Raw genomic sequence first — 114,897 nt, 5'->3', positions numbered from 1 at the left:
CCGAACGGACCGATCCCCGTTCAACGTCCATGGGGAAACTTCCCTTCATCGGCAACGGCTGGCGGGCTCAGGGCCCGGACGGCGGCGAGGACCGGTCCGCGCACCTCGCGGGCACCGAGGACGGTGCCGAGGGCGGCGAAGGCCAGCGCCACGGTGAGGCCCCCGAGCAGGGTCGAGAGCAGGGGGTCGGTGGCGAGCCCGGCCGCGAGGGTGCCGAGGCCGCCCGCTCCGGCGGCCGCGGCCAGCAGTCGGGCGTGGCCGCCGAGGACGAGCCGCAGCCGCAGCGCGATCCCCCGCAGGACCAGGCCGCGCAGCAGCAGCACGGCCGTGGTGGTGATGCCGGCCGCGTTCCCGGCGGCCAGACCGAGCGCGCCGAAGCGGTCGGCGGCGGCCAGTCCGACGGCGGTGGTGACGACGAGGCCGAGCACCATGGCGGCGGCCGGGTACCAGTCGAGCAGCCGGCGGCCGCCGTCGTCGCACGGGTCCCCGGCCCGGCGGACCACCGGGCGGAGCGAGAAGTAGGGGCGGATCATCACGCCGATCAGCGCCTGGGCGGGCAGGCCGAAGCTGTAGACCCGGATGACGGCGGCGGTGGCGGCGGCGTCCCGGGGGCCGAAGGCACCGCGCTGGAAGAGCAGGGCGACCACCGAGGGGGCGCAGGCCATCAGGAAGGCGGTGCCGATGAGGACGAGCGCGGCGCCCTGCCCGAGGTCCTTCTCCACCCGGTCGCGGGCGGCGTCCAGGTCCCCGGCCGCGAGCGCGCGGGCGACCAGCGGGAAGGTCACCGTGACCAGCAGGATCGCCACGGTCATGGCCAGTTGGGAGATCTTGGCGGCGTAGTTGAGGTGCGAGATGCTGCCCGGGGGCAGTCCGGACCCGAGGTACCGCTCGACGAACACCTGCGCCTGCCGGGTCAGGGTGAAGGCGACCGCCGGGAGCACGGCCAGCGGGATCAGCACCAGGCCCTGGTCGGCGAGCGGGGACCGCGCCGGGCCGCGGTGGCCCTGGCGCAGCCGGCGCCCGATCGGCACGGCCACCACGGCGGCCATCAGCAGGCTCCCCGCGGCCACGCCGATCGCGGCCGACTCCACGCCGAGCAGGTCGTGGCCGGTGAGCAGCGCGGCCAGGATGGTGAGGTTGTACGCGACGTAGATGCCGGCCGGAGCCGTGAAGCTGTGGTGCGCGCGCAGCGCGGAGCCGAGGTAGCCGGCGAGGCCGAACGGCAGGATGGTGCACGCGGTGATCCGGGTGCAGGAGACGGCGAGTTCCGGGTCGGCGAGCCCGGGGGCGAGCAGCCCGACGAGCTGGCGGGCGCCGAGCACGACGCCGAGGGTGAGCGCGCACAGCACCAGCAGCAGTCCGGGCAGCGTCGCCCGGGCCAGCTGCCGCACCGGGTCGGGGCCGTCGGGGCGCTCCTCGCGCAGGACGAGGGCGAGGCTGAAGGCCGGGACCATCAGGAACGCCATGCAGTCCTCGATCAGCAGCGGCGCCGCCGTCTCCGGGACGGTCCAGGCGACCAGGAAGGCGTCGGTGCCCTGGTTGGCGCCGAAGAAGGTGGCGAGCAGCAGGTCGCGGAGCATGCCGAGGACGGAGCCGGCGGCGGTGAGCACGGCGGTGACGCCGAAGGCCTTGGCGACGAAGCCGTGCCGGGGGTCGCCGACGGCCGGGGGCTCGGCGGTGGGCGCGCTGCGCGGCCCGGGGAAGGCGGGGGTGAGCGCAGCCGGCGGTTCGGTGGTCATCGGGCGCCCCCGCTGGTGCCGCTGCTCGCCCGCTCGCCTCCGGGGCGCTCGGACCCACTGCCGACACTCCTCGCTCCGGCGGTCGCTGCGCTCCCTGGTCGCTCGTCACTTTCGGCAGCGGCACGGCCCTTCGGCTCGGGGCGGGGCTCGCCGTCGCCGCCGGGGCGCTCGGACCCGGCACGCTCGGACCCGCTGCTGTCGCGCCGGCCGTGCGCGGTGCGGGCGGCGAGGCCGAGGACGACGGAGGTCAGCACGGTGGTGGTGCCGCCGATGTCCGCGTAGAGGAAGTCGACCAGCACCCAGACCAGCAGCGCGAGCGCGGCCAGGCCGGTGCCGCTCGCGCGTCGCAGGCAGCGCAGCAGCAGGCCGAGGAAGAGGACCGCGTAGGCGGTGATGCCGATCAGGCCCTGCTCGCTGAGGACCAGGAAGTACATGTTGTGCGGGGAGAGCAGGGGCTCGCGCTGGAAGCCGATGGTGGCGTCGGCGGCGTCGCTGCCGGAGGAGAGCCGCAGCGGGGCGTGGCTGTCGCGCAGCTGCTGGAAGGCCTTGGGCCCGGCCCCGCCCACCGGGTGGTCCTGCCAGATCCGCCCGGCGGTGGCCCAGAGGTCGTAGCGGTCGGAGACGGACTGGTCGGGGGCGGCGGAGACCGAGCCGATAGAGCTGAGCCGCTGGGTGACGCCGGAGGCGCCGAGGCCGAGGCCGCCGACCAGGACGACCGCCGCGGCCAGCGCGAGGACGGCGCTGCGGACCGCGAGCCGGGCGTCGGCGCGCAGCAGCAGGACGGCGGCGGCGGCGCCGGTGGCGATCCAGCTGCCGCGGCTGAAGGAGACGGCGAGCGGGAAGGCCAGGAAGGCCGCGGCCGCGTACATCGTCCGGCGCAGCCCGGCGTTCCCGCCGGGCCCCCGCTCGCCGAGGGCGAGGGCCAGTGCCGCGAGCAGGCCGTAGGCGACCACGGTGGACATCGCCATGACGTCGAGCGCGCCGAAGGTGCCGACGGCCCGGATCGGCTGCCCGGCGTAGGAGGCGCCGGTCCGGGTGAGGTACTGCTGGGCGCCGACCACGCCCTCGACCAGCGCGGCGGCGACGAAGGAGCCGAGCACCAGGCGCTGGTCGGTGCGGTCGCGCAGCGAGCAGAGGACGGCGGCGGGCACCAGGACGAAGACCTGGGTGAGCCGGACGAATCCGGTGAGGCTGGTGGCCGGGTCGATCGATCCGATGGTGGAGACGGCGGCGGCGGCCACGACCGCGCCGAACTGGAGGGAGGCGGTCCGGCCGATCGCGGGGGTGCGGCCGCGCAGGAGGTGCACCGCGGTGAGGCCGACCAGGGCCAGCGAGGCCAGGTCGGCGGCGGTGATGTGGACGGCGGCGGCGACGTCCTTCTCGCCGGTGGGGACGCAGACCAGCAGGACGGTGGCCGCGGCGAGCAGGCTGGGGCGGTCCAGCAGGGCGGTTCCGGCCCGGCGTAACGCCCTGGCCGGGTCGGGGACGGCGGTGAGGGGGAGGGCCACGCCGGTTCAGCTCCCGTCCGGGTGGAGCATCAGGGCCGCGGTGCGACACAGGATCTTGACGTCCTGCCAGAGGCTCCAGCTCTCGATGTAGCGGTTGTCGAAGCGGGCCCGGTCCTCGATCGAGGTGTCCCCGCGCAGGCCGTTGACCTGGGCGAGGCCGGTGAGTCCGACCGGGACGCGGTGGCGGTCGGCGTACTCGGGGTAGGCCTGGCTGAACCGCATGACGAAGTAGGGGCGTTCGGGCCGCGGACCGACCAGGCTCATGTCGCCGCGCAGGACGTTCCACAGCTGGGGCAGCTCGTCCAGGGAGCTGCGGCGCATCAACTTGCCGACGGTGCCCATCCGGTGGTCCTGGGCGATGTTCCAGCGGGTGGCCGACTCGTGCTCGTTGCTGGGCCGCAGGGTGCGGAACTTGAGGACGGTGAACACCCGGCCGTCGAGCCCGGTGCGCTGCTGGCGGAAGAGCACGCCGGGGCCGGTGTCGAAGCGGACGGCGAGCGCGCAGAGGGCGAGCACGGGGGCGAGGGCGATCAGGCCGAGTCCGGCGGCGGTGACGTCGAGCGCGCGCTTGGCGGCCCAGCCGGGGCGGCCCATCGCCGGGCGGCCGACGCGCAGGCAGGGGAAGCCCCAGAGCTGGTCGCAGCCGGGGATCCGGCCGGTGGCCAGCGACCCGTACTCGCGCAGCGCGGGCACCAGCCAGACCTGGCAGCCGAGCCGGGCCGCGTCGCGCAGGGCGGCGGCGGTCTCGGCCTCGTCGGCGGCGCCGGCGGTGGCCACCACGTGGTGGATCCGGTGCCGGCGGACCTCGCGCTCCAGCACCTCGCGGCCGCCGAGCACCGGCAGGTCGGTGTCGCCGGAGAGCAGCGGCGGGTCGGGGTCGACGAAGCCGATCGGGCGCATGCCGTACTCGCCGCGGGCGGTGAGGGCGGCGGCGACCCGGCGGCCGAGCCGGCCGGCGCCGAGCACCAGGACGGGGCTGGGGCGGCTGCGGCGGATCCGCCGGACCAGGTGGTAGAGCAGGGCGCGGCCGCAGACCGCGAGAAGTAGTTGGGTGCCGAGCAGGACGGTCAGCCGGCCCGGGGTGGCCGGGCCGCTGTCGGGCCAGCGGCCGTCGAGGCAGCCGGCCAGGGTGACGGCGAAGGCGGTGGCGACGACGGCGCGGACGGCCAGCGCGGGCAGCTCGTCGAGGACGGAGAGGGTGAGCCGGGTGCGGTAGAGGCCGCCGGCCAGGTTGAGCAGGAGCAGCAGCGGCAGCAGGGCGGCCACCCCGAGCAGCGGCTCGACCCGGACGGCCGGGTCGAGCGCGCGGTTGGCGATGCCGGTGGCGGTGCAGAGGGCGACGGCGTCGACCGCGGCGAGCGCGGCGGGCAGCGCGAGCCGCGAGCGGACCGGCCGGCGGTGGCGCCGGACCGGCGGGGCGTTGCGCGGGGCGGACCGGGCCGGGCGGTCCAGCACCCCGGTGGCCGGCCGGCGCTGACCGGAGAGGGGCCGCCCGGGCCGTGGGACGCTGTCGTGGTCAATGGTCATCAGCGCACGAACTCCCCTGCTGTTCGCCCGGGGTGACGGCGTTCCGGAACCGGCTGGCCCGGAGCGGCCGTCCCGGCCGGGCGGGCTCGGTCCTGACAGCACCTGCTGCCGCTGGCGGCTTTCGAGTTTCTCGCGAATTCCCCGCACGAAATCGAAACGAAGCAGGCAAAATCAGACATTACCGAACAGGGGCCAGGGTGACGGAAGTTGACTTGCCATTTCATTCCAGCCGCCCATTAATAGGTATTTCCGATTTCACCCCTCGCCGACATCCGGCTGAGGGTGCGAATACGACAACGCCGCAGCGGCGGGCATTCACGGCATGTGAAACGATCAGATCCGCTGCGGGACACGGGCGCGGCGGCGTCCGGCCGCCGGACCGGCGCCCAGCAGGTCCCGGTAGAGCGCGTCCACCTGTTCGACCACCGACCGCACGTCATGGCGGGCCACCGCGTGCTCTCGCAGCCGCGAACCGCGTCGCTCGCACTCGATCGGATCGGACAGCGCTTCGGCCATTCGGGTGGCGAGCGCGGTCGCGTCCTCCGGCGGCACCACGGCACGCTCGCGCTCGGCCGGCGGCAGGCACTCGCGGGCCCCCGGCACATCGGTCAGCAGCACCGGCCGGGCGGCCGCCATCGCCTCCAGCGGGGCCAGCGCCATCCCCTCCCAGCGCGAGGGCAGCACCACCAGGTCCGCCGCCGCCAGCCACGGCCGCGGGTCGGGCACGTCCCCGACCAGGCGGACCCGGGAGGGCTCGGCCGACTCGCGCACGGTGGCGGCCAGGCGGGCCTCGTCCGGTCCGCCGCCGACCAGCGCCAGCCGGGCCTTCGGCACCCGGCGCAGCACCTCGGGCCAGGCGGCGAGCAGCACGTCCTGGCCCTTCTGGCGGCAGAGCCGACCCACGCAGACGGCCAGCGGGGCGTCCAGGTCCAGGCCGAGCGCGATCCGGGCGGCCCGGCGCTCGGCCGGCGCGTAGTGGCGGACGTCGACGCCGTTGGGCACCACCGCCCAGTCGGCGTGCAGGCCGGCCGCGACCCCGTCGGCCCGCTCCTGGACGCTGACGCAGAGCAGCCGGTGGGCCCAGCGGGTCGCCAGCCGCTCCCAGCGCAGGGTGGCGGCGGCCAGCGGGCCGTCCACCGCGGCGAACGACCAGGCGTGCGGCTGGAAGACCGTCGGCACCGCGCCGCGGATGGCCAGTCGGCCGGCCAGCCCGGCCTTGGCGCTGTGCAGGTGGACCATGTCGGGCGCTGCCGCGCGGACGAGCCGGCGCAGCCGCCAGGCCTCGGAGGCGGTGGCCGGGCCGGGCGAGCGGCGGGCCGGCCAGTCCTGCACCAGAGCACCGACGGAGGCGGCCTCCCCGGCCAGCCGGCCGCCGCGCGGACAGGCGACCAGCACCCGGTGGCCGGCCTCGCGCTGACCGCGGACCAGGTCGACCACCACGCGGGCGACCCCGCCGTCGACGGGTTGGGAAATGTGAAGGATCGTCATATGCACGGCGGCGAGCCTAGGGTGGCGCCGCCGCGCCCGGGGTCCGCCGTCACCCGCAGGTGGCGGCCGTCCACCCGTACGGCTTGCCGCTCGTACGGGTGGACGGACCGCTCGAATCCCCGTCCGATCCGGACGGCGGGGTCAGCGGACCTCGTCGGCCAGGTTGGCCAGCACCTGGTCGTGGATCCGGTTCAGGCCCTTCGGGGCGAAGGTCCGCTCGAAGAAGCCGCCGATGCCGCCGGCGCCCTGCCAGGTGGCCGAGACGGTCACCTTCGACCGGCCCTCACCGGCCGCGGCGACCGTCCAGGTGATCACCATGCTGGAGTTGGCGTCCTGCTCCACCAGCTGGTCCGGCTTGGGCGCCGAGACGGTGAACAGGCAGTCGCGGACCCGCTTCTCGGTGGCCTGCAGCTTCCAGTGCACCTGGGTGCCCGCGCCGTTGCCCCCGGCCCGGACCTCGTACTCGCTGTACTGCGCGGGCAGCAGCTTGGGGCGGGTCACCTGGTAGTCGGCCAGCGCCTCGTACACCCGCTCGGGGGCGGCGTCGTAGACCCGCTCGGTGGTGGCCAGCACCTGTCCCATGACCTTGCTCTCCTCGTCCGTGGTTTCCGGTTCCACCGGCAAGCCAACCACAGCGGACGGCCCGGGACAGCTCAGGGGCCCGGCGCCGCCGCCGACTCACGCCAGCCGCAGCCCGCCGGTGCGCTGCGCCCGGGCCTCGCCGAGCCGCAGGGCGAGCACCGCGCCGGCCAGCAGCAGCGCGCAGAGCGCGGCCAGCCAGGCGAGCCGGGGTGCCAGCTCGCCCAGGCCCCGGCCCTCCAGCAGGGCGCCGCGCACCACCGCCAGGCTGCCGGTCAGCGGGAGCGCCGCGCCGAGCACGCGCAGTACGCCGGGCAGGGCGAAGGCGGGCAGCCGGACCCCGGCGACGAACCACATCGGGTCGTCCAGCACCGTGTAGACGAAGGTGGAGTCCCGGGAGAACACCATCAGGCTGTTGAGCAGCGCGCCCCAGGCCACCGCGGGCAGCAGCAGGGCCAGCAGCACCACCGGGTACATCCACGGGCCGGCCACGTCCAGGGCGCCGAAGCCGAAGGCGGCGGCGCCCAGGAAGCAGGTCAGCAGCCAGGCGTTCTGCAGCAGGGCGCCGGCGCCGTTGGCCAGCATCAGGACCAGCCGGTCGGCGGGCGAGAGGAAGAGCAGCTCCAGGGTGCCGGTGGTGCGCTCGAACGCGAAGTTCCACGCGGACTGCACCAGGGAGAAGAAGAACGCCCAGGCCAGCGCGCCGGTGGCGAGGAAGCCGAGCAGCCGGGCCGGGTCGGCGGCGAGCGGCCAGCGGGCCGCGCCCGCCGAGCCGGTCGCGACCGGGTGCAGGGTGTAGTAGGTGGCGGCCAGCTGGAGCAGCGGCCAGACCAGCATCGAGGCCACCACCAGCGGCTGGCCGAAGAGCGTGCGGTGCTGCTTCAGCGCTTCGGCGGCGAACACCTTGCCGGCGTGCCGCAGGGCGCGGCGCCCGCCCCGCGGCGCGGGCCGGGGGCGGCGGGTGCCGCTGCCCGGACGGGGCGGCGGGAGGGTGCGGCCGGCGGGGTGCGGCGCGCGGACGCCGCGGTCGGCGGCCAACAGCAGCGCGTCGACGGAGGCGGTCATGCGGCGACCTCCGCCCGGGCGGCAGCGGGCGCGGCGGCGGAGGCGGCCTGCGCGGCCCGGTCCTCGGTGAGCGCCAGGATCGCGTCCTCCAGGCTGGCCGCGGTGACCTCCAGACCGCCGATCGCCCCGCCGGCGGCGACGATCGCCCCGGCCAGCGGGCCGGCCACGTCCTCCGGGTGGCGGACGCCGACGAGCAGCGCGCCCTCCGCGGTGGCGGTCAGCTCGGCACGGACGCCCAGCCCGTGCGCGAACCGCGCCACGGCCTCCTCCAGCTCCGGCGAGGGGTTGGTGACGGTGACCCGGACGCTGCGGTGGCTCCCGGTCGCCGTCTTCAGCGCGTCCGGGCTGCCGGCGGCGAGGTGGCGCCCGCCGGAGATCACGTACACGTGCTCGCACAGCTCCTCGACCTCGGCCAGGTAGTGCGAGGTGAGCAGCACCCCGCGGCCCTCGGCGGCCAGGGCGGCGACCACCCGGCGCAGGTCCCGGGCGATCGGCGCGTCCAGGCCCAGGGTCGGCTCGTCCAGCAGCAGGTAGGCCGGGTCGTTGATCAGTCCGCGGGCGATCGAGAGCCGCTGGGTCATGCCGCGCGAGTACCGCTCGACCGGGGTGTCGGCGGCGTCGGTGAGCCCGACCAGTTCCAGCAGCTCGCCGACCCGGGTGCGCAGCACCGGGTTGGGGACGTCGTAGAGGTGTCCGAAGTAGCGGAGGTTCTCGGCGCCGGTGAGCTTGCCGTAGACCATCCGCTCGCCGCCGGCGATCAGGTTGATCCGGCGCCGGGCCTCGCGGGCGTGCTCGACCACGTCGAGGCCGTCCAGGGTGACCGTGCCGGACGTGGGGCGCAGCAGGGTCGCGAGGATCTTGATGGTGGAGGTCTTGCCGGCGCCGTTCAGCCCGAGCAGGCCGGTGACCCGGCCGCGCGGGATCTCCAGGTCGAGGCCGTCGACGGCGGTCTTCACGGCGCGCGGGCCGAACAGGCCCTTCTCCCGGGTGCGGAAGGTCTTGCGCAGGGCGCGGGTGCGGATCATGTCAGAAGCTCCGTTCGACGGCGCGGCGTTCGGCGGCGGGCAGCAGCCGCAGGCCGAGCAGCAGGTAGCCGAGGCTGAGGGCGAGGCAGGTGACCAGGCGCGGGGCGAGCTCGCCGAGCGGCCGCCCCTGACCGAGGGCGTCGCGCAGCACGTCCATGGCCGAGGTGACGGGCAGCAGCTCGGCCAGCCACTGGGCCGGTGCGGGCAGGTAGCTGTTCGGGAAGGTGATGCCGCAGAGCAGCGAGACGGCGAGGAAGACGGTGTTCTGCGAGATGTGCGCCTCGCCGGCGACGATCATCAGCGCGCCGAGCACGACCGCGACGGCGAAGACCGCGGCGGTCAGCGCCACCACCCCGGCCAGGGCGGCCAGCGGGTGCCAGGCGGGCAGCGTGACGCCGAGCAGTGCGGCGAACCCGCCGAGCAGGCCCACCTCGACGGCGGTGTTCAGCAGGGCGAAGCCGGTGAAGCCGAGCAGGTACGGCAGCCGGCCGGCCGGCGCGATCAGCAGCGCGCCGAGCGTGCCCTGGCGCTGCTCGGTGATCAGCGCCTTGCTGCTCCAGAGCAGCATCCGGACGGTGAACATGTAGCCGGCCGCGCCGATCGCGATGTAGCCGAGGTAGTCGGCGCCGCCGGTGCGGGCGGTGAAGTCCTCGGCGACCGTGCCGCCGCCGATGGCGTGCAGGCCCAGGTAGGACAGGCCGATGGTGAGGACGCCGATCAGCAGGCAGCCGACCGCGTAGGACCACGGGTAGGCCCGGCTGGTCATCGTCCAGGTGCGGCGCAGCGTCGCCCAGGCGACGGGCATCTGCTCCCCCTCTCGTTGTCGTGAGGCGTTGAGTTCCGATTAGGAACTTACAAGTTCCCTTTCGGAACTCGCAAGGGGGTGCAAGGATGGACCGTCCACATGGTGAGAGGAGCAACGGGTGCTCAGAGACGTGCCCGAGCGGGATGCGAGCTGCGCGATCGCCCAGTCCGCAGCCGTGATCGGCGACTGGTGGAGCATCCTGATCGTCCGCGAGACGGCGCGCGGCCGGCTGCGCTTCGACGAGCTCCAGCAGGAGCTGTCGATCTCGCGCAAGGTGCTCACCGAACGGCTCGGCCACCTGACCGAGGCCGGTGTACTGGAGCGGGTGCCGTACCAGAGCGGCCCGGTCCGGTACGAGTACCGGCTCACCGACTCCGGGCGGGCGCTGCTGCCGGTGCTGGTGGCGATGCAGGACTGGGCCGACCGCTGGCTGCTCGGCGACGGCGCACTCTCCGGCTCCGCCGCCCCCGACAGCGCCGAGGCCGCCCGGATGGCCGCGCTGCCCGGCACCCGGCTGCCCGCGCTCACCCTGCCCGCGCACACCGGCGGCGCGCTGGACCCGGTCGACCCGGCGGCCGGCGCCACGGTGCTGTTCTGCTACCCGGCCACCGGGCGGCCCGCGCCGCTGCCGGCCGGCTGGGGGGACATCCCCGGCGCGGTCGGCTGCACGCTGGAGAACCGGCTGTTCCGCGAGGCGTACCCGGAGTTCCGCGCGGCCGGCCTGGCCCTGCGCGGGATCTCCACCCAACGCCCGGACGAACAAAGGGAGTTCGCCGAGGCCGAGGAGATCCCGTTCCCGCTGCTGTCCGACCTGGACGTCCGGCTGGCGGCCGCGCTGCGGCTGCCGACCTTCCACGTCGGCCAGGGGCTGCGGCTCAAGCGGGCCGTCCTGGTGCTGGACCGCCGGCGCACCGTGCGCCGGGTGGCCTTCCCGGTCACCGACATCCCGGGCGCCGTCCGGCAGGCGCTCGCCGACGCCCGCGCCGTGGCGGCGGAGGAGGCGGCGTAGAACGCGGGCCCCGCCGCACGGCCGTAATCCGTTCGCGTCGGGGGCGGGTGGCCGCGTTAGGGTGGCCGGTGTGCTCGATCAGGTGACAGCTCTGCACTACGTCGACCCGCTGCGGGCCGGCGGCTCCGTCCCCGGTGTCGTGGAGACCGACGACCTGGGGACGTACGTGGTCAAGTTCACCGGCGCCGCCCAGGGCCGCAAGGCGCTGGTGGCCGAAGTGATCGTCGGCGAACTCGCCCGGCGGCTCGGCCTGCCGGTGCCCGAGCTGCGGCTGGTCGACTTCGACCCCGCGGTGGCCGCGCACGAACCCGACCCCGAGATCCAGGACATCCTCCGGACCAGCGCCGGGCTCAACCTCGGGATGGACCTGCTGCCCGGCGCCCGGGACTTCAGGCCCGGCATGATCGATGTCGACCCGGTCGCGGCCGGCCGGATCGTCTGGCTGGACGCGCTCACCGGCAACGTCGACCGCACCGTACACAACCCCAACCTGATGGTCTGGCACGGGAAGCTCTGGCTGATCGACAACGGCGCCGCACTGGTCTTCCACCACCGCTGGTCCGGAGCCGCGGCCGCCGTCGGCCGCCGGTACGACCTCAGCGCCCACGCCCTCGGCGGCTACCGGCCGGACGTCCCGCTGGCCGACCGGGAGCTCGGGCCGCTGGTCACCGCCGGCCTGCTGGAGGAGGTGGTGGCGCTCGTCCCGGACGCGTGGCTGGCCGACGAGCCCGGCTTCGACTCGGTGGAAGCGTTGCGCCGCGCCTACGTGCACCACCTGGCCGCCCGCGCGGAGCTCTCCGCGGAGTGGCTGCCGGACGAGTTCCCCACGGCCGAGCAGCTGCGCGCGGCGGAGCTCCAACGGGCCGCCCGGACCAGGGCCGGCCGTCCCGCCTGGCTCCAGGAGGTGCCGGACCTGCACGGCAAGCCGTCGGTGGAGACGGTCTGGGACCACCACTTCGAGTGACGGGCCCACCGCCCGGACGCCCACCGCCCGGACGCCCACCGTCCGGACGCCCACCGCCCGGCTCCGGGCAATCGGCTCCGGGCAATCGGCTCCCGGCTCCCGGCCCCCCGACACCGACCCGGCGTCAGCCCGCGGCGGGGCGGACCCAGACGAAGTACTCGACCAGCGTCCCGACCAGCAGGCCGGAGCAGAACAGCGCGAAGAGCGCGGCGGAGTTCACCCGGCGCACCGCCGGCGAGAACAGCGCCAGGGCGGGCAGCAGCAGGCCGACCGCCGGGCCGGTCGCCAGTAGCAGCAGGCGGAGCAGCACGGCCCCCGTCGTGGTCCCGTCGGTGGCGAGGCCGCTGATGCCGATCGCCAGGCCGGCGAACGCCATCAGCGTCAGCACCGGTGCGGCGACGAGCAGTTGGACGACGGCCAGCAGCACCCACGGCCAGTTCCGCGCGCCGCCCGGGCGGTCGGTCGGCCACGGTCGGCCAGGGTAGCTCTGTGCCATGGTGCGCTGCTCCTCGTACGGCGGGTTCCACTCGGTCGTGCGGAACCATTGTGCGGATCGGCCCCGGGCCTTCGCCTGAGTACCGGTACTCAAAAATGCCGGTGGGGAGCGGGACCAGTCAGGTCCCGCTCCCCACCGTACGTCGTCGCGTCAGCCGGTCAGGCGGTCAGCGCGTCAGCGCCACCACTGGACCGCCTTCTCGGCGTTGATGATGCCGGCGCCGTAGAAGCCGTTGTCGTCCGCGCCGCCCTCGCAGGTGGCGGTCCACTCGCCGGCGCCGCCCGGGTTGTACGGGCCCGACGGGCAGGCGTGCGACTCGGCCTGGTTGGTGAGCAGCTCGGTCAGCTCCTCCGCGCTGGCCCACGGGTGGGTGCTGGCGAGCAGCGCGAGCACACCGGCGGCGTGCGGGGACGCCATCGAGGTGCCCTGCATGTAGCCGTACTTGCCACCCGGGATGGTGGACAGGGTGCGGCCGTTCTTGTCCGGGGTGTCCGGGATCTGGTAGCGGCGGTCGCCACCGGGGGCGGCCACGGTGACCTTGCCCTTGCCGTAGCTGGAGTAGTACGACTTGTCGCCGTTGACACCCACCGAGGAGACGGAGATGACGCCGTCGAGCTCGGTCGGCAGGTTCAGGCAGTCCTGGGTGATCGGACGCTCGCCGGGCGTGGTGTCGTCCGGGCTGGCGACGTCCTTGGTCTTGTGGGCGAGGTCGATGTTCTCGTTGCCCGCCGCGGCCACGTTGAGGACGCCCTTGCGCTGCGAGAACTCGACGGCGCGACGCACGGCGGTGGTGATCGCCGCCTGGTCCGCGTCGTTCTGGCAGTTGAACATCCAGGGGTCGACGAAGTAGCTGTTGTTGGTGATCTTGAAGTGGTGCTCACCGGCCCAGACGAAGCCGCAGACGGCGTACTCCGGGTAGATGAACCCGCCGTCGTCGACGACCTTGACCGCGGCCAGCTTGACGTCGGGGGCGATGCCCTCGATGCCCTTGCCGTTCTTGGCGGCGGCGATGGTACCGGCCACGTGGGTGCCGTGGTCGCCGTCGACGCCCGGCTGCCAGGCGTCGAAGGCGGTGTTCGGCTTGCCGCCGTCGATGCAGGAGACCGACTGCGAGGCGTCCACGTTGGCCTTGAGGTCCTCGTGGTTGGCGTCGATGCCGGAGTCCAGGACGCCGACGGTGACCTTGTTGCTGCCGAGGGACAGCTTGTGGGCCTTGTCGACACCGATCTGGCGCATGTCCCACTGGTTGGCCCAGTAGGGCTCCTCGCCGGCGGTGGGCGCGGCGGCCGGCTCGGCGGCGACCTCGGCCTTGCGGCTCTCGGCGGCGGTGATGCCCTTGGTGCGGCTGGCGCCGACCGACTGGACGCCCTTGGCCTTGCGCAGCTTCGCGGCGAACTGGGTGTCGGTCGAGCGGGCGATCACGACGCCGATCTGCTCGTACGAGTACACCACGCTGCCGCCGAGGGTCGTGATGGCCTTCTCGACCTTCTGCACCTGGCCGTGGTTGGCCTGGGTGTTGACGACGTAGCTCAGCAGCGGCCCGGTCGTCGGCTCGGCCCCGGTGGCCGCGACGGCGGTGCCGGCGGGCAGAGCCAGGGCGCCGGCCGTGGCGAGCACGACGCCCACCGCGGCGAACCGGGTCCGGCTGATCCGAGGAACACTCATAGGGGTTGGCCCTCCCGAGTCGTCGTGCAGCTGCAGATGGCAGGTGCAGTGGAATGATCGGGACGCTAGTGAACATGCGTAGTAATCCGCAAGAGGTAGTCATCTAATCGACACCGTTCGATCACCTGCGAAGGTTGCGCCGTCTGGGCGGCAGACCCTTCGTCAATCCATACGGTGAATATCCGGTTGACACGGAATTTGCTACCGACAGGGCGCAGACGATCCATCCTGAAGAGGCGTAGACGGAGTGTCCATGACAGATTCTGTCGGGATACCGCGGCTCAGAGGCGGTACAGCCGGCGGGCGTTCTCGGCGGCCACCTGCCGGGCGAGGCGCTGCGCGTCCGGCGCCGAGCAGGCGCCGTCGGCCAGCCAGCGGTCCAGCAGCGTGCCCAGGCCGTGCCGGAACTGGGCCGCGCCGACCAGGTACAGCTCGGGCAGGCCGTAGGCGTCGGTGGAGAAGAGCACCTTGCCGAACGGCGCCAGCTCCAGCATCTCGCCGAGCACCGACGCCACCCGCGGCCCGACGTACGAGGCCGTCAGCCCGAGGTCGGTGTGGACCTGCGGGAAGGCCTGGGCCAGCCAGGCCGCCTGGCGGTGGTACGGGTAGCCGTGCAGCAGCACCAGGGGCACCCCGGTCGGCTCGGCCGCCCGGACGAAGTCGGCGAGCAGCGACGGGTCGGCCCGGTGCAGGGTGAGGTCGGGATCGCCGAAGCCGGTGTGCAGTTGGAGCGGCAGGCCGAGCTCGGCGCAGACCTCCAGGGCCGTCCAGAGCAGGTGGTGCAGCAGCACCGGGTCGGTCAGCCGGCCGAGCCCGGCCTGCAGTCGGCGCCCCGCGGCCGCGACCACCTCGGGGCGGGCCGGGCGCTCCGCGGGCACCGCCAGACCGTGCCGGTAGGCCAGCACCGACTTGACCGCCACCGCGCCGGTGGCCGCGGCCGCCAGCGCCTCGCGGACGGCGGCCGGCCAGGCCCCGGCGTCCGCCGGCACAGCCTCGGCGACCGACTCCAGCCGGACCACCTCGCGCACCCGGGCCCCGGAGGCCTCGGCGAACTCGCTGAGCGGCAGCAGCGGATGGCCGGCCGCCGCGGTCAGCCCGGTGTCCAGCAGACAGGTGTCCAGCGCCGCCGCCGCGAGCAGCCGGCGGGTCGCCTCGGCGGCCCCCAGCTCGCGCCGGCGGGCCAGGTAGTCGGCGGCGGGAGCGTGCACGGGCAGCCCGAGCGCGGGCGGGCACCAGCGGCGGACGGCCAGGCCGAGCGCGCTGTCGAACGGCGAGGTGCCGGGTGCGGGCGGCCGGTCGGACTCGGTGAGCAGGCCGGCGAGGGCGTCGTCGGCCAGGTCGGCCGCCACCACGCTGTGGCAGTGGTGGTCGACCAGGGCCGGGACGTCCAGGGACGGCACCGCTCAGTACCTCCAGCGGGTGGCCGCGACCAGCCGCTCCGGGGTGGCCGCGGCGTACTGCTCGCTCTCCGCCCGGCGCACCGCCAGCACCGCCTCGTACAGCGGCTCGCCGAGCGCCTCGCGCAGCACCGAGGACTTCTGGTAGGCCGCGATCGCCTCGGCCGGGCCGGTCGGCAGCCGGGGCACCGTGCCGGGTGCGGCCTCGGCCGGGTCCCCGGTGAACTCCGGTGGCAGGGCGAGCCGCTGGTCCAGGCCCGCGAGCCCGGCGGCGAGCACCGCACCGACCATCAGGTACGGGTTGGCGGTGGCGTCGAAGCACTTGATCTCCGCGTTGGCCGCGGTGGTCCGCTCGCCGGTGGAGCCGGTGACCAGCCGCAGCGCGGCCTCCCGGTTCTCCAGGCCCCAGCACTGGTAGGCACCGGCCCAGTGCGAGGGCACCAGCCGCAGGTACCCGGCCGGGCTGGAGGAGCCGAGCACCAGCAGCTCCGGCAGGGCGCCGAGCACCCCGGCCAGGAAGCCCTCGGCCTCGGCGGTGAGCCCGTGCGGGCCGGAGCCGCCGCGGGCCAGGTTGTGGCCGTCGCGCCAGAGGCTGAGGTGGAGGTGGCCGCCGTTGCCGACCGAGCCGGCCTCGACCACCGGGGCGAAGGACGCGCGCAGGCCGTGCCGGGCGGAGACCGCGCGGACCGTGTGGCGGACCAGGACGGTGGTGTCGGCGGCCTCGACCGGCCCCTCCGGGGCGACCGAGACCTCGAACTGGCCCGGCGCGTACTCGGGGTGGATCTGCAGCACCGTCAGGCCCTGCTCCCCGAGGGCGCGGAGCACGTCCCGCAGGTAGTCGGAGAGGTCGGTCAGCCGGTGCATGCCGTACGCCGGGCCGTGCGTCGGGTACTGCGGCTCCTCCTGCGGCGCCCCGGCGAGCGCGACCACCCACTCGACCTCGATGCCGGCCTGCAGCGTGATCCCCCGCGCGGCGGCGGCGGCCGTCGTCCGGCGGGCGAACAGCCGCTGGCAGCCGGGGTACGGGGCGCCGTCCTGGGTGTGGCGCTCCCCGGGCGCCCAGGCCCAGCCGGGCTGGGCGGCCAGCGGGACCAGCCGGTCGACGTCCGGGTAGAGGCGCAGGTCGCCGGTGGGCCCGCCGATCAGCCGGCTGGTGGTGATGGTGTCGTCGGCGAGGAAGACGTCGAAGCAGGGCGCGGCGCCGACGCCCCACTCGGCGGCGTGCACCAGGCCGGCGAGCGGGACGGCCTTGACCCGGGTGATGCCGGCGTTGTCCACCCAGGTGACGGCGACCGCCTCGACCCCGGCGGGGCGCAGCCGCTCCACGGCCGCCTGCGCCCGCTCGGCCCGGTCGGCGCGCGGCGGCAGGGCGACGGCGGCGAGCGAGCCGGCGGCCCGCCCGCCCGCGGACCGGGCGGCGGCGCCAGCGGGCTCGGAGGGGTCGGCGAGGCCGGCGGACACGACGGTTCCGGTGCTCATGCCTCCATGCTGCCCCGGCGGTTGGGCCCGCGGAACTCCCCTATCGGGTGGTCCGGGCGGACGGGTGTCCTCCGGTTCACTCGTCCGGCTGGAACAGGGCGACCAGGTCCCCCGCGGTGAGCCGGGCCACGGCGTCCGGCGCCTCGTCCAGCCGCCCCGGGTAGAGGCGGTAGCCGGCGCCGGACAGGCCCGCCGGGGCGGGCAGGTCGGCGTGCACCAGGGCGGTGAACGCCCGGGCACCGGCGAGCCGCCCGGCCAGGGCCTGGGCGGTGTCGTCGGCCGGGGCGCCCTCGCGCCGGTCGGGCCGGTGCCGGGCGTGCAGCCGGGCGGCGAAGGCCGCCGCCGGCTCGTCCGCGGCCCGGCGGTAGGCGTCGAGCCCGGCGCCGCCCCGGGTGCGGACCAGCACCTCGTCGGTCCGGGCGGCCGCGGTGGCGCAGGCGAGGTCCCAGAGCGTGGCACGGGAGCCCTCGGCGAAGTGCGCCAGCACGTCCGCGGCGAGCGTGCCGATCCGGTCCCGGTGCCGCCAGACGTTGTGGAAGCCGCCGGACGCGCCGGTGTTGAGGTCGGTCCAGGTGTACGTCCGCTTCGCCAGGTCGACGATCATCGGCACGCAGACCTTGGCGTCGCCGGTCAGGTCGAGCCGCTGGCGGACGGCCTTCGGGACGAAGCCCCCCGGCTGCTGCCGGGCCGTCGTCCCGTCCAGCTCCAGGAACCCGGCGAAGGCGTCGGCGAGGTCGTCGAACGGGACGTCGTTGTAGCTGAAGACGACGGCCACGGCGTAGCGGGCGCCGCCCGCGGCAAGCGCGGGCAGGTCCAGGTCGACGAACTCGGTGGCGCCGTGCGGCGGCGGCGCCGAGGTGAAGTCGCCGGAGTGCACCGCGGCGCGCAGGCCGTGCACCAGGTGGGTGTAGTCGCAGAGGCCCGCGAAGCGCCACTCGTCGTCGTAGAACGCGACCGAGAGGTCGAGGTCGACGCGCTGCGTCGGGCGCTGCATCCAGTGCAGGAAGAGCCGGACCGTGCGCCCGTCGGGCAGCCGCTGGACGCTGCCGCGCGGCACGGCGACCAGCGTCCGGGCGCTCGCCCGCTCGGCGAACGGCACCACCAGGTCGGCCAGGCCCTCGTCCAGGACGGCGAGGTCGAACCGCTCGTGCCGGGCCGCGCGGCGCAGCAGCTCGGCCTCGATCAGCGTGCAGACGGGTGCGCTGAGCGCCGCCGGCACCTTGGTACCCCAGTCCTCGCGGGCGTGCGCCAGCGCGACCCGCCCGCGCGGGAAGTACAGCCGGCGCTCGCCGCGCGTGCGCGGCGCGCGCAGCCGCCCGTACGCGCCGAGCAGCGGGCCGGGTGCGACCTTGCGCAGTGCGGCCGGCAGCGTCTCGGCGAGGGCTGCGGGCAGCGGCGCGCGCGGGTTCCAGCTCTCGTGCACCCGGAGCAGGTGGTGCAGCCGGCGGACCAGCTCGCCGGGGCGGCGGGCGAGCAGCCGGACGGCGTCCGGCACGTCCCCGGTGGCCAGGGCCCGTTCGACCGCGGCGGCGAAGCTGACGGCGACCAGCCGGGTGTGGCCGCCGGGCGTCGTGCCGACCGTCAGCGGCGCGGGGGCCGCGCGCAGTTCGGGGCCGACGCCGTGCAGGTCGAGGTCGGTCCTCCGGAGCACGGCGAAGGCGGCGGCCGCGTACGGGAAGCGGTCCCGGTGCTCGTAGGGGTGCAGCAGCTCGCCGGCGCGCAGCCAGGCCTGGCGGTGCCGGCCGAGGTCCTCGGCGAGGGTGCCGACCGGGAACGCGTCGAGGACCGCCAGCAGCTCGCGGCGGAGCGGGCGGGGCAGGTTGCGCAGCCTCAGGCCCTTGGCGGTGGCGGGCAGCAGGTCGGGCTCGGCGCCGGACCAGGCCCAGAGCAGCCGCAGCACGTCGGTGGCGGTGGTGAGGTGGCCGGCCAGCAGCGGGCGGGCGCTCTCCGGGTCGCGGCGCAGCAGGGCGGCGAGCACCGTGGCGCGGCTCTCCCTGACTGGGATCTCGGCGGGCAGCCAGGCGGCCGGGTCGGCGGGGGTGTGGTCCAGCAGGAGGGCGAGGTCCGCCCGGTCCTGCGGGTTCAGCGGGGTGCGGCGCGCGAGCAGCGCGGCGGCCTCGGTGGCGGCGACGGCGGGCGTGTCGGTGCCCTCGGCCAGCCGCAGCGGGCGCAGCACGGCGTCCGCGCCGTGCTCGCGGGCGGCGTTGCGGACGGCCTTGGCGTCCAGCGGGAGGTGGCGCGGCTCCTGCAGCGGGGCGTCGCAGAGCGGGCAGTGCCCGTAGCCGGCCAGCTCGTCGTGGCAGTCGTCGCAGACCAGGTGGGCGCAGGGCGCCAGGGCGCCGATGCCGGCCTCCGCCCCGGGACGGTCGCAGCAGCAGCACGGCTGGTCGGGCCGGTTGAGCAGGAAGGCGCGGACGTGCGCCGAGTAGAGGCTGTGCGCGTGCCGCGGCGCGCCGTCGGGGAAGCCGCGGAACAGCGGCCGGTGCCGGCGGTCGGCGCCGAGCGCGCCGTCGATCCGGCTCAGCAGGGCGGCGCCGGTCCCGGCCAGTTCGGTCGGCCGCAGCCGGGCGAGCGCGGCGCGCAGTGGCCGGGTCAGCACGTACCCGCGCTGCGCGAGGTCCGCCTCCAGCACCACCAGCCCCTGGGCGCTCCACGGCTCGGGCTCGCCCGGGGCGGCCCCGCCGGGGACCACCACGGAGCCGTGCCGCCGCAGCAGCAGCGCTTCGAGGGCGTCGTCGGGCGTGGTGGTCTTCTGCTTCTTCACTTCCTGCTCCCCCTGGATACGACAAAGCGGGGGCGGAGAGTGGGCGCACTCGGTTCATTTCAAAGGATGAGAGAGAAGGAAGCACGCCGCGGAGCCGCCCCCGCGCCGCCCACCCTAGCGAGCCCGCCCGGCGCGCGCCGAACGAATTTCCGCCGGGGCGCTCCCGCCCTCTTCCTACCGGCCAGTAGCTTCGCTACAGTGTCGGCACGCACCAGCGCCGGGCTTCGGGAGCCGCACCGGCGGGGTCGCCGGTCGGCGCGCGTCGCGCGCGGGGCCGGCGGTGCGTCTTTCACCGGTCGGTGCCGCGGATCGCGGCGGGCCGGGTTCTCTCCTCGTATCAGAGCCGCTTCCTTCACCTTGAGCGCCTGAGTACCACGGCACACCCGCAGCACGCCGGAGCGGACCGGCGGCTGCGCAGGTGGCCGCACCCGTCATCTCCCCAGCCCCGCGCGCGGACCCTCCTGCGGCGGCGCGTCCGCCGCGGCGCGCGCGGGCACCCTTGACAAGGAGTCAGGACAATGGAGCGTCCCTTCCCCACGGTCGCCGTGGTCGGCCTCGGCACGATGGGTGCCGGAGTCGCGGTGGCGGTCGCGAAGAGCGGCCGCCGGGTGATCGGCATCGAGGCCGGCGAGGACTCCGCCGCCCGGGCGCTGGCCCGGATCGAGGAGGCGACCGCGCACGCGGTGGCCCGCGAGCGCCTCACCGCCGAGGAGCGCGGCGAGCTGCTCGCCCGGATCTCGGTCGGCCACGCGCTGGAGGCCGCCGCCGACGCGGACCTGGTGATCGAGGAGGTCCCCGAGCAGCTGGAGCTGAAGCGGGAGCTCTTCGCCGAGCTGGACCGGATCTGCCCGCCCGAGACGGTGCTGGCCACCGGCACCACCGCGCTGTCGGTGACCCGGATCGCCGCCGCCACCGCCCGCCCGGAGCGGGTGCTCGGCCTGCACTTCTTCAACCCGGTGCACACCATGAAGCTGGTCGAGGTGGTCCGCACCGTGCTGACCGGCCCCCAGGTGGCCGAGGACGCCGCGGCGTTCGCCCGGGACCTCGGCAAGGAGCCGGTGGCCGCCGGCGACCGGGCCGGCTTCGTGGTGAACGGCCTGCTCTTCGCCTACCTGAACCAGGCCGCCGCGATGTACGAGTCGCGCTACGCCACCCGGGAGGACATCGACGCCGCGATGCGGCTCGGCTGCGGCCTGCCGATGGGCCCGCTCGCGCTGCTCGACCTGATCGGCGTGGACACCGCCCGGACCGTCCTGGAGGCGATGTACGAGCAGTCGAAGGACCGGCTGCACGCCCCCGCGCCGATCCTCGGCCAGCTGGTCGCCGCCGGCCTGCTGGGCCGCAAGTCCGGCCGCGGCTTCTACACCTACGAGGCCCCCGGCTCGTCCCGGATGATCGACGCCGCCAGCGGGCCGGCCCGGCCGAAGGGGCCGGGCCGGGAGGTGAACCGGATCGGCGTCTGCGGCTCGGGCACCATGGCCACCGGCATCGTCGAGGTGTTCGCCAAGGCCGGCCACCCGGTGGTGCTGGCCGCCCGCAGCCAGGAGAAGGCGGAGAAGGCCAAGGCGCAGCTGGCGAAGTCGCTGGAGCGCTCGGTGAGCCGGGGCCGGCTGACCGAGGAGCAGCGGGACGCGGCGCTGGCCCTGGTCACGCCGGCCGGGCAGTACGCCGACCTGGCCGACGTCGACCTGGTGGTCGAGGCGGTCGCCGAGGACCTGGCGGTCAAGCGCGAGCTGTTCGCCGCCCTGGACAAGATCGTCAAGCCGGGTGCGGTGCTCGCCACCACCACCTCCTCGCTGCCGGTGATCAGCTGCGCGACCGCGACCTCGCGGCCGCAGGACGTGATCGGCATGCACTTCTTCAACCCGGCCCCGGCGATGAAGCTGGTCGAGGTGGTCTCCACCGTGCTGACCGCGCCGGACGTCACCGCGACCGTGCTGGAGCTGACCGCGAAGGTGCGCAAGCACCCGGTGGAGTGCGGCGACCGGGCCGGGTTCATCGTCAACGCGCTGCTGTTCCCCTACCTGAACGACGCGGTGCGGATGCTGCAGGAGCACTACGCGACGGTGGACGACATCGACACCGCGATGAAGCTCGGCTGCGGCTACCCGATGGGCCCGTTCGAGCTGCTGGACGTGGTCGGCCTGGACGTCTCGCTGACCATCGAGCAGGTGCTGCACCAGGAGTTCCGCGAGCCGGGCCTGGCGGCCGCGCCGCTGCTGGAGCACCTGGTGGCGGCCGGCTGCCTCGGCCGGAAGACCGGCCGCGGCTTCCGCGACCACGCGCGCCGATGACCACGCCTTCGCCGGGGTCGCCCGCCCCGGGCGGCCGGTCCGCCCCGGGCGCGGTGCCGTACGGACCGCCGAGGCCCGCCTGGGGCCCGGGGGCGGCGGCCGCCAGGTGGCCGAGACCGGCCGTGACCGGCCCGGTCGCGCCGGTGCGCCGGGGAAGGCCCGCGGTACCGGCGCCGGGGACGTGTAGCGTTCCGGGCATGGATCGGGTTCAGTCAGCCACCCCGCAGCACTCCGCCGTACCGCGCGGCGCCGACCGGTCGGCCGGGCCCGGCCCCTCGGACGGGGGCCCGGGCAGCCGCCGGGCGGCCGCGCAGCGCCAGCAGATGCGCCAGGACCTGGCCACCGCCGCGATGGAGCTGTTCGCCTCGCAGGGCTACGAGGAGACCACGGTCGACCAGATCGCCGCGGCCGCCGGGGTGGCCCGGCGGACCTTCTTCCGGTACTTCCGGTCGAAGGAGGAGGCGATCTTCCCGGACCACGACGACACCCTGGTCCGGGTGGCCGACCTGCTGGCCAGCGCGGAGCCCGAGGAGCACCCGCTCGACGTGGTCTGCCGGGGCATCAAGGAGGTGCTGCGGATGTACGCCTCCACCCCGGCCGTCTCGGTCGCCCGGTACCAGCTGATCCGCCAGGTGCCGGCGCTGCGCGAGCGGGAGATCGCCGTCGTCGCCCGGTACGAGCGGCTGTTCACCCGGTACCTGCTGGGGCGGTTCGACACCGCCGAGGAGATCCCGCCGGGCTGGCAGCGCGGCGGCGAGGACGACTCGATGCTGGCCGAGGTGTCGGCGGCGGCGGTCGTCGCGGCCCACAACCACGTGCTGCGGCGCTGGCTTCGGGCCGGCGGCCGGGGGGACGTGGAGGCGCAGCTGGACCACTCCTTCGAGGTGATCCGGCGGACCTTCTGGGCCTCCGCCGAGCCGGGTGCCCGCCGGCGCGGAGCCCTGGTGGCACCCGGTGCCAATGTGACGGGGTGGGAGGACGGTGCCGCAAGCGCACTGAGTGCCAGCCCCGGAGGTGAGGTCCTCATCACAGTGGCCCGCACCGACGCCCCGCTGGACGTGGTGGTGGACAGCATCAGGGCCGCACTGAGCGGCGCCAAGCAGGCCTGACCGGCGGTGTTTTCGCAGGTCGGAGCAGTTTCGAGGGCCCGTGCCGGAGTACCGGCACGGGCCCTTTCCGCGCTCGCCGGCGGCCGCGCCGAGCCGGCTCCGATTCCCCGGAATTGATGACACCCGGTGTCTTTACGAGTGGCACAGGGTGCCACTACGTTGTTACCCACCAGTCGCGGCGCCGCGGCTCCCCACCTCGGCGCGCCGTCGTCCGGCGCTCCCACACCCCGGGAGCTGTGCTCGTCACACCTGGCCCACCAGCCACCCGTCCACCACCCATCTCAGCGAAGCCGGTGTCCGCTCCCGGCTCCCCCAGACGCCCTGTGCCCCTCACACAGGTACGCCTTCGGAGGCAGCCATGCAGGAAATCCTCGACGCGATCCTCAGCAACGACGCCACGTCGGAGGACTACGCAGCCGTCAAGCTCCCCGAGTCCTACCGGGCGGTCACGCTCCACAAGGACGAGGAGCAGATGTTCGCCGGCCTCGACAGCCGCGACAAGGACCCGCGCAAGTCCCTTCACCTCGACGAGGTGGCCCTGCCCGAGCTGGGGCCGGGCGAGGCCCTGGTCGCCGTCATGGCGAGCTCCGTCAACTACAACACCGTGTGGAGCTCGATCTTCGAGCCGGTCTCCACCTTCGGCTTCCTGGAGCGCTACGGCCGGCTGTCCCCGCTCACCAAGCGCCACGACCTGCCGTACCACATCCTCGGCTCGGACCTCGCGGGCGTCGTGCTGCGCACCGGTGCCGGCGTCAACGCCTGGAAGCCGGGCGACGAGGTCGTCGCGCACTGCCTCTCCGTCGAGCTGGAGTCCCCGGACGGCCACAACGACACGATGATGGACCCGGAGCAGCGCATCTGGGGCTTCGAGACCAACTTCGGCGGCCTGGCCCAGCTCGCGCTGGTGAAGACCAACCAGCTGCTGCCCAAGCCGAAGCACCTCACCTGGGAGGAGGCCGCCTCCCCCGGCCTGGTCAACTCCACCGCCTACCGCCAGCTGGTCTCGCAGAACGGCGCGGGCATGAAGCAGGGCGACAACGTGCTGATCTGGGGCGCCAGCGGCGGCCTCGGCTCGTACGCCACCCAGTACGCGCTGGCCGGCGGCGCCACCCCGATCTGCGTGGTCTCCAACGAGGCCAAGGCCGAGATCTGCCGCGCCATGGGCGCCGAGGCGATCATCGACCGCTCCGCCGAGGGCTACAAGTTCTGGAAGGACGAGCACACCCAGGACCCGCGCGAGTGGAAGCGCCTGGGCTCGAAGATCCGCGAGTTCACCGGCGGCGAGGACGTCGACATCGTCTTCGAGCACCCGGGCCGCGAGACCTTCGGCGCCTCGGTCTACGTCACCCGCAAGGGCGGCACCATCGTCACCTGCGCCTCCACCTCCGGCTACATGCACCAGTACGACAACCGCTACCTGTGGATGTCGCTCAAGCGCATCGTCGGCTCGCACTTCGCCAACTACCGCGAGGCGTTCGAGGCCAACCGCCTGGTCGCCAAGGGCAAGATCCACCCGACCCTGTCGAAGGTCTACTCCCTGGAGGAGACCGGCCAGGCCGCCCTCGACGTGCACCACAACAAGCACCAGGGCAAGGTCGGCGTGCTCTGCCTGGCGCCGCAGGAGGGCCTGGGCGTGCGCAACGAGGAGCTCCGCGCCAAGCACATCGACGGCATCAACCGCTTCAGGAACGTGTGATGGCCGAACAGAAGCGTGACCGCCCCTGGCTGATGCGCACCTACGCCGGGCACTCCACGGCGAAGGACTCCAACGCGCTCTACCGGCGGAACCTCGCCAAGGGCCAGACCGGTCTCTCCGTCGCCTTCGACCTGCCGACCCAGACCGGCTACGAGTCCGACCACATCCTCGCCCGCGGCGAGGTCGGCCGGGTCGGCGTGCCGGTGGGCCACGTCGGCGACATGCGCGCCCTGTTCGACGGCATCCCGCTCGAACAGACCAACACCTCGATGACGATCAACGCCACCGCCATGTGGCTGCTGGCGCTCTATCAGGTGGTCGCCGAGGAGCAGGGCGCCGACATCGCCAAGCTCACCGGCACCACCCAGAACGACATCGTCAAGGAGTACCTCTCGCGCGGGACGCACGTCTTCCCGCCCGGGCCGTCGGTGCGCCTGATCACCGACATGATCGCCTACACGGTCGGCAACATCCCCAAGTGGAACCCGATCAACATCTGCAGCTACCACCTCCAGGAGGCCGGGGCCACCCCGGTCCAGGAGATCGCCTACGCGATGTGCACCGCCATCTCGGTGCTCGACGCGGTGCGCGACTCCGGCCAGGTGCCGGCCGAGCGGATGGGCGAGGTGGTCGCCCGCATCTCCTTCTTCGTCAACGCCGGCGTGCGGTTCGTCGAGGAGATGTGCAAGATGCGCGCCTTCGCCCAGCTGTGGGAGAAGGTCACGCTGGAGCGGTACGGCATCCAGGACCCGAAGCAGCGCCGGTTCCGCTACGGCGTCCAGGTCAACTCGCTGGGCCTGACCGAGGCGCAGCCGGAGAACAACGTCCAGCGGATCGTGCTGGAGATGCTCGCCGTCACCCTCTCCAAGGACGCCCGCGCCCGCGCCGTCCAGCTGCCCGCCTGGAACGAGGCGCTCGGCCTGCCCCGCCCGTGGGACCAGCAGTGGTCGCTGCGGATCCAGCAGGTGCTCGCCTACGAGTCGGACCTGCTGGAGTACGGGGACATCTTCAACGGCTCCGAGGTGATCGAGGCCAAGACCGCCGAGCTGCTGGCCGGCGCCGAGGCCGAGATCGCCAAGGTGCTGGAGATGGGCGGGGTGATTCCGGCCGTCGAGTCCGGCTACCTCAAGTCCAACCTGGTCGCCTCGCACGCCGCCCGCCGGGCCCGGATCGAGTCCGGCGAGGACAAGATCGTCGGCGTCAACTGCTTCGACACCACCGAGGAGAGCCCGCTCACGGCCGACCTCGACACCGCGATCATGGTGGTCGACCCGGCCTCCGAGCAGTCCGTGCTGAGCGCGCTGGAGGCCTGGCGCGAGCAGCGCGACGAGGCCGCCGCCCAGCGGGCGCTGGCCGAGCTCAAGGAGGTCGCCGCCACCGAAGCCAACCTGATGGCCGCGACGCTCGCCTGCGCCCGTGCCGGGGTCACCACCGGCGAGTGGGCCTTCGCCCTGCGCGAGGTCTTCGGCGAGTACCGCGCGCCCACCGGCGTCGGCGGCGCCCCGGTCGCGGTCGCGGCCGAGCCGGGCGGCGAACTGGCCGCGGTCCGCGCCGCGGTGGCCGCCACCGCCGAGGAGCTGGGCAGCGGCAAGCTGCGCCTGCTGGTCGGCAAGCCCGGCCTGGACGGGCACTCCAACGGCGCCGAGCAGATCGCCGTCCGGGCCCGTGACGCCGGGTTCGAGGTGGTCTACCAGGGCATCCGGCTCACCCCCGAGCAGATCGTCTCCGCCGCCGTCGCGGAGGACGTGCACTGCGTCGGCCTGTCGATCCTCTCCGGCGCCCACTCCGAACTGGTTCCCGACGTTCTGCAGCGGCTGCGGCGGGCCGGGGTGGAGGATGTCCCGGTGATCGTGGGTGGCATCATCCCGGCAGCGGACGGCGAGGCCCTCAGGGCCGCCGGCGTCGCCGCCGTGTTCACCCCGAAGGACTTCGGCATCACGACCATCATCGGCCGGATCGTGGACGAGATCCGGCTGGCCAACAAGCTCCAGCCCTGGTCGCCCGCACCCGCGACCGCCAGCTGACCACTGGAAGGACCGAACCACCCTCATGACCTCCGTCAACCGCCTGCGCCCCCGCCGCTCCTGCCTCGCCGTACCGGGCTCCAACCCGCGCTTCCTGGAGAAGGCCCAGGGCCTCCCGGCCGACCAGGTCTTCCTCGACCTGGAGGACGCCTGCGCCCCCCTGGTCAAGGAGAGCGCCCGGCACCACATCGTCGACGCCCTGAACAACGGCGACTGGGGCAAGAAGACCAAGGTCGTCCGGGTCAACGACTGGACCACCCACTGGACGTACCGCGACGTGATCACGGTCGTCGAGGGCGCCGGCCCGAACCTCGACTGCATCATGCTGCCGAAGGTGCAGGACGCCGAGCAGGTGAAGGCGCTGGACCTGCTGCTCACCCAGATCGAGAAGACCATGGGCTTCGAGGTCGGCCGGATCGGCATCGAGGCGCAGATCGAGAACGCCAAGGGCCTGATCAACGTCGACGCCATCGCGACGGCCTCGCCCCGGCTGGAGACCATCATCTTCGGCCCGGCCGACTTCATGGCCTCGATCAACATGAAGTCCCTGGTGGTCGGCGAGCAGCCGCCCGGCTACCCGGCCGACGCCTACCACTACATCCTGATGCGCATCCTGATGGCCGCCCGCGCCAACGACCTGCAGGCGATCGACGGCCCCTACCTGCAGATCCGCAACCAGGAGGGTTACCGCGAGGTGGCCGGCCGCTCCGCCGCCCTCGGCTTCGACGGCAAGTGGGTGCTGCACCCGGACCAGGTCGCCGCCGCGAACGAGCTCTTCTCGCCCGCGCAGGAGGACTACGACCACGCCGAGCTGATCCTCGACGCCTACGACTGGTGCACCTCCGAGGCCGGCGGCTTCAAGGGCTCGGCGATGCTCGGCGACGAGATGATCGACGAGGCCAGCCGCAAGATGGCCCTGGTCATCGCCGGCAAGGGCCGCGCCGCCGGCATGGAGCGCACCTCCAAGTTCGAGCCCCCGCAGGCCTGAGCTGCTTTCCGGGCTCGGCTCGCCTCCGGGCGCTCCTGACCCGGTGCCGACGTTCCTCGCTCCGGCACTCTCCCTCCTCGCCCGCCTACGGGCAGGAGGGGCCCACCGCTCGCTTGTCGCTCGTCGCTTTCGGCACCGGCGCGCCCTTCGGCTCGCTCGCATCTCATCTAAGGACACTCATGCAGTTCGGACGCACCTACGAAGAGTTCGAGGTCGGCGCGGTCTACAAGCACTGGCCCGGCAAGACGGTCACCGAGTACGACGACCACCTCTTCTGCCTGCTCACCATGAACCACCACCCGCTCCACATGGACACCAACTATGCGGAGAAGACGACGGACTTCGGCAAGAACGTCGTCGTCGGCAACTACATCTACTCGCTGCTGCTCGGCATGTCCGTCCCGGACGTCTCGGGCAAGGCGATCGCCAACCTGGAGATCGAGTCGCTGCGGCACGTCGCGCCGACCTTCCACGGCGACACCATCTACGGCGAGACCACGGTGCTCGACAAGTGGCCGTCCAAGTCCAAGGACGACCGCGGCATCGTCTACGTCGAGACCAAGGGGTACAAGCAGGACGGCACGGTCGTCTGCATCTTCCGCCGCAAGGTGATGGTGCCGACCGAGACCTACATCAAGGAGCGCGGCGGCGAGCAGCCGGGCCGCCCGACCCCCCTGTCCTGACCCCACCGACCCCGGAGGGGTAGGCCGCCGTCATCGGCCGATCCCCCACCCGGTACGGGGGCCCTGCTGCCGCAGCCACGCCGGCAGGGCCCCCGGCATTCCCCCCCCCCCGCTCTTCTCTCCTCCCCCCACCCTCATTCCCCTTCGCCACAGGAGCCGCACGATGGGACGCCTCGCACAGACCGACGGCCTCACCGAGATCCAGCGGGACATCCTCGCCACCGTGCGGGATTTCGTCGACAAGGAGATCATCCCGGTCGCGACCGAGCTGGAGCACAAGGACGAGTACCCGACCGCCATCGTCGAGGGGATGAAGCAGCTCGGCCTGTTCGGCCTGACCATCCCCGAGGAGTACGGCGGCCTGGGCGAGTCGCTGCTCACCTACGCCCTGGTGGTGGAGGAGATCGCGCGCGGCTGGATGTCGGTCTCCGGCATCGTCAACACCCACTTCATCGTGGCGCACATGATCAACGCCCACGGCACCCAGGAGCAGAAGGACTACTTCCTGCCGAAGATGGCCGCCGGCGAGATCCGCGGCGCCTTCTCGATGTCCGAGCCCGCCCTCGGCTCCGACGTCGCGGCGATCAGCACCAAGGGCGTCAAGGACGGGGACTTCTACGTCCTCAACGGCCAGAAGATGTGGCTGACCAACGGCGGCACCTCCACCCTCGTCGCGGTGCTCTGCAAGACCGACGAGGGCGGCAACACGCCGTACCGGAACATGACCACCTTCCTGATCGAGAAGGAGGCCGGTTTCGGCCCGAACCCGAAGGTTCCGGGCCTGACCGTCCCCGGCAAGATCGAGAAGATGGGCTACAAGGGCGTCGACACCACCGAGCTGGTGCTGCAGGACGTCCGCATCCCGGCCGACCGCATCCTCGGCGGCGTCCCGGGCAAGGGCTTCTACCAGATGATGGACGGCGTCGAGGTCGGCCGCGTCAACGTCGCCGCCCGCGGCTGCGGCGTCGCCCGCCGCGCCTTCGAGCTGGGCATCTCCTACGCCCAGCAGCGCTCCACCTTCGGCAAGAAGATCGCCGAGCACCAGGCGATCCAGTTCAAGCTCGCCGAGATGGCCACCAAGGTCGAGGCCGCCCACCAGATGATGGTGATGGCCGCCCGGAAGAAGGACAGCGGCGAGCGCAACGACCTCGAGGCCGGCATGGCGAAGTACCTCGCCTCCGAGTACTGCAAGGAGGTCGTCGAGGACGCCTTCCGCATCCACGGCGGCTACGGCTTCTCCAAGGAGTACGAGATCGAGCGCCTCTACCGGGAGGCCCCGATGCTGCTGATCGGTGAAGGTACTGCGGAGATCCAGAAGATGATCGTCGGACGCCGGCTGCTGGAGGAGTACCGCATCGCGGAGTGATCCAGGTGGTCCGCCGGCGCCGCGCGGTGACGCGCGGCGCCGGCGCACCGACGGCCCGTGACGGCCGGTCGACGGGCGTGCGGGCCCGTCCCGGCAGCGGCCGTGCCACCTCGGCCCCGGCCTGGTCCGCCTGGGGTCCGGCACGGCTCCCGAAGCGGCCGCAGGGCGTACTGCTGCTGTCACACGCCCTGGCGGCCGCTTCGGCGCACCCGCGGGCCGGATCCGACCCGCCGGCGGCGCGCCGACGGGTTCAGTCGGCGCGCCCGTTGAGACAAGTGTCACCAGCCGTGTCGGGAGCCTTGGGAACCGGACCGGGGCGAGCTACGGTCGTATACCAAGGAGGCGCAACGGCGCCTCGCGCAGGACACATGAACGAGCAGGCGGGTTGCCCACCCACCGTGTGCTCCCGATAGCATCCACCGGGACAGCAGCCGTCCCTCTCGTACCCGATCCCCGCGGTGGCCCCCGTCCAGCGGCCATGATCCCCCGCGACTAAGGTCTTCGATGCCCATCAGCCCGTCCCCTCACACCTCCGTCACGGACCGCGATGCCCTCGCCGCCCCGACGGCCGGTCGGCGACCCCGCGTGACCATCGCGCGCGGAGCCACCCCCTGGTTCGTCCCCACCCTCGCCACGGCCGCCGTGACCACCGCCCTCACCCGGCGCAGCGGCAAGTGGGCCCTGGCGGCGGTTCCGGCCTGCGCGCTCGGCGCGGGCATGCTGTGGTTCTTCCGCGACCCCGAGCGTGAGATCGGCACGGGCCGGGTGATCTCCCCCGCCGACGGCGTGGTGCAGAGCATCGACGCCTGGCCGGACGGCCGCACCCGGGTGGCGATCTTCATGAGCCCGCTCAACGTGCACGTCAACCGCGCGCCGCTGCCCGGCACCGTGACGTCCGTGGAGCACGTCGCGGGCGGCTTCGTGCCCGCGTTCAACAAGGACAGCGACCAGAACGAGCGGGTCGTCTGGCACTTCGACACCGAGCTCGGCGACATCGAGATGGTCCAGATCGCGGGGGCCGTGGCCCGCCGGATCGTGCCGTACGTGGACGCCGGAACCAAGGTCGAGCAGGGCGACCGGATCGGCCTGATCCGGTTCGGCTCCCGGGTCGACACCTACCTGCCGGCCGGCGTCGAGGTCGGCGTCGAGGTCGGCCAGAAGACCACAGCCGGGGTGACACGCCTTGACCGTGACTGATCCTGAGACGATCGTCGGCCTGGACGACGAGGAGACGGCCCTGCGCCGCCGCCGCTGGGCCCGTGACCGCGAGCTCCGCGCGCCGCGCTCGCCGCAGCACCTGTCCACCGCCGACTTCCTGACCCTGGGGAACGCCGTCTGCGGCTTCCTGGCGATCTACTCGATCACCACCGGGGTGCTGGTCCCGCACATCACCAACCCGGACGCCGCTCCGGACAAGCACAGCGCCGCCACCGCGGTGACGCTGCTGCTGATCGGCTCGATGTGCGACCTCTTCGACGGGCTGGTGGCGCGCAAGCTCCGCTCCTCCGCCCTCGGGGCCGAGCTCGACAACCTGGCCGACCTGATCAGCTTCGGCATCGCGCCGGCCTACTTCGTCGCGGTCTGGGGCATGGTCTCGCCGGGCTCCAACAGCCGGCTCTCGGCGCTGATCGCGCTGACGGTGCTGCTCGCGGTGGTCCTGCGGCTCGCCCGCTTCTCCGCCGTGAAGATGCGGCCCGGGGTGTTCCAGGGCATGCCCTGCCCGATGGGCGCGATGACGGTGATCGCCATCGTGCTGCTCGACCCGCCGTTCCTGCCCGGTCTGCTCGCCATCTTCGGCGCCGCGTACCTGATGGTGAGCCGGATCGAGTACCCGAAGCCGCAGGGACTGCTGGCCACCGCGACGCTCTGCTGGATCGTGCTCTCCATCGGCTGCCTGGCGGCCTGGGCGACCGGCGCTCCCGGCGGCGACAACCTGCTGCACATCGGCGCCTACGCGCAGATCACGCTGGCCGCGATGGCCCCGCTGCTGGTCATCCGGCGCAAGGTCGGTCAGAAGGTCGGGGACGTGCGGGCGCGCCGCGCGGAGTCCCGGATCGGCTGAGCCGGCCGCACGGCCGCAGTACGACGAAGGGCCCGGATCCGATGGATCCGGGCCCTTTCGCATGCCCTGGGGCCCGCTGCGGCCCCGTGGCCCCGCCGTGCCGCGCGGAGGCGACCGGACGCGGGGCCGGCGTCGCTCAGGCGCCGCCGAGGTGCACGCTGAACGCCGAGCGGCGGGCGGCGCGCGCCACGCCCGGGTCCGGGTGGACGCCGGAGACGGCGGTCAGCACCGAGGCGGCCCGGGGGTGGCCGGACTGCCGGGCGCGGGCGAAGAGCCGCACCGGGTCGCCGGCCGAGGCGCCCTCGACGTGGCCCACCAGCAGCTCGGTCTCACCGTGGTCCAGGACGGCCGCGGCGGTGTCCACCCAGAGCCAGGCGGCGTCCTCCGCGCCCAGCACGTCGGCCGGGGAGACCCCCTCGTCCGACTGCTCGGCCAGCCAGAGCAGCGCGTACGGGCGCAGCGCCGGCTCGTCCACGGCGGCCCGGACGGCCTGCTCGGCGGTCGGGCCGGCCACCCGCAGCGCCTCGAAGGCGAGGCCGCGGACCAGCGCGTCGTCGCCCTGCGCGGCGTCCAGCAGCTCGGCCACCGCCCGGTCGGCCGGGCGGGCGGCCACCCAGGCGCGGAACTCGGCGCGGGCCGGGCCCGGCGAGTAGTCGGCGCAGGCGTTCAGGAGTTCGAGGGCGCTCTGCTCGATGTGCCCGGCGGCGGTCTGGGCGACCGTGCAGATCTCCTCCAGCTTGGCCCGCACCGCCCAGTGCCCGAGCGGGGAGAGCTCGGCGGCGTCGTCCTTGCGGACCACCGCGCCGACGGCGGCCAGGCCGTCCAGCATCCAGTCCAGGACGGCGGCGACGTCGCCGGGCGCGGCCGGGGTGTCGATCTGCGGCTCGCGGCAGGTGCCGCGGACCGCCGAGACCGCGGAGGCGGCGTGCGGGACGGGCGACAGCGACAGCGCGGCGGTCCCGCCGGCCACCCGGCGCTCGTCCAGGCCGCGGCGCAGCAGCTCCAGCAACTCGCTGTCGGCGACCGGACCGGCCACCAGGTGCAGGAAGGAGAGCAGCTGCGGCGCCTGGTCGACGGCCTGCCCGGCGAGCACCGCGAAGACGCCGCGCAGGGCGGCCGGCGGCACCGGGGCGAGCAGCGTCCAGGCGTCGAACAGCGCCGACCAGCCGCGGACCACGGCCTCGTCGTCGTGCTCCCAGGCGTGCAGGCGCCAGCCGGGGGCGGCGCCGCCGTCCCGGGCCTCCACCAGACCGACCAGGAGCGCCTGGCCCCAGGCCTTGGCGGCGGCGCCGACCGTCATGGCCAGGGCGCGGCCGGCGGCGCGGGCGTCGTCCGGGAGCAGCTCGCCGCGCTTGTCGACCTCGGAGAGCTCGCCCGCCCAGCGGGCGATGCGGACGGCGTCGACCAGCATCCGGCGGGCCAGCGGGGCGAGCTCGGCGGGGGCGGGGAAGCCTTCGGGCACCGGGACCCGGCCGCGGCCCGGTGCGGGTGCGGGCCCTCGCCTGCGGGGTACGCCGGGGCCGCCCGGCCTGGCGCCGGCGGGGCGGTGGGCCGTGCCGGGCAGACGGGTCACCGTCGCACCGGAACCGATCGTCGGCGGGAGCGGGGCATCACGGTCGCGCGGGTTCCGAGACGTCACGTCGAGCAGTCTTCCCCTTGTACCGGCCATCTGTCACATCCGGTTCGCCTCCGGTACCGGCGGGCGGGGGCAAGGGGTCCACAAGATCGGGCAACAGGCCCCAAACCGCCTGGCCGAAACTGTGTGACGTGGCCACGCCAGCGAGGCGTCCGGGGTGTGACCGGGGAGGTGGGAGGGGGAGGGAGGCCCTCCCGCGGCGTCAGAGCAGCGGGGTGAGCCAGCGGCGCAGCAGCTCCTCGTAGGCGTCCGGGTCGGCGTTCCAGAGCGCCGCGTGCCCGCCGTCCGGCACCGCCTGGAGGCTGACCACGTCGGGGCGCAGGGCCGCCAGGCGGGCGGCGGCCTTCCAGGGGGCGATCCGGTCGTCCGGGCTCTGCAGGACGAGGGTCGGCGCCCGCAGGTCGGTGCCGTCCGCGATCCGGGCGAAGCCGGCCAGGTCGACGCCGGTGCGGCCCTCGGCGGCCAGCGCGCCGAGGTCGGCGGCGGCGCCGCGGAAGCCGGCCCGGGCGGCGCCCCGGCGCGCCGAGGCGGGCAGGTCGAGGACCGGCGAGTCCAGCACCAGGCCGGCGATCGACGAGGCCCAGGCCGACCGGGCGGCCACCTGGAGGACGATGGTGGCGCCGACCGACCATCCGTAGAGGACGACCCGGGCGGCGCCGTTGTCCAGCGCGAGCCGGACGGCCGCCTCGACGTCCCGCCACTCGGTCTCGCCGAAGTGGCCGAGGCCGTCCGGGGAGGCGGGCGCGCCCTCGTCGCCGCGGTAGGTCACGGCGAGGGCCGGCAGGGCGAGCCGGTCCAGGACCGGCAGCACCGGGAGGACCTGCTGCCGGTCCGCGTCCGGGCTGTGCACCAGGACGACCCAGGTGCCGCGCTTGCCGTCCAGGTACCAGGCCGGAAGGGCGCCCAGCTCGCCCTCGGCGGCGGTCTCGCCGTACGCCAGGCCGAGCGCCCCGACCGGGTCGCCCAGGTGCACCCGCGGGGTGAAGCGGACCTCGGTGCCCGCCGTCAGCGTGCCCCGGTCGGCCCGGACCAGGCGGCGGGTGACGCCCCGCTCGTCCCGGTACAGGATCTCGTCGACGACCGCGTGCCCGCCGCCGGCCCACTCGACGCCCCAGCGGCCGGGCCGGGCGCTCTCGGGGCCCGGGGTGAAGGTGACCCGGCCGGCTCCGAGGGCCTGCACCAGGACGGGGCCGGTGGGCGCCTCCCGGGCGGCGGTCGGACGGACCATCCGCTCCGACGCCCGGCGGCCGATCACGAGCACGGCGACCCCGGTTCCGACGGCGGCGGCCGCCACGACGGCCGCGGTTCCCCAACGCATATCGCTCCCCGCTCTGTCGGTCGCGGACTGGGCACTCTGTGCGCACCAGTCCACTCGCGGGGGCGGCGGCCGGCCACCGGACACGGCCGTCCGGGTCACACCGGGGCGGCGAGCGGCCCGGGCAGGGCGGGTCGGCCGGCAGCGCGGCCGAGCAGGACGGCCGGTCAGGGTCCGGCGGTCAGACCGGGATGTCGGTCTGCCGCCGCGCGAGCAGCTCCCAGAACCGCTCGCCGACCGGCTGCTCCCGGGTGCCGGCGGCCGCGGCCGCCGGGGCCGGCGAGCCCCAGCTGCCGGCGCCCCAGTGCGAGGAGACCTGGTACTCGTTCTGCAGCACGGTCAGCACGGCGGCGAGGTCCTCCTCGTGCACCGGCACGATCCGGCCGATCGCACGGACGTGCGCCTGCCAGCGCCCGTCCACGCACTGCTTCAGCCGCTGGTCCAGCTCCTCGCGACGGCCCGTCACCGCGACCAGCTCGCGCAACCGCAGCCCGAGCACCTGGGCGAGCGCGTGGGTCTGCGCCTCGTCGCCGTCCCAGCGGTCGGCCGCCTCGGCCTGCTGGTAGTGCCGCAGCGCGAGGCCGATCCGGTGGGCCGCCGCCTCCTGGCCGAGCTCCCGGGCCACCCGGAAGTCCCGCAGCCGGGCCGGACGGACGCCCATCAGCTGGGCGGGCGGGCACCAGAGCGCCCGGGCCAGGGCGATGAACTCCTCCTCGGTCGGGAGCAGCTCGCCGCTCTCCCAGCCGAGCACGTGGGCGGGCAGCAGCCGGACCCCGTGCGCGGCCATCCCCTCGGCGACCTGCTCGGGGGTCAGGCCGAGGCCGGCGCGGTGCGCGCGGGCGGCCGCCGGGGAGAAGGGCACCGGCGGCAGGGCGGGTGGCTGTCTGCGTCGCATGCGCCGACCGTAGGGGTTTGGTCCATCGGCACCCCAGCCGCCGAACGCACGAAGCGGGACTGGAGGTACCTCCAGACGGATGGACGATCCCACAGCCTGTCATGCCCCTGCGGCAGTCATGATCGGAGATAGCGACGTGGTCGGGAACGGTGAAGACCGGGGCGGGGCGGCGTGCTGCCGTGTGACCAACCCCTCCGCGACCTTGGTTGACTCGCGGTTCGGCCGCGTGATGGGATCCTTCAGCCAATACGGAGGCATGCAGAGGAAGCCGGTGCGAGTCCGGCGCGGTCCCGCCACTGTCACCGGGGAGCACGTCCGACACACTTGCCACGGCGAGCCGTCAGAAGCCGCTGGAAGGCGCGGGCGTGCGTTCGACCCGGAAGCCAGGAGACTCTCGCCCCCGGTACGTCGATCCAGGGCGCGGACCCTGAGTGAGGACACGCACGCGATGCAGGCTGCCCAGCCCCACCGAGACCTCTGCTGCCTGCCGTGCGCCCGCTGACCCGCGCCGCCGCCTTCGCCCTGGGCGCCGCCGCCGGCAGCCTCGCCGACGCCCGGTTCGCCGACCCGCGCCGCGGCCACCCGGTGGCGCTCTTCGGCAGCGCGGCCGGCCGCCTGGAGCGCCGGATCTGGCGCGACGACCGGGCCGTCGGCGCCGCCTACACCGCACTCTGCGTGGGCGCCGTCGCGGCCGGAGCGGTGGCCGCCGAACGCCTGCTGGGCCGGCGTCCGGCCGGGCGGGCCGCGCTGGCCGCCGCCGCCACCTGGACGGTGCTCGGCGGCACCTCGCTCACCCGGGAGGCCCGCACCATCGGCCGCTCGCTCGCCGCGGGCGACCTGACGGCGGCCCGGGCCCGGCTGCCGCACCTGTGCGGGCGCGACCCGAGCGCGCTGGACGGGCAGCAGGTGGCCCGCGCGGTGGTCGAGTCGGTCGCCGAGAACACCGCCGACGCCGTGGTGAACGCGCTGGTCTGGGGCGCCGTCGCGGGCACGCCCGGACTGCTGGCCTTCCGCGCCGTCAACACCCTGGACGCGATGGTCGGCCACCGCTCGCCGCGGCACACCCGCTTCGGCTGGGCCTCGGCCCGGCTGGACGACGTGGCCGGCTGGCCGGGCGCCCGGCTGACCGCGCTGCTCACGGTGGCCGCCTCCCCCGAGCCCCGGACCGCCTGGCGGGTCTGGCGCCGGGACGGCTCCGCGCACCCCAGCCCCAACGCGGGCCAGGCCGAGGCGGCCTTCGCCGGCGCCCTCGGCGTCCGCCTCGGCGGGACCCTCCACTACGGCGACCGGGTCGAGCACCGGCCGGTGCTGGGTGCGGAGCTGCGGCCGGTCGGGGTGGACGACATCGAACGGGCCTGTCTGCTCTCCCGGCGGGTGGGCGCGCTGGCCCTGGGTACGACGGTCGCGGGGCACCTGCTGCTCCGGGCGGCCCTGGGCAGGAGGGGAAGGGCATGAGCAACGCACTGCTGGTCGCCGGGACGACCTCGGACGCGGGCAAGAGCGTGGTCACCGCGGGCATCTGCCGCTGGCTGGCCCGACAGGGAGTCAGCGTCGCGCCGTTCAAGGCGCAGAACATGTCGCTGAACTCGTTCGTCACCGCCGACGGCGCCGAGATCGGCCGGGCCCAGGCGATGCAGGCGCAGGCGGCCCGGGTGGAGCCCGAGGCGGCGATGAACCCGGTGCTGCTCAAGCCCGGCGCGGACGGCCGCAGCCAGGTGGTGCTGCTGGGCCGGCCGGTGGCCGAGGTCGGCGCGCTGGACTACCGCGAACGCAAGCCCGTCCTGCTGGAGCGGGCCCTGGAGTGCCTGGCCGACCTGCGCCGCCGCTACGACGTGGTGGTCTGCGAGGGCGCCGGCTCGCCGGCCGAGATCAACCTGCGGGACCGGGACATCGCCAACATGGGCCTGGCCACCGCCGCCGGGCTGCCGGTCGTCGTGGTCGGGGACATCGACCGCGGCGGCGTGTTCGCCGCGATGTACGGGACGCTGGCGCTGCTCTCGGCGGAGGACCAGCGGCACGTGGCCGGCTGGTTCGTCAACAAGTTCCGCGGCGACGCACGGCTGCTCGCACCCGGGCTGGAGATGCTGCGCGAGCTGACCGGCCGTCCGGTGCTGGGCACCCTGCCGATGCTGTCCGGGCTCTGGCTGGACGCCGAGGACTCGCTCGACCTCACCACCGTGGTGGACCGCACCGAGGGCCGCGGGCCGGTGGGCCGGGACGTGCTGCGGGTCGCCGTGGTGCGCTTCCCCCGGCTCTCCAACTTCACCGACGTGGACGCGCTGGCCCAGGAGCCGGGCGTGCTGGTCCGCTGGGCCACCCGCCCGGAGGAGCTGGCCGACGCCGACCTGGTGGTGCTGCCCGGCACCCGGGCCACCGTCGCCGACCTGGCCTGGCTGCGCGAGCGCGGGCTGGAGCCGGCCCTCCGGGCGCGGGCCGCGGCCGGACTGCCGGTGCTCGGCGTCTGCGGCGGCTACCAGATGCTCGCCCGCGGGATCGTCGACGGGGTCGAGTCCCGGGCCGGCGCGGTGGACGGGCTCGGCCTGCTGCCGACGCACGTCCGGTTCGGCGCCGAGAAGGTGCTCGGCCGGCCGGTCGGCGAGGCCTACGGGCAGCGGGTGGAGGGGTACGAGATCCACCACGGCGTGGTGACCGTCGAAGGGGGCACGCCGTTCCTGGACGGCTGCCGGGTGGGCGCCGTCTGGGGCACCACCTGGCACGGCGCACTGGAGAACGACGGCTTCCGGCGCGCCCTGCTGGGCGAGGTAGCCGCCGCCGCCGGCCGGGACTTCGTCCCCGCCCCGGACACCTCCTTCGCCGCCGCGCGCGAGGCCCGGCTCGACCGGCTGGGCGACCTGATCGAGGAGCACGCGGACACCGACGCGCTGTGGAAGCTGATCGAGGGCGGGGTGCCGGCCGCGGGCACGCTGCCGTTCCTGCCGCCCGGGGCCCCCTTGGAGAATCATGAGTGACGTCCGCTACCCGTTCACCGCGATCGTCGGCATGGCCGACCTGCGGCTCGGGCTGCTGCTCAACGCCGTCTCCCCGGCCGTCGGCGGGGTGCTGGTGCGCGGCGAGAAGGGCACCGCCAAGTCGACCATGGTGCGCGCGCTGGCCGGCCTGCTGCCGTCCATCGCCACCGTCGACGGCTGCCGCTTCGCCTGCGACCCGGCCGCTCCGGACCCGCAGTGCCCGGACGGCGCGCACGACGGCGCCCCGGCCTCGGCCCGCGCGGCCCGGCTGGTCGAGCTGCCGGTCGGCGTCTCCGAGGACCGGATCGTCGGCTCGCTCGACCTGGAGCGGGCGCTGGCCGAGGGCGTCAAGGCGTACGAGCCGGGGCTGCTCGCCCGGGCCCACCGCGGTGTGCTCTACATCGACGAGGTCAACCTGCTCCAGGACCACGTGGTGGACCTGCTGCTGGACGCCGCCGCGATGGGCCGCTCCTACGTGGAGCGCGAGGGCGTCTCGGTGCGGCACGCCGCGCGGTTCCTGCTGGTCGGCACGATGAACCCGGAGGAGGGCGAGCTGCGGCCGCAGCTGCTCGACCGGTTCGGCCTGACCGTGGAGATCGCGGCCACCCGGGAGCCGGCGGAGCGGGCCGAGGTGGTCCGCCGCCGGCTGGGCTACGACGCCGACCCGGCCGGCTTCGCCGCGCGGTTCGCGGCGGACGAGCGGGAGCTCGCCGAGCGGATCACCGCGGCCCGGGAGCTGCTGCCCGAGGTCGAGCTGACCGACCGGGCGCTGCGTCAGATCACCGCGGTCTGTGCCGCGTTCGAGGTGGACGGGCTGCGCGCGGACATCGTCATGGCGCGCACCGCCGTCGCCCTGGCCGCCTGGGCGGGGCGCACCGAGGTGCTGGAGGAGGACGTCCGCAAGGCCGCGCAGCTGGCGCTGCCGCACCGGCGCCGGCGCAACCCCTTCGACGCGCCCGGCCTGGACGAGGAGCAGCTGGACCGGACGCTGGCGGAGCACGCCGAGCCGGAGGAGCCCGAGGAGCCGGCGGCGGAGGACCCGCGGCCGGAGGGCCCCGGCGACGGCGGGCCCGAGGGGGACGGCCCCGAGCCGGACGGCGACGGCCCGGACGGCGGTCCGGACGGCGGCGGGGGCGGCGCGCCCGAACCGGCCGGCCCGCCCGCCCCGGCCACCGGCACCGACGCACCGGCGCCCGGGCCCGAGGAGGCCCCGCAGCAGCCGGTGCCGGTCCAGCCGCCCGCGCCCGGGCGGGAGGCCGCCCCGGTGGCGGCCGGCGAGCCGTACCGGACCAGGCTGTTCAAGGTGGACGGCACCGGGCGGGGCGCCCAGGGCCGCCGCTCCCCCGCCGAGACCGACGGCGGCCACACCATCCGCGCCCGGCGCCCGCAGGGCCGGCTGGCCCGGCTGCACCTGAGCGCCACCCTGCAGGCCGCCGCGCCGCACCAGGTGGCGCGCGGGCGGACCTCGCGCGCGCTGGTGCTGGACAAGGACGACTTCCGCGAGCAGGTCCGCCAGGGCCGGGAGTCCAACCTGGTGCTGTTCGTGGTGGACGCCTCGGGCTCGATGGCGGCCCGGCAGCGGATGACCGCCGTCAAGGGCGCGGTGCTCTCGCTGCTGATGGACGCCTACCAGCGCCGCGACAAGATCGGCATGATCACCTTCCGCGGCGCGGGCGCCGAGCTGGCCCTGCCCCCGACCTCCTCCGTCGAGGTCGGCGCGGTCCGCCTGGAGTCGCTGCCCACCGGCGGCCGGACCCCGCTGGCGGCCGGGCTGCTGCGGGCGCACGAGGTGCTGCGGGTCGAGCGGATGCGCGACCCGCACCGCCGGCCGCTGCTGGTCGTGGTGACCGACGGCCGGGCCACCGGCGCCCGGGACGCGGTGGCGCAGTCGCACCGGGCGGCGGAGCTGCTGGCCGCCCAGGGCGTGACCGGCGTGGTGCTGGACTGCGAGGCCGGCCCCGTCCGGCTCGGCCTGGCCCGAACCCTGGCGGCGCGGCTCGGCGCCTCCGCCGTGACCCTGGACGAGCTGCGCGCCGAGGGCGTCGCCTCGCTCGTCCGCGAGAACCGTGCCACTCCCCTGCGAAAGGCGGCCTGATCCCCATGCCCAAGGGCGTTCCCGAGAGCGTTCCCGACGACGGCCTGACCACCCGCCAGCGCCGCACCCTGCCGATCACCGCCGTGCACACCGGCCCCGGCAAGGGCAAGTCCACGGCCGCGTTCGGCATGGCGCTGCGGGCCTGGAACCAGGGCTGGCCGGTCGGGGTGTTCCAGTTCGTGAAGTCCGCCAAGTGGAAGGTCGGCGAGGAGAACGCGCTGCGCGTGCTCGGCGCCTCCGGCGAGGGCGGCACCGTCGACTGGCACAAGATGGGCTCCGGCTGGTCCTGGATCCAGCGTTCCTCCGAGATGGAGATGGACAGCGAGGCGGCGGCCAAGGAGGGCTGGGAGCAGGTCAAGCGCGACCTCGCGGCCGAGACCTACCGCTTCTACGTGCTGGACGAGTTCACCTACCCGATGCACTGGGGCTGGGTCGACCCGGAGGAGGTGGTCGCCGTGCTGCGGGACCGCCCCGGCAGCCAGCACGTCGTCATCACCGGCCGGTACGCACCCGAGCCGCTGACCGCCTTCGCCGACCTCGTCACCGAGATGACCAAGGTCAAGCACCCGATGGACGCCGGCCGCAAGGGCCAGCGCGGCATCGAGTGGTAGCCCCGGGAGACCCCTGCACGTGAACATCCCCCGCCTCGTCGTCGCCGCGCCGTCCTCCGGCTCCGGCAAGACCACCGTCGCCACCGGCCTGATCGCCGCGCTCGCCGCGCGCGGGCTGGCGGTCTCGCCGCACAAGGTCGGCCCGGACTACATCGACCCGGGCTACCACGCCCTGGCCGCCGGCCGGCCGGGCCGCAACCTGGACGCGTTCATGTGCGGGCCGGAGCGGATCGCACCGCTCTTCCTGCACGGCGCGGCCGGGGCGGACGTGGCGGTGGTCGAGGGCGTGATGGGGCTGTTCGACGGCGCGTCCGGCCGGGGCGAGCTGGCCTCCACCGCGCACGTCGCCAAGCTGCTGCGGGCGCCCGTGGTGCTGGTGGTGGACGCCTCCTCGCAGTCCCGCTCGGTGGCCGCGCTGGTGCACGGCTTCGCCTCCTGGGACCCGGAGGTCCGGCTCGCCGGGGTGATCCTCAACCGGGTCGCCTCCGACCGGCACGAGCTGCTGCTGCGCGAGGCCCTGGAGGAGGGTTCCGGCGTGCCGGTGCTGGGCGCGGTGCGGCGCTCGACCGCCGTGGCCACGCCGTCGCGCCACCTCGGCCTGATCCCGGCCGTGGAGCGGTCGGCGGAGGCGCTGCGGGCGGTCGCCGACATGGGCGACCTGGTGGCCGCCTCGGTGGACCTCGACGCGGTGCTGGCACTGGCCCGGACCGCTCCCCCGCTGGACGCCGAGCCGTGGGACCCGGCGCGCGAGGTCGCCCCGGTGGCCGGCGCCCCCCGGATCGCCATGGCCGGCGGCGCCGCGTTCTCCTTCTCGTACGCGGAGAACGCCGAGCTGCTCACCGCCGCCGGCGCCGAGGTGGTCCCCTTCGACCCGCTGCACGCCGACGCGCTGCCAGAGGGCACGGCCGGCCTGGTGATCGGCGGGGGCTTCCCCGAGCTGTACGTCCGGGAACTCAGCGCGAACGGCCGACTGCGCAGGGCGATCGGCGAGTTCGCCGCGGCGGGCGGGCCGATCGCCGCGGAGTGCGCCGGACTGCTCTACCTCGGGCGGGAGTTGGACGGACTGCCGATGTGCGGGGTGGTGGCGACCTCGGCCCGGATGACCGAGCGGCTGACCCTCGGGTACCGGGAGGCCGTGGCGCTGCACGACTCGCCGCTGGCGCCGGCCGGCACCCGGCTGCGCGGGCACGAGTTCCACCGCACGGTCTGCGAGCCGGCGGCCGGTGAACGGCCCGCGTGGGGCTGGCGGCTGCCGACGGGCCCGCGCACGGAGGGGTTCGCGGTCGACGCGGGCGCACCGGGCGCGGGCGGTGCCGACACGGGCACGGCGGGTACGGACACGGCGGGTACGGACACGGCGGGTACGGGCACGGCCGGGGCGAACGTTCACGCTTCGTATCTGCACCTGCACTGGGCAGGATCACCGCAGCTCGCCGCCACGTTCGCGGCGGCCGCGGCCGCCCACCGCGCGGGCTGAGCCGAACCGACGGCCCCTCGGGTCTGGTGCCGTCCCCGTACGGGCGTCAGAATAGGGACTGAAAACCGCATATCGCCCCAATCGCAACCGGTACCGGCCAGACCCGACCGCCTCAGGCGAGCCGACCGATTGCCGGCGACCGCCCACTCGGCGGGGTCGCCGAAGCCGCCCCCGCGGGGTGGACAGGCTCAGGGAGCCGTCACGATGCGTATCGACTTAACCCCGCTGCATCACCACCCCACCGACCACCGCCACGCCTGCCCGGTGCCGCTGGCACCCAAGGCGTTCGCCCAGCTCCGTGCCCGCTACCAGGACCTCGTCGAGAGCCGGCGGCTGCCGGAGGACATCTCCTTCGAGCAGTACTACTACGTCTGGCGCTCCCGGCGGCGCGGCGAGAACGTCATCGGCCTCGACGACGGCGCCGTCCGACCCGGCCCCAGCACCGGGGCCCAGCTGATCACCCGTCCGACCAAGCGGCTGAAGGGCGAGGTCCGCACCCTGGTGCTGCTGGTGGACTTCCCCGACCTCCCGCACGGCCCCGACCACACCGTCGGGCACTTCGAGCAGATGCTGTTCAGCACCGACACCTTCGCCACCGGCTCGATGCGCGACTTCTACCGCCTGGTCAGCGGCTTCGACCCGACCCACCCGGCGAACGGCGGCATCGACGTGGTGGGCGAGGTGCACGGCTGGTTCCGGCTGCCGCACCCGCTCTCCTTCTACGCCGACGACCAGTCCGGCATGGGCAACCCGCCGCGGAACTCCCAGGGCATGGCCGCCGACGCGCTGGCACTCGCCAAGCAGGAGGGCATCGACTTCACCGGGTTCGACGCCCTCGGCGAGCACCTCGTCACCGCCCTGTTCATCGTCCACGCGGGCTCCGGCGCCGAGCAGACCGGGCAGCCGGGCGACCTCTGGAGCCTCAAGTGGAACCCGCCCGACCCGAGCGGCGTGGAGGTCGGACCCAAGCTGCGGGTGCAGACCTTCCTGACCGTCCCCGAGGACTGCGCGGTGGGCGTCTGCGCCCACGAGTGGGGCCACCTGGCCGCCCGCTGGGCCGACTTCTACGACACCGGACGCCTGGAGGCGACCACCTCCAACGGCCTCGGCAACTACTGCCTGATGGCGGCCGGCTCCTGGGGCAACGAGGGGATCACGCCGGTCTTCCCGAACGGCATGCTCCGGATGTTCCACGGCTGGACCGTGCCGCAGGAGGTCGCCGGCACCACCCACGGCATCGCGCTGCGGCCGATCGCCGAGGGCGGCGACCTGCTGTTCGTCCGCAACCCGCAGCGGATGAAGGAGAGCCAGTACATCGTCGTCGAGTACCGCCGGAAGTCCGGCCAGGACCGCTTCCTGCCCGACCAGGGCATCGCCGCCTACGTGGTGGACGAGGCCATCGACAACGTCAACGACGAGCACCACCTCGCCATCGAGCTGCTGCAGGCCGACGGCCGCCGCGACCTGGCGAAGATCTTCGGCACCGGCAACCGCGGCGACAACACCGACCTCTACCCCTCGCTCCGCAACACCAGCATCGGCCAGAACACCGTCCCCGCGCTCAACGAGCCGGACGGCACCTGGAGCGGCGTCACCCTCGACATCGCCGGATCGCCGGGCGCCGACCAGATGGAGGTGGACGTGACCATCGCCTGACACGGGCCGCCTCCTGAGGCGGGCCACCTTCCGACGCGGGCGACCTCCTGACGCGACCTCAACCGGGGGTACCGCCCCGGGCGGCGCCGTGCTGCGCCGTCCGGGGCGGCATGCGGGTGAACGGTGTGGGCGGGTGTTCGGCGGGCGGGTGCGGCGCGGTATGCCTGGCCGGGTCGACCGACCGTCAGAGCGGTCGGACACCGCCCGGAAGGTGGGTTCATGAGATCGAGAGCGATTGCCCGAGGCCTGCGTGCCGTGGCCGCCGTCGTCACCGCGACGGCGGCCACCGTCATGAGCGCGTGCGGGACGGCGGGTGCGGCCCCCGTCCAGGACGCCGGGCTGAGCCCGGACATCCTGGCGATCATGAACAAGCCGGCCTACCAGCACGCGCAGTGGGGCCTGCTGGAGATCGACGACACGACCGGCGAGGTGATCCACTCCCTCTACCCGGACCAGTTCTTCATCCCCGGTTCGACGGCCAAGCTGGTCAGCGTCTCCAGCACCTGGCACACCCTCGGCGGCGACCACCGGTTCACCACGCCCGTGCAGGCGCTCGGCACCCGCAGCGGCCCGGTGCTGGACGGTTCGCTGGCTCTGGTCGCGCAGGGCGACCTCACCATGGGCGGCCGCACCAAGCCGGACGGCACCGTCGACTTCACCCCGATCGACCACACCTACGCCAACGACCTCCCCGGGGCGACGCTGACGCCCGAGAACCCGCTCGCCGGACTGAACGAGATCGCCGGTCAGGTGCGCGCCGCCGGCATCACCGAGGTCCACGGGGACGTCGCGATCGACCCGCGGCTCTTCACCTCGTTCTCCGAGCTGGACCCGAGCCCCACCCCGCTGATCATCAACGACAACCTCATCGACCTGCTGACCACCCCCACCACCCCCGGGCAGCCCGCGGAGCTCAGCTGGCGACCGCAGGTCGCGCCGTACCAGGTGGAGTCGACCGTGCGGACGGTCGCCGCCGGCGGCACCACCGACCTCGTCGTCACCGCCTCGCCGGACGGCACCCGCATCACCGTCTCCGGCACCATCGCGGCCGACGCACAGCCCACCCTCCGGGTCTCGCACATCCAGGACCCGAACGCCTTCGGCCGCACCGCGCTGATCGAGGCGCTCGCCCGCGCCGGCGTCACCGTGACCGCCCCGCCGACCGGGCCCAACCCGGTCGGCGTCCTGCCGCCCTCCTACGACGGCACCGACCGGGTCGCCGCGTACGTCTCCCCGGTCTACGAGCAGTACGCCCGGCTGATCCTGAAGGTGAGCCACAACCTCGGGGCCAACCTGGGGATCTGCCTGATGGCCGTCGCGGCCGGCAGCCACGAGTGCGAGGACGGCTTCGGCGGCATCACCGCGTTCCTGCGGCAGGCCGGCATCGACCCGACCAAGGTGCAGCTGCTCGACGGCCGCGGCGGCAACCCGGTGGACCGGGTCACCCCCGACGTGGAGAACGAGATCCTGCACTACTGGCAGGGCACCCCGGAGGCCACCCGGTTCCGCGAGGCGCTGCCGATCCTCGGCGTGGACGGCTCGCTGGCCTTCGCCTGCGCGGGCTGCCCGACCTGCCCCGGCAAGGGCAAGGTGTGGGCCAAGCCCGGAACGGTCGCCGGCTTCGACGCCGTCAACCAGCGGCTCGCCGTCGGCGCCGAGACCCTCGGCGGCTACCTGGCCGCCGGCCACGGCCGCCTCCACACCTTCTACCTGGCCGTCAACGGCGCCTCCACCCAGAACATCGACACCTTCTTCGACCTCGTCAACGACCTGAACCGGATCGCCGGCCTCCTCCAGGAGCAGGCCGAGGCCCGCCACTGACCCGCCCGGCACCCGTGAGGGCCCCGACCGTCGGACGGTCGGGGCCCTCACCGCTCTGTCAGGCCCGGGACGGCAGCCCGGGCACGGTGCGTGCCCCGGCGTAGCGCGCCCGGCGGGAACCGTCAGCCACGCCCCGGTCTCAGGCGGCCGTCCAGCCGTGCGCGTACTCGACGTGCAACTGCCCCGGCGCGCCCTTCGGCGGCCGGCCGAAGAGGCCGCCGGGCCCGTGGGTGAGCGTGACGCAGAAGTGCGAGCGGCCGGCCGCGCCGGCGGCCCACGCCGGTGCCTCGGTGCCCAGCGAGCGGACCAGGGAGCCGGTCCAGCGGAACGCCTCCGCGCTGCCGGTGAGGAACAGCGTCCGGGCGGCACCCGCGAAGTGCAGTCCGTCGCGCCAATCGGCGAAGTGGTGCCGGTCGAAGTCGATCTCGGCCTCGGCCGGGAAGTCGCTCTCCGGGATGTCCGCGGTGTGCGGCACCCCGCCACGGCGCAGCCGGGCCCGGACGTCCTTCCAGCGGGACGGCGGGAAGCCCAGGGTGTGGTGGAGCAGCACGAGGTCCAGCCGGGTCTCGTCGTGGTGGAGCTGCTGCCCGGCCGGGCCGGTGTTGTCGCGCAGCGGAAGGTGGACGAGGGAGCGCGGGGAGCGGGCGGCCAGCGCCCAAGCGGCCGCGAGGTCCTCGGCGGCCGGCCGGTCCGCGTACAACTGGAGCGACCAGTCGCCGTCGTAGAGCACCGCCCGGCCGTCGCGCGGGGCGGCGGTCACCACCCGGTACTCGTCCCGGCCGAGCCGGACCCGGTGGATCGTCGTCCTCAGCTTCACTGCTCACCCCACTCCGACGCGCACGGGAAGTCGACCGGTCCGGCTTCCCACTCCCCCCGGCCGCGCCCGGTTGCTGGGGCGCCGGTGCCGGGCCGGGCGGTTTCCGGGCCACGGTGGACGGCCGCGGGGAGCGCCCCGGCCGGCCGGGCGGCCCCGTCAGCCGCCGATGGCACGGACGTAGATGTCGGCGGCGCCGGGGAGGCCGCTGGGGATGGTGGCGACGTAGATGCGGCGGCCGGGCATCAGGTGGACGGGGCCCGGCGTGGGCGTGGGGGTGGGAGTGGGAGTGGGCGTCGGGGTCGGTGTGGGCGTGGGCGTGGCGGTCGGGGCCGGCGTCGCGGTGGGGGACGGGGCCGGGGGCTCCGGGTCGTCGGCGGAGCGGAGGCCGGACGGCGACGGGTCGACGGCTCCGGTGCCGTCGCCCTCCCCGGCGGCGGTCTCGTCGGAGGGCTCCTCGTCGTGGCAGGGCGACGGGCCCGCCGGCTCCGGGGACACGTCGGCGCTCGCCGTCGGCGAGGGTTCGGCGGTCGCGGTCGGCGTCGCGATCAGGATCGGGGCCGGGGTCGCGGTCGGCGAGAGCACGGCCGTCGGAGTCGGGGAGACCGTCGGGGAGGCCTCCGGGGTGGCCGTCGGCGCCGCGGGCGTCGGGGCCTGCGCCGGCTCGGCGTCGGTGAGCTCCTGGGCGGTGTCCGGCTCGTCGCCGCCCAGGGCCGCGGTCAGGTCGGTCGGCAGCGGGGCGGTCGGCCCGGGGGCCGGGAGGCCGTAGGTGCGCAGGAAGTCGCCGACGCCGACGTCCTGGCCGCCGGCCAGCCGGTAGTGCAGGTAGGCGACCGGCGCCCCGTCCGCGAGGTGGGTGTACACCGCGCCGACCGGGACGTAGTAACGGCCCGCGCCCGGGTGCTGGGAGGGGTGGAGGCCGGCCAGCAGCTCGGCACGGTCCCGGTCGGTCTCGACCGCGCCGCGCCCCAGCGTGAGGGCGTTGACGCCCCGGACGGCGAGGGCCGCCAGGGCGGCGACGGAGAGCACCAGCCCGATGGCGATCGTCCGCCGCAGGACCGGGCGCCCGTGCACGGCCGGCCAGGAGTCGCTGGACATGCGTTCGGGCGACAGCCCGCCGTCGGGCCCTCGTTGCGTCACTGTTCCTGCTCCCCCGGTCCGTCGACGCGCCGTGGCGCCGCCGCCACTCGTCGTGCTCGACTCGTAGTGCTCGACGTGGACACTACGCTCGAAGTTCCGAGTGGGACCAACCGGCCCTATCAGCCGGGAAAGGCCGGGGCCACGGCTGCTTCGAGCAACCGTACGGCCGCGCCGCCGCCGTCCGCCGGGACGGTCCACAGGTCGGCGCCGAAGTCGCCGGGGAGGGCGTAGAGCAGGGTGGAGCCGTCCGACCAGACCGCCTGGTCGTCGATGTTGCGCTGCTCGGCGGTGGCGGTCTCGGTCATGGTGGCGAGGTCGAGCACGTAGAGCCGCCACGGTGCGTCCGGGGAGGCGTCGGCGACCCGCTTCTTGTACGCGATCCGCGTCCCGTCCGGGGAGAGCGAGGGGCACTCGACGTTCTCGTGGACGGTGGTGAGGGTGCGGGCGGCGAGGTCGCCGCGGACGAGGTGGGTGCGGCCTCCGGTGGCCACGGTGGCGTAGAAGGTGTTGTCGTCGGCGAAGGTGACGCCCCAGACGTTGACGTCCGGCGCCCGGTACGGCTTGCCGTCCTTGATCAGGTCGAAGTCCTCCAGGTTGTCCCGGAGGTTCCCGTCGCGGACGTCGACGATCGAGGTGCGGGTGGAGAAGTCGGTGCCCGCGTAGGAGTCGCCGCTGACGAAGACCGTCCACGCCGCGAGGTGGCCGGACGGCGAGACCCGGGAGCGGGTCGGGATCCCGGCGGCCGGGAAGGAGCGCAGTTCGTGCAGGCGGTCGTCGAGCACCACCGCGCGGTAGCTGTCCTGCAGCGCGCCGCGCTCGGCCTGGAGGCAGATGCCGGTGCCGCCGGCCGTGAAGAAGCGCAGGCACTGGACGCCGGAGGCGGTCCGCGGCCCGTCCGGGTGGTCGGCCGCGACGGTGGCGAGCTCGTCCCGGTGCGGGCCCCAGGCCATGTTCCGGAAGACCAGCGTGCCGGCCTGTCCGGGTTTGAGGGAGACCGTGCCGCGGGTGACCACCGGGCCGCCGGGCTGCGCCCGGTCGCGCTCGGCGGAGCGGTCGGCGGCGTAGAGCACCGCGCCGGTGCCGACCGAGCCGAGCAGCAGCACGGCGAGCAGCAGGATCAGCACCCGGGTGCGGTTCCGGAGGGACGTGGTCACGAGGGCACCTCGGGGTCGGTCGTACGGTCGTTCACGGGGACGGCGGCGGGTTCGCGGAGCACCGCGGCTGCCCCGGCCACGCAGACCGCCAGGGCGGCGGCCGAGAAGGCCAGCGCCGAGGTGCCGCCGACGGCGCTCCACAGCGCGCCGAACACCAGCGAGCAGGCGAACCGGGCGAGCGCCTGCCCGGTACCGACCAGGGCCAGCCCGGCGCCGCGCCGCTCGGCCGGGACGGCGTCGGCCGCGGCGGCCGCCAGCACCCCGTCGGTCGCGGCGTAGAACGCGCCGTGCAGCACCAGCACGCAGACCACCGCCGGCAGCCCGCTCAGCGGCGAGAGCAGCAGGCCGTACGCCAGCAGCAGCACGCCGTGGCCGGCCAGGAAGAGCCGGCGGCGGCCGAGCCGGTCGGCCAGCGCGCCGAGCGGGACGGCGAGCAGCAGGAAGGCGCCGGCGGTGCCGAGCGGCAGCAGCGGGAAGAGGTCGGTGGCGAGGCCGAGCCGGCGCTGCACGAGCAGGAAGAGGAAGGAGTCGCTGACGGTGGTCAGGCCGAGCAGGACGGCGCAGAGGGTCAGCCGGCGCAGTTCGGGCAGGTGCAGCAGCGCGAGGCCGTCGCGCAGCCGCGGGCGCTCGGCGGCCGGGGCCGCGTCTGCGGCGGGGGTGAGGCGGTTCGGTACGAACAGCAGCAGGAGCAGCACGCCGAGCACCGCCACGCAGGCACTGACCGCGAACACCGCGTCGTAGCCGTGCCGGTCGCCGCCGTCGGCGAGCAGCGGGCCGCCGGCCAGCCGGAGCACCAGGAAGGCGGCGAGCGGGCCGAGCAGCGCGCCGGCCGTGTCCATCGCCCGGTGCACGCCGAACGCCCGCCCGCGGTGGGCGGGTTCGGTGGCGAGCGAGATCATCGCGTCCCGCGGGGCGGTGCGCAGGCCCTTGCCGGTGCGGTCGGCGGCCAGCACGGCACCGATCAGCGGCACGGTGTGGACGAGCAGCAGCAGCGGCTTGCAGAGCGCCGACAGGCCGTACCCGAACGCGGCGACCGCCTTGTGCCGGGGCGCGCCGTCGCGGCCGGGCCGGTCGGCGAGGTGGCCGCCGACCAGCCGGACCAGGGCGCTGAAGCCGTTCTGGATGCCGTCCAGCAGGCCGAAGCCGAGCGGGGAGAGGCCGAGCCCGGTGAGCAGGTAGAGCGGCAGCACCGCGCTGACCATCTCGGAGGAGACGTCGGTCACCAGGCTGACTGCGCCCAGCACCACGACGGTGCCGGGCACGGCGGCGGCCGCCCGCCGCCCCGGCTGCGGAGCCGGGGCGACGGGGGCCTTGGAGCTGCGGGATTCCGCGACGTACACGGGCGTCAGTTCCAGATGCCGGTGATGGTGGCGGCGGTGTTGGCGTTGCCCGCGTGGGTGGTCAGACCGGCGAGGTCCTCCAGCGTGCGCAGCACGTTGTAGTGGTTGTAGGTGGTGGAGGTGGAGGAGCCCGGGGTGACGTGGGCGCCGTAGAAGAGGGTGGGGATGCGGTTGCCGGAGAGGCGGTTGTCCTCGTCGAAGGTGAGCACGAGCATGCTGTTGTTGTTCTTGGCCCAGGCGGCGTAGGCACCGAGCTTGTTCTTGACCCAGGTGTCGCCGGTGGAGACCGAGCAGTCGTGCATGTCGTTGCAGAGGTCCGGGACGACGAAGGAGACCTTCGGCAGGGTGCTGTAGTCGGTCGGGAACTGGTTGAAGGTGTACGCGGTGTTGGTCGGCACGTTGCTGAAGCCGAACCACGGGTTGTGCTTCTGCGCGTACTTGCCGCTGGAGCAGACGGTGGAGCCCTGGCTCGGCAGGCCCTCGTTGTAGCTGCCCCAGGTCTTGCCGGCGGCGATCAGCTCGGAGGCCAGGTTGGGGGCGCCGATCGAGCCGACCTTCACGCAGCTGTCGTCCGTGCGGCCCTGGTTGGAGCCGGAGAACAGCTGGTAGTAGTTGGGCTCGCTGGGGTGGGTGAGCCCGTAGGACTGGGTGAGGGTGGCGCCGCCGGCCTTGAGGGTGTTGTTGGTGTACGGCGCGCTGGAACTGCCGATCAGCTGCGAGTAGGCGTGGTTCTCCAGGACGACGACCACGATGTGGTCGGGCGCCGGGAGGGTGGCGGCCTGGGCGGCGGTGCCGGTGGCGGCCCAGAGGCCCAGCGAGCCGGCCGTCAGGGCGACACCGGCGGCGAGGGCGGTCAGGGTGCGGCGGCGGGAGCGCTTCGGCGCGGCGGGGGCCTCCGCGGGGGCCTCTGCAGAGGCGTTCATGTCAAGGGCGTCGGGGGTCTCGGGCATGGTTGTCCTCCGTGCGTCGGAAACGGCTGGGGCGGGGTGGCCCGGCGGCGGGGAGCGCCGGGTCTGGAGCGCCGAGAACAGTAGGAGCGGCACGGTGGCGCGTGCCCCGGGGGCGGGGTGAAGAACAGGCGAACAGCGGTCGGCGGCCGAGACTGGCGGCCGGTCGTAGGTCACAGCCGTCCCGATTGACCCCTCTGTCGTGGCCGTGGTGGGATTCCGGGGGCTCCGACCGGCCCGGTACCGGCCGCCGGGGGCCTCGGCGCTCCGGCACGCCGACGGGTTTCGGCCGCCGCGGACGGCCGACGACCGGCGCCGGCTGCCGCGGAGGTGTCGGGCGGGTGACGCGCAGGAGCAGGGACGTGAGCGGGGCGTGAGGGCGTGAGGGGTTCGGGCGGCGTTCCGGGCGTGGACGTTCCCGGCATGGACGGGCCGGGCGTGGACGGGCCGGGCGTGGACGTTCCCGGCGTGGACGGGCCGGGCGTGGACGTTCCCGGCGTGGACGTTCCCGGCGTGGACGAGCCGGATGCCCGCGCATCCGCCGCGGAGCGTCCGGACGCCGGAGCCGGCCCGTACGCCACGGCGCGCCCGGACGCGCCGGTCGGCCGGGGCGAAGGGGCCGGCGGCGGCGTGGAGGCCGGCGGCGCGGTGGACCCCCGGCCGGGCGGGCTGGTCGTCGGCGTGGGCCTGCGGCGTTCCACCGCACCCCCGGAGGTGCTCGCGCTGATCCGGCGGGCGCTGGCCGAGGCCGGGCTGCCCAGCACGTCCGTGGTCCGGCTCGCCACCCTGGCCGGCAAGGCCGGACACCCCGCCGTCCGGCAGGCGGCCGCCCGGCTGGGGGCGGACGTCGACGAGCACGCGGCCGAGGTGCTGGCGGGCGTCGCCGTCCCCCATCCGTCCGCCGCCGTCGCCGACGCGGTCGGGTCGGCCAGCGTCGCCGAGGCGGCGGCGCTGGCGAGCGCGCCCGGCGGCGAACTCCTCGTCCCCAAGCGCAAGTCGGCCGCCGCGACGGTGGCGGTCGTCCGGGTGCCGGGCGGCCCTGCCCACGCCCCGGCGTCCGGGCCGGCGCGGTCCGAACCCCGGCCCGTGCACCCCGCACCCGCACCCGCACACCCCGTAGGAGACCTCCCGTGACCCCCGCCTCCCCCACTGAGCCCGACCTGCGCCATCACGGGGACGCCGAGGTCCGCGCCGACGGGTCCGGCCTGGTCGACCTCGCCGTCAACGTCCGCACCGGCACGCCCCCGCAGTGGCTGCGCGACCGGCTCGCGGCCACGCTCGGCGACCTCGCCGCCTACCCCGACGGGACGGCCGCGCGCGCCGCCGTCGCCGCCCGGCACCGGCGCCCGGCCGCGGAGGTGCTGCTCACCGCGGGCGCCGCGGAGGCGTTCGTCCTGCTGGCACGCGTGCTGGCGGCGCGCCATGTCGCCGTGGTGCACCCGCAGTTCACCGAGCCCGAGGCGGCACTGCGGGACGCCGGGCACGAGGTGCACCGGGTGCTGCTCTCCCCGTCGGACGGCTTCCGGCTCGGCGCCGTGCCCGACGAGGCCGACCTCGTGGTGCTCGGCAACCCGACCAACCCGACCTCCGTCCTGCACCCGGCCGCGGCCGTCGCCGCCCTCGCCCGCCCCGGCCGCACGCTGGTGGTGGACGAGGCCTTCATGGACACCGTGCCGGGCGAGACCGAGTCCCTCGCCGCCGTCCGGGACCTGCCCGGCCAGGTGGTCGTGCTCCGCAGCCTCACCAAGACCTGGGGGCTGGCCGGCCTGCGGATCGGCTACGTGCTCGGCCCGGCCCCGCTGATCGCCGCGCTCGGCGCCGCCCAGCCGCTCTGGCCGGTCTCCACCCCCGCCCTGGCCGCCGCCGAGGCCTGCAGCACACCGGCCGCGCTCGCCGAGGCCGAGGCGGCGGCCCGCCTCCTGACGGAGCACCGCGACCACCTGCTGAAGGGCCTCGCCGCCTTCCCGTCCGTCCGCGTGCACGGCGAGCCGGCCGCCTCGTTCGTGCTGATCGAGCTGCCGGACGCCGCCGCCGTCCGCACCCGGCTGCGCGCGCACGGCTTCGCCGTCCGCCGGGGGGACACCTTCCCCGGGCTGGGCGGCGACTGGCTGCGGATCGCCGTCCGGGACGAGGGGACGACCGACCGCTTCCTGACCGCGCTCGACGCGGTCCTGGGCGAAGCACGCGGTTCGCTCCCGGGCGCGGCCCCCGGCACAGCGGCCTCCTGACCGGCGCCGTCAGGGCTCGTCCGGCTCGTCCGGCTCGTCCAGGGAGGCCGCCCACGCGCGCAGCGTCGCGAAGTCGTCCTCCCGCAGGCCGACCCGCGGGTCGATCCGGAAGGTGGCCGCATCGCCCGGGTGGTGGGCCGCGATCCACTCCGTGTCCTGCGGCCCCAACTCGTCGTCCACCCAGACGAACGGGCGCCCGGCGGCCCGGGCGACCAGATGGCGGGTCTTCCAGTGCAGGCCGTCCGGGTCCTCCCGGTGCAGCTCGGGCCAGGCGATCCAGGGCAGCCGGGGCAGGCCGAGCAGCGGTCCGATCCAGGTGTTGGCCTCGTCCATCCAGGTCGTGGCCCAGACGAGCTCGAAGGGCAGGGAGAGCAGCTGGGGACCGTGGTCCGGGTTGATCCAGAGCCGCAGCGGGCGCACGTGTTCGGCGGGCCGGCGCGGGAAGCGGGCCACCCAGGAGGCCGGCTTCACCCGGTGCGTGCGGTAGCCGTCCGGCCGGCGGTGCGGCTTGGCGGCGTACGGGTTCAGCGGTCCGTCGACATCGAGCAGGAGCAGCGGCTGCGTCATAGCCGCGCATCATGGCGCGCAACGCGCCCCGCGGCCAGCCGATTTCGCACCCGGCCGGTACCGGCGGCCCCCTGACGGACCGTCTGACGCTGTCCGTAGCATGGCCGGAGGTGTGAACCTCTCTGGCACACTGTGCGACCGACGGGGGCCCGGTCCGGGCCGGGGCATGACATGGGGGCAGGGCATGAGCAGCCGGGGTACCGAGCTGGGGGGTCGCTACACACTGACCGAGCGGATCGGCGGCGGAGGCATGGGCTCCGTCTGGCGCGCCGACGACCGGGTGCTGGCGCGCCGGGTCGCGGTGAAGATCCTGCATCCGGGCCTGGTCGAGGACGGCACCTTCGTCCAGCGCTTCCGGCGCGAGGCCCAGCTGCTCGCGGGGCTCAAGCACCCCGGCATCGTGGACGTCCACGACTACGGCGAGAGCGGCGGCGACGGCGAGGAGCGGACCGCCTACATCGTCATGGAGCTGGTCGAAGGGCGGCCGCTGGACAAGGTGCTCGCCGAGGGCGGGCCGATGGAGCCGGAGCGTGCGCTCGGGCTGCTCGCCACCGCGCTGGACGCCCTGGCCGCCGCCCACCGGCAGGACATCGTGCACCGCGACGTCAAGCCGTCCAACCTGATGCTGCGCCCGGACGGCCAGGTGACGGTGACCGACTTCGGCATCGCGCGGGCGGTCGCGAGCACCAAGCTCACCGCCTCCCACGCGGTGATCGGGACGGCCCTGTACATGGCCCCCGAGCAGGCCGAGGGGAAGTCCGTCGCCCCGGCCTCGGACCTCTACTCGATCGGCGTCGTCGCCTACGAACTGCTCACCGGGAAGCCGCCGTTCGTCGGAGAGTCGGTGTTGGAGGTCGCGCTCAAGCACCTCCGCGAGCCGGTGCCGGAGCTGCCGGCGGCCTTCCCGGCGGCGGTGCGGGAGGTGGTCGCCAGAGCGCTGGCCAAGCAGCCGGAGGAGCGGTTCGCGGACGCCGCGGCGATGGCGGCCGCGGCGCGGGCCGCGATCGGCGCGGAGCCGGGGCCGGCGGCGGCCGGGGCGGACGGCGCCGCGGGTGGCGCAGCCGCGGGCGGGGCCGCAAAGGCGGCGACCGGCGGAGCCCCTGCACCCGCCGCCGCTGCGCCCACGCCCGACGCGCCCGCCGGCGGCGCCGCCGGCGAGGTCGGCCAGGTCAAGGACCGCGACGCGACCGAACCCGGCACCCGCCGCAGACGGCACGGCTTCCTCGTCCCCGTCGTCCTGCCAGTCGTCATCACGGCGACCACCGCGACCGTCCTGCTCATCGACCGCGCCCCCTTCTCGTCCAACGCCGAGACCCCGAACGGGCAGCCGCCGGTCGTGGTGACCGCGCCCGCGACCACCGGCGGCACGCCGCCGGCCACCGGCTCCCCGACCACCCCGCCCCCGAGCACGCCGCCGCCCACCGGGACCCCGGCGCCGGAGACGACCACCCCCGCTCCCGGGACGCAGCCCGCACCGGCCGCGGGCAACCAGCCGGGCACCGTCCCGAACCCGGGCGGCGGCGCCGTGGCCGGTGGGGCCGCCGGCGGTGGCGGCGCGGCCGCGGGCGGCCAGGGCACACCGCCACGCACCGGCGGAGCGGCCGGCGGCGGCGGGAACGGCGGCAGCGGGAGCGGCAGCGCGACCGGTGGCGGGGGCACCAACGGCGGTGGCGCCGTCCCGCCGCCGGCCGCCACCCAGGCCCCGCCCGCCGCCACCTCCGCGCCCCAGCCCCCGCCGGCCACCACGGCACCCCAGCAGCCGTCCGTGCCGGCGGGCTGCGGCGGCAGCAAGTGGGGCTCGATCGTCAGCGTGGCGTCCGGCCTCAAGCTCGGCCTGTCCAAGGACAGCCCGGTCGGCGGCCAGGCGGTCGTGATGGGCGGGACGACGGCCTACGGCTGGGTGCGCTCGGACCCGAACCCCGGCGGCTGGTACCAGATCTACCCGTGCAACCTGAGCGGACCGGCACTCGTCCAGGAGACGGACGGGCGGGTGTCCCTCTCCGGCGGCTTCAGCGTGCTGAACAACTGGACGGTGGCCGCCGCCAGTACGCCCGGCGCGTTCGCACTCAAGGACTACATGGGGCAGAGCTGCCTGACCGACAACGGCGCCGGCAGGCAGGCCACCATGGTCACCTGCACCCCCGGCAACAAGTCCCAGGAGTTCCGCATCCCCTGATGCGTGCCGGGCCCGGCGCCGGTCACGGCCGGCGCCAGAGGTGGCGGGCGGCGAGCAGCGGAAGGACGCCCTCGCCGAACCAGTAGGCCTCCTCCAGGTGCGGGATCCCGGAGAGGACGAACTCGTCGATGCCCAGCTCGTGATACTCGGTGATCAGGTCGGCCACCTCCCGGTGGCTGCCCACCAGCGCCGTCCCCGCGCCGCCGCGCAGCAGGCCGATCCCGGCCCAGAGCCCCGGGTGGACCTCCAGGCGCTCGGCCGAGCCGCCGTGCAGGGCGAGCATCCGGCGCTGCCCGACCGACTCGCTCTCGGCCAGCGCCCGCTGGGTCGCCCGGACCCGCGCCGGGTCCATCCCGGCGAGCAGCCGCTCGGTCTCCGCCCAGGCCTGGGCGGAGGTGTCCCGGGTGATCACGTGCAGCCGGATGCCGAACCGCACCACCCGACCCCGGGCGGCGGCGAGTTCGCGCACCCAGGCGAGCTTCTCCCGTACCAGCGCGGGCGGTTCGCCCCAGGTGAGGTAGACGTCGGCGTGGCGGGCGGCGACCTCGCCGGCCGCCGGGGACGAACCGCCGAAGTAGACCGGCGGCGCCGGCTCCGGCAGCCGGGTCAGCGCCGCCCGCTCGACCCGCAGGTGGGGGCCCTCGTGGTCGACGGTCTCCCCCGCCCAGAGCCGCCGGGTGATGGCGAGGAACTCGTCGGTCCGGGCGTACCGCGCGTCCTTGTCCAGGAAGTCGCCGTAGGCCCGCTGCTCCGCCGACTCACCGCCGGTCACCACGTTGAGCAGCAGCCGCCCGCCGGACTGCCGCTGGTACGTCGTGGCCATCTGGGCGGCCAGCGTCGGGCCGATCTGCCCCGGACGGAAGGCCACCAGGTACTTCAGCCGCTCGGTGACCTGGGTGAGCATCGCGGTGGTCAGCCACGCGTCCTCGCACCACGCCCCGGTCGGAGTGAGCACCCCCTCGAAGCCCAACTGCTCGGCGCTGCGGGCGATCTGGCCCAGGTAGGCGATGCTCGGCGGCCGGTCCGAGCCGGCCGTGCCGGGGGTCGAGCCGTGGCCGCCGCCGACGATGTGGCGGCTGTCGCCGTTGGTGGGCAGGAACCAGTGGAAGGTCAGGGACATGCGGGTGCGCTCCAGGTGCCGGGCGGTTGCGGGACGGGAGGGGAGGGAACGGAGGGACGTCACCCGCGACAGCCGGCCGCGCACACCCGCACCAGGTCGACGTGGAGGCGTCGCACCAGGAGAACGCGGGCGGGAGCGGTCATGCGCGCCATTGTCCGCCGCCGCCCCGGCGCCGATCAAGGGCGCCGTCGGGTCCCGCCGGCCCCGCCGGGGCACGCCCGGGTGCGTTCGGACGCGCCAGGTGCCTTCGGGCGCCTTCAGGCGCGTTCGGGTCCCCCCGGGGCGCGTTCCGGTACGTTCGGGGCAGCCGGTTCAAGAACCGTTCGCCGCACACCCGTGGGAGGGACCGTGTTGCAGGGCAGGGCCGCCGTCGTCACCGGGGGGTCGCGCGGCATCGGCCGGGCGATCGTCGAGCGCCTCTGCCGCGACGGGGCCGAGGTGGTCTTCAACTTCGCCACCGCGGTAGACGCCGCGGCCGACGTCGTCCGGTCGGTGCGGGCGGAGGGCGGGACGGTGCACGCGCTGCGGCTGGACCTCGCCGGGCCGGACGGGCCCGAGCGGCTGATGGCGGAGGCGGAACGCCTCCTCGGCGGGCTGGACATCCTGGTGAACAACGCCGCCACGTCCTTCAGCCCGGCCCCGATCGCCGAGACCGATCCCGCCGAGTTCGACCGCGTGCTGGCGGTCAACGCACGGTCGGTCTTCCTGACCGTGCGCCACGCGGCCCGGTCGATGCGCGACGGCGGCCGGATCGTGAACGTCTCCACCGTCAACACCGTCCGGCCCGTCCCGGGCAGCGCCCCGTACGTCGCGAGCAAGGGCGCGATCGAACAGCTGACCGCCGTCGCGGCGCAGGAGCTCGGGCCGCGCGGCATCACGGTGAACACCGTCTCGCCCGGGGCGACCGACACCGAGCTGCTGCGCGGGACCAATCCGCCCCAGGCGCTGGAGGCGGTGGCCGGCCTGACGCCGCTGCGCCGGCTGGGGCGGCCGGAGGACGTGGCCGACGTCGTGGCGTTCCTGGTCGGGCCGGACGGCCGGTGGATCACCGGGCAGAACATCCGGGCCACGGGCGGGCTGGCCTGACGGGCGGGCCGGTCTGACCGGCGGGCTGGCCTGACGGGCGGGCCGCCGCGCCGCGGGCCGACCCGGGAACGGCTCCGTCCGGAAACGGCCGTCGGCCCTCCCCCGGGCGGGGAAGGGCCGACGGCCGTACGGCGGAGGGGCGGATCAGACCTGGCCGGCCTTCTCCAGGGCCTCGCAGCAGGTGTTGATCAGCAGGCGGGTGACGACGTAGGGGTCGACGTTCGCGTTCGGGCGACGGTCCTCGATGTAGCCCTTCTGCTCCACCTCGACCTGCCACGGGATGCGGACCGAAGCACCGCGGTTGGAGACGCCGTAGCTGTAGACGTTCCACGGGGCGGTCTCGTGCTTGCCGGTCAGGCGGGACTGGATGTCGTCACCGTACTGGTTGACGTGCTCCAGGACGATCTCCTGGGAGGCGCCGAGCGACTCGCAGGCGGTGATGATGGCGTCGTAGCCCTCGCGCATCGCCTTGGTGGAGAAGTTGGTGTGCGCACCCGCGCCGTTCCAGTCGCCACGGGCCGGCTTGGCGTCCAGGGTGGCGTCGATGCCGAACTCCTCGGCGGTGCGGTAGAGCAGGTAGCGGGCGATCCACAGGTCGTCCGAGACGGTCAGCGCGTCGACCGGGCCGATCTGGAACTCCCACTGGCCGGGCATGACCTCGGCGTTGATGCCGCAGATGGCCAGGCCGGCGTCGATGCAGCGGTCCAGGTGCAGCTCGACGATCTCGCGGCCGAAGACCTCCTCGGCGCCGACACCGCAGTAGTAGCCGCCCTGCGGGGCCGGGTAGCCGCCCTCCGGGAAGCCGAGCGGGCGGGAGCCCTTGAAGAAGGTGTACTCCTGCTCGATACCGAAGATCGACTCCTGCGCCGCGTACTTCTCGGCGACCTCGCGCAGCAGGGCGCGGGTGTTGGACTCGTGCGCGGTACCGTTCGTCTCCAGGACCTCGCAGAGGACCAGGATGTTGTCACCGCCGCGGATCGGGTCCTTCACGACCTTGACCGGCTCCAGCACGCGGTCCGACGCGTGGCCCTCGGCCTGGTTGGTGGAGGAACCGTCGAAGCCCCAGGTCGGGATCTTGTCCGCGTTGGCCAGGACGCGAGTCTTGGAACGGAGCTTGGCGGTCGGCTTGGTGCCGTCGATCCAGATGTACTCGGCCTTGATTGCCACGGCGGTGTACCTCGCAAACTGGGTGGTGGGTGCCCGCGTAGCGTTGCAAGCCGCCGTTTCCCGGTTGTTCCTCTCATGTAACGCGCACGTGAACCAACCGTCCGCATTGGCACGGTCACTGTGCGGGAGTGCCGGTGGTGGCACTCCCGCACGTCCCGTCCCGCGGCTCAGTGCCGCCGGGCGTGCCCCGCGCGGCGGCGGCTGGCCCGGAGGGCGAGACCGCCGGCCACGAGGAGGCCCGCGGCCCCGGCGGCGAGCGGGCCAGCGACGGCGCTGCCCCCGGTGGCGGCGAGACTGCCCCCACCCGACGGGCTCCCGGTGGCGGCCCGCGCGGCCGGGGTGGCCGGGATGGCCGGGGCGGTGGGGCCCGCCGTGGTGTCGCCGGCGGGCTGGACGGCGGGGGCGCCGGTGGCGGGCGCGGTGCCGGCCGCCGAGGGGGTGGCCGCGGTGGTCGGCGACGCCGGCCCGGTGGGCTTCTCGCAGCTCACCGAGGCGACGGTGATCTTCCCGGTGACCTTGGCGACGTTGAGGTTGAGCGGGTTGACCTCGATCTGCACCTCCAGCGCGGAGGCGGCGGCCGTGGTGGAGGTGGTGGTCCGCTTGGAGAACTCCACCGAGACGCCGCCGACCAGCGGCACGTCCACCTTGGTCGGCCCGTAGAGGCTGAGGGTGACCGGCTTGCCGAGGACGGTCAGCCGCGCGGGCGCGACGACGTCGGCGGCGGGCTGCCCGTCGACCGGGCAGGTGGCCGAGGCGCTGAGCGACTCCAGGCCGAGCAGCGTGGTCGCCGGCAGGCCGGGCGCGTGCAGGTCGGCGTTGACCAGCTTGACGGAGGCCGAGGCACCGGCGGCGTCGGCCTTCACGACGGACCGGCCGACGTCCGCCTTGACCAGGGTGACCGGCCCCTGCTGGTCGACGCCGTCGACCTTGGCCGTGAGCACCGCGCCGCCGGCCTCCGGCTGGGCGGCCCCCGACCGCTGCGCCGGGGTCTCGACCTTGTTGAGCGCGATGTTCACCGGCACGTCCACCGTCTTGTTCAACAGGCTGACGTCCAGGTCGAGTTCGGCGGTGACGGCGCGCGCCTTCCCGCCCTGCGCCGCAGCCGGGGCGCTCGCGGCGGCCGGGGTGGCCGGGGCCTGCGACGGCCCGGTGGCGTGCGCGGACGGGACGGCTATCAGCGCCGACACCGCGGCGGTGGCGGCCGCGACGACGGCGGCGGAACGGACGGACGACGACATGGCGGTACCCCCACGGGTGGTGATCTCGGTAGAGCGCGCCTCCTCCGACATCACCCGCAGGGCGGGGCAAGGGGCTGGCGCTCCGTACGACGAGCCGCCAGTCTTCTCGAACAGCCCGTCACATGAGTCACACGGAGCGTCATTTCACTCGTTCGGGTGAGGTTGACGCCCGACGCTGCCGCACCGCCGGTTCGGGCGGATCCGCCGCGCCGCCCCTGGGGCGGGCCCTACGGCAGCCGCCAGTCCACGGGCTGGGCGCCCTGCCGAACCAGCAGCTCATTGGCCCGGCTGAACGGCCGCGAGCCGAAGAAGCCGCCGTTCGCGGAGTACGGGCTCGGGTGTGCGGACTCGATCGCCGGCACCTCGCCCAGCAGGGGGCGCAGGTTGCGGGCGTCGCGCCCCCAGAGGATCGCCACCAGCGGGCCGCCGCGCGCCACCAGGGCCCGGATCGCCTGCTCGGTGACCTCCTCCCAGCCCTTGCCGCGGTGGGCGGCCGGCTTGCGCGGCGCGGTGGTCAGCGCGCGGTTGAGCAGCAGGACGCCCTGCTGCGTCCACGGGGTGAGATCCCCGTTGGACGGCTGCGGCAGGCCGAGGTCGGTGCCGTACTCCTGGAAGATGTTGATCAGGCTGGCCGGGATCGGCCGCACCTCCGGCGCGACCGAGAAGCTGAGCCCCACCGCGTGGCCGGGCGTCGGGTACGGGTCCTGCCCGACGATCAGCACCCGCACGTCGGCGAGGGGCTGCTGGAAGGCGCGCAGGACGTTCGGCCCGGACGGCAGGTAGGTGCGGCCGGCGGCCAGCTCGGCGCGGAGGAAGTCGCCCATGGCGGCCACCCGCCCGGCGACCGGCTCCAGCGCGGTGGCCCAGCCGGGCTCGACGATCTCGTTCAGTGGACGCGGTGCCATGGCCGCCACCCTATCGGCCTACGCCGACAGGCCGTTCACCGGATGATCACCGCGGCAGCACCACCCCGGTGGCGTCACCCCGGCAGCGCCACCGCCGCAGCCCACCGCCGCGGCGCCGCATCGGCGGCCCCGGAACCCGGCCCCGGAGCACGGCCCCGGAACCGCGCCGCCGCGGCGGTCACGCCACCGGCCGCCCGCGCAGCACCACCAGCCGCGGGTCCGCGAGCACCCGGACGTCCGCCCGCGGGTCCTCGTCGTAGACCACGAAGTCGGCCGGCGCGCCCTCCTCCAGGCCCGGTCGCCCGAGCCACCGGCGCGCGCCCCAGCTGGCCGCCGAGAGCGCCTCGGCCGGTGTGAGGCCGGCCTTCACCAGCTCGGCCACCTCGTCCGCGACCAGGCCGTGCGCGAGCGAGCCGCCCGCGTCCGTCCCGACGAACACCGGGATGCCCGCCTCGTGCGCGGCGCCCACGGTGTCGTAGCGGCGCTCGTGCAGCCGGCGCATGTGGGCGGACCAGGCCGGGAACTTGGCCTCGCCGCCGTCCGCCAGCTGCGGGAAGGTGGCGATGTTGACCAGGGTCGGCACGATCGCGACGCCGCGCTCGGCGAAGACCGGGATCAGCTCCTCGGTCAGCCCGGTGGCGTGCTCGATGCAGTCGATGCCGGCCGCCAGCAGGTCCGGCAGCGACTCGGCGGCGAAGCAGTGCGCGGTCACCCGCGCGCCCTCCTCGTGCGCCGCCGCGATCGCCTCGGCCAGCGCGTCGCCGGGCCAGCAGGCGGCGAGGTCGCCGCGGTCGCGGTCGATCCAGTCGCCGACCAGCTTCACCCAGCCGTCGCCGCGCCGGGCCTCGGCCCGGACGTAGGCGGCGAGGTCGCCCGGCTCGATCTCGTGCGCGTAGTTGCGGATGTAGCGGCGGGTGCGGGCGATGTGCCGGCCGGCCCGGATGATCCGGGGCAGGTCCTCGCGCTCGTCGACCCACCGGGTGTCGGCCGCCGAGCCGGCGTCGCGGATCAGCAGCGTGCCGGCGTCGCGGTCGGTGACCGCCTGCTTCTCGCTGGTGGCGGCGTCGACGGCACCGTGCGCGTCCAGGCCGACGTGGCAGTGCGCGTCCACCAGCCCGGGCAGCACCCAGCCGGTCACGGTCCGGACGTCGGCCGCCCCGGCCGGGCGGTCGAAGGTCACCCGCCCGTCCACCACCCAGAGTTCGTCCCGGACGTCCTCCGGGCCGACCAGTACCCGGCCCCGGACGTGCAGCACCGCACCATCGCTCATGGCCCGCACTCTACCGAGCGGCCGGTTCCGTGGGACCCCCGGAAGTGCGGCAGACTCATTCCCGCCCGAACGACCCACCTCCGAAAGGCCGGCGCGTGACCCCCTACCTCGACCTGCCCCCGCTCAGCGCCGCCGAGTTCGCGGCGATCGAGGACCAGGTGGCCGCCCTGCTGCACACCACCGCCGACGTCATCGTCACCCAGGGCGAGGCGCTGCTGCCGCTGGAGGCCGCGATCCGCGGCGCCGCGCACCCGGGCTCCACCGCGCTGAACATCGTCACCGGCCCCTACGGCCAGACCTTCGGGAACTGGCTGCGCTCCTGCGGGGCCGAGGTGGTCGACCTGGCGGTGCCGTTCGACAGCGCGGTCACCGCCGCGCAGGTCGAGGCCGCCCTGCGGGAGCACCCGGCGATCGACTTCGTCTCCCTGGTCCACGCCGAGGCCGCCACCGGCAACACCAACCCGGTCGCCGAGGTCGCGGCCGTGGTCCGCGCGCACGGTGCGCTGCTGATGGTGGACGCCGTCGCCTCGGTGGCCGCCGAGCCGCTGCTCACCGACGCCTGGGGCATCGACCTGTGCGTGATCGGCGGGCAGAAGGCGATGGGCGGCCCGGCCGGGGTCTCCGCCGTCTCGGTCTCCGAGCGCGCGTGGGAGCGGATCGCCGCCAACCCGGCCGCGCCGCGCCGCTCGTACCTGTCCCTGCTGGACTGGAAGGAGCGCTGGACGGACGCCGGGCGCACCGTGCTGCCGCACGCCCCCGCCCAGTTGGAGATGCTCGCGCTCGGCGCCTGCCTGGACCGGATCGGTGCCGACGGCCTCCCGGCCGTGATCGCCCGCCACCGCGCCGCCTCGGCCGCCACCCGGGCCGGCGTCCGCGCCCTCGGCACGCTCACCCCGTTCGTTCCCGAGGACGCCCACGCCGCCCCGGTCGCCACCACGCTGCGCACCCCGGCCGGCGTGGACGCCGGCGCCCTCGCCGCCGAGCTGCTCCGCCTCGACCCGGCGCTGCCCGTCCAGCCCGGCGGCGGGGCGCTGGCCACCGGGATGCTCCGGGTCAACCACTACGGCCCGGCGGCCGACCCGGGCACCGTACGCGGCTTCCTCACCGCCCTGGCCACGGCGACCGGCGCGGACGCCGCACCGGCGCTGGCGGCGGCCGACGCCGCCTGGACCGCGGCCGCCGCGGGGTAGCGGGCCCGGAAACGCCGAGCGGCCCCCGTTGCGTACGGGGGCCGCTCCGGGTCCGGCGGCCGGGGCGTGGTCCGGGCGACACGCCCAGGGTCCGGACCGGGCTCAGTGCCCGCCGGCCTCCACCACCTCGACGCCGCGGATGTTGCGTTCGATCTCCTCCACCGGCAGGGCGACCGCCAGGGCCCAGTAGTAGACGCCCAGGGAGAACACGACCACGACGAGGATGTCCCACCAGAGCGGCAGGTTGCCCTGGGAGCCCTCGCCGAAGGTGCCCTGCCAGGAGATCAGGCCCATGCCGATCAGGTAGGGCGGCAGCCACTGGCCCGCCTTGAAGTCCATCCGGGGCGCGTTCGGCACCCCCTTCGCCGCCGCGTAGGCGGAGTACCCGCCGAGCAGGAGGTAGCCGATCAGGATCGCCAGGCCCAGCCGCCACAGCGTGTCCCAGCCGGCCCAGAAGATGACCAGGCTCGCGACCGCGAAGGCGATCGGCGAGATGATCGTGCCGGCGGGCAGGTGGTACGACCGTTCCAGGGCCGGCAGCCGCTTGCGCAGCACGCCGAAGGCCAGCGGCGCACCGGCGTACATCAGCACGACGGCCGAGGTGATGAAGCCGACCAGCCGCTGCCAGCTCGGGAACGGCAGGAAGCAGAGCACACCCGCGACCCACGCGACGATCAGGCCGAGCCAGGGGACCGACCGCTTGTCGGTGAACTGCAGGGTCTGCGGCGCGTAGCCGTTGCGGCTCAGGCCGTAGGTGACCCGCGAACTGGAGGTCATGTAGACCAGGCCGGTACCGGCGGGCGAGATGATCGCGTCGATGCGCAGGACGGTGGCCAGCCAGCCGAGGCCGATCAGCGTCGAGAGGCCCGCGAACGGCCCGCTGATGCCGGGGTAGTCGAGGGCGCCCCAGCCGCCCGCGAGGGTCTCCGGCGGCAGGGCGGCGATGAACACCACCTGGAGCAGCACGTAGATCAGCGTGCCGATCACCACCGACCCGAGGACGGCCCGCGGGATGTCCCGGCGGGGGTTGCGGCTCTCGCCGGCCCACTGGATCGCCTGCTCGAACCCGAGCAGGGCGAAGATCACCCCGCTGGTGCTGATCGCCGCGAGCACGCCCTTGGAGCCCTCCGGCGCGAACCCGTGGGCGCTGAAGTTGGAGCCGTGGAACTCCGTGATCCCGAAGACGAAGATGACCAGGATCGGGACGAAGACCTTCCACACCGTGGCCACGCTGTTGGTGTGCGCGAGGAGCCGGACGCCCAGGAAGTTGATCGCCACGAAGATGCCGAGCAGGGCGGCGGCGACGAAGAAGCCCCCGGTGGTCAGCGTCTGGTTCGGGTTCAGCAGACCGTCCGCCCAGGTCCAGTGCTGGGCGTAGTTGATCATCGCCTGCACCTCGATCGGCGCGATGGTCGCCGCCTGCAGCCAGGTGAACCAGCCGAACGACATCCCCGCGAACCCGCCGAACGCGTAGTGCGGGTACCGGGCCGTCCCGCCCGCCACCGGGAAGAGGCCGCCCAGCTCGGCGTGGACCAGCGCCAGCAGGATGATCGCCACCGCGCCGACGCCCCACGAGATCAGCGCCGCCGGCCCCGCCGCCACCGCCGCCTTCTCCGCCCCGAACAGCCATCCGGACCCGATGATCGCGCCGACCGAGGCCCAGAGCAGCCCGATCATCCCGACTTCGCGTTTCAGCCCGGTGTGCCCCGCAGCAGCCGGGGTGTCAGTCGTGGGATGAGCCATGCCCAGCCGCCTCTCAGATCAGGGGAATCCACCCCGACAGTGCCAAAGCACCGGCGCCGCCCCGCGCCGAAACGCGCCGCGACCCACCCGCCTCACCCGAACGGCCGCCACACCCGGCCGCGGAGCCGCCGGGACGGCCCGGCCCCGAGGAGTCACGGCTTCCCGGAGTCACCGCTCCCCGGAGTCACGGCCTCCCGGCGCCGCGGCTCCGTGCCGGCACCTCCCGGCACAGTTCCCCCGGCGTTCACCTGCGCGGCACGCGGAGCTCACCGACGCCCGGCAGGCTCCCAGCCAGACGCCTAAGTTGGCTATACAACTTCACCCGATGAGACGCCGCCCAGGAGGAGAACCGTGTCCGAGCTGCCGCCGTACTGGCTGCGCGACAACTGCCCGTGTGCCGAGTGCCGCGACCCGCGGAACGGGCAGAAGCTGTTCCGGATCGACGACCTGCCCGAGGACCTCTCGATCGCCGCGAGCACCGGGATCGACGGCAACCTGGAGGTGCTCTGGTCGGACGGGCACCGGTCGCGGTACCCGCTGGCCTGGCTGGGCGCCGAGCGCGACGGGGACGGGCGGACGGAGGCCGACAAGCGGCTCTGGGTGGCGGCGGACTTCGCCCGCGGGATCCCGGAGGCCGACTGGGCCGCGTACACCGGGAACCCCGCCGAGCGGGCGGCCGTGCTCGACGCCGTCCGGCGCAGCGGCTTCGCCGTGCTCCGCGGGGTGCCGGCGGTGGAGCGACAGGTGCTCGCCGTCGCCGGGACGTTCGGGTTCGTCCGCGTCACCAACTACGGCGAGCTGTTCGACGTCCGGGTCGAGCCGGACCCGAACAACCTGGCGTTCACCAGCGTCGCCATCACCCCGCACACCGACAACCCGTACCGGGACCCGGTGCCCACCCTCCAGCTGCTGCACTGCCTGGAGAACTCGGCGACCGGCGGCGACTCCGGCCTGGTGGACGGCTTCCGGGCGGCGGCGCTCCTGCGCGAGGAGGCGCCGGAGGCCTTCGCTGTGCTCACCCGCACCCCCGTCCCGTTCGTCTTCCGCGACCGCGGCACCGAGCTGCGCGCCGACCGGCCGCTGATCGACGTGGACGCGCTGGGGCGGATCCGCGAGGTGCGGTTCAACAACCGCTCGATCGGCACCCTGCGCGGCTCCGCCGCCGAGCTGGAGGCCTTCTACGCCGCCTACCGCCGCTTCGCCGCGATCACGCTCCGCCCGGAGCTGCAGCTGGAGTTCCGGCTCGACCGCGGCGACTGCCTGATCTTCGACAACACCCGCCTCCTGCACGCCCGGACGGCGTTCGAGCAGGACGGCGCGCGCCACCTCCAGGGCTGCTACGCCGACCTGGACGCGCTGGCGTCCACCCTCGCCGTGCTGCACCGCCGGGGCGCCGCGCTGGACGCGATCGCCGAGCTGTTCGCGGGCGAGGGCGCCGGCGAGTACCTGGGCGAGGCGGTCACCATGGCCGAGCACATGCTGCAGGCCGGCGCACTGGCCGAGGCCGCCGGTGCGGCCCCGCACCTGGTCGCGGCCGCGCTGCTGCACGACGTCGGCCACTTCCAGGGGGCCCTGCACGGACGCGACCTGATGCAGGGGCAGGACAACCGGCACAGCGACACCGGCGCGCAGTGGCTGGCGCAGTGGTTCGGCCCGGAGGTCACCGAGCCGATCCGGCTGCACGTGGCCGCCAAGCGCTACCTGTGCGCGGTCGAGCCGGGCTACCGGGCGCGGCTCTCCGAGGCCTCCGAGTACACCCTGCAGGTGCAGGGCGGGCCGATGAACGAGGAGCAGGCCGCCGCGTTCGCCGCCCACCCGGGCGCCGAGGACGCCGTGGCGGTGCGCCGCTGGGACGAGCAGGCGAAGGACGCGGACGCCGCGACGCCGGACTTCGAGCACTTCCGGCCGCTGCTCGCCGCCCTGATGGCGTGAGTCCGGGGGCGGGAGGCCGTCCGGGGCCCGGCCCCGGGCCGGCCGGCGGCCTCCCGCCCCGTCCGCCCGTTCCGGCCGCGCCCGCTCCGACCGCCCGGCCGGCCGGCCGGTCAGTCGCCCTCCCGGGCGTGGCGGGAGAGGGCCGAGGTGGCCAGGGAGTTGTGCACGCTGAAGGCCACCGTCCCCGGCAGGTAGCGGTCCTGGGACCACTCCACCGGGGTGCCGGTCGGGTCGGTGGTGCGGCGCCGCTCGCGCAGCAGCGGGCCGCCGCGGCGGCAGCCGAGCAGCCGGGCGTCCTCGGCGTTGGCCGCGACGATGTCGATGGTGTGGTCGGCGTCGGTGAAGAGGATGCCGTGCTCGCGCAGCACCTCGGTGTGCGAGACCACGTCCGGCGGCAGCTGGGCGACGATCTCGCCGACCCGGGGCGGGTAGATCGTCCGCTCGACCATCACCGGCGTGCCGGAGAGGGTGCGCAGACGGACCGTCACGTACACCTCCGAGCCCGGCTCCAGGCGCAGTTGCTCGCGCTCGGCGGCGTCGGCCGGGCGGCGCACCAGCGAGTCGAGGATGCCACCGGGCTCCTCGCCCATCGAGTACGCCCAGTGCGTGAAGCTGAGCAGCTCGGAGAAGCTCTGCACCCGGGCGGTGCCCAGCACGACCCGGCGGGTGCCGCGGCGGGAGGTGACCAGCCCGTCCGAGCGCAGCACGGCCAGCGCCTGCCGGACGGTGCCGCGCGAGACGCCGTACTGCTCGGCGAGCGCGCCCTCCGCGGGCAGCCGGCCGGCCTCGCCGAACGCGCCGGTGGTGATCGCCTCGCGCAGGTCGGCGGCCACCTTGCGGTACAGCGCGCCGGAGCCGCGCTCCTGAGCGGCGGGGCGTTCGGGCTCCAGTGCCACGTCAGTCAATGTCCCTCCTGGGGCGGTGTCCTGCGCAGCCGTACCGGCGCGGACAGCCCGACCTTATCCCGCTGCGCCCTCGAAGCATCGCACTCGGCCGATCACTCACCGATGGCCTGATTCGACCGTTCCCACAGCCGACCCCGGTTCTGGGCCATCCGTTCACCTTCCCGTCACCGGACTCCGGCGTACTTACCCCCGTCGGGCGAAGTTGGCTAGTCAACTCGGGATCATCCGAGGCGGCCGCCCCCCGACCTCCAAGCCTCGCACTCCCCCCTCGCAGTACGCCCCCGATCAGGAGACTGACCCGTGACCGTGCACCGTGCCCGCGCCGCCGCCTTCGCGGCCGTACTGACCGCAGCCGCCCTCTCCCTCACCGCCTGCGGCTCCGCCGGTTCGTCCAGTGCGAAGTCGGGCGACGCCGCCAAGGCCGGCGCCAAGGACGCCAAGGAGGCGACCTCGGCCGCCGACTTCGGCGGGATGGACGCCCTGGTCGCCGCGGCCAAGAAGGAGGGCAAGCTGCACGTCATCACGCTGCCCAAGGACTGGGCCAACTACGGCAAGATCATGGACTCGTTCAAGGCCAAGTACGGCATCGAGATCGAGGACGAGAACCCGGACGGTTCCAGCCAGGACGAGATCAACGCGATCACCTCCCGCAAGGGCCAGGACCGCGCCCCCGACGTCGTCGACCTCGGCTCGGCCTTCGCCGTCCAGGCGGTCAAGGACGGCCTGCTCGCCCCCTACAAGGTCGCCACCTTCGACAAGGTGCCGGACACCATGAAGGACCCGAGCGGCGCCCGCGTCAACGACTACGGCGGCTACATCTCGATCGGCTGCGACGCCAAGAAGATCGCCAACTGCCCGAAGACCTTCGCCGACCTGCTCAAGCCCGAGTACAAGGGCCAGGTCGCCCTCAACGGCAACCCGACCAAGTCCGGCTCCGCCTTCGGCGGCGTCTACGCGGCCGCGCTCGCCAACGGCGGTTCGCTGGACAACATCCAGCCCGGCATCGACTTCTTCGGCAAGCTGACGAGCTCGGGCAACTTCAACCCGGTCGAGTCCACCCCGGCCACCATCGAGAAGGGCGAGACCCCGATCTCGATCGACTGGTCCTACCTGAACGCCGGCTACACCGACGAGTTCAAGGACAAGGGCGTCGACTGGAAGGTCTCCGTCCCCGGCGACGGCAGCTACGCCCAGTTCTACAACCAGGGCATCAACAAGTGGGCCCCGCACCCGGCGGCCGCCCGCCTGTGGCAGGAGTACCTGTTCAGCGCCGAGGGCCAGAACCTCTTCCTGGGCGGCTACGCCACCCCGGCCACCTTCGACGCCCTGAAGAAGGACGGCACCCTGGACGCCGCGGCCGCCGCCAAGCTGCCGACCGTCGAGAAGCCGTTCACCACCTTCCCGACCCAGGACCAGATCACCGCGGCCAAGAAGGTCGTCACCGAGAACTGGACCAAGGCGATCGCGGGCTGACGAGTCGTCAGCAAGAATCGAACGGGCTGATCCCACACATGACCACGGCTCCCACCCCGGTGCCGACCACCCCCGCCGCCACCGACCACGGTGGCGGCGCGGGGGCGTCCGCCACCGCCACGACGACCACCCCCACCCCCCGCCGGCGCCCCCGCCGGCGCCTCGGCGGCGCCTCCTGGCTCGCCACCGTGCCGCTCTTCGTCTTCTTCGTGATCGGCTTCGGCCTGCCGGCCGTCGCGATCGTGATCGGCGCCTTCACCACCTCCACCGACGCGGAGGGCGGCGGCGGCCAGTTCACCCTCGACAACGTCACCGCCTCCGTCCAGGGCGCGTACTGGACGGCGATGGTCAGCAGCCTCAAGCTGTCCGCGCTCACCGCGCTGCTCGCCACCGTGATCGGCCTGCCGATCGCCCAGGCCGTGGTGACCTCCCGGCACGCCTGGCTGCGCCAGGCCGTGCTGACCGCCTCCGGCGTGCTCGCCAACTTCGGCGGCCTGCCGCTCGCCTTCGCGTTCGTCGCCACCCTCGGCAACGCCGGCGAGGTCACCAAGCTGCTGCACCTCACCGACCACGGCTGGACGCTCTACTCGTTCACCGGTCTGACCATCGTCTACCTGTACTTCCTGATCCCGCTGATGGTGCTCACCATCACCCCGGCCCTGGACGGCCTGCGGGTCCAGTGGCGCGAGGCGGCCCACAACAACCGGGCCACCACCGTGCAGTACTGGCGCCACGTCGCGCTGCCGATCCTGCTGCCCTCGCTGCTCGGCGGCTTCGTCCTGCTCTTCGGCAGCGCCTTCGCCGCGTACGCCACCGCCGCCGCCATGGTCGGCGCGACCGTCCCGCTGGTCAGCCGCTCGATCGCGGACGCGCTCTCCGGCAACGTCCTGGTCGGCCAGGGCAACCTCGCCCTCGCCCTCAGCCTCAACATGATCGTGGTGGCCGTCCTGGTGATGGCCGTCTACCTCCCCCTCCAGCGCCGGAGCGCCCGATGGCTCAGCTGACCCCCGCCCGCACCACGCCCCCGCGCCGCAAGGTGCGCTGGTGGCGCGGCGCCGTCCTGCTGCTCACCGGGATCTACTTCGTCGTACCGCTGGCCGCCGCCGGGTACTTCTCGATCGACGACCCGAAGGGCTTCTCCTTCGCGGCCTACACCGGTCTGCTGAGCGCCGAGGGCTTCCTGGACAGCCTCTGGCTCACCCTCGGCCTGGCCGTCGTCACCGTCCTGGTGCTGCTGCTCCTGCTGGTGCCGGCCCTGATCGCGGTCCGGCTCGGCTCGCCCCGGCTGCGCCCGGTGATCGACGTGCTCTGCACCCTGCCGCTGGTCGTCCCGCCGGTCGCGCTGACCGCCGGCCTGATCGGCGTGCTCCGCTGGGGCCCGGACTACCTGATGGACACGCCGTTCTTCCAGACCTTCGTGTTCGTCCAGGACCCGGACTTCCCGCTGGTCCTGGTCATCGCCTACGTGCTGATGTCGCTCCCGCTCGCCTACCGGGCGATCGACGCCGGCCTGCGCGCCGTGGACGTCCGCACCCTGGTCGAGGCCGCCCGCAACTGCGGCGCGTCCTGGCCGCGCGCGGTGTTCACCGTCGTCCTGCCCAACCTGCGCGGCGCACTGCTGAACGCGTCCTTCCTGACGCTGGCGCTGGTGCTCGGCGAGTTCACCGCCGCCTCCATCCTCGGCTACCAGCCCTTCCCGGTGTGGATCTACTCGGTCGGCAACAGCCAGGCCCACATGTCGGTGGCGGTCTCCATCCTGAGCCTGCTGATCACCTGGCTGCTGCTGCTCCTGCTGGCCACCGTCGGCCGCGAGCGCGGCACCAAGACCACCTCCTGAAACCCCCGGAGTACCCCCCATGACCACGGTTACCGCCCCCGTCGCCGGCGTCCCCCTCGCTCCCGGCGGTGCGACCGTCGAGTTCCGCTCGCTGCGCCGCACCTTCGGCGCCACCACCGCGCTGGACGGCCTCGACCTGACCGTCCACCCGGGCGAGCTGCTCGCCCTGCTCGGCCCCTCCGGCTGCGGCAAGACCACCGCGCTGCGCATCCTGGCCGGCTTCGAGCAGCACGACTCGGGCCAGGTCCTGGTCGACGGCAAGGACATCACGGCGATCCCCGCGCACAAGCGGGACGCCGGCATGGTGTTCCAGTCCTACAGCCTCTTCCCGCACCTGACCGCCGCCGACAACGTCGCCTTCGGCATGCGGATGCGCGGCACCGGCAAGGCCCAGCGCCGCCGGCGCGCCCAGGAGCTGCTGGAGCTGGTCGGCCTGCCGCAGCACGCCGACCGCTACCCGCACCAGATGTCCGGCGGCCAGCAGCAGCGCATCGCGCTCGCCAGGGCGCTGGCCCTGAAGCCGCGCGTGCTGCTGCTGGACGAGCCGCTCTCCGCCCTGGACGCCAAGGTGCGGCTCTCGCTGCGCGAGGAGATCCGCCGCCTGCAGCAGGAGCTCGGGATCACCACCCTGTTCGTCACCCACGACCAGGAGGAGGCGCTGTCGATGGCCGACCGGGTCGCGGTGCTGCGCGCCGGCCGGCTGGAGCAGTGCGCCACCCCGTCCGAGCTGTACGCCCGCCCGGCCACCGCCTTCGTCGCCGAGTTCGTCGGCACCATGAGCCGGATCCCGTGCGTCCGCAGCGGGGACGGCGTCGAGGTGCTCGGCCGCCGCCACGCGGTGGACGGCGCGGTGCCGGCCGACGGCTCCCTGGAGGTGCTCGTCCGCCCCGAGAACGTCGCGCTGGCCCCGAACGAGCACGGCCGGGCGCTGGTGGTCGCCGCGTCCTTCCTGGGCGCCGTGACCCGGCTGACCGTCCGGCTCGACGACGGCACCGAGGTCAAGGCCGACCTGCCGACCGAGGCCGCCGCCGCGCTGCCGATCGGCTCGCGCGCCGCGCTGGCGCTGCCGGAGCGCCCGGTCCTGGTGGACCGCCGTACCGTCTGATCCGCCTCCCGATGATCCACCGAAGGTACCGCCATGCCTGATTCCGCTGTCCCCGCCGTTCCCGCCCTGCCCGCGGCCGTCCTCTTCGACATGGACGGCACCCTGGTCGACACCGAGCACCTGTGGTGGCAGGCCGCCGCCGAGCTGGCGGACGAGCTGCACCACCCGCTCACCGAGACCGACGCCCCCGAGGTGCTCGGCCAGGCCATCGAGCACACCGCCGCGCACCTGCACCGGGTCAGCGGCACCGCGCTCAGCGAGGCCGAGCTCGCCGCCCGGCTCGGCGACTCCTTCGCCGGCAAGGTCGCCGCCGAGACCGTCCCCCGACCGGGGGCGCTCGCCCTGCTGGCCGAGCTGCGGGACGCCCGGGTGCCCACCGCGCTGGTCTCCGCCTCGCCCCGCCGGGTGGTCGACATGGTGCTGGGCACCATCGGCCGCGACTGGTTCGCGGTCACCCTCGCCGCCGAGGACACCCCGCGCACCAAGCCCGCCCCGGACCCGTACCTCGCCGCCGCCGAGCACCTCGGCCTCGACCCCGCCGCGTGCGTCGCCGTCGAGGACACCCCGACCGGCGTGGCCTCCGCCACCGCGGCGGGGTGCGCGGTGCTCGCCGTGCCGTCGAGCGACGTGGCGATCCCGGACGGGTCCCGGATCACCCTGCTGGACAGCCTGGAGCGGGCCGACCTGGCCCTCCTCGGAAAGATCAGCACCGCGCCCGGGGTTTGATTCTCCTATGCCCTACGTACTCCTCTCCCTGGCGATCCTCAGCGAGGTCTGCGCGACCAGCTGCCTGAAGCTGACCGAAGGCTTCAGCCGGTTCTGGCCGAGCGTGGGCGTGGCCATCGGCTACGTCCTCTCCTTCGTGCTGCTCGGCCGCGCCCTGAAGCACATCCCGGTCTCGGTCGCGTACGCGGTCTGGTCGGGTGCCGGCACGGCCGCGGTGGCCGGCATAGGCGTGGTCGCCTTCGGCGAGTCGCTGGGCCGGCTGCAGTGGCTGGGCATAGCCCTGGTGATCGTCGGAGTGGTGGTGCTCAATCTGAGGGGCAGCCACTGACGAACGGACGGGGCCCGGCGGTGACGGCACCGCCGGGCCTCACCCGTTCGTCAACGACCAAGACTCAACGGTGAGTTGTCCACCTTCCCCACAACCGGTCATGCCGCGTTCACGCGCAGTACGCCGTCCTTCGGGTCAATGGGCGTCCAGTTGTCCAGCCAACTCGGCGCCGCTCCCCCGCCGGGCCCCACCCGACCCGAAGGACCTCCGTGGCCACAGGCAGCACCCTCACCCTCGCCTCGCCCACCAGCCCCACCGAGGGCGACAAGCTCACCTTCCACTGGACCACCGACGCGCCCGACAGCAGGAACTGGGTCGGCGTCTACGACGGGACCCGCCAGCCCGGCAACGGCGCCTCGCTGCTCTGGAAGTACACCCCGGCCGCCTCCGGCGACGTCCAGCTCGACACCTCCGCCCTCACCGGCGGCCCGTACACCGCCTACCTGCTGGCCAAGGACGGCTACGGGATCCTCGCGCAGACGACGCCCTTCAGCTTCCGGCCCAAGCCCGCGCCGGTCCGCCCGCACCTGGCGGTGGACGCGCTCACCGCCACCGCCGTCGCCCCCGGCGCGCCCGTCTCCGTCCGGCTCGGCGGCCTCTGGTGCCGCACCGCCGGCACGCCGACCTTCCGCAGGGTCTCCGGGCCCGCCTGGCTCGCGGTGGCCTCCGACGGCACGGTCACCGGCACGGCGCCCGCGAGCACCGGCGAGGTCCAGCTCCTGGTCGGCGTCAAGGACACCGGCGGCGCCGCCGACGCCCTCACGCTCACCGTCCCCGTGGTCGACCCGGCCACCGCGCCGCGGCTCAAGGCCGCGAGCTGGAACCTCGCCAATGCGGGCGCCGCGTTCACCGACGGGCTGGAGAAGCAGCTGCGGGTGGTCCTCACCCAGGGCCTGGACGTGCTCGCCCTCCAGGAGACCGCCGGCACCGCCGCCCAGAAGCTGGCCACGGCCCTCGGCTGGTACGCCTACCAGAGCGCCGGCAGCGTCGGCATCCTCAGCCGCTACCCGCTCACCGCCGTCACCGCGACCACCGCCTCACTGCCGGCCGCCGGGGCGACCCTCCAGCTGCCCGGCGGCCGCACCGTCCGGTTCTGGGCCGCCCACCTCGACGAGTCCGGCTACGGCCCGTACGCCGTCCAGGACGGCCAGAGCGCCGCCCAGGTGACGGCCGCCGAGAACGCCTCCGTGCGGGTCCAGCAGGCCAGGGCGCTGGCCGCCGCGGTCCAGGCCGACGCCGCGGGCGGCCGCGCCGTCGTGCTCGGCGCCGACCTCGCCTCCCCCTCGCACCTCGACTGGACGGCCGCCACCGCCCCCGCCCACAGCGGGGTCGGGCCGCTCGCCTGGCCGGTCACCACCGCCCTCCAGGGCGCCGGACTGACCGACAGCTTCCGCGCCGCCCACCCGGACCCGGCCGCCTCCCCCGGCGCCACCTGGTCGCCGACCCGCAAGCAGCGCGCCGCCGGCAAGGCCGAGCCGCAGGACCGGATCGCGGCCGTGCACTCCGCCGGCCCGCTGACCCTGGTCGAGGCCCACACGCTCGCCACCGGCTGGCCCCAGCCCGAGCCGAGCGCCGCCGGCAACGGCTGGCCCTCGGACTGCGCCGCCGCCGTCGCCACCTTCCAGCTCTGAGAGGCCAGCCCGCGATGTCCGAACTCTCCCGCCGCACCTTCGTCGGCGCCACCGCGGCCGCCGGCGCCGCCGCCCTCACCGGCCTGCCCACCGCGGCCGCCTCGGCCGCGACCGCCTCCGGCAGCATCGCCGACGTCAAGCACGTCGTCGTCCTCATGCAGGAGAACCGCAGCTTCGACCACTACTTCGGCACGCTGAACGGCGTCCGCGGCTTCGCCGACCGGCAGGCGCTGCAGTTCCCCGACGGCACCGACGTCTTCCGCCAGCCCGACGCCGGGCGCAGCGACGGCGGCGTGATGCTGCCGTACCGGATGGACACCTCGAAGTACAACGCGCAGAACGCCGGCGGTCTCGCCCACGACTGGGCCACCGGCCACCAGGCGATCAACAACGGCGCGATGAACAAGTGGATCGCCGCCAAGGGCGAGCGCACCATGGGGTACTTCACCCGGGCCGACATCCCGTACCAGTACGCGCTGGCCGACGCCTTCACCCTCTGCGACGCCTACTTCTGCTCCCTGGCGGGCCCGACCGACCCGAACCGGCTCTACCTGTGGACCGGTACCGCCGGCCCCGGCCGGGACGGCACGACCGGCCCCTGGATCGACAACACCCCCGTCACCGACAATCCGGTCGCCGACTGGACCACCTACGCCGAACGCCTCCAGGCCGCCGGCGTCTCCTGGCGGGTCTACCACAACCCCAGCAAGGACGACCGGACCGGCGACTACGACGACAACGCGCTGTCGTACTTCAAGCAGTTCCACAACTTCCCGGCCACCGACCCGCGGTACGTCAACGCGATGACCAGGTTCGACCTCACCGCGTTCGACGCCCACTGCAAGGACGGCACCCTGCCGACGATCTCCTGGCTGGTCGCGCCCTACCTGTTCTGCGAACACCCGAGTGCCAGCCCGGACTACGGCGCGCACTGGGTCAACACGGCGCTGCAGTCGCTGATGTCCAACCCGGCGGTCTGGCAGCACACCGTGTTCCTGGTCATGTACGACGAGAACGACGGCTACTTCGACCACATGGTCCCGCCCACCCCCGAGCCGGGCACGCCCGAGGAGTTCACCCAGGGCCGCGCCATCGGCCTGGGCAACCGCGTCCCGCTCTGGGTCGCCTCGCCCTGGTCGCGCGGCGGCTGGGTCAACTCCCAGGTCTTCGACCACACCTCCGTCCTGCGCTTCATGGAGCAGGTCACCGGCGTGGCCGAGCCCAACATCTCGGCCTGGCGCCGGGCCGTCTGCGGCGACCTCACCAGCTGCTTCGACTTCACCGTGCCGGACCACTCGATCCCGCAACTCCCGGACACCGTCGCCCTGATGGCCAAGGCCGACGCCGGCGCCAAGCTGCCGGGCGTGGCCCTGCCGGCGGTCGGCACCCAGTCCATGCCGGTGCCGGAGCCAGGCCCGCGCCCGCACCGGCGGCTGCCCTACCGGCCGTGGGCGGACGTCACCGTCGACCGGTCCACCGGTCTGGTCACCTGCACCATGGGCAACAACGGCACGGCGGCCTTCCCGTTCACCGTCTACCCGAACATCGTGTACGCCTTCGCCGGCACGCCCTACACGGTCGCCCCCGGCGCCACCCGCACCCACACCTGGGACGCCGCCGCCACCGACGGCCGCTACGACTTCACCGTGCACGGCCCGGACGGCTTCGTCCGCCGCTTCGCCGGCAGCGTCGTCCGCGCCGAACAGGACGACGTCGCGGTGCCGATCGTCACCGCCGCCCCCGGCGCCACCGCCCTGACCTTCACCCTCACCAACGCCGGGAAGACCCCGATCACCTTCACCCTCACGCCGAACGACTACGCGGGCACCGTCCAGACCGTCCGGGTCCAGCCCGGCGGCTCGGCCACCGCCGGCTACCCGCTCGACCAGTCCCGCTACGACGTCACCGTCACCGCGCCGACCGGCACCCGCTTCGCCCAGCGCTACGCCGGCACCCTGCACTGACCCGGCGCCGCGCCGCGGCACCCACCCGGAGCGGGAAGTCGGCCCGTCCGACTTCCCGCTCCGGCGCCGCCCCCCCCCGGTTTCCCGCTCCGGTTTCCCGCTCCGGCTTCCCACTCCGGCTTCCCACTCCGGCGATGCTCCCCGGCTTCCCGCTCCGGCTTGGGTGAACCCGCCCCGCCGGCCCGGTGTCCGCCCGTAGGCTGCCGGAATGATCAAGCCGATAGAACTCGTCGTCTTCGACTGCGACGGCGTCCTGGTCGACAGCGAGCGCATCGCGGCCCGCGTCCAGGTCGCCCTGGGAGCCGAACTGGGCTGGCCGCTCACCGAGGCGGAGGTGGTCGAGCGGTTCATCGGGCGGTCCCACGCCGCCATCGGGGAGCAGGTCGCCGAACGGCTCGGCCCGGAGACCGCCGCCGTCTGGTCGAAGCGCTTCGAGGAGCTCCATGCCGAGGCCGTGGACGCCGGCCTCACCCCGGTCGACGGCCTCCCCGAGGCACTCGCCGCGATCACCCTGCCGACCTGCGTGGCCTCCAGCGGCTCGCACGAGAAGATGCGCCACACCCTCGGCCGTACCGGGCTGTACGACCACTTCGCCGGCCGCATCTTCAGCGCCACCGAGGTCGCCCGCGGCAAGCCGGCCCCGGACCTCTTCCTGCACGCCGCCCGGCAGCTCGGCGTCGACCCGGCGGCCTGCGCGGTGGTCGAGGACAGCCGGCCCGGCGTCGAGGCGGCCCGCGCCGCCGGCATGCGCGCCTTCGGTTACGCCGGCGGCCTCACCCCGGCCGGGCGACTGGCGGGCGCGGGAGCCACCGTCTTCCACGACATGCGCGACCTGCCGGCCCTGCTCGCCACCGGCTGAGCCCGCCGCCGGACCGGCGGGCGGGCCGTCAGGCCACCGGCGAGCGCTACGGGTCCGGCACGCGGAACGCGTTCCCCTCCGGGACCGCCGGCACCGTCCGCGGCGCGTCGGCCGGCTGCCCGGCGTCCACCCGGACGGCGCCGAGCGCCTCCGGCCGGGCAGCCTCGACCGCGCGGTGCCCCGGCGCGGGGCCGAGGCGGAGGCGGTTCCTCCCGGACTTCCCTCCGGAACGGGCACGAGCACCGGGCCCGGCCGGGCATCCTCGCCGGACCCGACCACCACCTCGTCCGGATCCGGTCCGCGGACCGCTGTAACGCGGAAGCCCTCCGAGCGCGTGTCTGGGGTGACGTTCGTTCGAGAGGGGATCACACGGTGGGGGAAACGCCCGCGGACTTCCTGGAGTTCGCCCATGCCCGTAGCGACCAGCTGTTCCGCACGGCGTGCCTGCTCACCGGCGACCGGCACCTGGCCGAGGACCTGGTCCAGGAGACCCTCGCCAAGATGTACCGGTCCTGGCGCCGGATCGACCGCACCGAGTCGCCGATCGCCTACGCGCACACCGTGCTGGTCCGCACGTTCACCTCGTACCGGCGTCGGCGCAGCGCCCATGAGCGCCCGGTCGACTTCCTCCCCGAGAGCGCTCCCGCCGCCGCCTCCGGCGACCCGGACCTCCGGCTGACGCTGCTGGACGGCCTGGCGCAGCTCGCGCCCAAGGACCGCGCGGTGCTGGTGCTGCGCTACTGGGAGGACCGGCCGGTCGAGGAGACCGCCCGGATGCTCCACCTCAGCGCGGGCACCGTCCGCACCCGCAGCCTGCGAGCCCTGCAGAAGCTGCGGGCCGTCCTCGGCGACGGGCTGCTCGCCGACCTCGAACGGATCTGATCGGGCCAGCAGGCCCGGCACCCACACTCCACCGGAACGGAGACGCGCACCGTGACCCCCGATCAGACTCCCCCGGCCTCCGCCGAGCGCCTGCACACGGCGCTGCGACAGGCCTCGCAGCAGTTCGAACCGCACTCCCCCGACCTCGTCCTCCGCGCGGCCGCCCGGGGGCGGCGGCTGCGACTGGTCCGGCGGGTCCAGCTCGGTGCGGCCGCCGCCGCGGTGGCCGGCGTCTCGGTCCTCGGGGCGGTGCAGCTCTCCCCGCAGGCGGCCGCACCGGCGGCGCCGGCCGGACCGGTCGCCTCTGCGACGCGCACGGCGAGCAACGCACCCGCCCCGACGGGCACGGCCACCGGAACGGCCTCGCCCACCGCGCCGGCACCGGCGAACCTGCCGACCGGCGGACCGCGGTCCGGGCCGATCGCCGACCAGCTGGCCGCGTTCCTGCCACCGGGAGAGGTGACCCGACCCGTGAGCCGCGGCAGCTTCGCCAACGGCCGGGTCACGGATGCCCCGGACGGTCTCCCGGCCGGTGCGTCGCTGGTCTACGACGACGGCCAAGGGGCGGCGACCATCGACATCCGGGTCCGGGACGCGATGTCCGACGCCGGCACCGGCAACCCCTCCCAGCTCTTCCGCGACGTGCTGCCGGACGGCACCGTCGTGGCCGGCGAGAAGACCACGCTGGCGAGCGGCTACCGGCTGTGGCTGGTGTCGGCCGTGCGCCCCGACGGCCGCTACGTCAACGTGTCCGAGGTCAACACCGACCAGCGCCTCGGGGCGACCCCGATCCGCCCGACCCGCGCCGAACCCCCGCTGAGCCTCGACCAGTTGAAGGCCATCGCGCTAAGCCCGCACTGGTACCGGTAGCCGGGCGGGCGCGGCCCGCGCCGCGCCCGCCCGGGTGGGGGTCAGCCCGCCAGCAGCGCCGGCAGCTCGGCGACGGACGCCAGCACGTGGGTGGCGCCGTCCGCCCGCAGCCGCTCCTCGCCGTGGGCGCCGGTCAGCACGCCGGCCACGACGGCGGCGCCGGCCCGGGTGCCGGTCAGCATGTCGTAGCCGGTGTCCCCGGCGACGGCGATCTGCCGGACGGATTCGGTGGACGTCCGCAGCAGGGCGGTGAGCGCGAGGTCCGGGTACGGGCGGCCGCGGCCGGCCTCGGCCGGGCAGAGCGTGAGGTCGGCGATCGACTCCCAGCCGAGCGCGGTGAGGATGCGGTCCTGGGTGGACCGGGAGAAGCCGGTGGTCAGGACCACCTTGCGGCCCCGGCCGCGGAGTTCGGCGATCGCCTCGGCCGCACCCGGGAGGGCGGCGCAGTGCCCCGCGTCGACCAGGTCGTGGTACGCGGCCTCGAAGGCGGCGTTGGCCGTCTGCGCCTTCTCCTCCTCCCCGAACAGGTGCCGGAAGACGGAGATCTTGGACTCGCCCATGGTGGCGCGCACGTGCTCCAGCATGCGCGCGTGCTCGGGGCTGCCGGCCTCGACGCCGAGCCGGCCTGCGGCGGCCTGGAAGGCCTGCTCGACCAGGCCGTCGTCAGCGACGGTGGTGCCGGCCATGTCGAGTACGACGAGGCGGATGTCAAGCGACATGTGCGGTGTTCCTTACAGGTTGGCGAGGTCGGCGGTGGTCTCGGCGATGGCCGGTGAGCAGGTCATGCCGCGGCCGCCCGGGCCGGTGACCAGCCAGACGGCGTCGCGCACGCGCTCGCGGTGGACGACCCGGGTGGTGTCGACGCACTGCGCGTACACGCCGGCCCAGCGGCGGCGGATCCGCGGCAGCGGGCGGCCGAGCAGCTCCTCGGCCACGCCGACCAGGTGGTCGTACGGGTCCTCGACCACGTCGAAGCCGAACGGCTGGTCGTACTCGTGGGTGTCGCCGATGGTCAGGCCGCCGTCGCGGCGCTGGACCATGAGCAGCTGCATCTTGTGCTCGGCGGCGACCGGCGGCTGCGGCTGGGCGGATTTGAGCTGCTCCAGCGCGCTGCCGGCGAAGGCGGGGTAGTAGCGGAAGCTGTCGCCGTCGGCGACCGAGGTGGTGAGGTCCTCGCCCAGCCGGTCGGTCTGCATCATCTGCAGCCGCACCTTGCGGACGGGCAGGGCGGGCGCCAGCTCGCGGACCAGGCCGCCCAGCCAGGCGCCGGTGCAGAGGACGACGAGGTCGCCGGTGTGGACGTCGCCGTGGTCGTCGCGGACGGCGTTCTCGCCGATCACCTCGCGGACCTCGCGCCCGGGCAGGAAGGTGTAGCGGCCGCCGGCCTCCAGCGCGGCGCGCAGCGCGGGCTGGGCGGTGCGCGGCTCGACGGCGGCGTCCCGCTCGCACCACAGGGCGCCGAGCAGCTCGCCGCGCAGGGCCGGGTTGGCCGCGCGGGTCTCGTCGGCGTCGAGCAGCTTGTAGCCGCGCGCGGCGGCGTCCGGCAGCGTCAGTGCCTGCTCGGCGACGGCGAGTTCGGCCCCGGTGCGGATCGCGGTGAGCGAGCCGTTGGCCCGGAAACCGAGGTCGGGCACCCGCGCGCCGATCCGCTCCCAGAGTTCGCGGGCGCGCAGCGCGGTGTCCAGCTCCTCACCCGCGGCGCGGCCGCTGACCCAGACCAGACCGAAGTTGCGCACGGAGGCGCCGCGCGCCTCGGCCTCGCGCTCCAGGTGGACGACCTCGTGGCCGCGCTCGACGGCCTGCCAGGCGTGCATGGTGCCGAGCACGCCTGCTCCTACGACGATGACTCTCATGCGGCCAGGCTGATGCGGCGAGGTGGACGAAGGGAGTCCAGAACCGGTCCCGGAGGTGAATCGGTCGAAAAGTTGTACAGACAACCCGAGCCGCGGCCGGCCGGCGCCGGCGGTCAGCGGACGACGGTGGCCCGCAGGTAGTTGCGCCGGCCGAAGTTGGGCTCGTCCACCGCCGTCAGCTCCTCCACCTGGAACCGGTACAGCGCCGCCGCGCCCGCGTTGGCCAGGTACTGCCGGCGCACCTCCGGGTCCTGCCCGAAGGAGGGGAACCGGCCCTGGTACGCCGCGAACGCGGCCTCCGCCTGCCGCCCCCACGCCTCGCCCGCGCTCCCGGTCAGCTGGATCCCGCGCAGCTGTTCGCCGAAGACCGGCGGGGGCAGGAAGACGGTGGCCGCCGCCCGGGCCTCCTCGGCGAGGTGGTGGCTGTGCCGGGTGGCGCGCTCGCTGACGAAGTACAGGACGAGGTCGTCGTCGTACGCGAAGAAGGCCAGGTTGGCGTGCGGGCCGTGCTCGTGCCCGGCGGTGGCGAGGGTGAGCACCATGGCCTCGGCCAGCAGACCCTCCACGCCCTTGCGCAGCTCCCCGGCCGGCCACTCCCCCTGTGTGATGTCGAGTCGGTACGGCAATTGGCACACCCCTCCGCTGGCACGGCCGGGCGCCGCGACGCCCGCGCACGACTGAGCCGGGCGGACGCCCCGGTTCCCCAGGGGCCTCGCGCCCGGCTCACATGCTCTCCCCACCGCCCCGGCCACACAAGGGCCCTACGTCATGGCCCGATCGGCAGGGGCGGCATCCGAAAGAAAGGGTTAGCGCCGCTGCGACTCCAGCGGGACGCCGCCCGGGGCGGGCGCGGCGGCGCCGGCGCCGAGGAACGGCCGCAGCGCCCCGCCGCGCGCCCGGTCGACCAGCGGTGCGGCCCGCCCGGCGGCCAGGGCGAGCGGGACGGCCACCAGCACGCCGACCACCGCACCGACCAGGACGTCGTGCGGGTAGTGCACGCCGACCCAGACCCGGGAGGCGCCCATGAGCACGGCGGCGACGGCGGCGATCGCGCCCAGCCGCCGGTCCGCGCACCAGAGCGCGGCCGCGGCGGCCACGGCGATCACCGTGTGGTTGCTCGGGAACGACCAGTCGCCCGTGCCCGGGCAGGCCTCCAGCGTGCCGCGCACCCCCAGCTGGGCGCAGGGGCGGACCTCCTCCACCACGCCCTTGAACACCGAGTTGACGGCGTAGGCCGCGACCACGATCAACGGCGAGGCCAGCACCCGGGCCATCACGGCCGGGCCGGCCCCGCGCGCCCGCCACCAGGCCAGGGTCATCAGGACGGCGAACAGGCCGAGGCCGAGCGCGGACCAGATCCGGACCAGCTCGTCCAGCCAGTACGGCGCGGCGTCCGCCCACCCGACCACCCGGTGGTAGAGGCCGCCGTCGATGCCGCTGCCGTCGTAGACGGCGAGGGCGCGCACGGGTGCCACCGCGGGCACCACCGGTACCGTCACCGGGGGTCACCGCCACCACGGCGGGACTTCCGGGCGCGGAAAACTTCGAGAACAATCGGAATCACGGAGACAACTACTACCAGACCGACGATCGGTAGCAGATAACGGTCGATATCAGGTACGGACGAGCCGAGGGCGTACCCGGCCAGCACCAGGCCGACCACCCAGACCGAACCGCCCAGCACCTGCCAGAAGGTGAACGGGCGGACCGGCACCTCCAGCACGCCGCAGAGCGGGTTCAGCACGGTGCGGACGACGGGGATGAACCGGGCGAGCACGATCGCCTTTCCGGGCCCGTACCTGGCCAGCAGCCCCTCCGCCCGCTGCACGCCCTCCTCCAGGCTCTTCCGCTTGGTGCGGCGCAGCAGCGCCCGCCCGCCCCGCCGCCCGATCAGGTAGCCCACCTGGGCGCCGGCCAGCGCGCCGGCCAGGGCCGCCGGGATCACCTGGTAGAGCTCCAGCTGCGGCCCCTTGGTCGCACCCGGGACGCAGAGCAGCCCGGCGGTGAAGAGCAGCGAGTCGCCGGGCAGGAAGAAGCCGATCAACAGGCCGGTCTCGGCGAAGAGCACCACGGCGATGCCGAGCGCGCCGAACGTGGCGAGCAGCGACGAGGCGTCCAGCGGGTTCACCGCGAGGGCGGCGACGGCCGGGCCGACGGGTGACGGGAGCAAGGCTGGCGGACCTCCGTGCGGTGACGGGCGGCAGCACGGCGGCGCACGCCCTCGGCCGCCTCCGGGACGGCGGACGATCCACTCGAATCTAGGGCGTGTCCGACAATTCGCGTCGGATCAGCGCGCGGCGTCGGGGTTCGTGCATCGCAAGGCGGGTCATTCCGTCTTGGCATGTCCACTCTCATAGCCCGGTCCGTGCCGACTTGGCAGACCCCACCCCCGGGACCGCGCGCCCCCCGTACGCTTTCGTCAGCGCGTCGACCCCGGCGCGCCCTCGGACGGCGGCGAGGAGCAAACCGAGTGCGGCAGACCGGACGGCAGACCCGACGACCCGAGCGCCGATCCCCGCCGCCGGCGGCGGAGCTGGCCAAGGTCCACGACCGCACCCTCGCCGAAGCCGCCGCCCGCGACCTCGCCCGGGACGGCGCGCCGCCCGAAGGCGACCGGCCGTTCCTGCAGCCCCGCCCCGAGATCGGCGACTCCTGGGCCCGCCTGCGCCGCCTCGGCCTCGACCCGGACGCCGGCGCCGCCGCCGTCCACCTGGGCCCGGCCGAGGTCGAGCACCGGCGCCGGGCCAGCGGCCTCGACTCGCTGCTGCCGGTGCTGCGCGACACCCTGCTCGACTCGGCCGGCACCGTCCCCCTGATCCTCGCCATCGCCGACGCCGAGGGCCACGTCCTGTGGCAGGAGGGCGAGCGGGGGCTGCGGCGCAGCGCCGACCGGATCGGCTTCCTCACCGGCGCCCGCTGGGTCGAGGAGACCGTCGGCACCAACGGCATCGCCGCGGCCCTGCGGGCCCGGCGGCCGATGCAGGTCCACTCCTCCGAGCACTACCTGCGCAGCCACCACGCCTGGACCTGCGTCGCCGCCCCCGTGCACGACCCGGGCACCGGCCGGCTGGTCGGCGCGATCAACCTCAGCGGCCCGGCCCACACCGTCCAGCCCTACCTGCTGCAGCTCACCGCCACCGCCGCCCGGCTCGCCGAGACCGAGCTGCGCGCCCGCCGCCTGGAGTCGCTGCACCAGCTGCGCACGCTGGCCGCCCCGCTGCTGGCCCGGGTGACCGGCCCGGCGCTGGTGGTGGACGCCGCGGGCTGGACCGCCGCCGCTGCCGGGCTGCCGCCGCCCACCCGGCTGCGCCTGCCCTCCGAGGGCTGGAACTCGGCCGCCGTGCACTGGCTGCCCAGCCTGGGCGAGTGCGCGATCGAGCCGCTGGCCGACGGCTGGCTGATCCGCCCGGTCCGCCGGCCCGAGAACGGCCGGCCGGGCGACGCCGGGGCGGCCGCCGCCGAGCAGGCCCAGGGCGCCCGGCTCCGCGTGGACCTGCGCCGCCCGGACCGCCCCGAGCTGTCGGTGCACGGCGTGGCCGGCAGCTGGTCGCACGCGCTGAGCCCGCGCCACGCCGAACTGCTCCTGCTGCTCGCCGTCGAACGCGACGGGCGCAGCGCGGCCCAGCTCGCCGACGCGCTCTTCGGCGACCCGGGGCGGACGGTGACGGTGCGGGCGGAACTGTCCCGGCTGCGGCGCCACCTCGGCGGCCTCCTGGCCCACCGGCCCTACCGCTTCGCCGACTCGGTCCTGGTCACCGTGCTGGGTCCGGAGGATCCGTACGACCTGCTGCCGGCCTCCTCGGCCCCGGCCGTGCGCCGGCTGCGGGCCGGTCTGGCCGCCGGGACGGTCCGGCTCCCGGGTGTGAGCGGCGTCCAGTCGCCGGCCACGGCCGGCCCGCCGGGCGCCGCGCCCGTTCCGGTGCCGCGCGGCCCCGCTGACGGCGGGGCGGCGGCGCCGCGCCGTCAGCCGCCGGCCAGCAGCGCGGACAGCTGGGCGTCGGTCGGGCCGTAGGCCTGCTCGGCCTCCTCCGAGACCAGCGCGTAGGTCCGGTCCAGCCAGGCCTGCACCCGGGGCTTGGAGACCTCCAACAGGGCGCTGCCGTGGGGCGATTCCAGCGCCAGGTGCAACGTCGAGCCGTGGCACGGGCAGTACGCCGGCCACAGCTTGACGTCGCCCTGGCCGCTCAGGGAGCGCAGTCCGTCGCGCAGCAGGTCGCGCGAGAACACCCAGTCGGCCTCGTCCGGCCGGCCGAGGTGGAACGTCAGCAGCACCTCGTACGGGCGCTCGGCGTCGAACCGGAACCGGGTGCGGACCTCGCCGACGACCTCCTCGCCCAGCGATATCCGCAGCGTGAGCACCTCCTCCACCGCCGCCGGAGCGGCGGTGGAGCCTGCCTCATCGCCGCCCGTGGGGGTGGCGGCGAGAGGGGCACTGGAGGGTGCGGGCAGCGGGTCGGGCGGCATGACGGTCTCTCCGGGACGGCGTGGGATACCCCTCAGCCTGCGGCACCGGACGCCGAACCGGCAAGGGTTGCAAGGGGGTTGCAACCATCACCGGCACGGGCCGGAGAGCCCTTCCGCAGCCCTGCCGGACGGCCGCCGGACGCCCGTCGGAGGCTTGTCGGACGGAGCGTCAACTTCCGTTACTCGAAAGGATGTCCACGGATCGGATTGGTTCCGTCCGGGGGCTGGCCGCCCGCCCGGCCCCCGCTGGTACGCTCGTCCCCCTGCCGGCGCGGGCCCGCGTGCGTCCACCGGCGCGCCCGCGTGCGCGCCCGAGGACCGTCGCGGCCGGATCCAGGGGTGGCCGGGGTACACCCCGGGGCCCGGGGCCGCGATTCGGGACCGACGGCGCCGCATGGGAGAATGCGGCGACCGCAACGGGGACTTCGGGGGACTTCGGGGAGGGGAGGGGTCCGGTGGCTGTGCGCGAGGACACCGGGCAGGGGGCGCCGTACGGGCACGGGCAGCAACACGAGCGCCGCGGCCGGCACGGCCGGCCGAAGCCCTTCGGCGGCCGGCTGCGGCTGCCCACCCTGCGCTTCTCCGGTGCCGCGATGGCGATGTCCACCGTGGTCGGCATCAGCATCGCCACCACCTTCCTGCTCAACGAGCAGCAGGGCGTCGGCCGCCGCGCCGGGGTGTCCCGGGTCGGCTCGACGCCGCCGCCCACGCCGGACACCGGCGACGGGACGGACGACGCCGCCGCCGCGCCGCACGACCGGACCGCGCCGCCGCCCGGGCGCCCCGGGGTCCGTCCGGCGGAGGCACCCTCGCCGAGCGCCGCGGTCGCGCACCCGCCGGCCTCCGGCGGGCCGGCGCCGCAGCCCTCGGCCCCGGCCACGTCCCTGCCGCTCGCCGAGGGCGGCCGCGCCGCCCGGGCCGACGCGGGCCGGAGCTCCGGCCCGTCCGCCGAGCCGCTCGCGGCCGCCCCGGACGGCCGCGCGACCGCGACCGGCGGTACGGCGACCCCGGGCACGGCGGCCACCGATCCGGCGACCGCCGACCCGTCCGGGACGCCTTCGGCCTCGCCCTCGGCCTCGCCGTCCACCACCCAGCCCGCCACGCAGCCCGGTTCCCCGCAGCCGGCGAAGCAGCAGCCGGCCTCACCGCGGCCGCTCCTCCCGGGCACCGGCGCACCCGGGCCGCAGCTCCCGGACGTCCTCACCACCGGGGCGGACCAGGACGGCCGACCGGCCGACGGCGCGCCCGGCCCCGCCCGGCCCGGCGGCCCCGGCGACGGGACGGGCACCGGCACGGGTACCACCACCACCGGCGGTCCCACCGACCAGGAGAACGCCGACCTGGCGCTCACCGGCAGCGCCCTCGTCCAGCCACTCGGCCGCGACGGCAGCCACCACGTGCTCACCCTCACCGTCACCGAGCCCGTCACCGCACTGCAGGCCGAGTTCCGCCTCTCCCCCGGCGGGCTGGCGCCCGGCAGCGGCACCGCGTGGACCGACCTCCCGGGCGCGGTGGCCACCGTCCAGCAGGAGCGCGGCACGCTGGTCTACCGGTTCACCACCCCGCCCGGCACCGACGTCCGGCCCGGGCGGTACGGCTTCGGGGTCCGGGGCGTCCGCCCGCTGCCCGCCGCCGAGCCGCTGCCGACCGGCGCGCCGCTGCCCGCCGCCACCGTCCCGGGCCGCCCCGGACCCGGCATCCTCGGCCCGAGCGCTCCCTCCGGCCCGACCGACCGCACCGGCCCGAGCACTCCGACCGACCGCACCGGCGCGACCGCGCCGACCGGGGTGTCGCGCACCACCGCACCGAAGGCCCCCGCGGTCGAGAGCTGGAACGCCGCCGCCTTCGCCATCGACCACCCGCGGGCCGTCGCCGCGCTCGGCACCTTCGCCGCCGCGCCGCGCTGACCGTCCGTCCGACAGTCCGACAGGTCAACGGGGCGCTCGGGCTCTTCCGGGCAGGCCCGTTCGTTACTGTGGGTACCACTCGGCACGGCGCCCCGGAGGCGGGATCGATGCCGTGCCACCGCATCCGAGGAGGAGTTCGTGTCCACGGTCCTGACCCAAGGCGGCAACGCCCCGCTGACCGCCGCGCGGGTGACCGTCGAGGTCACCGCGCCCAAGGCGCTGGACGTCTCCGGCCTGCTGCTGACCGACGCCGGTAAGGTCCGCTCGGACGCCGACTTCGTCTTCTACAACGCCCCCGACGGCCCCGGCGTCACCCACCGCCCGGCCGCCGCCGGTACCCCGGACGCCATCACCATCGACACCGCCGCCGTCCCGGCCGGCATCACCAAGATCGTGGTGACCGCCAGCCCCGACGAGGCGGGCGCCACCTTCGCCGGCATGGAGCCGACCGCCACCGTCCGCGACGCCGACTCCGGCCAGGTGCTGGTGACCTTCACCCCGCCGCCGCTCAGCCGGGAGACCGCGCTGATCGTGGTCGAGGTCTACCAGCGCAACGGCGCCTGGAAGGTCCGCGCGGTCGGCCAGGGCTACGCCGACGGGCTGGCCGGCATCGCCACCGACTTCGGCGTCAGCGTCGACGACGCGCCCGCCCCCGCTGCCGCCGCCCCGGTCGCCCCCCCGGTCGCCCCGCCCGCGCCGCCGGCCCCGCCCGCGGCCCCGCAGGCACCCCCGGCCCCGCCCGCCGCGGCCCCGCCCGCCCCGCCGGTCGACCCGCGCGTCGCGATGGCCGCCGGCAGCCCCGAGCCGCCCGCCCCGCCGGCCGAGCCCGCGCCCTCCCTCACCAAGGTCACCCTGGACAAGGGCCGGGTCAGCCTCACCAAGGGCGGCTCGGTCTCGCTGGAGAAGAACGGCAAGCCCTTCCTCTCCTCGGTCCGGATGGGTCTGGGCTGGGAGCCCGCCGGCCGCGGCCGCAACATCGACCTGGACGCCTCCTGCATTGCCTTCGACGCCCAGCGCCAGAAGCTGGACACCGCCTGGTTCATGAAGCTGGGCATCTTCAACGGCGCCGTCGCCCACTCCGGCGACAACCTCACCGGCGAGGGCGGCGGTGACGACGAGTCGATCACCGTCCACCTGAACGGCCTGCCGCCGGAGGTCTGCGGGCTGGTCTTCGTCGTGAACTCCTTCTCCGGCCAGAAGTTCACCGAGGTCAAGAACGCCTACTGCCGCCTGGTGGACGCCGGTTCGGGCCAGGAGCTGGTCCGCTTCGACCTCACCTCGTCCGAACCGCACACCGGTGTGGTGATGTGCAAGCTGGTCCGCCAGTACTCGGGCGAGTGGGTGATGACCGCGATCGGCGAGTACGTCGACGCCAAGACCGCCCGCGCCATGGTCCAGCCCGCCGCGTCGATGCTCTGACGTCCCGTCGGTGGTGCCCGGCCCCGCCCGGGCACCACCGCAAACCGGTGGCACCCCGATCCACCCTGCTGGCATCCTGTCCGCATGCTGATCAGGGAAGCCACCGCCGAGGACTGGCCGGCCATCTGGCCGTTCTTCCACACCATCGTCGCCGCCGGCGAGACCTTCACCTTCCCGCTCGACCTCGACGTCGAGCAGGGCCGGGGCTGGTGGCTGCTCGACGCCCCGAACCGCACGGTGGTCGCGGTGGACGAGGCGACCGGCGCGGTGCTCGGCAGCGCGAAGATGAACCGCAACCACCAGGGCAACGGCTCGCACATCGCCAGCGCCAGCTACATGGTCGACCCGGCGCACTCCGGCCGCGGCGTCGGCCGGGCCCTGGCCGAGTACACCCTCGACTGGGCGCGCGAGTCCGGCTACCGGGCCATGCAGTTCAACGCGGTGGTCGCCGCCAACGAGCGCGCCGTGCAGCTCTACCGGTCGCTGGGGTTCGACGTCATCGGCACCCTCCCCGAGGGGTTCCGCCACCCGGAGCTGGGCTACGTCGGCCTGCACATCATGCATCGCGCGCTCTGAGCCGGCGCCCCAGCCGGAGCCGGGGCCGGGGCCGGGGCCGACTACTCCTCGATCGCGCCGCCGACCCGCCGCAGGTGCTGCCGGAAGCTGTAGGACGGATCGGCGGCGCGCCGCGCCAGGTACTCGTCGAAGGCCGTCTGCCGGCGCAGCGTGTCGCCCGAGCGGATCCGGTCCGCCTGCGCGCGCTCGGTGCGCGCGATCCCGGCCGCCGTCTCCAGCAGTTCGTCCACCCGGTCGCCCGGCACGAACAGCACGCCGTCGGCGTCCCCGAACACCGCGTCCCCGGCGCCCACCAGGTGCGGCCCGAAGCGCGCGGTGACGAGCGCCTCGGGCTCCCGCTCGTCGAGCCGCAGCGGGCCGAGCGGCAGCGCCCCGTAGCTGAACACCGGCAGCCCGATCTCCACCAGCTCCGGGGTGTCCCGGTGCAGGCCCCAGACCACCACCCCGGCCACCCCGGCGGCCCGCGCCTCCAGCACCGCGAGGTCGCCGACGCAGGCCTCGTCCGTGCGCCCGTCGTTGTCGATCACCAGCACGTCGCCCGGCCCGGCCGCGCCGTACGCCTCCAGGAAGACGTCCACGCTCCCGTAGTGCCGCACCGGCAGCGCCCGCCCGGCGATCCGGCTCCCGGCGGCGACCGGCGCGATCCCGGCCGGCGCGGGGCGCGGCTCCACGCCCAGCCGTACGCAGGCGTCCGCCAGCAGTGGCGTCGACAACTCGGCGAATCTCTTCAGCACGCCAACTCCTCTTGCTCGCCCTCCAGTTCACCAGCAAGGCGATCCTACGGCGCCCCCTCCGTCACACCATCGAGTGAGAGACCGCCGTACACGGCACAACGCGACGGACTCGCCATTAGCGTGACGGACACCTGAAGGAGGGGCATCATGAGTGCTGTGGCGCATGAGCAACCGATCACGGGCTCCCCATCACAGGAGGACATCCTGCTGGAGAGCTTCCTGAGCCTGCACTCCCCCGAAGGCTTCCGGGCCGAGCTCATCGAGGGAGAGATCATCGTGGCACCACCGCCGGACGGCGATCACGAGGACTACGTCGGCTTGTTGATTGACCAGGTTGGCCGTTGTTCGAAGGTCCACATGCAAGTGTCCGGCGGCAAGGGCCTTCGATTGGTGAGCGGTGGTGTCTGCCCGAAGAACCACGTCATCCCCGACGTGACCTTCGCCCCCATGGAGCTCCGCCTCTTCCGCGGCGCGCCGTCCTGGATGGACCCCGACGGCGTTTCCATGGTCGCCGAGGTGACCTCCGGCAAGCCCGACCAGGACCGGATCGCCAAGCGCCACTGCTACGCCCGCGCCGGGATCCCGCTCTACCTGCTCATCGACCGCGAGAAGTCTCAGGTCAGCGTCTTCAGCAAACCGCACCGTGACGAGTACACCGAGGTGCACCTGGCGCCGTTCGGTGAACTGCTCGCCCTGCCCGACCCGTTCGGCTTCGATCTGGACACCAAGCCGTTCCTCTAGGCGCGGACGGCGGACGGCCCGCACCCCCCTTCCACAAGGGGTACGGGCCGTCCGCGGAACCGGATCCTCAGCCGCGGGTGGCCATCGCGCGCAGGAAGAAGGTGAGGTTGGCCGGGCGCTCGGCGAGGCGGCGCATGAAGTAGCCGTACCACTCCTGACCGTAGGGCAGGTACACGCGCATGGTGTTGCCCTCGCCGGCGAGGCGCAGCTGCTCCTCGGGGCGGATGCCGTACAGCATCTGGTACTCGTAGGAGTCGCGCTTGCGGCCGTTCCACTGGGCCAGCTGGTCGGCGATCTTGATCATGTGGGGGTCGTGCGAGGCGATCATCGGGTAGCCCTCGCCGGCCATCAGGATCTTCAGCGCCCGGACGTACGCGAGGTCGACCTCGCGCTTGCCCTGGAAGGCCACCGACTCGGGCTCCTTGTAGGCGCCCTTGCACAGGCGCACCCGGGAGCCGGCGCCGGAGAACTCGCGGCAGTCGGCCTCGGTGCGGCGCAGGTAGGCCTGGAGGACGACGCCCAGCCAGGGGAAGTCGGCCCGCAGCTCTCGCGCGATGGAGAGGGTGGAGTCGGTGGTGGTGTGGTCCTCCATGTCGAGGGTCACCGTGGTGCCGGCGGCGGCGGCCGCCTCGCAGATCCGGCGGGCGTTCTCCAGGGCGATCTTCTCGCCGTCCACCGGCAGGAACTGGCCGACCGCGGACAGCTTCACCGAGACCTCGGCGCCGGCCGCGAGGCCGGTGTCCTTCAGTGCGGCGAGCAGGTGCTCGTACGCCTCGGCGGTGCCCGCGGCCTGGGTGGCGTCCTGGGTGTCCTCGCCGAGGTGGTCCAGGGTGACCTTGCGGCCGGTGGCGACGAGGTCGTCGCAGGCGGTGACCGCGTCGTCGAGCTTCTCGCCGGCGACGAAGCGCTCGACTATGGCGTGGGTCGGCGGGAACTTCTCGACGACGGTGCGGACCTGCGACGAACGCGAGGCCGCGAGGAGGGCGGAACGGAGCATCGTGACTCCTGGGGCTGGTGCTTCCAAGGGTGGCAGAAGGGCCGGGGCGGCGGCTCGGGGGTTGGTCCGCCGCCCCGGCGGACGGCGCCCGGCTGCGGGGCCGGGCGCCGGTGGGCGGAGGGTCAGCCCATGTGCGGGTAGCGGTAGTCCGTCGGCGGGACGAAGGTCTCCTTCACCGAGCGGGTGGAGGTCCAGCGCGCCAGGTTCTGCTTGGCGCCGGCCTTGTCGTTGGTGCCGGAGGCCCGGCCGCCGCCGAACGGCTGCTGGCCGACGACCGCACCGGTCGGCTTGTCGTTGATGTAGAAGTTGCCGGCCGCGAAGCGCAGCTTGTGCATCGCGTCCTGGGCCGCGGCGCGGTCCTGGGAGATGATCGAGCCGGTCAGGCCGTAGGCCGACACCGACTCCATCTGGGCCAGCATCTCCTCGTACTTCTCGTCCTCGTAGACGTACACGGCGAGGATCGGGCCGAAGTACTCGTCCTTGAAGTACTCGCTCGCCGGGTCCTGGCAGACCAGGACGGTCGGGCGGACGAAGTAGCCCACCGAGTCGTCGTAGGTGCCGCCGGCCAGGACCTCGACCTGCGGGTCGGCCTGGGCGCGGTCGATCGCGGCCTTGTTCTTGGCGAAGGAGCGGTCGTCGATGACGGCCGACATGAAGTTGCCCAGGTCGGTGACGTCGCCCATGGTGAGGCCCTCGACCTCGTCGCGGAAGCCGTCCTTCAGCCCGGCCCAGATCGAGGCCGGGACGTAGGCGCGGGAGAGCGCCGAGCACTTCTGGCCCTGGAACTCGAAGGCGCCGCGGGTCATCGCGGTCTTCAGCACGGCCGGGTCGGCGGACGGGTGGGCGACCAGGAAGTCCTTGCCGCCGGTCTCGCCGACGATCCGCGGGTAGGTGCGGTAGCCGGCGATGTTGTTGCCGACCTCGCGCCACAGGTGCTGGAAGGTCGCGGTGGAGCCGGTGAAGTGGATGCCGGCCAGCGCCGGGTGCTTCAGCGCGACGGCGGAGACGTCCAGGCCGTCGCCGGTGACCATGTTGATGACGCCCTTGGGCAGCCCGGCCTCCTCCAGCAGCTGCATCAGCAGGTGCGCGGAGAACTGCTGGGTCGGGGACGGCTTCCAGAGCACCACGTTGCCCATCAGCGCCGGCGCGGTCGGCAGGTTGCCGGCGATGGCGGTGAAGTTGAACGGGGTGATCGCGTAGACGAAGCCCTCCAGCGGGCGGTGGTCGCTGCGGTTCCACACGCCGTCCGAGGAGATCGGCTGCTCGGCCATGATCTGGCGGGCGAAGTGCACGTTGAAGCGCAGGAAGTCGACCAGCTCGCAGGGGGTGTCGATCTCGGCCTGCTGGGCGGTCTTGGACTGGCCGAGCATGGTGGCGGCGGCCAGGGTCTCGCGCCAGGGGCCGGCCAGCAGGTCGGCGGCCTTGAGGAAGATCGCGGCGCGGGAGTCGAAGGAGAGCGCCTGCCAGGCCGGAGCAGCGGCCAGGGCAGTGTCGATGGCGTCCTGCGCGTCGGCCTGGGTGGCGTTGCGCAGGGTGCCGAGCCTCGCCGCGTGGTTGTGCGGCTGGACGACGTGGATCTCGGTGCCGCCGCCCATCCGGCGCTCACCGTTGATCGTCATGGTCAGCTGGACCGGCTCCTGGCCGCCCAGCTCCTTCAGCTTGGCCTCCAGGCGGGCCCGTTCCGGGCTGCCGGGGGCGTAGCTGTGGACCGGCTCGTTCACCGGCGCGGGGACCTGGGTCACAGCGTCCATGAGCGCACGCTCTCCTTCGGTTCATGGGGGATACCGGCGCGGTTCGCACGCCGGCCACAGCACGAACGCTATTCCTGCGCAGGACCCGACTTGATTGGCCGGGTGGCTAAAGTCCCCCGTACGGCGTTGTCCGCTCCGACGAAGGGGGTCACGGGCGGGTCACGACACCCCCTCGCTCGCGGGATCCGGCGAGCCCGAAGCGCTCGCCGCCGCCGCGCGCCCTCCTCCGGGACCGGCCGCCCGAACCCTGTCCGCCCGGCTAAAATCGGCGGCACGGCATTGTCCGAGCGGATGAAGGAGAGCCGGATGACCACCCCCGGACTCCCGCTCCGCCGGCTGCTGATGTCCCTCGGCGAGCCGCTGGTCGAACTCCAGGCCGCCCCGCAGGGGTTGGACGTCCCGGTCCGCGACGTCGCGATCCTCGACCCGGAGGACCCGCCCACCGCCGCCTCCGGCGAGCTCGTGCTCGCCATCGGCGCCCGCGGCCGGGCCGCCCTCCCGGCGCTGCGCGCGGCCGGCCGGGCCGGCGCCGCGGCCGTCGCGGTGAAGCTGGACGCGCCGGGCCAGGCCGACGCCCTGCGCGAGGCCGCCACCGAGGCCGGCGTCGCGCTGCTCTCGGTCCGCCGCGAGACGCGCTGGGAGCACCTGGACTCGCTGGCCCGCGCGATCATCGCCGGGCCGGACGCCCCGGACACGGCCGGCGCCCCCGAGCACAACGCGGGCGACCTCTTCTCCCTCGCCCAGACCGTCGCCGTGCTCACCAACGGCATCGTCTCCATCGAGGACACCTCCAGCCGGGTGCTGGCCTACTCCCGCTCCTCCGACTCGGACGAGGTCGACGACCTCCGCCGGCTCTCCATCCTCGGCTGGCAGGGCCCCGAGCCGTACCTCTCCAAGCTCCGCGAGTGGGGCATCTTCCAGCACCTGCGCACCTCCGACGCGCCGATCGCGGTCGACCCGCACCCGGAGCTGGGCCTGCGCCGGCGCCTGGCGATCGGCATCCGGGCCGGGGCGCAGCCGCTCGGCACCATCTGGGTGCAGGAGGGCGCGCAGCCGCTGGCCCCGCTCGCCGACCAGGCGCTGGTCGGCGCGGCCCGGGTGGCGGCGGCGCAGCTGGTCCGGCGGCGCCGCGAGCTGTCGGCGGACGTCCGGCTGACCCAGACCCTGCTCACCGGGCTGCTGGAGGGCTCCACCGGCCCGCAGTCGCTCGCCACCCACCTGGGGCTGGACCTGCACCGTCCGGCGACCGTGCTGGCGTACAGCGCCCGGACCACCGAGGCGCTCACCCGCTCCGAGGTGACCGGCCTGATCTCGGTGCACACCGCGGCCCGGCACCGCAGCGCCCTGCTCGCCCCGATCGAGTCCCGGGTGTACGTGCTGCTGCCCGAGCTGCCGCCGGGGCTGCCGATGACGACGGTGCGCGACTGGGCGCAGGAGGTGGTCGAGGCGGCGCAGGACCACCTGGGGGTCCCGCTGCGGGCGGCGATCGGCTCGACCGTGGACGGCCTCGCCCGGGTGCCGGACTCCCGGGCCCAGGCGGACCGGATCCTGGACGCGATGGGCCGCGGCGGGGTGGACCTGGAGGTCGCGGCGCTGATCGACGTCCAGGCCGAGGTGCTGGTGAGCGAGATGCTGGCGCTGCTCCAGGAGCGCGGCGGCCTGCGCGATCCGCGGCTGACCGCGCTCACCGCGTACGACCGGCGGCACGGCACCCGGCTCGCCGAGTCGGTGCTGGCCTGGCTGGACGCGCTGGGCGAGGTCCGGGTGGCCGCGGACGTGCTGCACATCCACCCCAACACCCTGCGCTACCGGGTCCGCCGGGCCGAGCAGTTGACCGGCATCGACCTGGCCCAGCCGCAGCAGCGGCTGCTGGCCATGCTCCAGCTGCGGCTGCCGCCCGAGGCCTGAGCGCCGAGGCCTGAGCGCCGGACAGCGGGAATCCGCAGGGCCGGAACGCCGGAAGGGGCCCGCCGGAGCGGGCCCCTTCCGTCAGCCGTCGTCAGCGCTGCGAGCTCACTCGCCGTAGCCCTGGCCGCGCTTGTGCTCCTTCAGCCGGTGCCACGGGCCGGTGATGGCCAGCTGGATGCCCGGGGTCTGGATGTTGGCGAACAGGGTCTTGCCGTCGTCCGAGAAGGTGACGCCGGTGAACTCGCTGAACTCCGGCTTCTCGGCGGTGCCGATGTTGAGCTCGTTGCGGGCGATCGGGTAGGTCAGGCCCTCCTCGGTGGCGCCGAACAGGTGCGAGACACCCTCGCCGTCCTCGGCGATCACGATGCCGCCGTAGGGCGAGACGGTGATGTTGTCCGGGCCGTCGTAGTTGTCGTGGTCGCCCCAGACGTCGGTGTTGACGCCGAGCAGCACCTTCAGGGTGATGGTGCGGCGGACCGGGTTGTAGAACCAGACCTGGCCGTCGTGCTGCAGCGGGCTCTCGGAGCGGGCGAAGCTGGAGACGAAGTAGAAGCCGCCGTCACCCCACCACATGCCCTCCAGCTTGCGGGCCCGGGTGACCTCGCCGTCCTTGAACTGCTTGCGGATGGACACCGTCTTGGCGTCGCGGTCCTGGACCTTGACCCAGTCCACGCCGTAGGTGGTGCCGACCGTCGTGGCGCGCGACAGGTCGTCGATGAGCTTGCCCTGCGCGTCGAAGACCTTGAAGGCCTCCAGCACACCGGCGTCGGCGGCGAGCTTGCGCAGCTGGTAGCGGCCGTGCTTGAAGCCGGCCGGCGGGGTCCAGCGGAACAGCAGACCGTTCGGGTTGGAGGCGTCCTCGGTCAAGTAGACGTGGGCGCGCTTCGGGTCCACGACGACGGCCTCGTGCGCGAAACGGCCGAAGGCCTTCACCGGCTGCGGGTCGCGGTTGTAGTCGTCGTCGAACGGGTCGACCTCGAAGATGTAGCCGTGGTCCTTGGTGAAGCCGTTCTTGCCGGCCTTGTCCTCGGTCTCCTCACCGGACAGCCAGGTGCCCCACGGGGTCACGCCGCCCGCGCAGTTGGTGGCGGTGCCGGCGATGCCGACCCACTGCTCGACCTTGCCGTTGGCCTTGGCGTGCACGATGGTGCAGCCGCCGGCCGCGCCCGGGTCGTAGACGTGGCCTTCGGTCAGCGGCACCGGGTTCGGCCAGTTGGCGCGGGCGCCGCTCAGCTCGTGGTTGACGACCAGCAGGTTGCCGCCGTGCTCGTCCTCGAAGGCGGAGGTGCCGTCGTGGTTGCTCGGGGTGAACTCACCCGTGCGCAGCTTGGTCTGGCCGGCGCGGTTGAGCACCGTGTACTTGAAGCCCTGGGGCAGCGAGAGCAGCCCCTCCGCGTCCTTGACCAGCGGGCCGTAGCCGACCGCGGCGCGCTCGGCGTCGGCGGTCGCGGCGGCCTGCACCTCGCCGCCGGCCGGGGCGGCGATCGCGCCCGGGGCGCTGGCCAGCGCCTCGGCGCTGCCGGCGATCAGGACACCGGCCCCGACGAGGGTGGAACGGTTGACGAAGTCCCGGCGGGACAGCGACATGTCAGTCACTCCTGAGAGGTGGGGCCGCCGACCGGGTCGGGCCCGGTGCGTGGCGAGCGAGGTGTCGAGGCAGGTCGTCGACGCCCAGCAGACTCCGCCGTGCCGGTGAACACCCGGTGAATCGGACACCTCGTCAGGGTGGTCATTTGCCAACCGTATTCGAACCCATGACTCGCCCTTTGCCGTGAGCACCACAGGTCACGCGGGGTCGGCCGCCCCGCACCGCCCCGGCACCGCCCACGCCGCCCGGCCCCCACCCGGCTCGCACCGGGGCCTCAGTACCCGGCTCGCACCGGGGCCTCAGCGCCCGGCCCGCGCCACCCGCCACTGCTCCCAGGCGGCGAGCCAGAGCTGCTCGGCGAGCCGGTGCTCCTCCCAGTGCTCGCCCTCGGCGCGGGACCGGTCCCGCCACACCTGCGCCCAGGCGCGCTGGGCCGGCAGGCTCGGCACCTCGCTGGCGAACACCGTGTGGCGGATCACCTCCTCGACGGCGGCCACCCCGTCCGGGGTGCCGACCGCCCACGGGACCTGCCGGGCGAGCCGGTCCAGGTGGTCGACCATCGCGGTCACCGCCGCCACCGCCTCCGTCCGGGACTCCGAGGCGAGCCGCATCTGCTGGCGCACCGCGGCCTCCCAGCGCAGCGCCCCGGTCTCGCCGCGCAGGTCGCGCGGCAGCCGGGGCGTCCGGCCGGCCCGGACCTGCGCCTCGATCGCGGCCGACTCGGCGATGCTGTGCTCGATCACCGCCCGGTGCGCCTCCAGCCCGGTGACCGGCGCGAGCTCGCGCTCCTCGACCGGCACGTACCGGCCGCGGCGCGCGGCGAGCGAGCGCAGCAGGGCCGTGCGGCCCACCAGGTACCGCTCGGTCTCCGCCACCGGTGCCAGGTCGAGGCCGCCCGGCCGGACGCCGCGCGCGCAGACGGTGACGGTCAGTCCGCCCACCCGGAGCCGCCCGGCCCAGACCGGCCCGGCGCCCGGCTGCGGGCAGACGTCGGGCAGCGGCGCGTCCGGCCGGGCCCAGCGCTCCCGCCGGTCCTCGTGCACCTCCACCGCCTGCGGCTCGCCGTCGACGGTGATCCACTCGCGCAGCGCCCGGACCCGCCCGGGGCAGTCGCCCTCGTCCACGCCGAGCTGTTCGTAGACCCGGTCGCGCTCGTCCTCGACCACGTCCTCCAGGTCCGGCAGCGCGCCGAAGCGTTCGGCGCCCGGCCGGTAGGTCCGCACGGTGACGTACGGGCCGTCGGCGCAGGCCCAGTCGCCGGACTGGACCTCGACCCAGCAGAGCAGGCCGTCCGAGGTCTCGAACGCGGCCAGCGCGTCGCCGTCCGGGGCCACGCCGCCCGCGACGCCGTACACCGGGAAGTCCGCCGCGGCGAGGGCGCGGCGGGCGAAGTCCTCCTGCTCGGCGAAGCCGTCGTCCCGGCCCCACGGTTCCGCGGGCCGCGCACCGCCGCCCCGGAGGTCGTCCCGCCGGCCACCGCTCTCCCGCTCCCGCTCCCGCGTCATCCCGGGCCGCACCCCCTGTCCTCGCCGTCTGCGTGCCGCCTCCGGACACGATACGTCTCCCGACCTGCCGGGTCATCAGCCCAGGCACCCCGGCGGGCGGATCGGCGGGCGGATCGGCGGGCGGATCGGCGGGCGGACCGGGGGGCGGTCGCCGGGCGGACCGGAGCACGGCCCGGGGGCCGGCCCGGGGGCGACTCGGGTCACCGACCGGCGCCCGGATCCGCCGGGCGCCGCCGCCGTGTCAGGGCCCGGGTTGTCAGTCCGGCTTCCTACGCTGTCGGGCATGACAGCGCACAAGGACTTCCCGGCCCGGATCAGCATCGTCACCCTCGGCGTCGGCGACCTCGACCGCAGCGCCCGCTTCTACGAGGCGCTCGGCTGGAGCCGCTCGTCGGCCTCCAGCCCCGAGATCGTCTGGTTCCGCACCGCCGACTCGGTGCTCGGCCTCTTCCCCAGCGACGAGCTGGCCGCCGACGCCGGTGTGCCCAACATCGGCGAGCCGTCCTTCCGGGGCGTCACCCTGGCGGTGAACCTGGAGTCGCCCGAGCGGGTGGACGCCGCCCTGCGGACGGCCGTCGAGGCCGGCGCCACGGTGGTCAAGGCACCGGAGCCCACCAGCTGGGGCGGCTACTCCGGTTACTTCGAGGACCCGGACGGCCACCTCTGGGAGCTGGCCCACAACCCGTTCTTCCCCTTCACCGAGGACGGCTCGCTCGACCTCCCGTGAGCCCGGCCCGCCATGAGCCCGGCCCGCCGTGAGCCCGGCTCCCGGTACGCCGAGGCGCCCCCGCAGGGCCCGAGGGCTCCCGTGGGGGCGGTGGCGGATCCGTCCCGCGCAATCCCCGGCGTCAGCCCTTGGAACGCGCCTTGAAGGCGGCCTTGCGGGCCTCCTTGGCCACCGCGCGGTCCAGGTGCAGCTCGCCCACCACCTCCAGCACGTCCGCCGTGTAGGGGTGGTCGACCCGCCAGAGCTCGCCGAAGTAGCTCGCCGGGTTGTCCGTCACCGGCAGCTCGGCGATCAGCTCGCGCAGCATCTCCGCGTCCCCGCCCGTGTCGAGCAGCTGGGCGGCGAAGGTGTCCACCACCGTCCACAGGGCCATCGCCCGCTCCGGCGCCGGCACGTCGGCGGCCCCGCGGCCGACCAGCCAGGCCCGCGCGCCCCCGCCCAGCTCCGGGTCGTCCAGCACCTCCCGGACGGCGGGCTCGGCGCCGTCGCCCAGCATGGTCAGCCCGAGCTGGCAGAGCATCCGCCGCATCGGGGCGTACGCATCGCTGCCGCGCGCCGCGGCCAGCAGCTCGCGCGCCGCCGCCACCGGCTCCCGGCCGGTGACCCAGACCCTCAGCTCCTCGTCCGGCAGGACGTTGGCGGCCTCGCAGACGCCGCGCAGCAGCTCGACGGCGTCGCCCTGGGCCAGCTCGCCGACCAGCGGGGCGTCGTAGCCGTCCTCCAGCAGCCACTTCCGGATGCCGTACTGGCCGAGCGGGGTCAGCCGGACCAGCCCGAACCGGGCCGACTCCTCCTCGTCCAGCGGCTCCTCGCCGACCGCGGGAAGCGCCGGCTCCTCGCCCTCCTCGCCCTCCTCCTCGTCGAAGAGCTCCGGGTCGATCGGGCGGTAGTCCAGCACGCCCAGCTCGGCGAGGTCGCCGAGCATCGGGTCCAGGGCGACCATCACGTCGGTGATGTCGCCGAGCAGCTCCTCGCTCGGCTCCTCCCCCTCCGGCACCACCAGCAGCGCGGCCAGCACCCCCAGCGGCACCGTCTCGGTGCCCGGCTCGGCGAACGCGGTGGTCTCGTACAGCACCTGGAGCGCCTCGTCGAGCAGTTCGGCGGCCTCGTCCCGGGCGTCCTCGACCTGCGCCAGCCGGGCCTCGTCCTCCTCGGTCTCGGCACCCGGCTCGGCCGTCTCCCCGGCCTCCTCCCCCTCGGGCAGCGAGTCCGCCTCCACGGCCAGCTCCCGGACGATCCCGGCGGCGGTCAGCCAGAGCTCCAGGACGGTCTCCGGGTCCCCCTCCTCGGCCGGCTCCAGGTCCGGCCCCGGGATGGCCACGTGCTCGCCGGCCGCGGTGGTGCCGATCTCGATCAGGTCCAGGTCGCACGCCAGCGACCAGGCCCGCATCGCCTCGACCACCGCCTCCTCCGGCGCGTCGCCCTGCTCCGGGGCTAGGCCCAGCAGCCGGGCCGCGGGCGCCCGGTCCGGACCGGTCAGGTCGCCGTGCTCGTCCACCGGCCGGTGCGGGGCCGTCCACCGGGCCAGCTTCAGCGCGTACCCGAACATCGGTACGGCCTTCGCCTGCGCGGCCAGCTCCGTCTCGGACGGCAGCTTGACCGGCGGCACCAGCACGGCCGCGTCGTCCAGGTCCTCGTCGTCCAGCCCGTGCGCGGCGAACGCCCCGTAGAGGTCCTGCAGCTCCAGATCCGCCGGCAGCACCGCCCCGGCCGCCCCCTCGTCCGGCGCGCCCTCCGACGAGGCCCCAGCGTTCTTCCGACGTCGTCCGGCCATCGTTGTGCGTTCTCCCTACACCGAGCGGTCAGCCGATCGACACCCCGGAAATCAGCTCCGTGTGCCGGTCCACTACCTCAGCGTATAGGCCGGGCACCTCCGGCGCCCGGCCTCCAGGGGCGCGCGCCGCAACCGTGCGCCCACCCCTTATCCTTCGAAACGGTGCCGTGCCCACCCCGCGCGGACCACCGGGCAACGACGCCCGACCCCTCAGCTCATCCGCTCCACCAGGGAGCCCCGCACCGCGGCCACCACCACAGCGCCTCAGGACGGGTGCGCCGGCACACCCCGCCGACCCGGTGGTGCCCTGCCTCAGGAGATCCCTTACATGGCGGACCTCTCCCCCGCCGGCCCCGGCCTGCGCGCCGCGCAGCTCGACGGACGCCGACTGTCGGAGGCCCTGCTTCCCCTGGAGCTCGCGCCGCGCGCCCAGCTCCAGCTCGCCGCGATCAGCCGCTGGAACGCGCTGCGCGGTGTCCGCGTCGGCCTGGTGTCGACCGCGCTGCTGCTGATGCTGATCGGTGCCAATCTGGCGACGCCGATCTACCCGCTCCTCCAGCAGCGGCTCTCGCTGACCCCGCTCGACACCACGATCCTCTTCACGGTCTACGTGTTCGCACTGGTCCCCGTCCTGGCCGTGGTCGGCCACTGGTCCGACCACCTCGGCCGGCGCGCCCTGATCCTGCCCGCCGTGGCGCTGGCCGCCGCCGGCGACGTGGTGTTCGCCACCTCCGGCGGGTTCTGGCAGCTCGCCGCCGGCCGCGCCGTCCAGGGCATCGCGGTGGGCCTCTCCACCGGCGCCGCCGGCGCCGCCCTCGGGGACCTGCTGCCGGACCACCCCACCCTGGCCGCCAAGCTCACGCTGGCCTGTTCCGCGGGCGGTGTCGCGATCGGCCCGATCGTCGGTGCGCTGCTGTCCGGCGGGTCCGACCCGCTGCTGACGCCGTTCCTGCTGCACGCCGTCGGCCTGCTGGCGCTCTGCGTGCCGCTCGCCCTGGTGCACCCGCGGATGCCCGGACGCAACCGCCCACCAGCCTCCCCGCCGCGCATCACCACCCCGGCCCACCTGCGCCCGCAGCGTCTCGCCCTGCCGATCACCGGCCGCCGCGAGTTCCTGCTCGCCGCGGGCGCCGGGTTCATCTCCTACGGCGTCTTCGGCGTCTACCTGGCCCTCGCCCCGGCCTTCTCCGCCAAGCTGCTGCACACCTCCTCGCACCTGACCGGCGCGATCGTGGCCGCGCTGCTGCTCGGCTCCTCCGCGATCGCCCAGCTGCTCGTCCCGCCGACCGCGGACCGCCTGGTCATCGCCCTCGGCATGACCGGCCTGGCGACCGGCCTCGGCCTGGTCGTCACCGCCCAGTACACCGGCACCCCGGCGCTGCTCTTCATCGGCAGCGTCCTCGGCGGCATCTGCCAGGGCGTCGCCTTCCGCTCGCTCTTCACCAGCGCCGTCGCCGCGATGAACCCGGAGCGCCGGGGCTCGGAGCTGAGCTCCCTGTGGATCATCGTCTACCTCGGCAGCTCCGCCCCCATCATCGCCGTCGGCGCCCTCACCCAGCGCTACGGCCTCCTCCCCGCCGTCAGCGGCTTCGCCACCCTCGCCGCCCTCGCCTGCGCGGGCCTGGCCCTCGCCGTCGCCAGGCGCCCGAAGCACGCCTGACCTCCCCCCGCACGAACGCCGCCGCCCGGGACGGATCTCCGTCCCGGGCGGCGGCGTTGTGTGAGGGCCCTACGCGGTCCAGGGCTTCCAGGCATCCGTCCCGACCTCGACACCGAAGGGCTCGGGCAACCGGACGGACTCGCCGAACTTCCACTCGCCCAGGACCTCGTACGTCCCCTCAGCCTGGTCCGGCTCGCCGAACAGGGTGATCCCCGGCTGCCGCGGATCGCGATCGATCAGCAGGTAGTGCGGAACCGCTGTCCGCGCGTATCCGCTCCACTTGGTGGGCTTGATCTGTCGGCCGAACATGGGCCGCCGGTCGTGGCGCGCATTGGACGACGAGGTGACCTCGACCACCAGCTCAAGGTCGTGCGGGTAGAGATGGAGTGGATCCTCCGCCCGCTTGTCGGCATCGACGTCCCTGTGCACGACCACCATGTCGGGGATGTAGCCGTCACCGATCTCGACCAGATCCAGGTTGATGGTCTGCACAGCCCGCCACGGGAAGGCGGCATCGAGAAACCAAGCCCGCTCAAAGCCTCGCTGAACGTCCGAGAGGATCCCTCCATGGGCATAAACCGGCGCTGGTGACACGACGATCTCCCCTCCGATCACCTCAACCCGCGTGCCGTCGTCCGGGAGCCGGAGGTACTCGTCGAGTTCACCCCGGATCCACATGGCATACGGCGAGTCAGGCAGAAGCAACTGCGCGAACGCAACTACCGACATGACATCGCTCCCTCCGAGGTCGCGGCACCAGCCTGGCCGCCTGGTCGCAGATATACCACTGCCGCACAAACCGTTCCCTCGAAAGGGAGGTTTGCGCGGCAGTGGGTTGACGGAAAGCCCGACCGTCAGACGTTGAAGCCGAGGGCGCGGAGCTGCTCGCGGCCGTCGTCGGTGATCTTGTCCGGACCCCACGGCGGCATCCAGACCCAGTTGATGCGCAGGTCCTGGACGAGCCCGTCGGTGGCGGTCTTGGCCTGGTCCTCGATGACGTCGGTCAGCGGGCAGGCCGCCGAGGTGAGCGTCATGTCGATGGTGGCCACGTCCGACTCGTCGATGTGGATGCCGTAGATCAGGCCCAGGTTGACGACGTCGATCCCCAGCTCGGGGTCGACGACGTCCATCAGGGCCTCGGTCAGGTCCTCGACGGAGACGGTGCCGGCGGTGGTGCCGACGATGCCCAGCGGCGCCTCTTCGGCGGAAGGGGCGGGCGTCTCGGTGTCACTCATGGTCTGTCCTCCTCTTCTGCTTCAGTCGTTGACGGCGGGCCGTGCGGCCAGCGCCTGGGCGGTGGCGTCCTTCCAGGCCATCCAGCTCAGCAGGGCGCACTTGACCCGGGCCGGGTACTTGGAGACGCCGGCGAACGCGATCGCGTCCTCCAGCACCTCCTCGTCGCCCTCGCCCTGGCCCTTGCTCTGCATCAGCTCCAGGAAGGCCTCCTGGACGGTCTGCGCCTCGCCCACGGTCTTGCCGACCACCAGGTCGTTCAGCACCGAGGCGCTGGCCTGGCTGATGGAACAGCCCTGCGACTCGTACGAGACGTCCGCGACCTTGGCACCGTCGAGCTTCACCCGCAGGGTGATCTCGTCGCCGCAGGTCGGGTTGACGTGGTGCACCTCGGCGTCACCGTCCCGCAGCCCCTTGCCGTGGGGGTTGCGGTAGTGGTCCAGGATGATGTCCTGGTACATCGAGTCGAGCTTCATGATCGCGTGCCCCGTCCCGTCAGCCGAAGAAGTTCCGGACGTGGTGCAGGCCGGCGATCAGGGCGTCGACCTCGCCCGGCGTCGAGTACAGATAGAACGACGCCCGCGTGGTCGCCGGAATTCCGTACCGCAGGCAGACCGGCCGCGCGCAGTGGTGGCCGACGCGCACGGCGATGCCCTGCTCGTCCAGCACCTGGCCCACGTCGTGCGGGTGGATGTCGCCCAGCGTGAACGAGATCGCGGCACCGCGGTCCACGGCCGTGCGCGGGCCGATGATCCGCAGGTCCGGGACCTCCAGCAGGCGCTCGACCGCGTACTCGGTGATCGCGTGCTCGTGGGCGGCGATCTTCTCCATGCCGATGGCGGACAGGTAGTCGACGGCCGCGCCCAGACCGACCGCCTGGGCGATCGGCGGGGTGCCGGCCTCGAACTTGTGCGGCGCCGGGGCGTAGGTGGACGAGCCCATGGTGACGGTCTCGATCATCTCGCCGCCGCCGAGGAACGGCGGGAGGTCCTCCAGCAGCTCCTGGCGGCCCCAGAGCACGCCGATGCCGGTCGGGGCCAGCATCTTGTGGCCGGTGAAGGCGACGAAGTCGGCCTCCAGCGCCTGCACGTCCAGCACCATGTGCGGCGCGGCCTGCGAGGCGTCGATCACGACCAGCGCGCCGACCGACTGGGCCTTGCGCACGATCGTCTCGACCGGGTTGACGGTGCCGAGCAGGTTGGAGACCAGGGTGAAGGAGACCACCTTGGTCTTCTCGGTGATCAGCTCGTCGATGTTGGAGAGGTCGAGCCGGCCCTCGTCGGTCAGCCCGAACCACTTCAGCTTCGCGCCGGTGCGCTGCGAGAGCAGCTGCCACGGCACGATGTTGGAGTGGTGCTCCATCTCCGTGATGACGATCTCGGAGTCCTGGTCCACCCGGTAGGGCTCGTCGGCCCAGCCGAGCATGTTGGCGACCAGGTTGAGCGACTCCGAGGCGTTCTTGGTGAAGATCACCTCGTTGCGGCTCGGCGCGTTGATGAACGCCGCGATCTTGTCGCGGGCGCCCTCGTACAGCGCCGTGGCCTCCTCGGCCAGCACGTGCACGCCGCGGTGGACGTTGGCGTTGTGCCGCTCGTAGTAGGCGTTCAGCGCGTCCAGCACCTGGCGCGGCTTCTGCGAGGTGGCCGCGTTGTCCAGGTAGACGAGCGGCTTCTCCTCGTGCAGCACGCGCTGCAGGACGGGGAAGTCCTTGCGGATGGCGTCGGTGTCGAGCAGGCCCTGCAGGGCCGCCGACTCGTGAGCACGGGTCACTCGGAAGCGCCCCCCTTCACGTAGGCCTCGTAGCCCTCCTCCTCCAGCTTGTCGGCCAGCTCGGCACCGCCGGACTCGACGATGCGGCCGCCCGCGAAGACGTGGACGTGGTCGGGCTTGATGTAGCGCAGGATGCGGGTGTAGTGCGTGACCAGCAGGGTGCCGACCTCGCCGGTCTCGCGGACCCGGTTGATGCCCTCGGAGACGATGCGCAGCGCGTCGACGTCCAGGCCGGAGTCGGTCTCGTCGAGGATCGCGATCCTCGGCTTGAGCAGCTCCAGCTGGAGGATCTCGTGGCGCTTCTTCTCACCGCCGGAGAAGCCCTCGTTGACGTTGCGCTCGGCGAAGGCCGGGTCCATCTGGAGGGCGGCCATCGCCTCCTTGACCTCCTTCACCCAGGTGCGCAGCTTGGGGGCCTCGCCGCGGACCGCGGTGGCGGCGGTGCGCAGGAAGTTGGAGACCGAGACGCCGGGGACCTCGACCGGGTACTGCATCGCCAGGAAGACGCCGGCGCGGGCGCGCTCGTCGACCGACATCTCCAGCACGTCCTCGCCGTCCAGCAGCACCGAGCCGCCGGTGACGGTGTACTTGGGGTGGCCGGCGAGCGAGTAGGCCAGGGTGGACTTGCCGGAGCCGTTCGGACCCATGATGGCGTGGGTCTCGCCCTGCTTCACGGTCAGGTCGACGCCCTTCAGGATCTCCCGGGGGCCGTTCTCCGCCTCGACGGAGACGTGCAGGTCACGGATTTCAAGGGTTGCCATGTGTACTCAGGACTCCTGGTTGACGGAGACGAGCACATCGTCCCCTTCGATCTTTACGGGGTAGACGGCGACCGGCTTGGTGGCCGGCAGGCCGGAGGGCTTGCCGGTCCGCAGGTCGAAGCTGGAGCCGTGCAGCCAGCACTCGATCATGCAGTCCTCGACCTCGCCCTCGGAGAGCGAGACGTTCGCGTGCGAGCAGATGTCGTTGATCGCGAACACCCCCTCGTCGGTGCGGACGACGGACACCGGCACGCCGTTGAGGTCGACCCGCTTGGGCACGTCCTCGGCCAGCTCACTGAGCGCGCAGGCACGGAGAAAACTCATCGGGTTCAGACCGCCGCTTCCAGCTCGGCCTCGATCTTCTCCATCAGGTGGTCCTGGATCTCGGCGACACCGATCTGCTGGACCAGCTCGGCGAAGAAGCCGCGCACCACCAGGCGGCGGGCCTCGTCGGCCGGGATGCCGCGGGCCTGCAGGTAGAACAGCTGCTCGTCGTCGAAGCGGCCGGTGGCGGAGGCGTGTCCGGCGCCGACGATCTCGCCGGTCTCGATCTCCAGGTTGGGGATCGAGTCGACCCGGGCGCCGTCGGTGAGCACCAGGTTGCGGTTGTGCTCGTAGGTGTCGGTGCCCTCGGCGGCCGCGCGGATCAGCACGTCGCCGACCCAGACCGCGTGCGCGTCCTGGCCCTGCAGCGCGCCCTTGTAGACGACGTTGGAGCGGCAGTGCGGGGTGTCGTGGTCGATGACCAGACGGTGCTCCAGGTGCTGGCCGGCGTCGGCGAAGTAGAGGCCGAACAGCTCGGCCTCGCCGCCGGGCGCCGCGTAGCCGACCCGCGGGTGGATGCGGACCAGGTCGCCGCCGAAGGTGACGACCACGGACTTCAGCGAGGCGTCCCGGCCGACCAGGGCGGTCTGCTGGGCGGCGTGCACCGCGTCCCGGTCCCAGTCCTGGACCGAGACGAAGGTGAGCTTGGCGCCGTCGCCGAGCAGCAGCTCGACGTTGGCGGCGCGGGTGCCGGTGCCGGTGTGGTTCAGCACCACGACGGCCTCGGCGAACGGCTTGACGTCGATGACCACGTGGGCGAAGCGGGTGCCGCCCTCGCCGTGCACGTCGATCTTGACCGGCTCGGTGAGCACCGTCTCCTTGGGGACGGTGACGACCAGCGCCTGCTCGAAGGCGCTGAACGCCTGCGCGGCGACCCGGTCGACCGGCTTGCCGGCCTTGCCCAGGCGGGCGTCGTCGCGGCCGACGGTCTCGGCGGTGACGCCGTCCGGCAGGCTCAGCTCGACCTTGTCCTCGCCCTTCTCCGCATCGACGGCGCTGCCGTCGTGCAGACCGCCGAGGCGGTGCAGCGGGGTGAACCGCCAGTCCTCCTCGCGGCCGGTCGGCACCGGGAAGTCGCCGACCTCGTAGGAGGGCTCGACCGCGACGCGGGCGTCGATCGGCTGCTGGACGGTGGCGCGGCCGGTGCCGGGGCCGGCGAGCTGCGCGCCCGCGCCGGCGGTACCGACCTCGATCGACCCGGCGGTGGTGGAGCCGGTGGGGGTGTTGACGTCAGCCATGGCTGTCGTAGTGCTCTCTTCCATAAAGAATGCGGACAAGGACTGCGTACGGCTTCCCGTCAGCCGACGGAGCCCTCCATCTGCAGCTCGATCAGCCGGTTCAGCTCCAGCGCGTACTCCATCGGCAGCTCACGCGCGATCGGCTCGACGAAGCCGCGGACGATCATCGCCATCGCCTCGAACTCGGTCATGCCGCGGCTCATCAGGTAGAAGAGCTGGTCCTCGCTGACCTTGGAGACCGTCGCCTCGTGGCCCATGGAGACGTCGTCCTCGCGGACGTCCACGTACGGGTAGGTGTCCGAGCGGGAGATGGTGTCGACCAGCAGGGCGTCGCAGAGCACGTTGGACTTGGCGCCCTTGGAGCCCTCGCCGATCTCGATCAGACCGCGGTAGGAGGTCCGGCCGCCGCCCCGCGCCACCGACTTGGAGACGATGTTGGAGGAGGTGTTCGGCGCCATGTGGACCATCTTGGCGCCGGCGTCCTGGTGCTGGCCCTCGCCCGCGAAGGCGATCGACAGGGTCTCGCCCTTGGCGTGCTCGCCCATCAGGTACACGGCCGGGTACTTCATGGTGACCTTGGAACCGATGTTGCCGTCGATCCACTCCATGGTCGCGCCCTCGTACGCCACGGCGCGCTTGGTGACCAGGTTGTAGACGTTGTTCGACCAGTTCTGGATCGTCGTGTAGCGGCAGCGGCCGCCCTTCTTGACGATGATCTCGACGACCGCGGAGTGCAGCGAGTCGGAGGAGTAGATCGGCGCGGTGCAGCCCTCGACGTAGTGGACGTAGGCGTCCTCGTCGACGATGATCAGCGTCCGCTCGAACTGGCCCATGTTCTCGGTGTTGATCCGGAAGTAGGCCTGCAGCGGGATGTCGACGTGGACACCCTTCGGCACGTAGATGAAGGAGCCGCCGGACCACACCGCGGTGTTCAGCGCGGCGAACTTGTTGTCGCCGGCCGGGATGACGGTGCCGAAGTACTCCTTGAAGATCTCCGGGTGCTCGCGCAGCGCGGTGTCGGTGTCCAGGAAGATGACGCCCTGCTCCTCCAGGTCCTCGCGGATCTGGTGGTAGACGACCTCGGACTCGTACTGCGCGGCGACACCGGCGACCAGGCGCTGCTTCTCCGCCTCCGGGATGCCCAGCTTGTCGTACGTCGCCTTGATGTCCGCGGGCAGGTCCTCCCAGGACTCGGCCTGCTTCTCGGTCGAGCGGACGAAGTACTTGATGTTGTCGAAGTCGATGCCGGAGAGGTCGGAGCCCCAGGTCGGCATGGGCTTCTTGCCGAACAGCTTGAGGCCCTTGAGCCGCAGGTTCAGCATCCACTCGGACTCGTTCTTCTTCGCGGAGATGTCGCGGACGACGTCCTCGCTGAGACCGCGCTTGGCAGCGGCACCCGCGGTGTCCGGGTCGGCCCAGCCGTACTCGTAGGTGCCCAGGCCTTCGAGCTCCGGGTGCGAAACGGTGTCAGTCATGCGAGCTTCCTAACGCGCGGACGCTGAGTCTTCGGTGGACGTACCGGCAGTCGGCACTGCATCGGAACCGCCCGCGGAACGCAGGGTGGGCGACGATGCGGCACCGGGTGCCGGCACATAGGTGGTGCAGACCCCGTCGCCGTGGGCGATGGTGGCCAGCCGTTGCACATGGGTGCCCAGCAGCTGGGAGAAGACCTCGGTCTCCGCCTCGCACAGCTGCGGGAACTGCTCGGCGATGTGCGCGACCGGGCAGTGGTGCTGGCAGAGCTGGGCGCCCGCCGGGGCTTTCGCCGCGGCCGACGGGACCCGCCGCACCGTGGCAGCGTACCCGTCGGCGCTCAGGGCCTGGGCGAGCGCCTCGGTGCGCTCCCCCGCCTCGGCCTGACGCACGGCGTCGAGGTAGCGCTCGCCCTGCCGCTCGAACCGGGCCCGGGCGAAGGCGGCGACCGCCTCCTCACCGGCCTTGCCGCCGCCCACGGCGTCCGAGATCCAGCGCAGCGCGTCGGCGGCGAGCTGGTCGTACGCCTGGTAGAAGGCGTCCCGGCCGCCGTCGGTGAGGGCGAAGACCTTGGCCGGGCGGCCCCGGCCGCGACTGCCGTACACCCGCTGCTCGCGGGCGTCGACCAGGCCGGCGGCGGTCAGTCCGTCCAGGTGACGGCGGACGGCGGCGGCCGTGAGGCCGAGCCGGCTCGCCAGGTCGGCGGCGGAGGACGGGCCGTGGTCGAGGATCGACCGGGCGACCCGGTCCCGGGTGGCGCGGTGGCCCTCCAGCAGCACCTCGGCCGCCGTCGCGGGCACGGCACAGCCGGGGGCCGACTCGGCCTCCTGCTGCGGGGTGTGCTCGCGCATGTTTTTCACAACACGATTGTTGCGTAATTACTTCCGGCGAGACAAGCCGTGATGCAGGCCTCACTCGTGTCATCTGTCACGCAGGTAAGCCTTACCTGACCTGCGAGAACGATCACGGCGGGCGTCGTCGCACCCGGTTGCGCCGGGGTCGTCCGTGGCTGCGGCGGGCTGACCTGCGGAACTCCGGAGTGGGGCGGGGTGGGGCCGCTGTGCGCCTGCCGTGCGCCCGCCGCGCGTCGGCGCCGCCTCGGCGCGGGGCGCCGTGTTCACCCCTCTTAGACTCGCGGGTATGCATTCCGAACCCGCGGTCCAGATCACCGGGCTGGTCAAGCGCTACGGCGAGAAGACCGCGGTGGACGGTCTCGACCTCACCATCGCCCGCGGCGCCGTCACCGCCGTGCTCGGCCCCAACGGCGCCGGCAAGACGACCACCATCGAGACCTGCGAGGGCTACCGCCGCCCCGACGCCGGCACCGTCCGGGTGCTCGGCCTCGACCCGGTCGCGCAGAGCGCCGCGCTGCGTCCCCGGATCGGCGTGATGCTGCAGTCCGGCGGCGTCTACGCGGGCGCCCGCGCCGTCGAGATGCTCCGGCACACCGCGAAGCTGCACGCCGACCCGCTGGACGTGGACGCGCTGGTGGAGCGGCTCGGCCTCGGCTCCTGCGGCCGCACCACCTACCGCCGGCTCTCCGGCGGCCAGCAGCAGCGGCTCGCCCTGGCGATGGCCGTGGTCGGCCGCCCCGAGCTGGTCTTCCTGGACGAACCCACCGCGGGCCTCGACCCGCAGGCCCGCCGCGCCACCTGGGACCTCGTCCGCGACCTGCGCCGGGACGGCGTCACCGTGGTCGTCACCACCCACCACATGGACGAGGCCGAGCAGCTGGCCGACCGGGTCGCGATCGTCGACCGCGGCCGCGTGATCGCCGAGGGGACGACGGAGGAGCTCTGCCGCAGCGGCGCCGAGTCCTCGCTGCGCTTCGACGGCCCGCCCGGCCTGGACCTCGGCCCGCTGCTCAAGGAGCTGCCCGAGGGCGCCACCGCCATCGAGCCGACCCCGGGCAGCTACCGCATCGAGGCACCCGTCGACCCGCAGCTGCTGGCCACCGTCACCGGCTGGTGCGCGGCCTCCGGCATCCTGCCCGAGCGGCTCGCCGTGCAGCGGCGCAGCCTCGAAGACGTCTTCCTCGACCTGACCGGACGGGACCTGCGCTCGTGACCTCCGTGGACTACTCCCCCAAGCCGGGCGCCGCGCCCGTCGGCCGGATGCTGCTCGCCCAGACGGCGTTCGAGACGAAGATGCTGCTGCGCAACGGTGAGCAGCTGCTGCTGACCGTGGTCATCCCGACCGTGCTGCTGGTGCTCTTCTCGGCCGTGGACATCGTCGCGGTGGACGGCCCCGGCAAGCGGGTCGACTTCCTGGCGCCGGGGCTGCTGGCGCTGGCCGTGATGTCGACCGCCTTCACCGGGCAGGCCATCGCCACCGGCTTCGAGCGGCGGTACGGGGTGCTGAAGCGGCTGGGCGCCAGCCCGCTGCCGCGCTGGGCGCTGCTCACGGCGAAGACGGGGTGCGTGCTGGTGACGGAGGCGCTGCAGGTGGCGCTGCTGTCGGTGATCGCGCTGGCGCTGGGCTGGTCCCCGCAGGGCGATGTCCTGTCCGTGCTGGCCCTTCTCGTCCTCGGCACCGCGGCCTTCTCGGGGCTCGGCCTGCTGATGGCCGGCACGCTGAAGGCCGAGGCCACGCTGGCCGCGGCGAACCTGGTCTTCATCCTGCTGCTGCTGGCGGGCGGGGTGATCGTCCCGCTGAGCAAGTTCCCCTCGGCCGTCCAGTCCGTCCTGGAGCTGCTGCCCATCGCCGCCCTCTCCGACGGCCTGCGCTCGGTGCTCCAGACCGGCGCCGGGGTGCCGTGGGCCGACCTCGGCATCCTGGGCGCCTGGGCCGTGCTCGGACTCGCGGCCGCGGCCCGCTTCTTCCGCTGGGAGTAGCACCGCGTGAGCCTGCCGCGAGGCCCTCGCCCCTGGTGGGCGAGGGCCTTCGCGTTGGCGGCTCAGGTCGGTATGCGGTGGCGCCCGGTTGCGGTGGGCGGCTTGGGGATCTCGGGACCGAAGCGACCGGCCTGCCGGGCGATCCAGGCGTACTCGTGGGTGCCGTCGGGAAGCGGGCGCAGCTCCCACCGGCCGTGGGGGGTGATCGGCTTCGGGGTGTCGCCGTTCACCCTGACGGCAGTGACGACGCCGAGGGCGACGGTGACGAAGGCGAGCGCGAGCAGGGTGAGGAGCGCCGCGCCGACCAGGACGTTCACGCGGCGCAGTCCAGCTCGAACCAGACGCACTTGCCCTTGCCACGCTTGCGCGGGGCGGCGCCGAAACGGTGGGTGAGCGAGCGGACGAGGTGCAGGCCCCGCCCGGAGAGCTCGTAGGGGTCGGCGGAGGTGCGGGGCTCCGGGAGCACCGGGCTGTCGTCCGCGACGGAGACACGCACGGTGCGGTCGGAGGAGAGGACGAGGACGACCGTCGGCGCCGGGCTGCCACCGTGACGCCAGGCGTTGACGTACAGCTCGTGCAGGGCGAGCTCGGCGTCGTGGATGAGGTCGTCGGGCCAGCCGGCGGCGGTGAGCGTGTCACGCAGCTCGTCCCGGGCGGCGGACCAGTCGGGCGGGTTGAGGGCACACATGGGAAACCTCCGAGAGAGGTGGGGTGCGAGGTGATCCGGCGGAGACATCGCCGTGAGCCAAGCCGGGGCGGGACCGGAACGGACACGCCTGGCTGCTCTGCGGCGCACCGGGCAGCAGGCGCCTACTGCCAAGGGAACAGGCATTACTGACGATCCGTCGGATCGCTG

General features: G+C 74.3%; 98 protein-coding genes and 1 riboswitch (1 of these 99 cut by a window edge). Of the genes, 45 read left to right on the top strand and 53 right to left on the bottom strand.

Annotation, left to right across the window (positions count from 1 at the left end; genetic code table 11):
- The 9 genes from RMN57_RS27760 to RMN57_RS27720 form a co-directional block, all read right to left on the bottom strand.
- Positions 1–31, bottom strand: partial view of a polysaccharide deacetylase family protein gene (locus RMN57_RS27760; protein WP_313766020.1) — the 5' end (the start) only. Its footprint begins 926 nt before the window's first position; the window shows 31 of its 957 coding nt (coding positions 1–31); its start codon is at positions 29–31; the stop codon falls past the left edge of the window.
- On the bottom strand, positions 21–1,739 hold the full coding sequence (locus RMN57_RS27755; RefSeq protein WP_313766019.1) for a lipid II flippase MurJ: 1,719 nt from the start codon (positions 1,737–1,739) through the stop codon (positions 21–23). The genes RMN57_RS27760 and RMN57_RS27755 overlap by 11 nt, the downstream gene beginning before the upstream one ends.
- The gene (locus tag RMN57_RS27750) at positions 1,736–3,247 is read right to left on the bottom strand and encodes an O-antigen ligase family protein (protein ID WP_313766018.1); all 1,512 of its coding nucleotides are present in this window, start codon (positions 3,245–3,247) and stop codon (positions 1,736–1,738) included. Before RMN57_RS27750 ends, RMN57_RS27755 begins: the two co-directional genes overlap by 4 nt.
- 6 nt (positions 3,248–3,253) lie before the next feature.
- Entirely contained in the window at positions 3,254–4,774 is a 1,521-nt protein-coding gene (locus RMN57_RS27745) for a sugar transferase (RefSeq protein WP_313766017.1), read from the bottom strand.
- A gap of 333 nt (positions 4,775–5,107) precedes the next feature.
- Complete coding sequence (locus RMN57_RS27740) at positions 5,108–6,262, bottom strand: glycosyltransferase (protein ID WP_313767988.1); 1,155 nt, start codon at positions 6,260–6,262, stop codon at positions 5,108–5,110.
- Between the two features lie 141 nt (positions 6,263–6,403).
- A complete protein-coding gene (locus RMN57_RS27735) occupies positions 6,404–6,844 on the bottom strand; it encodes an SRPBCC family protein (protein WP_313766016.1) in 441 nt (146 codons plus the stop codon).
- Between the two features lie 96 nt (positions 6,845–6,940).
- Positions 6,941–7,906, bottom strand: a complete 966-nt coding sequence (locus tag RMN57_RS27730; RefSeq protein ID WP_313766015.1) for an ABC transporter permease — start codon at positions 7,904–7,906, stop codon at positions 6,941–6,943.
- Positions 7,903–8,931 carry an ABC transporter ATP-binding protein gene (locus RMN57_RS27725; protein WP_313766014.1) on the bottom strand — a complete coding sequence of 343 codons (1,029 nt, stop codon included), beginning with the start codon at positions 8,929–8,931 and terminating at the stop codon, positions 7,903–7,905. The genes RMN57_RS27730 and RMN57_RS27725 overlap by 4 nt, the downstream gene beginning before the upstream one ends.
- Position 8,932: 1 nt before the next feature.
- Positions 8,933–9,736, bottom strand: coding sequence for an ABC transporter permease (locus RMN57_RS27720; RefSeq protein WP_313766013.1), 804 nt, complete (start codon positions 9,734–9,736; stop codon positions 8,933–8,935).
- Between the two features lie 118 nt (positions 9,737–9,854).
- On the opposite strand from RMN57_RS27720, the gene RMN57_RS27715 reads away from it, so the two are divergent.
- Positions 9,855–10,745: a winged helix-turn-helix transcriptional regulator gene (locus RMN57_RS27715; protein ID WP_313766012.1), complete on the top strand. Its 891-nt coding sequence runs from the start codon at positions 9,855–9,857 to the stop codon at positions 10,743–10,745.
- Between the two features lie 70 nt (positions 10,746–10,815).
- Positions 10,816–11,709, top strand: coding sequence for a HipA family kinase (locus tag RMN57_RS27710; protein ID WP_313766011.1), 894 nt, complete (start codon positions 10,816–10,818; stop codon positions 11,707–11,709).
- Positions 11,710–11,833: 124 nt separating this feature from the next.
- Here the strand turns inward: RMN57_RS27710 and RMN57_RS27705 are convergent, their stop codons facing one another.
- The 5 genes from RMN57_RS27705 to RMN57_RS27685 all read right to left on the bottom strand — a co-directional run bounded on the left by RMN57_RS27705 (position 11,834) and on the right by RMN57_RS27685 (position 19,510).
- On the bottom strand, positions 11,834–12,205 hold the full coding sequence (locus RMN57_RS27705) for a hypothetical protein (protein WP_313766010.1): 372 nt from the start codon (positions 12,203–12,205) through the stop codon (positions 11,834–11,836).
- 174 nt (positions 12,206–12,379) lie between these two features.
- The gene (locus RMN57_RS27700) at positions 12,380–13,870 is read right to left on the bottom strand and encodes a S8 family serine peptidase (protein ID WP_313766009.1); all 1,491 of its coding nucleotides are present in this window, start codon (positions 13,868–13,870) and stop codon (positions 12,380–12,382) included.
- Positions 13,871–14,151: 281 nt separating this feature from the next.
- Positions 14,152–15,270 (bottom strand): amidohydrolase family protein, encoded by a 1,119-nt coding sequence (locus tag RMN57_RS27695; protein ID WP_313766008.1) that lies wholly within the window; start codon positions 15,268–15,270, stop codon positions 14,152–14,154.
- Between the two features lie 3 nt (positions 15,271–15,273).
- Complete coding sequence (locus RMN57_RS27690) at positions 15,274–16,746, bottom strand: glutamine synthetase family protein (RefSeq protein WP_313766007.1); 1,473 nt, start codon at positions 16,744–16,746, stop codon at positions 15,274–15,276.
- Between the two features lie 76 nt (positions 16,747–16,822).
- Complete coding sequence (locus tag RMN57_RS27685) at positions 16,823–19,510, bottom strand: MXAN_6230/SCO0854 family RING domain-containing protein (RefSeq protein WP_313766006.1); 2,688 nt, start codon at positions 19,508–19,510, stop codon at positions 16,823–16,825.
- Between the two features lie 518 nt (positions 19,511–20,028).
- Between RMN57_RS27685 and RMN57_RS27680 the strand changes: the two genes are divergently transcribed.
- The 9 genes from RMN57_RS27680 (at position 20,029) to RMN57_RS27640 (ending at position 31,732) form a co-directional block, all read left to right on the top strand.
- Positions 20,029–21,804 (top strand): 3-hydroxybutyryl-CoA dehydrogenase, encoded by a 1,776-nt coding sequence (locus tag RMN57_RS27680; RefSeq protein WP_313766005.1) that lies wholly within the window; start codon positions 20,029–20,031, stop codon positions 21,802–21,804.
- Between the two features lie 197 nt (positions 21,805–22,001).
- Positions 22,002–22,913 (top strand): TetR family transcriptional regulator, encoded by a 912-nt coding sequence (locus RMN57_RS27675; RefSeq protein WP_313766004.1) that lies wholly within the window; start codon positions 22,002–22,004, stop codon positions 22,911–22,913.
- 358 nt (positions 22,914–23,271) lie between these two features.
- Positions 23,272–24,609: a crotonyl-CoA carboxylase/reductase gene (gene ccrA, locus RMN57_RS27670; RefSeq protein ID WP_313766003.1), complete on the top strand. Its 1,338-nt coding sequence runs from the start codon at positions 23,272–23,274 to the stop codon at positions 24,607–24,609.
- Entirely contained in the window at positions 24,609–26,633 is a 2,025-nt protein-coding gene (locus tag RMN57_RS27665; protein ID WP_313766002.1) for a protein meaA, read from the top strand. Before ccrA ends, RMN57_RS27665 begins: the two co-directional genes overlap by 1 nt.
- 25 nt (positions 26,634–26,658) lie before the next feature.
- Entirely contained in the window at positions 26,659–27,621 is a 963-nt protein-coding gene (locus RMN57_RS27660) for a CoA ester lyase (RefSeq protein WP_238863185.1), read from the top strand.
- A 179-nt stretch (positions 27,622–27,800) separates the two neighbouring features.
- On the top strand, positions 27,801–28,304 hold the full coding sequence (locus RMN57_RS27655; protein ID WP_045704019.1) for a MaoC family dehydratase: 504 nt from the start codon (positions 27,801–27,803) through the stop codon (positions 28,302–28,304).
- A gap of 163 nt (positions 28,305–28,467) precedes the next feature.
- Positions 28,468–29,670: an acyl-CoA dehydrogenase family protein gene (locus RMN57_RS27650; protein ID WP_313766001.1), complete on the top strand. Its 1,203-nt coding sequence runs from the start codon at positions 28,468–28,470 to the stop codon at positions 29,668–29,670.
- A gap of 504 nt (positions 29,671–30,174) precedes the next feature.
- Positions 30,175–30,867 (top strand): phosphatidylserine decarboxylase, encoded by a 693-nt coding sequence (locus tag RMN57_RS27645; protein ID WP_049655656.1) that lies wholly within the window; start codon positions 30,175–30,177, stop codon positions 30,865–30,867.
- Positions 30,854–31,732: a phosphatidylcholine/phosphatidylserine synthase gene (locus RMN57_RS27640; RefSeq protein ID WP_374209180.1), complete on the top strand. Its 879-nt coding sequence runs from the start codon at positions 30,854–30,856 to the stop codon at positions 31,730–31,732. The genes RMN57_RS27645 and RMN57_RS27640 overlap by 14 nt, the downstream gene beginning before the upstream one ends.
- A gap of 136 nt (positions 31,733–31,868) precedes the next feature.
- On the opposite strand, the gene RMN57_RS27635 is transcribed toward RMN57_RS27640, so the two are convergent.
- From RMN57_RS27635 to RMN57_RS27625, 3 genes are all read right to left on the bottom strand, one after another.
- Positions 31,869–33,194, bottom strand: coding sequence for a hypothetical protein (locus RMN57_RS27635; RefSeq protein ID WP_313766000.1), 1,326 nt, complete (start codon positions 33,192–33,194; stop codon positions 31,869–31,871).
- Between the two features lie 376 nt (positions 33,195–33,570).
- Positions 33,571–34,686: an alpha/beta hydrolase gene (locus RMN57_RS27630; RefSeq protein WP_313765999.1), complete on the bottom strand. Its 1,116-nt coding sequence runs from the start codon at positions 34,684–34,686 to the stop codon at positions 33,571–33,573.
- Between the two features lie 178 nt (positions 34,687–34,864).
- Positions 34,865–35,578 (bottom strand): transcriptional regulator, encoded by a 714-nt coding sequence (locus RMN57_RS27625; RefSeq protein WP_313765998.1) that lies wholly within the window; start codon positions 35,576–35,578, stop codon positions 34,865–34,867.
- A gap of 260 nt (positions 35,579–35,838) precedes the next feature.
- A riboswitch (cobalamin riboswitch) is annotated at positions 35,839–35,972 on the top strand.
- A gap of 95 nt (positions 35,973–36,067) precedes the next feature.
- Between RMN57_RS27625 and RMN57_RS27620 the strand changes: the two genes are divergently transcribed.
- From RMN57_RS27620 to dacB, 7 genes are all read left to right on the top strand, one after another.
- Positions 36,068–37,033, top strand: a complete 966-nt coding sequence (locus RMN57_RS27620; protein WP_313765997.1) for a cobalamin biosynthesis protein — start codon at positions 36,068–36,070, stop codon at positions 37,031–37,033.
- Positions 37,030–38,547, top strand: coding sequence for a cobyric acid synthase (locus RMN57_RS27615; RefSeq protein WP_313765996.1), 1,518 nt, complete (start codon positions 37,030–37,032; stop codon positions 38,545–38,547). The genes RMN57_RS27620 and RMN57_RS27615 overlap by 4 nt, the downstream gene beginning before the upstream one ends.
- Entirely contained in the window at positions 38,540–40,642 is a 2,103-nt protein-coding gene (locus tag RMN57_RS27610) for a putative cobaltochelatase (RefSeq protein WP_313765995.1), read from the top strand. Before RMN57_RS27615 ends, RMN57_RS27610 begins: the two co-directional genes overlap by 8 nt.
- A gap of 5 nt (positions 40,643–40,647) precedes the next feature.
- Positions 40,648–41,253 (top strand): cob(I)yrinic acid a,c-diamide adenosyltransferase, encoded by a 606-nt coding sequence (gene cobO, locus RMN57_RS27605; RefSeq protein WP_238863176.1) that lies wholly within the window; start codon positions 40,648–40,650, stop codon positions 41,251–41,253.
- Positions 41,254–41,272: 19 nt separating this feature from the next.
- Entirely contained in the window at positions 41,273–42,730 is a 1,458-nt protein-coding gene (locus RMN57_RS27600; RefSeq protein ID WP_313765994.1) for a cobyrinate a,c-diamide synthase, read from the top strand.
- A 204-nt stretch (positions 42,731–42,934) separates the two neighbouring features.
- Positions 42,935–44,386, top strand: a complete 1,452-nt coding sequence (locus RMN57_RS27595) for a M6 family metalloprotease domain-containing protein (RefSeq protein WP_313765993.1) — start codon at positions 42,935–42,937, stop codon at positions 44,384–44,386.
- Between the two features lie 219 nt (positions 44,387–44,605).
- A complete protein-coding gene (gene dacB, locus RMN57_RS27590) occupies positions 44,606–46,207 on the top strand; it encodes a D-alanyl-D-alanine carboxypeptidase/D-alanyl-D-alanine-endopeptidase (RefSeq protein WP_313765992.1) in 1,602 nt (533 codons plus the stop codon).
- 139 nt (positions 46,208–46,346) lie between these two features.
- On the opposite strand, the gene RMN57_RS27585 is transcribed toward dacB, so the two are convergent.
- The 5 genes from RMN57_RS27585 to RMN57_RS27565 form a co-directional block, all read right to left on the bottom strand.
- Positions 46,347–47,024, bottom strand: a complete 678-nt coding sequence (locus RMN57_RS27585) for a hypothetical protein (protein ID WP_313765991.1) — start codon at positions 47,022–47,024, stop codon at positions 46,347–46,349.
- A gap of 156 nt (positions 47,025–47,180) precedes the next feature.
- Complete coding sequence (locus tag RMN57_RS27580; RefSeq protein WP_313765990.1) at positions 47,181–48,161, bottom strand: hypothetical protein; 981 nt, start codon at positions 48,159–48,161, stop codon at positions 47,181–47,183.
- 119 nt (positions 48,162–48,280) lie between these two features.
- Positions 48,281–49,315: a TolB-like translocation protein gene (locus RMN57_RS27575; protein WP_313765989.1), complete on the bottom strand. Its 1,035-nt coding sequence runs from the start codon at positions 49,313–49,315 to the stop codon at positions 48,281–48,283.
- Positions 49,312–50,655, bottom strand: a complete 1,344-nt coding sequence (locus tag RMN57_RS27570) for an MFS transporter (protein ID WP_313765988.1) — start codon at positions 50,653–50,655, stop codon at positions 49,312–49,314. Before RMN57_RS27570 ends, RMN57_RS27575 begins: the two co-directional genes overlap by 4 nt.
- A gap of 5 nt (positions 50,656–50,660) precedes the next feature.
- The gene (locus tag RMN57_RS27565) at positions 50,661–51,578 is read right to left on the bottom strand and encodes an alkaline phosphatase family protein (RefSeq protein ID WP_313767987.1); all 918 of its coding nucleotides are present in this window, start codon (positions 51,576–51,578) and stop codon (positions 50,661–50,663) included.
- A 447-nt stretch (positions 51,579–52,025) separates the two neighbouring features.
- Here RMN57_RS27565 and RMN57_RS27560 point away from each other — a divergent pair, with 447 nt between their 5' ends.
- Positions 52,026–52,736, top strand: a complete 711-nt coding sequence (locus tag RMN57_RS27560) for a cobalamin biosynthesis protein (protein WP_313765987.1) — start codon at positions 52,026–52,028, stop codon at positions 52,734–52,736.
- Positions 52,733–53,830: an Rv2231c family pyridoxal phosphate-dependent protein CobC gene (cobC, locus tag RMN57_RS27555; protein WP_313765986.1), complete on the top strand. Its 1,098-nt coding sequence runs from the start codon at positions 52,733–52,735 to the stop codon at positions 53,828–53,830. The genes RMN57_RS27560 and cobC overlap by 4 nt, the downstream gene beginning before the upstream one ends.
- Before the next feature lie 9 nt (positions 53,831–53,839).
- Here the strand turns inward: cobC and RMN57_RS27550 are convergent, their stop codons facing one another.
- Positions 53,840–54,397, bottom strand: coding sequence for a hypothetical protein (locus RMN57_RS27550; RefSeq protein WP_313765985.1), 558 nt, complete (start codon positions 54,395–54,397; stop codon positions 53,840–53,842).
- Between the two features lie 184 nt (positions 54,398–54,581).
- Between RMN57_RS27550 and RMN57_RS27545 the strand changes: the two genes are divergently transcribed.
- Positions 54,582–56,573 (top strand): serine/threonine-protein kinase, encoded by a 1,992-nt coding sequence (locus RMN57_RS27545; protein WP_313765984.1) that lies wholly within the window; start codon positions 54,582–54,584, stop codon positions 56,571–56,573.
- A gap of 22 nt (positions 56,574–56,595) precedes the next feature.
- On the opposite strand, the gene RMN57_RS27540 is transcribed toward RMN57_RS27545, so the two are convergent.
- Positions 56,596–57,693 carry an LLM class flavin-dependent oxidoreductase gene (locus tag RMN57_RS27540; protein WP_313765983.1) on the bottom strand — a complete coding sequence of 366 codons (1,098 nt, stop codon included), beginning with the start codon at positions 57,691–57,693 and terminating at the stop codon, positions 56,596–56,598.
- Positions 57,694–58,041: 348 nt separating this feature from the next.
- Between RMN57_RS27540 and RMN57_RS27535 the strand changes: the two genes are divergently transcribed.
- Positions 58,042–58,779: a glucose 1-dehydrogenase gene (locus RMN57_RS27535; RefSeq protein ID WP_313765982.1), complete on the top strand. Its 738-nt coding sequence runs from the start codon at positions 58,042–58,044 to the stop codon at positions 58,777–58,779.
- Between the two features lie 144 nt (positions 58,780–58,923).
- On the opposite strand, the gene glnII is transcribed toward RMN57_RS27535, so the two are convergent.
- The 4 genes from glnII to RMN57_RS27515 form a co-directional block, all read right to left on the bottom strand.
- The gene (glnII, locus tag RMN57_RS27530) at positions 58,924–59,946 is read right to left on the bottom strand and encodes a glutamine synthetase GlnII (protein WP_313765981.1); all 1,023 of its coding nucleotides are present in this window, start codon (positions 59,944–59,946) and stop codon (positions 58,924–58,926) included.
- Between the two features lie 167 nt (positions 59,947–60,113).
- Positions 60,114–61,184, bottom strand: a complete 1,071-nt coding sequence (locus tag RMN57_RS27525; RefSeq protein WP_313765980.1) for a hypothetical protein — start codon at positions 61,182–61,184, stop codon at positions 60,114–60,116.
- 227 nt (positions 61,185–61,411) lie between these two features.
- Positions 61,412–62,089 carry a uracil-DNA glycosylase gene (locus RMN57_RS27520; RefSeq protein WP_313765979.1) on the bottom strand — a complete coding sequence of 226 codons (678 nt, stop codon included), beginning with the start codon at positions 62,087–62,089 and terminating at the stop codon, positions 61,412–61,414.
- A 178-nt stretch (positions 62,090–62,267) separates the two neighbouring features.
- The gene (locus RMN57_RS27515) at positions 62,268–63,359 is read right to left on the bottom strand and encodes an amidohydrolase family protein (protein WP_313765978.1); all 1,092 of its coding nucleotides are present in this window, start codon (positions 63,357–63,359) and stop codon (positions 62,268–62,270) included.
- Positions 63,360–63,454: 95 nt separating this feature from the next.
- Here RMN57_RS27515 and RMN57_RS27510 point away from each other — a divergent pair, with 95 nt between their 5' ends.
- Complete coding sequence (locus tag RMN57_RS27510) at positions 63,455–64,549, top strand: aminotransferase class V-fold PLP-dependent enzyme (RefSeq protein WP_313765977.1); 1,095 nt, start codon at positions 63,455–63,457, stop codon at positions 64,547–64,549.
- 102 nt (positions 64,550–64,651) lie between these two features.
- Here RMN57_RS27510 and RMN57_RS27505 read toward each other — a convergent pair whose 3' ends face one another.
- Positions 64,652–66,292, bottom strand: a complete 1,641-nt coding sequence (locus RMN57_RS27505) for an APC family permease (RefSeq protein WP_313765976.1) — start codon at positions 66,290–66,292, stop codon at positions 64,652–64,654.
- A 351-nt stretch (positions 66,293–66,643) separates the two neighbouring features.
- Between RMN57_RS27505 and RMN57_RS27500 the strand changes: the two genes are divergently transcribed.
- On the top strand, positions 66,644–68,224 hold the full coding sequence (locus RMN57_RS27500) for a phosphonate degradation HD-domain oxygenase (RefSeq protein WP_313765975.1): 1,581 nt from the start codon (positions 66,644–66,646) through the stop codon (positions 68,222–68,224).
- Positions 68,225–68,334: 110 nt separating this feature from the next.
- Here the strand turns inward: RMN57_RS27500 and RMN57_RS27495 are convergent, their stop codons facing one another.
- The gene (locus tag RMN57_RS27495; RefSeq protein WP_313767986.1) at positions 68,335–69,120 is read right to left on the bottom strand and encodes a GntR family transcriptional regulator; all 786 of its coding nucleotides are present in this window, start codon (positions 69,118–69,120) and stop codon (positions 68,335–68,337) included.
- A 309-nt stretch (positions 69,121–69,429) separates the two neighbouring features.
- Here RMN57_RS27495 and RMN57_RS27490 point away from each other — a divergent pair, with 309 nt between their 5' ends.
- From RMN57_RS27490 to RMN57_RS27440, 11 genes are all read left to right on the top strand, one after another.
- A complete protein-coding gene (locus RMN57_RS27490; protein WP_313765974.1) occupies positions 69,430–70,602 on the top strand; it encodes an ABC transporter substrate-binding protein in 1,173 nt (390 codons plus the stop codon).
- 38 nt (positions 70,603–70,640) lie between these two features.
- Positions 70,641–71,606, top strand: a complete 966-nt coding sequence (locus RMN57_RS27485; RefSeq protein WP_313765973.1) for an ABC transporter permease subunit — start codon at positions 70,641–70,643, stop codon at positions 71,604–71,606.
- A complete protein-coding gene (locus RMN57_RS27480) occupies positions 71,594–72,439 on the top strand; it encodes an ABC transporter permease subunit (protein WP_313765972.1) in 846 nt (281 codons plus the stop codon). Before RMN57_RS27485 ends, RMN57_RS27480 begins: the two co-directional genes overlap by 13 nt.
- A 19-nt stretch (positions 72,440–72,458) precedes the next feature.
- Entirely contained in the window at positions 72,459–73,544 is a 1,086-nt protein-coding gene (locus tag RMN57_RS27475) for an ABC transporter ATP-binding protein (protein WP_313765971.1), read from the top strand.
- Between the two features lie 33 nt (positions 73,545–73,577).
- A complete protein-coding gene (locus RMN57_RS27470; RefSeq protein WP_313765970.1) occupies positions 73,578–74,270 on the top strand; it encodes an HAD family phosphatase in 693 nt (230 codons plus the stop codon).
- Between the two features lie 7 nt (positions 74,271–74,277).
- The gene (locus tag RMN57_RS27465) at positions 74,278–74,598 is read left to right on the top strand and encodes a multidrug efflux SMR transporter (RefSeq protein WP_313765969.1); all 321 of its coding nucleotides are present in this window, start codon (positions 74,278–74,280) and stop codon (positions 74,596–74,598) included.
- A gap of 209 nt (positions 74,599–74,807) precedes the next feature.
- The gene (locus RMN57_RS27460; protein WP_313765968.1) at positions 74,808–76,229 is read left to right on the top strand and encodes an endonuclease/exonuclease/phosphatase family protein; all 1,422 of its coding nucleotides are present in this window, start codon (positions 74,808–74,810) and stop codon (positions 76,227–76,229) included.
- A 14-nt stretch (positions 76,230–76,243) separates the two neighbouring features.
- The gene (locus RMN57_RS27455) at positions 76,244–78,193 is read left to right on the top strand and encodes a phosphocholine-specific phospholipase C (protein WP_313765967.1); all 1,950 of its coding nucleotides are present in this window, start codon (positions 76,244–76,246) and stop codon (positions 78,191–78,193) included.
- A 208-nt stretch (positions 78,194–78,401) separates the two neighbouring features.
- On the top strand, positions 78,402–79,052 hold the full coding sequence (locus RMN57_RS27450; protein WP_313765966.1) for an HAD family hydrolase: 651 nt from the start codon (positions 78,402–78,404) through the stop codon (positions 79,050–79,052).
- A gap of 372 nt (positions 79,053–79,424) precedes the next feature.
- The gene (locus RMN57_RS27445) at positions 79,425–79,934 is read left to right on the top strand and encodes a SigE family RNA polymerase sigma factor (protein WP_313765965.1); all 510 of its coding nucleotides are present in this window, start codon (positions 79,425–79,427) and stop codon (positions 79,932–79,934) included.
- 51 nt (positions 79,935–79,985) lie between these two features.
- The gene (locus RMN57_RS27440; RefSeq protein ID WP_313765964.1) at positions 79,986–80,804 is read left to right on the top strand and encodes a hypothetical protein; all 819 of its coding nucleotides are present in this window, start codon (positions 79,986–79,988) and stop codon (positions 80,802–80,804) included.
- 41 nt (positions 80,805–80,845) lie between these two features.
- On the opposite strand, the gene RMN57_RS27435 is transcribed toward RMN57_RS27440, so the two are convergent.
- The 5 genes from RMN57_RS27435 to RMN57_RS27415 all read right to left on the bottom strand — a co-directional run bounded on the left by RMN57_RS27435 (position 80,846) and on the right by RMN57_RS27415 (position 84,827).
- Positions 80,846–81,523 (bottom strand): phosphonatase-like hydrolase, encoded by a 678-nt coding sequence (locus tag RMN57_RS27435; protein WP_313765963.1) that lies wholly within the window; start codon positions 81,521–81,523, stop codon positions 80,846–80,848.
- A gap of 12 nt (positions 81,524–81,535) precedes the next feature.
- A complete protein-coding gene (locus RMN57_RS27430) occupies positions 81,536–82,657 on the bottom strand; it encodes a TIGR03364 family FAD-dependent oxidoreductase (protein ID WP_313765962.1) in 1,122 nt (373 codons plus the stop codon).
- Between the two features lie 113 nt (positions 82,658–82,770).
- Entirely contained in the window at positions 82,771–83,283 is a 513-nt protein-coding gene (locus RMN57_RS27425) for a pyridoxamine 5'-phosphate oxidase family protein (RefSeq protein ID WP_313765961.1), read from the bottom strand.
- A 180-nt stretch (positions 83,284–83,463) separates the two neighbouring features.
- On the bottom strand, positions 83,464–84,132 hold the full coding sequence (locus RMN57_RS27420) for a phosphatase PAP2 family protein (RefSeq protein WP_380234739.1): 669 nt from the start codon (positions 84,130–84,132) through the stop codon (positions 83,464–83,466).
- 20 nt (positions 84,133–84,152) lie between these two features.
- Complete coding sequence (locus tag RMN57_RS27415) at positions 84,153–84,827, bottom strand: DedA family protein (protein ID WP_313765960.1); 675 nt, start codon at positions 84,825–84,827, stop codon at positions 84,153–84,155.
- A gap of 300 nt (positions 84,828–85,127) precedes the next feature.
- On the opposite strand from RMN57_RS27415, the gene RMN57_RS27410 reads away from it, so the two are divergent.
- Positions 85,128–86,669: a GAF domain-containing protein gene (locus tag RMN57_RS27410; RefSeq protein ID WP_313765959.1), complete on the top strand. Its 1,542-nt coding sequence runs from the start codon at positions 85,128–85,130 to the stop codon at positions 86,667–86,669.
- Here the strand turns inward: RMN57_RS27410 and RMN57_RS27405 are convergent.
- Positions 86,621–87,121 carry an SsgA family sporulation/cell division regulator gene (locus RMN57_RS27405; protein ID WP_313765958.1) on the bottom strand — a complete coding sequence of 167 codons (501 nt, stop codon included), beginning with the start codon at positions 87,119–87,121 and terminating at the stop codon, positions 86,621–86,623. The genes RMN57_RS27410 and RMN57_RS27405 overlap by 49 nt on opposite strands.
- Positions 87,122–87,576: 455 nt before the next feature.
- On the opposite strand from RMN57_RS27405, the gene RMN57_RS27400 reads away from it, so the two are divergent.
- The 3 genes from RMN57_RS27400 to RMN57_RS27390 all read left to right on the top strand — a co-directional run bounded on the left by RMN57_RS27400 (position 87,577) and on the right by RMN57_RS27390 (position 91,023).
- Positions 87,577–89,028 (top strand): hypothetical protein, encoded by a 1,452-nt coding sequence (locus RMN57_RS27400; RefSeq protein ID WP_313765957.1) that lies wholly within the window; start codon positions 87,577–87,579, stop codon positions 89,026–89,028.
- Positions 89,029–89,178: 150 nt separating this feature from the next.
- Entirely contained in the window at positions 89,179–90,447 is a 1,269-nt protein-coding gene (locus RMN57_RS27395) for a TerD family protein (protein ID WP_313767984.1), read from the top strand.
- Between the two features lie 84 nt (positions 90,448–90,531).
- Complete coding sequence (locus tag RMN57_RS27390; RefSeq protein ID WP_313765956.1) at positions 90,532–91,023, top strand: N-acetyltransferase; 492 nt, start codon at positions 90,532–90,534, stop codon at positions 91,021–91,023.
- Between the two features lie 41 nt (positions 91,024–91,064).
- On the opposite strand, the gene RMN57_RS27385 is transcribed toward RMN57_RS27390, so the two are convergent.
- A complete protein-coding gene (locus RMN57_RS27385; RefSeq protein ID WP_313765955.1) occupies positions 91,065–91,757 on the bottom strand; it encodes an RraA family protein in 693 nt (230 codons plus the stop codon).
- Between the two features lie 147 nt (positions 91,758–91,904).
- On the opposite strand from RMN57_RS27385, the gene RMN57_RS27380 reads away from it, so the two are divergent.
- Positions 91,905–92,498 (top strand): Uma2 family endonuclease, encoded by a 594-nt coding sequence (locus RMN57_RS27380; protein WP_313765954.1) that lies wholly within the window; start codon positions 91,905–91,907, stop codon positions 92,496–92,498.
- 67 nt (positions 92,499–92,565) lie between these two features.
- Here RMN57_RS27380 and RMN57_RS27375 read toward each other — a convergent pair whose 3' ends face one another.
- Positions 92,566–93,495, bottom strand: a complete 930-nt coding sequence (locus tag RMN57_RS27375) for a proline dehydrogenase family protein (RefSeq protein WP_313765953.1) — start codon at positions 93,493–93,495, stop codon at positions 92,566–92,568.
- Between the two features lie 122 nt (positions 93,496–93,617).
- Positions 93,618–95,246 (bottom strand): L-glutamate gamma-semialdehyde dehydrogenase, encoded by a 1,629-nt coding sequence (gene pruA, locus RMN57_RS27370; RefSeq protein WP_313765952.1) that lies wholly within the window; start codon positions 95,244–95,246, stop codon positions 93,618–93,620.
- A 306-nt stretch (positions 95,247–95,552) separates the two neighbouring features.
- On the opposite strand from pruA, the gene RMN57_RS27365 reads away from it, so the two are divergent.
- The gene (locus RMN57_RS27365; RefSeq protein ID WP_313765951.1) at positions 95,553–97,154 is read left to right on the top strand and encodes a helix-turn-helix domain-containing protein; all 1,602 of its coding nucleotides are present in this window, start codon (positions 95,553–95,555) and stop codon (positions 97,152–97,154) included.
- 105 nt (positions 97,155–97,259) lie between these two features.
- Here RMN57_RS27365 and RMN57_RS27360 read toward each other — a convergent pair whose 3' ends face one another.
- On the bottom strand, positions 97,260–98,741 hold the full coding sequence (locus RMN57_RS27360) for an alkaline phosphatase PhoX (RefSeq protein ID WP_313765950.1): 1,482 nt from the start codon (positions 98,739–98,741) through the stop codon (positions 97,260–97,262).
- A gap of 300 nt (positions 98,742–99,041) precedes the next feature.
- Positions 99,042–100,247 (bottom strand): hypothetical protein, encoded by a 1,206-nt coding sequence (locus tag RMN57_RS27355; RefSeq protein ID WP_313765949.1) that lies wholly within the window; start codon positions 100,245–100,247, stop codon positions 99,042–99,044.
- Positions 100,248–100,530: 283 nt separating this feature from the next.
- Between RMN57_RS27355 and RMN57_RS27350 the strand changes: the two genes are divergently transcribed.
- Positions 100,531–100,974 carry a VOC family protein gene (locus RMN57_RS27350; protein WP_313765948.1) on the top strand — a complete coding sequence of 148 codons (444 nt, stop codon included), beginning with the start codon at positions 100,531–100,533 and terminating at the stop codon, positions 100,972–100,974.
- Between the two features lie 121 nt (positions 100,975–101,095).
- Here the strand turns inward: RMN57_RS27350 and RMN57_RS27345 are convergent, their stop codons facing one another.
- Positions 101,096–102,748: a hypothetical protein gene (locus RMN57_RS27345; protein ID WP_313765947.1), complete on the bottom strand. Its 1,653-nt coding sequence runs from the start codon at positions 102,746–102,748 to the stop codon at positions 101,096–101,098.
- A gap of 328 nt (positions 102,749–103,076) precedes the next feature.
- On the opposite strand from RMN57_RS27345, the gene RMN57_RS27340 reads away from it, so the two are divergent.
- Positions 103,077–104,408 carry an MFS transporter gene (locus tag RMN57_RS27340; RefSeq protein ID WP_313765946.1) on the top strand — a complete coding sequence of 444 codons (1,332 nt, stop codon included), beginning with the start codon at positions 103,077–103,079 and terminating at the stop codon, positions 104,406–104,408.
- A gap of 69 nt (positions 104,409–104,477) precedes the next feature.
- Here RMN57_RS27340 and RMN57_RS27335 read toward each other — a convergent pair whose 3' ends face one another.
- The 9 genes from RMN57_RS27335 to RMN57_RS27295 all read right to left on the bottom strand — a co-directional run bounded on the left by RMN57_RS27335 (position 104,478) and on the right by RMN57_RS27295 (position 112,058).
- Positions 104,478–105,137 carry a Uma2 family endonuclease gene (locus RMN57_RS27335; protein WP_313765945.1) on the bottom strand — a complete coding sequence of 220 codons (660 nt, stop codon included), beginning with the start codon at positions 105,135–105,137 and terminating at the stop codon, positions 104,478–104,480.
- Positions 105,138–105,262: 125 nt separating this feature from the next.
- The gene (locus RMN57_RS27330) at positions 105,263–105,643 is read right to left on the bottom strand and encodes a metal-sulfur cluster assembly factor (protein ID WP_255752591.1); all 381 of its coding nucleotides are present in this window, start codon (positions 105,641–105,643) and stop codon (positions 105,263–105,265) included.
- 21 nt (positions 105,644–105,664) lie between these two features.
- Positions 105,665–106,117 carry a Fe-S cluster assembly sulfur transfer protein SufU gene (gene sufU / locus RMN57_RS27325; protein ID WP_313765944.1) on the bottom strand — a complete coding sequence of 151 codons (453 nt, stop codon included), beginning with the start codon at positions 106,115–106,117 and terminating at the stop codon, positions 105,665–105,667.
- Positions 106,118–106,136: 19 nt separating this feature from the next.
- The gene (locus tag RMN57_RS27320; RefSeq protein WP_380234799.1) at positions 106,137–107,384 is read right to left on the bottom strand and encodes a cysteine desulfurase; all 1,248 of its coding nucleotides are present in this window, start codon (positions 107,382–107,384) and stop codon (positions 106,137–106,139) included.
- 23 nt (positions 107,385–107,407) lie between these two features.
- Positions 107,408–108,172, bottom strand: coding sequence for a Fe-S cluster assembly ATPase SufC (sufC, locus tag RMN57_RS27315; protein ID WP_313765942.1), 765 nt, complete (start codon positions 108,170–108,172; stop codon positions 107,408–107,410).
- A 6-nt stretch (positions 108,173–108,178) separates the two neighbouring features.
- The gene (locus tag RMN57_RS27310) at positions 108,179–108,496 is read right to left on the bottom strand and encodes a bifunctional 3-phenylpropionate/cinnamic acid dioxygenase ferredoxin subunit (RefSeq protein ID WP_313765941.1); all 318 of its coding nucleotides are present in this window, start codon (positions 108,494–108,496) and stop codon (positions 108,179–108,181) included.
- 5 nt (positions 108,497–108,501) lie between these two features.
- Positions 108,502–109,734 carry a Fe-S cluster assembly protein SufD gene (gene sufD, locus RMN57_RS27305; RefSeq protein WP_313765940.1) on the bottom strand — a complete coding sequence of 411 codons (1,233 nt, stop codon included), beginning with the start codon at positions 109,732–109,734 and terminating at the stop codon, positions 108,502–108,504.
- 59 nt (positions 109,735–109,793) lie between these two features.
- Positions 109,794–111,209, bottom strand: a complete 1,416-nt coding sequence (gene sufB / locus RMN57_RS27300) for a Fe-S cluster assembly protein SufB (protein WP_313765939.1) — start codon at positions 111,207–111,209, stop codon at positions 109,794–109,796.
- Positions 111,210–111,218: 9 nt separating this feature from the next.
- A complete protein-coding gene (locus RMN57_RS27295; RefSeq protein WP_313765938.1) occupies positions 111,219–112,058 on the bottom strand; it encodes a MarR family transcriptional regulator in 840 nt (279 codons plus the stop codon).
- Positions 112,059–112,347: 289 nt separating this feature from the next.
- On the opposite strand from RMN57_RS27295, the gene RMN57_RS27290 reads away from it, so the two are divergent.
- Entirely contained in the window at positions 112,348–113,274 is a 927-nt protein-coding gene (locus tag RMN57_RS27290; protein WP_313765937.1) for an ABC transporter ATP-binding protein, read from the top strand.
- A 47-nt stretch (positions 113,275–113,321) separates the two neighbouring features.
- The gene (locus RMN57_RS27285; protein WP_380234801.1) at positions 113,322–114,041 is read left to right on the top strand and encodes an ABC transporter permease; all 720 of its coding nucleotides are present in this window, start codon (positions 113,322–113,324) and stop codon (positions 114,039–114,041) included.
- A 62-nt stretch (positions 114,042–114,103) separates the two neighbouring features.
- On the opposite strand, the gene RMN57_RS27280 is transcribed toward RMN57_RS27285, so the two are convergent.
- Together RMN57_RS27280 and RMN57_RS27275 are read right to left on the bottom strand one after the other, a co-directional pair.
- Positions 114,104–114,358, bottom strand: a complete 255-nt coding sequence (locus RMN57_RS27280) for a hypothetical protein (protein ID WP_313765935.1) — start codon at positions 114,356–114,358, stop codon at positions 114,104–114,106.
- Positions 114,355–114,729, bottom strand: coding sequence for an ATP-binding protein (locus RMN57_RS27275; RefSeq protein ID WP_313765934.1), 375 nt, complete (start codon positions 114,727–114,729; stop codon positions 114,355–114,357). The genes RMN57_RS27280 and RMN57_RS27275 overlap by 4 nt, the downstream gene beginning before the upstream one ends.
- Positions 114,730–114,897 lie beyond the last annotated feature (168 nt).

It is taken from the genome of Kitasatospora sp. CM 4170 (assembly GCF_032110285.1).
Taxonomy (GTDB): domain Bacteria; phylum Actinomycetota; class Actinomycetes; order Streptomycetales; family Streptomycetaceae; genus Kitasatospora; species Kitasatospora aburaviensis.
This window is presented reverse-complemented; position numbering and strand designations above follow the sequence as displayed.

Excerpts from the sequence above, each read along its gene's own strand:
- RMN57_RS27675 (WP_313766004.1), top strand. The coding sequence starts at position 22,002 with ATGGATCGGGTTCAGTCAGCCACCCCGCAGCACTCCGCCGTACCGCGC.
- RMN57_RS27625 (WP_313765998.1), bottom strand. The coding sequence starts at position 35,578 with ATGCGACGCAGACAGCCACCCGCCCTGCCGCCGGTGCCCTTCTCCCCG.
- RMN57_RS27665 (WP_313766002.1), top strand. The coding sequence starts at position 24,609 with ATGGCCGAACAGAAGCGTGACCGCCCCTGGCTGATGCGCACCTACGCC.
- RMN57_RS27645 (WP_049655656.1), top strand. The coding sequence starts at position 30,175 with ATGCCCATCAGCCCGTCCCCTCACACCTCCGTCACGGACCGCGATGCC.
- RMN57_RS27335 (WP_313765945.1), bottom strand. The coding sequence starts at position 105,137 with ATGTCGGTAGTTGCGTTCGCGCAGTTGCTTCTGCCTGACTCGCCGTAT.
- RMN57_RS27725 (WP_313766014.1), bottom strand. The coding sequence starts at position 8,931 with ATGATCCGCACCCGCGCCCTGCGCAAGACCTTCCGCACCCGGGAGAAG.
- RMN57_RS27735 (WP_313766016.1), bottom strand. The coding sequence starts at position 6,844 with ATGGGACAGGTGCTGGCCACCACCGAGCGGGTCTACGACGCCGCCCCC.
- RMN57_RS27345 (WP_313765947.1), bottom strand. The coding sequence starts at position 102,748 with ATGGCCGGACGACGTCGGAAGAACGCTGGGGCCTCGTCGGAGGGCGCG.
- RMN57_RS27455 (WP_313765967.1), top strand. The coding sequence starts at position 76,244 with ATGTCCGAACTCTCCCGCCGCACCTTCGTCGGCGCCACCGCGGCCGCC.
- RMN57_RS27565 (WP_313767987.1), bottom strand. The coding sequence starts at position 51,578 with ATGAACGCCTCTGCAGAGGCCCCCGCGGAGGCCCCCGCCGCGCCGAAG.
- sufB (WP_313765939.1), bottom strand. The coding sequence starts at position 111,209 with ATGACTGACACCGTTTCGCACCCGGAGCTCGAAGGCCTGGGCACCTAC.
- RMN57_RS27705 (WP_313766010.1), bottom strand. The coding sequence starts at position 12,205 with ATGGCACAGAGCTACCCTGGCCGACCGTGGCCGACCGACCGCCCGGGC.
- RMN57_RS27480 (WP_313765972.1), top strand. The coding sequence starts at position 71,594 with ATGGCTCAGCTGACCCCCGCCCGCACCACGCCCCCGCGCCGCAAGGTG.
- RMN57_RS27375 (WP_313765953.1), bottom strand. The coding sequence starts at position 93,495 with ATGCTCCGTTCCGCCCTCCTCGCGGCCTCGCGTTCGTCGCAGGTCCGC.
- RMN57_RS27285 (WP_380234801.1), top strand. The coding sequence starts at position 113,322 with ATGCTGCTCGCCCAGACGGCGTTCGAGACGAAGATGCTGCTGCGCAAC.
- RMN57_RS27475 (WP_313765971.1), top strand. The coding sequence starts at position 72,459 with ATGACCACGGTTACCGCCCCCGTCGCCGGCGTCCCCCTCGCTCCCGGC.
- RMN57_RS27485 (WP_313765973.1), top strand. The coding sequence starts at position 70,641 with ATGACCACGGCTCCCACCCCGGTGCCGACCACCCCCGCCGCCACCGAC.
- ccrA (WP_313766003.1), top strand. The coding sequence starts at position 23,272 with ATGCAGGAAATCCTCGACGCGATCCTCAGCAACGACGCCACGTCGGAG.
- cobO (WP_238863176.1), top strand. The coding sequence starts at position 40,648 with ATGCCCAAGGGCGTTCCCGAGAGCGTTCCCGACGACGGCCTGACCACC.
- RMN57_RS27650 (WP_313766001.1), top strand. The coding sequence starts at position 28,468 with ATGGGACGCCTCGCACAGACCGACGGCCTCACCGAGATCCAGCGGGAC.
- RMN57_RS27740 (WP_313767988.1), bottom strand. The coding sequence starts at position 6,262 with ATGACGATCCTTCACATTTCCCAACCCGTCGACGGCGGGGTCGCCCGC.
- RMN57_RS27465 (WP_313765969.1), top strand. The coding sequence starts at position 74,278 with ATGCCCTACGTACTCCTCTCCCTGGCGATCCTCAGCGAGGTCTGCGCG.
- RMN57_RS27405 (WP_313765958.1), bottom strand. The coding sequence starts at position 87,121 with ATGCCGCCCGACCCGCTGCCCGCACCCTCCAGTGCCCCTCTCGCCGCC.
- RMN57_RS27470 (WP_313765970.1), top strand. The coding sequence starts at position 73,578 with ATGCCTGATTCCGCTGTCCCCGCCGTTCCCGCCCTGCCCGCGGCCGTC.
- RMN57_RS27630 (WP_313765999.1), bottom strand. The coding sequence starts at position 34,686 with ATGCGTTGGGGAACCGCGGCCGTCGTGGCGGCCGCCGCCGTCGGAACC.
- RMN57_RS27310 (WP_313765941.1), bottom strand. The coding sequence starts at position 108,496 with ATGAGTTTTCTCCGTGCCTGCGCGCTCAGTGAGCTGGCCGAGGACGTG.
- RMN57_RS27330 (WP_255752591.1), bottom strand. The coding sequence starts at position 105,643 with ATGAGTGACACCGAGACGCCCGCCCCTTCCGCCGAAGAGGCGCCGCTG.
- RMN57_RS27560 (WP_313765987.1), top strand. The coding sequence starts at position 52,026 with ATGGACGGGCCGGGCGTGGACGGGCCGGGCGTGGACGTTCCCGGCGTG.
- RMN57_RS27290 (WP_313765937.1), top strand. The coding sequence starts at position 112,348 with ATGCATTCCGAACCCGCGGTCCAGATCACCGGGCTGGTCAAGCGCTAC.
- RMN57_RS27365 (WP_313765951.1), top strand. The coding sequence starts at position 95,553 with ATGACCACCCCCGGACTCCCGCTCCGCCGGCTGCTGATGTCCCTCGGC.
- RMN57_RS27655 (WP_045704019.1), top strand. The coding sequence starts at position 27,801 with ATGCAGTTCGGACGCACCTACGAAGAGTTCGAGGTCGGCGCGGTCTAC.
- RMN57_RS27720 (WP_313766013.1), bottom strand. The coding sequence starts at position 9,736 with ATGCCCGTCGCCTGGGCGACGCTGCGCCGCACCTGGACGATGACCAGC.
- RMN57_RS27360 (WP_313765950.1), bottom strand. The coding sequence starts at position 98,741 with ATGTCGCTGTCCCGCCGGGACTTCGTCAACCGTTCCACCCTCGTCGGG.
- dacB (WP_313765992.1), top strand. The coding sequence starts at position 44,606 with ATGAGATCGAGAGCGATTGCCCGAGGCCTGCGTGCCGTGGCCGCCGTC.
- RMN57_RS27450 (WP_313765966.1), top strand. The coding sequence starts at position 78,402 with ATGATCAAGCCGATAGAACTCGTCGTCTTCGACTGCGACGGCGTCCTG.
- sufC (WP_313765942.1), bottom strand. The coding sequence starts at position 108,172 with ATGGCAACCCTTGAAATCCGTGACCTGCACGTCTCCGTCGAGGCGGAG.
- RMN57_RS27690 (WP_313766007.1), bottom strand. The coding sequence starts at position 16,746 with ATGAGCACCGGAACCGTCGTGTCCGCCGGCCTCGCCGACCCCTCCGAG.
- sufU (WP_313765944.1), bottom strand. The coding sequence starts at position 106,117 with ATGAAGCTCGACTCGATGTACCAGGACATCATCCTGGACCACTACCGC.
- RMN57_RS27505 (WP_313765976.1), bottom strand. The coding sequence starts at position 66,292 with ATGGCTCATCCCACGACTGACACCCCGGCTGCTGCGGGGCACACCGGG.
- RMN57_RS27700 (WP_313766009.1), bottom strand. The coding sequence starts at position 13,870 with ATGAGTGTTCCTCGGATCAGCCGGACCCGGTTCGCCGCGGTGGGCGTC.
- sufD (WP_313765940.1), bottom strand. The coding sequence starts at position 109,734 with ATGGCTGACGTCAACACCCCCACCGGCTCCACCACCGCCGGGTCGATC.
- RMN57_RS27515 (WP_313765978.1), bottom strand. The coding sequence starts at position 63,359 with ATGAGCGATGGTGCGGTGCTGCACGTCCGGGGCCGGGTACTGGTCGGC.
- RMN57_RS27680 (WP_313766005.1), top strand. The coding sequence starts at position 20,029 with ATGGAGCGTCCCTTCCCCACGGTCGCCGTGGTCGGCCTCGGCACGATG.
- RMN57_RS27350 (WP_313765948.1), top strand. The coding sequence starts at position 100,531 with ATGACAGCGCACAAGGACTTCCCGGCCCGGATCAGCATCGTCACCCTC.
- RMN57_RS27550 (WP_313765985.1), bottom strand. The coding sequence starts at position 54,397 with ATGACGCAGCCGCTGCTCCTGCTCGATGTCGACGGACCGCTGAACCCG.
- RMN57_RS27340 (WP_313765946.1), top strand. The coding sequence starts at position 103,077 with ATGGCGGACCTCTCCCCCGCCGGCCCCGGCCTGCGCGCCGCGCAGCTC.
- RMN57_RS27755 (WP_313766019.1), bottom strand. The coding sequence starts at position 1,739 with ATGACCACCGAACCGCCGGCTGCGCTCACCCCCGCCTTCCCCGGGCCG.
- RMN57_RS27525 (WP_313765980.1), bottom strand. The coding sequence starts at position 61,184 with ATGTCGTCGTCCGTCCGTTCCGCCGCCGTCGTCGCGGCCGCCACCGCC.
- RMN57_RS27275 (WP_313765934.1), bottom strand. The coding sequence starts at position 114,729 with ATGTGTGCCCTCAACCCGCCCGACTGGTCCGCCGCCCGGGACGAGCTG.
- RMN57_RS27615 (WP_313765996.1), top strand. The coding sequence starts at position 37,030 with ATGAGCAACGCACTGCTGGTCGCCGGGACGACCTCGGACGCGGGCAAG.
- RMN57_RS27540 (WP_313765983.1), bottom strand. The coding sequence starts at position 57,693 with ATGTCCCTGACCTTCCACTGGTTCCTGCCCACCAACGGCGACAGCCGC.
- RMN57_RS27610 (WP_313765995.1), top strand. The coding sequence starts at position 38,540 with ATGAGTGACGTCCGCTACCCGTTCACCGCGATCGTCGGCATGGCCGAC.
- RMN57_RS27520 (WP_313765979.1), bottom strand. The coding sequence starts at position 62,089 with ATGGCACCGCGTCCACTGAACGAGATCGTCGAGCCCGGCTGGGCCACC.
- RMN57_RS27295 (WP_313765938.1), bottom strand. The coding sequence starts at position 112,058 with ATGCGCGAGCACACCCCGCAGCAGGAGGCCGAGTCGGCCCCCGGCTGT.
- RMN57_RS27390 (WP_313765956.1), top strand. The coding sequence starts at position 90,532 with ATGCTGATCAGGGAAGCCACCGCCGAGGACTGGCCGGCCATCTGGCCG.
- RMN57_RS27380 (WP_313765954.1), top strand. The coding sequence starts at position 91,905 with ATGAGTGCTGTGGCGCATGAGCAACCGATCACGGGCTCCCCATCACAG.
- RMN57_RS27745 (WP_313766017.1), bottom strand. The coding sequence starts at position 4,774 with ATGACCATTGACCACGACAGCGTCCCACGGCCCGGGCGGCCCCTCTCC.
- RMN57_RS27430 (WP_313765962.1), bottom strand. The coding sequence starts at position 82,657 with ATGAGAGTCATCGTCGTAGGAGCAGGCGTGCTCGGCACCATGCACGCC.
- RMN57_RS27545 (WP_313765984.1), top strand. The coding sequence starts at position 54,582 with ATGAGCAGCCGGGGTACCGAGCTGGGGGGTCGCTACACACTGACCGAG.
- RMN57_RS27595 (WP_313765993.1), top strand. The coding sequence starts at position 42,935 with ATGCGTATCGACTTAACCCCGCTGCATCACCACCCCACCGACCACCGC.
- RMN57_RS27355 (WP_313765949.1), bottom strand. The coding sequence starts at position 100,247 with ATGACGCGGGAGCGGGAGCGGGAGAGCGGTGGCCGGCGGGACGACCTC.
- RMN57_RS27435 (WP_313765963.1), bottom strand. The coding sequence starts at position 81,523 with ATGTCGCTTGACATCCGCCTCGTCGTACTCGACATGGCCGGCACCACC.
- RMN57_RS27660 (WP_238863185.1), top strand. The coding sequence starts at position 26,659 with ATGACCTCCGTCAACCGCCTGCGCCCCCGCCGCTCCTGCCTCGCCGTA.
- RMN57_RS27730 (WP_313766015.1), bottom strand. The coding sequence starts at position 7,906 with ATGACCGCCTCCGTCGACGCGCTGCTGTTGGCCGCCGACCGCGGCGTC.
- pruA (WP_313765952.1), bottom strand. The coding sequence starts at position 95,246 with ATGGACGCTGTGACCCAGGTCCCCGCGCCGGTGAACGAGCCGGTCCAC.